This window comes from Herpetosiphon geysericola (assembly GCF_001306135.1).
Classification (GTDB): Bacteria; Chloroflexota; Chloroflexia; order Chloroflexales; family Herpetosiphonaceae; genus Herpetosiphon; species Herpetosiphon geysericola.
Genome location: NZ_LGKP01000015.1, coordinates 230687 through 334333 on the forward strand (window position 1 = coordinate 230687; position 103647 = coordinate 334333).

Sequence of the window (103647 nt, forward strand, 5' to 3'; positions counted from 1 at the left end):
GGCGTAGGCCAACACATCGGCGGCATTTTGCACAAACGGCGCGGTAGTGCGGCTATGACCTTCGCGATAGCGCTCGGAAAGCCCGCTCGCAGCCGTGGCCAAACGCTTTTGATCAGTGCCAGTTAATGCTCGTTCCAAGGCGACCCGCAAGGCTGGTGGCAACATACCCAAACTCCTAGCATAATTCAGCATTCCATGCTAGCCGATTTCGCTAAGTTATGCAAAATAAGCGCATGTCAATGTTGATCCACGAAGGGCACGAAGAGCACGAAGGATTGAAACCGCGAAGGCTTTTTTTAGCCACGAATTGCACGAATTGCACGAATGGTCAATTTTCATCCCTCATCCTTCATCCTTTCCGTTGGCCACAGATTAATTTGATTATCTACTATTCCCTTTTACTTTTTTTCTAACTTCTGATTTTTGCCTTCTGCCTTTACTTTCATCCCTCATCCTTCATCCTTCATCCTTATTTATGCTCTATGTTCTTGGTTGTCGTTTGCGTGAGGGTGATAGCCTCGTTTATAATGGAAGGCAGTTTTGAAGACGAGGCATATCCTTGATAGCTTTTTGGACAACCTATGGTTTCTATCTCTGGATCGGCAGTAGCCTTCTGATTGTTGGCTTGCTGGTCTGGATTGGGCGTTTAAGCAAACGTCTGCGTGCCACCGATCAACGGTATACTGCCCTCACCAAAGGCGTTGATGCTGAACATCTCGAAGATATTTGGCTGCAACGCTCACTGCAAGTTGCGCATCACGATGATCAAATAACCACACTCGAACGTGAAGTTCGGCGTTTGGGTCATAGCAGCCTGCATCATGTTGGGCTGGTGCGTTTTAATCCATTTGACGACGTTGGCGGCGATCAAAGCTATGCTTTGGCCCTGCTTGATGGCGAACAAACCGGGGTTGTCCTGAGCAGTATCTATAGTCGCTCAGGTGTGCGCACCTACGCCAAAGCCGTGCAACGCGGCCAATCGACCCATACGCTTTCCGAAGAAGAAGTTGCGTCAATCGCGCAAGCGCTTGGCCAATTCGATGCACCGGAATCAGCAGCTCTACCCGCTACAACAGGAGGCAATTCATGAGCTTATTCGGCAACAAAAAAGTGGTACAACCTATTGCTCAATCACCAACTGGCAAGCCTGAAACCGTGATTGGAGCCAATACCACCTTTGTTGGAACCCTCAAATCCGACGGCAACGTGCGGGTTGATGGCTCTGTTGAGGGCGAAATCGAGGTGCTTGGCAATTTGATCGTTGGCTCAACCGGACGGGTGATTGCGACCCTCAAGGCCCAAAATATTCACGTTTCAGGCGCTGTCAAAGGCCAAGTAGTGGCAACCGAGCAACTCGAAATCTCGCCTTCAGGCAAGGTTTGGGGCGATATTACTGCCGCTTCGTTGCATATCGAGCCAGGCGGTTTGTTCCGTGGCCAAAGCAGCATGACGTCCAACATCGATGAGCCATTGTTGCTCGATGCACCACGCTCACGCTTAAACGAAGAACCAAGCGGGGTTTAATTCCTCAAGCAGCGCTGTTAGCAATTTGTCATCATGGCTGGCTGATTTTGCCAAACCATTGTGCTAGGCTAACCCTGCTCTTTATCGATTGAGGAGGGTGTTATGGCTCGTTGGCGCTGGCCACAATGGCGTAAATCCCAAATTCCGCAACCAACCCAATTGCGTAGCGGTGCAACGCTGGTGGTAACGTGGGGCTTAGCTGCGTTTGCGCTGTATCTTATGGTGCTGTTTGGCAGCTTGGTCGTTCAAGGCTATACCATGGAGCAGCAGGCTCAAGCTTTAGAGGCCGAAAACGCCCGCTTAACCGCCGAAAGCCAAAACTTGCGCGATCGGGCTGCCTACGTGCGCTCCGATGCAGCAATTGAGCTGGCTGCCCGCGATATGCTCGACATGGCTAAGCCTGGCGATGTTGTTTTGCATGTTAGCGTGGTTACGCCAACCTTGACGGTTTCGCCAACTGCGGCCTTGGATAGCCCAGCAGCTGAGCCAGTTGGGTTGCCGCCAGCAGATCCAACGCCCAATTGGCGACGGTGGCTGGCTATGCTCTTTGATTCGTAAGCGTAATAAGGATTGAGCGATTGGGCAACCAATCGCTTTTTTTATATGAAGTGTTCTGTCATTATTTTAAATTGGAATGGCCGCGCTCTGCTGGCCGATTGCCTGAATGCTCTATTGCCTCAGTGCGATGCTTCGATTGAAGTGCTGGTGGTGGATAATGGCTCGCACGATGGTTCAGCGGCGTGGCTGCATCAGCACTATCCCCAAGTGCGTTTGCTGGCGCTACCCAAAAACCGCGGGTTTAGCGGCGGGGTCAATGTTGGTTTGCACGTGGCGCGTGGCGATGTGCTGCTGTTGTTGAATAATGATGCAATCGTTGAGCCAAATTTTATTGCGGCCATTTTAGCGCCGTTTGAACAGCAGCCAACCCTTGCTGCCAGCGCTGGCGTGCTTACCTTTGCCCACCAGCCCACGATTATCGCCTCTGCTGGGATTCAGCTCTATCGTGATGGGGTGGCAACAGATGCAGGCTTATTGCAGCCAGTTGCGCAATTGGCGCAACAGCCATATCTAATTTGGGGTGGCAGTGGCGGGGCGGTAGCCTATCGGCGCGCTGCTTTAGCCGATGTTGGCATTTTTGATGAAGGCTATTTTGCCTATTTAGAAGATGTTGATTTGGCGTGGCGTTTGCAATTGCGAGAATGGCAAACCATGCTTGCGCCGCAGGCCGTTGTGCGGCATATTTACTCGGCAACAGGCGGCGAAGGCTCGCCGTTCAAAGATTGGCTGATTGCGCGCAATCGCTGGCGGGCGATTCTGCGTTGCTGGCCAACGCCGTTGTTGGCCCGTGATCTAGCGTTGATGCTGGCTTACGATGGTTTAGCATGTGCTCAAGCGCTTGTGCGCCGCCGCTGGACGACGATCACTGGCCGTTTGTATGGCTTGCGCCAATGGCCTCAATTGCGTCAACAGCGCCAAGCGATTCAAGCTCGTCGCACTGCATCAATCAATGAACTTGATCGCTGGATTCAACCAGCTCGTTCGCCGTTGGCGATTTGGCGTGAAAACCAAGCGCTGGCTCGGCTGATCAAGCAGCGTTAGGCTTGGCTAGCGGCAATCATCCGTTGCATACGTTGGTTAGCAGCGCCAGTTGCGATTGCTTGTTGGGCTTGGCTCATCGCCTCACCAAATGATGCGGCGCGTTCGCATGCAACCAGTGCAGCAGCGGCATTCAAAAGTACAATATCGCGGCGTGGGCCAGTATCACTGCCATCAAGAATTGCCTTGGTCATGGCGACGTTTTCGGCGACAGAGCCGCCTGCAATCGCTTCACGCGGGGCAAGGCTTAGGCCAAAATCATTGGGGGTAATCGTCGAGGCTTGTGGGTTGCTGCCAGCGCGCACATCAAACACTAAAGTTGGGGCGCTGATTGAAATTTCATCAAGGCCATCGCTGCCATGGACCACAAGCGCGCGCCGAATGCCCATTTTGCTCAGCGCATTAGCCAATTTTTCGGCTAGCTCGGCGTTAGCAACCCCAATTACCTGATACTCGGCGCGCGCTGGGTTGGTCAGTGGCCCCAACACATTAAAGATTGTGCGAATGCCAATTTCACGCCGCACCGGCCCAGCGTAACGCATGGCAGGGTGAAACTTGGGCGCAAACATAAAGCCAATACCAGCTTGGCGCAAACAGCGAGCCACGCCGTCTGCATCAAGCTCGATATTGACCCCCAAGCCTTCGAGCACATCAGCTGAGCCACATTTTGATGACATGGCACGATTGCCGTGTTTGGCCACGGTTGCGCCAGCGCCAGCAGCCACAAACGCCGCTGTCGTCGAAATATTGAAGGTATTTGAATGATCGCCGCCAGTGCCACAAGTATCGACCACGCCACCATCGTGGGGCACGGCCAGCGATTTGGCGCGCATCACTTGGGCCATGCCAGCAATTTCTGCGTCTGTTTCGCCTTTGAAATGTAACGCTGTGAGCAAGGCCGCGATTTGAGCTGGCGTGGCCTCGCCATTCATCATCTGCTCCATCACCGCCGCCGCATCGTCTTGGCTTAAATCCACCCGATTGGTAACCGTAATAATTGCATCGCGAATCTGCATGGTCGCTCCTTGCAGCAAAACAACAAAAAAAACAACGAGAGCAATTTGCTCTCGTTGTTAGTGGTCGGGGTGATAGGATTCGAACCTACGACCTCAACGTCCCAAACGTCGCGCGCTACCAACTGCGCTACACCCCGTTGCTTTTTTTTTATCGTTGCGCGGAGCATTATAGCGGAGAATAGTTTGTTTGTCAAATTACCCGAAACCGAGCAGCAAACCACGCTTTTTGAACGTTCTTTGCTGCTCGATTGCAACTAGCCCAGCTTGTTCAACAAGGCCTGAATTGCGTCAATTTCATTGTCGTTGACCGTGTGGCCCATATTTGGGTAAAGCCGCAGATCGACAGTGGCCCCAGCTTGCTCAAAAACGCTAGCACTTTCACGCACCCGCTCGGCAGCAATATGGAAATCGCGGTCGCTACAACCAAGAAACGCAGTTGTGCCAGTTAAGTCGCTGCTATAGCTTGGCAAATGGGTACCTTCGCCAATTAGGCCGCCGCTTAGGGCCACCACGCCAGCGATGCCCTGCCCATTGCGCGCTACCCATTCCAAGGCCAAACATGCCCCTTGCGAGAAGCCCAAAACCACGATTTTATGGCGCGGAATATAGTGGGCTTCAGCGTGAGCGATGGCTTGGCCAACTGCGGCTAGGGCAAAATCCAGCGCTGGTTGATTGCGCGCAACTGGCTCGATAAAACGCTGCGGATACCAGGTGTGATTATCTGCTTGGGGCGCAAGATACGCCCAATCTGGCCGCTCAAAGGCTTGGCTCAAACTCAAAATGCTTTCAGCATCAGCGCCACGGCCATGAACCATAACCATGGCTCCTGTGGCTTGTTCGAGGCTGCTGCCAGTTTGAAGAATCGGATTAGAATGCATGAGTTTGCTCCACAACTGCCAATGTGCTACATGGAATAACCAATGGCGTAAGATGTTCTTCGATCAGGCTGCGTTGTTGTTCGAGCCATGGCGGCAATTTGAGCGTTTTGCCCAATTGTTCAACTGGCTCATCGACGGCGAAGCCTGGGCCTAGGGTTGCGAGTTCAATAATATGGCCATCAGGATCGTTGGTGTAAATGCTTTTGAAATAGGTTCGATCCTGCACTGGCGAAACCCGTTTGCCAAAGCTGAGCAAGCGTTCGCGCCATGCCAATTGCTCATCGTCGTTGGCAACCGCAAAGGCAATATGATGGGTTTGGCCAGCACCCATGCGCACTGGGCGGGTATGGGCTGGATCACGCTCAAAATAGGTCATGAGCGTTCCAGGTCGGCCATTATCAGCGCCCCAATACCAATGGGCTGCCGTTGGATCATCGAAGTTGTAGGTCATTTTGACCCGTTGCAAGCCCAACACCCCAGCATAAAACTCGTGCGAGCGCTCGACGCTTGCGCCGATGGCTGAGATATGGTGCAAGCCTTCGTGCAACGACATATCGGCAGTAATTTCCGGCACTGGTTCGGGCCAATTGATGGTGGCAATATCACATTCGTTACGGTTAATGCTCATCAATTCCATCGGCGGCAGCATGGCTTTTTGGCCAAGGCTTTCCAATGGCTCATCGACCGTCCAACCTGGACCTTTGGTGGCAATTTCCAAAATTGTGCCATCGGGATCGCGGAAGTACAGCGATTTGAAATAATTACGATCATAGGGGCCGTTGACTCGCACTTTGGCATCGAGCAAGCGCCGCTTCCATTTGAGCAAGGCTTGTTCGTTGGCGACGCTCAGCGCAAGGTGGTGGGTGCCACCAAGGCCAGTTGCCCCACGTGGGGCACGCGGCCATTCAAAAAAGGTGATGATCGTGCCAGCAGAGCCATGCGCATCACCAAAATAAAGATGATAAGAGCCCGGATCGTCGAAATTCACGGTTTGCTTGACTAAGCGCAGACCCAATACTCCAGTGTAAAAATCGACGGTCCGCTGCGCATCTGCACTAACAATTGTAATATGATGTAAGCCCAAAATCGACATAATCAACACTCCTTTGTGTGAACATGCGACGACCCGGTTGCCCTAATTAAAGATTTATTGACTTAACCGTTTCGTCCAAGCCACAAGCGCTTCTAAATGTGTACGTACAACCTTGCGGGTTGGTTCATCGTGGAGTTGACCAGCGCTAAACTTTTTATCTGCAAAGGTAATCATCACCTCAGGTTTATTTAAGGGATGCATGTTGGTATTAACCGTTACTTGACGTAAGTGATGTTGGCCGCGTGCCGTGCCATAAGCGCCAACGCTTGCGCCGATAATGCCCAAAGGCTTGCCGCTGAGTGGCATCTCGCCAGCGCTGCCGGGCCGCGAAGCCCAATCGATGGCATTTTTTAATACCCCAGGAATCGAGTAGTTATATTCTGGCGTGGCGATCAGTAAGGCATCGGCGTTGCTAATGGCCTCACGCAAGGCAACAACAGCGGCGGGAAAGCCCTCGCGTTCGACATCCTCGTTGAACAACTCGATGTCGTGCAAGGTGACGATGCTAAACTCCACGTCGGCGGGCATTAATTCGGCGGCGGCGTGCAGCAGGGCTGTGTTAAACGAATCCTTGCGCAAGCTGCCCGAAATTCCAACAATCTTGAGTGGGTCTGCCATAGACGAACTTCCTCCAACAATGAGTTATTGATAATCACACCCTGATTGTATCGCGATAATACGATCGTGTTGTCCGCAGGCCTGTCCATCTTTTTGTCCTTGGCAGCGTCCGTATTCTGGTTAAATGATAAAAGAGCAGCAGGTGCTGCTCTTGGAAGTGCTGTTACAACCATCTCTCGCTTAGGGGCGTTTCCATTTACGGCAGGTAATTTTGGTACCTTCGCCGACGATCGATTCAATTTCGAACTCGTCCATGAGCCGCTTTGCACCTGGCATCCCCATCCCCATCCCCTTGGAGGTGGTGTAGCCATCCTGCATCACGAGGCTAATATCCTCGATGCCTGGCCCTTGGTCTTCGCAGACGACCTGAAGCCCTTTGCGGAGCCCCTGTTGTATTTCGCTCACTGTGACAGTACCTTCACCGGCGTAGAGATAAATATTCCGTGCCAGTTCGGAGATCGCGGTAGCAATCCGTGCTTGGTCGATAGCGCCAAAGCCCATTGACTTAGCCATATCGCGGGCTGCCATCCGTGCCGCCACAATGTCGAGGTCGCTCTGAATTGTGATGACTTTATTAGGCATTGCCATCCGCATTGTTCTCCGTAATCAGCCGCAACTTAGCGATGCCTTTTTCCAAATTCAGCGCCGTTGTGACACCAGGCAACTCAAGCCCCAGCTCTACCAACGTAATTGCGACGGCAGGTTGCAACCCTGTAATAACAACGGTTGTCCCCATCAGGCGTGCCATCGCCGCAATATCACTAATTAAGCGGCCTACGAAGCTGTCTAGTACATCCATCGCCGTTAGATCGATGATGACCCCTTTTGCTTTGGTCTCATAGATCTTCTGGAGAACCGCGTCTTTGAACTGAATTGCTTGCATGTCATACAGGGCAACCTGAACTGAAGCAATTAAAAAGTTCTCGATCTTAAGAATTGGAATATTAACGATGTCCAAGCGGCCTCCCTGAAGTCGAACGCGAAGATGAGCCACAACAAAAGCTTGCGAATGGAGTATATGCCTATTATACGGTATGATATTGCTACTCGGCAAGCGTGAGTTTGCTGCTCACTTCGGAGTAATTTTCGCTATCATACCGCATAAATCGTCTTGATGCACAGCTTTTTAGGCCTGGCCTAGGCTATAACAGGACTTATGGATTATGCACGGGCAGTTTTGGTGCAAGGGAAGCCAATGTTTAATGCACTTTTGATGCTCTGGCGTGGTTTGGCTGGGCATTGCCCCACATGCGGCTATGGGCGTATGTTCAAAACATTTTTTGGCCTAAACGAGGGCTGTGCTGCCTGCGGCCTGCGCTATGAGGGCACTGGCGACCAAAGCACTGGCGCAATGGGGATTTCATTAACGATTACGGTTGCGCTAGGCTTTGCTGGCGCATTAATTCTGGTCTGGCAATGGCCCGCCCATTTGATTCTCGGCACTGCTGGTTTAATTAGTGTGCTTAGTATTTTTCAACTCTTTTGCTATCGGGTTTCGCGCGGCTTCTGGATTGGGATTCTGGCGATAACTGGGGCGGTTCACGAGGATGAAAATCGCGATCAGTTCTATCTTTAAGGCTTGGTTAAATGTTCGCTCAAGCAGCGGTTTTTGGCTTGCTTGGCATCGTTTTTGCCCTACAATAGTCAAGCCGTTTGATTATGTATGAATGTGGAAAGAAGCGTCCCATGGCTGAGTTGCTAACCTACGACACAGTTGCTGAACCACTGAATCTGGCTGACCCGAAAAATTTTCTGAATCGTGAATTGAGTGCCTTGGCTTTTCATCGCCGCGTTTTAGAGGAAGCGCTCGATCCATCGTTGCCCTTGTTGGAGCGGGTAAAATTTTTGGCGATCTTCAGCACCAATCTCGATGAGTTTTTTATGATTCGGGTTTCGGGTATTCGCCAGCAAGTTGCAGCACGGGTGTTTGAGCGCTCGGCTGATGGCAAAACACCGCTTGAGCAGTTGCGGGCAATTCGCGCCGCAGTCGCCCCATTAATGGAGTTGCAACGCTCGTGTTTTACCCAAGATTTGCAACCAAAGCTTGCTGCCGAAGGCGTATTTATTCACGAATATCAGCAGCTTTCGATTCATCAACAGGCATGGCTGAAAAATTATTTTGATAATGAAATTTTTCCCGTATTAACGCCCTTGGCCTTTGATCCAGGCCACCCGTTTCCGCATATTTCCAATTTGAGCCTGAATTTGGCAGTCGTGATTCAAGACCCTGATAACGACGAGCATTTTGCGCGGATCAAGGTGCCTGCTTCGTTGCCGCGCTTGGTGGCAGTGCCGAGCGAGCAGCCAAATACTGTCTGTTTTACCTGGCTCGAACAAATTATTGCCGAAAATATTAGCACGTTGTTTCCTGGTATGCAGGTTTCCGAGGCCTATACCTTTCGGGTTATTCGCAACGCCGATGTTGAAATTGAAGAAGATGAAGCCGCCGATTTGCTGGAAACGATTCAGGCTGGGGTGCGTCAACGCCGTTTTGGCTCGGTAACGAAGCTCTCGGTGCATTCAAGTATGCCGCCGCGGATTGTTGAATTGCTGATCGAGAATCTTGAAGTTGAGCGCGACGACGTCTATCAATTAAATGGTTCGCTTGATTTGAGCAGCCTCATGAGCGTTGTGCGGTTGGAGCGTTGGCAGTTGAAATTGCCACCATTCAAGCCAAGCGTGCCAGCGGTGCTTTCAACGGGCGAAGATTTATTTAATGTGGTGCAACGTCGTGATGTGCTACTGCACCATCCGTATGATTCATTCATGCCAGTTGTTGATTTTTTGCAGGCCGCAGCGCGTGATCCCAATGTGTTGGCAATTAAGCAAACCCTCTATCGGGTTGGCTCGAACTCGCCCATCGTTAAGGCCTTGCTCAAAGCCCGCGAGAACGATAAGCAAGTTGCGGTGTTGGTTGAGCTTAAAGCCCGCTTTGATGAAGAAAATAACATTGAATGGGCTAAGGCGCTTGAACGTGAAGGCGTGCATGTGGTTTATGGCTTGATGGGCTTAAAAACCCATTGCAAAGTTGCTTTGGTGGTGCGCAAAGAACGTGATGGCTTGTCGCGCTATTTGCATCTTGGCACAGGCAATTACAACGCCGTGACCGCCAATATTTATACAGATCTTGGCTTACTGACCTGCAATCAGGAATTTGGGGCTGATGCCTCGGATTTATTCAATTATTTGACTGGCTATTCGCGCCAAAACCACTTTCGTAAATTGTGGATTGCGCCGATTAACCTACGCCGACGCTTGACCCAAATGATTGAGCGCGAGATTCAGCATCAGCAAGCTGGGCGTGGAGGCAAACTCTTTTTCAAAATGAATTCGCTGGTTGACCCAACCATTATTCAGTTGCTGTATCGGGCTTCGCAGGCTGGGGTTGAAATTCAGCTCTTGGTGCGGGGCATGTGTTCGTTGCGGCCTGGAGTTGAAGGCTTGAGCGAACATATTCAGGTGCGCAGCATTGTTGGACGCTTCTTGGAGCATAGTCGGCTCTATTATGCGCGCAATGGTGGCGATGAGCAATTATATGTTGGCAGCGCCGATCTGATGGAGCGCAACTTAGATCGGCGGGTCGAAGTGTTGTTTCCAATCGAAGATCCTAGTTTGTTGAACTACGTTCGTGAAGAGATTTTGGGCGTGGCATGGCGTGATACCCTAAAAGCGCGGATATTGCTGCCCAATGGTTTGTATGGCTGTGCGTTGCCACCCGCTGGTGAGGAACCATTCGATAGCCAGCTCTATTTTTTGCGTCGCCACACCGCTTAAGCTACCATAAAAGCGAACTCGTCTGAGTTCGCTCTTTGCTTTAACCTCTGCTCAATTCCATAATTGCAATTTGTTTGGGGGAAATCACAATGACTGCTTGTGGTGGTGCCCAGTTTTCGTGTAGCCAGCTTTTGCTGCAATTGGTTATTTTTGGCTTGGCCAATGGGGCGATTATTGGCTTGAATGCCATTAGCGTTACATTGGTGTATAGCGTTGTGCGCATGCTCAATTTTGCCCATGGCGATTTATTTTCGTTGCTCACAGTGCTGGCTGCCGAATCGATTGCAATTTTGGGCTTACAGGTTGATCAGGCTTGGTGGTGGCTTGGCTTTGGTTTGCTGGCGGTGTTGCTTATTTGTGCTTTAGTTGGGGCGGGCACAGGCGTAATTATCGAGCAGATTGGCTTTCGGCCTTTTCGCGGCGCATCCCGTTTAGCGCCATTGATGGCAACCCTCGGCATCTCGTTTATGCTCTATCAAGCAGCTTTGTTTGTGCGCACCTTGACCAACGCAGTGATTCCAGGTGAACATCGTAGTGTGCCTGGTATTCCTGAGGTAGCGCGAATTAACGTGCCCGATTTGTTGCCGCATGGCAATTTGTTTGGCGATGCGGCGTTAGTATTGCAGGGCAAAGATTTGATTGTCGTGGGGCTGGCGCTGGCAGTAGCGTTGGGCGTGCATTGGCTGCTCAAGCGCACCCGTTTTGGCTGGAAATTGCAGGCGAGCGCTGCCGACCCAACCATGGCCCAACTTTGTGGGATCAACTATAGCGCGACCTTGCGCCAAACCTTTGCGCTTGGTGGGGCCTTGGCAGGCTTGGCGGCGCTGTTGTTTGCCTTATATTACACCGCGCCCTATACCAATTATGGGGCGCAAAGTGGCTTAATCGCCTTTACAGCGGCCTTGCTTGGCGGGATTGGCCGCCCATTGGGAGCCTTGCTGAGTGGCTTGGCATTGGGTTTGTTGGCCGCCTTCAGTGATTATTTTATTGCTGCTCAATGGACTCCGGCGCTAACCCTTGGCTTATTAGTGTTGATTGTTGTGCTCCGTCAGCAGCCAAGCAACGATAGCCCGATTAATACAGCGATTTTTGGTACAGTTCAGTCTGTAAAACAAAATTGGCGTTGGTTATTGATGCCTGCATTACTTGCTTGCGTGCCATTGCTCAATAATTTGTTTGAATTAGGCATTCAAGTTGCAGCAATTCAAATGCTAATTTATGGCTTGCTGGCCTTGGGTTTAAATGTGATTGTTGGTTGGGGCGGCATGCTTGATCTTGGCTATGCTGCGCCCTTTGTGCTTGGAGCCTATTTGGTTGGCTTGATGAGTACTGGCTTGCATGGCGGCTGGCAAACTTGGCTTGCATCAGGGGAATTGATTGGAATTATCTTGGTTTGCTGCTTGAGTGGTGGCGTGTTTGGCTGGCTGATTGGCGTTTTGGCAGCGCGCTTGGATAATGAATTGTTGGCGATCGTTACATTTGCCTTGGGCGTGATAGCGCACCGAATTGCCCAAAACTGGCGCAGCGTAACCAATGGCGCAAGTGGGATTGCTGGCGTACCGCCGCTTCAACTATTTGGCCTTGATTTAGCTGCTCCAAGTGCAAGCTATTATGCAATTTTGGCGGTTGTCGTTGGGGTTGGGGTGCTCGGCTATAATCTATTGCGTTCGCGCTATGGGCGGGCGCTGTCGGCCCTGGCCAGCGATGAATTGGCGGCAGCGAGCGTGGGAGTTGAGCCGATCGCAATCAAGCGTTTGGCCTATACCTGGGGTGGCAGTGTGGCGGCCTTGGCTGGCGGCTTATTCGCTGCGAGTTTTAGCTATATTTCGCCTGGTTTAGCCGAATTTCGGGTTTCGGCAATTGCGTTAATTATTGTGGTTTTGGCTGGCTCGCGGCGAATTATTGCCCCGTTGATTGCAGCATTGTTGGTATTAGGTTATGATCTTTTGTTGATTCCCAAGGTTGGCAAGCTCTTTGATGATTTGCGTGAGCAAACTGGCAACTGGCTGTGGAGCGCGATTAATCCACGGGGGGCGAATTTTCTGAGTTTTGGCTTGATGCTCTATTTGACGGTGCTGTATCGAGCACGAGCGCGCCGTGGATAGTGTTGATCCACGAAGGACACGAAGGACACGAAGGACACGAAGGACTGAAACCACGAAGAATGCGAAGAGCGCGAAGAATAATTTTTAGCCACAGATTGACTCAGATTGGGTTTTTTTTGGCCACGAATTGCCCGAATTGCACGAATAATGCTCCGATAGCAGATAGCCAACAACCTATACCCATTGGATTCTCTGCGCATCTGCGTTAATCTCTAAAATGCATGAAGGATTGCAACCGCGAAGAACGCGAAGATCGCGAAGACCATTTTTAGCCACAGATTGACACAGATTTGTGCGATTATGTTCTATGCTCTCTGCTCTCTGTTCTTTTTTGCCTTCTGCCTTTTGCCTTTTGATTTGAAGTGAAATGGTTGCAACTCCCCCGCTTTTAAGCCATAATAGGCACTAACGTTCAGGCTCAAAACAAACAACGCGATGTTGCGGCAGGCTCTTTCTGGCTAGCGGCATCGTTTTTTAATTAATCGTAGTACAAGGAGTTGCAATGAACGTTGCTGAATTACCACCGCAGTTTGCCCCACTGCCCCAACGGATTAACCGACTCTATGAGTTGGCCTATAACCTTTGGTGGAGTTGGCAACCAGAAGCCCAAGCACTCTACCAAACGATTGATGCAACGTTATGGGAGCGCACGGGCCATAATCCGGTGAAATTTTTGCGTGAAGTTAGCTTGGCTAGCCTCGAACAAAAAGCCCTTGATAGCAATTATTTGGCCCAGTATGATCGGGTAACGATCAAATTTGATCATTATATGCGTGATGATCGTACTTGGTTTGCCCGCACCCATCCTGAGCATAAAGATCACACGATTGCCTATTTTTCAGCTGAATTTGGCATTCACGAATCGTTGCCAATTTACTCTGGCGGCTTGGGCATTTTGTCTGGCGACCATTGTAAAGAAGCCAGCGATATTGGCTTGCCGTTTGTTGGAGTTGGCTTTTTATATCCCCAAGGCTATTTTCGCCAATTTATCAATAGCGAAGGCACCCAGGAAGCCCTTTACGAACGCTTGAATTTTGCCGAGTTGCCAGCCTTGGTGGTGCGCAATAGCGATGGCAGCGAACTGCGCGTGAGCGTCGATCTGCCCGGGCGCACGGTGTTTGTTAAAGTGTGGCGCTTCCAAGTTGGCCGCATTACCTTGCTGCTGATGGATACCGATGTTGATGAAAATCGGCCTGAAGATCGCGAATTATCGGCCCGCTTGTATGGCGGCGATCAATGGCTGCGGGTCGCCCAAGAAATTATCTTGGGGATTGCAGGCGTGCGGGTGTTACGCGCCCTCAACATCAACCCAACTGTGTGGCATATGAACGAAGGCCACTCAGCATTTTTGGGCTTAGAATTGTTGCGCGAACGGGTGCAGCGCGGCGAGAACCTTGAGCATGCTATTACCGAAGTGCGCAAGCGTTCAGTCTTTACTACCCACACCCCTGTGCCAGCTGGCAACGATGCCTTCCCACTCGATTTGATTGATCAGTTTTTCCACAACTATTGGCCACAACTGGGCATCGATCGCGATACCTTTATGAATATTGCGTTGCAGCAACAAAGCTGGGGGCCAACCTTCAGCATGACCGTGCTGGCCTTGCGCTTATCGGAATATCATAACGGCGTGAGCGAATTGCACGGCGCTGTGGCTCGCCAAATGTGGCAGTTCTTGTATCCAGGCAAATCGGTTGATGAAGTGCCAATTGGCCATGTGACCAACGGCGTGCACTCGGATACGTGGTTGGCTCCAGCCATGGCCAATATGTATGATTCGGTGCTTGGCGCTGGTTGGCGCGAAGTGATGGACGAGCCTACAACTTGGGATCGCATCACCAACATGCCCGATGAAGTGCTTTGGGGCGTGCACTCTGGCTTGAAGCACGATTTGGCGCGCTTTATTCGCGAACGAGCTTGGCAACGCCAACGCCGACTTGGCTATCACCGCGACGATGCAATTAGCGGCGATGTTAATCCTAATGCCTTGTTGATCGGCTTTGCGCGGCGGTTTGCCACCTACAAACGGGCAACCTTGATTTTCCGCGATCTGGATCGGATCAAGCGGATTTTGAATAATCCAGATCGCCCAGTGCAAATTATTTTCGCTGGTAAATCGCACCCAGCAGATGAGCCAGGCAAGAGCTTTATTCGTGCCGTCTACAACATGGCTCGCGACCCAGAGCTACGCGGCAAGATCTTCTTTATTGAAGAATACGATATTAATGTTGGCCGCCATTTGGTGCAAAGCGTTGACGTATGGTTGAACAACCCACGCCGACCGTTGGAAGCATCGGGTACGAGCGGCGAAAAAGCTGGTATGAACGGGGTTCCAAACCTGAGCGTGCTTGATGGTTGGTGGCGCGAAGCCTACAACGGCAAGAACGGCTGGGCAATTGGCCGCGAAGCTGGCTACGACGATCTCGAACAACAAGATATTGACGATGCTGAATCGTTGTATAGCTTGTTGGAAAACGAAGTTGTGCCAGCCTTCTACGAGCGCGATGCCAATGGCTTGCCCCACAAGTGGATTGCAACCATGAAGGAATCGATTCGCACGGTTGCGCCAGAATTTAGCTTCCGCCGCATGCTCAAAGATTATGTGGCCCAATACTACGTGCCAGGCATGCAAGCCGAATAAGCAGCCGTTTGTAGCGTGAGCCTGTGCTACACACTAGTGCTTTTTTGGCTTGTCAACAATGTTTGTCAGTCAAACAAACGAGCATGGTTTTGAAAAAGCTCAAAATCGTGCTCGTTTGGTGTTTTTAGGCTAAAACTTCGTTCGTTGATCGATCTTTATTGAATGATTATTTATCGTCCCTTAACCCAACTTCTTTCCCACCCAGTGAGTGAGGAGCGTAATGCAGGAGATTTGGCTGCTTCGTTGGCTATCGAGGGCGGTAGCTCTTTGCCAAAATTCACTCTTGACAAGTGTACAACTTTACTATATTGTAATGGAAACGCTTCCATTACTTCAGATAGCCAAAATTCAATCTAAAAAGACCTTTTTCGCTGCCAATTCTCGAAACACTCGTTTTTGCTCGGCTGACTATGTTGCCCAAAACGAGAATTTTTTAGCAATATAATGGAAACGTTTCCATAAAAAATTAGCGTATCATAAAGGAGTCTACTCAGAATCAATTGCCAGTCTACGCCAATCAATTCCGCAAGACCCTGACGTTTGGTTTCATCAATGAGGATACACCACAATGAAACGACCATGGATTCGCTCGTTTAGTTTGCTTGTCGGCTTGATCTTGGCTGGATGTGGCGAGGCTGCCACGCCAACCGCGCTTCCCTCCAATTCAACAGTTGAGGCCACCTCTGGTGCTGCAATTGGCACGGTTACGCTTTGGTTTCACTCAGGCCAGGGTGCTGAACGCGATGCCTTGAATGCAACGCTCCAAGCCTTCGCCGCCAAAAATTCAGCGATCAAAGTTGAAGCAATCGAATTGCCCGAAGGTGCCTACAACGATCAGGTCAATGCTGCTGCCTTGGCTGGCGAATTGCCCTGTTTGCTCGATTTTGATGGGCCGTTTGTTTATAACTATGCGTGGTCGGGCTATTTGCAACCCTTAGATTCGTTGATTGCTGCTGAGGTTAAAGCCGATTTCTTGCCCTCAATCATTCAACAAGGCACCTACAACGGCAAATTGTATAGCCTTGGCCAGTTCGATTCGGGCTTGGGCTTCTATGCCAATAAAGCGCTGTTGGAAAAAGCTGGGGTGCGGATTCCAAGCCTTGAGCAGCCATGGACGCGGGCTGAGCTTGATCAGGCCTTGAGTAAACTCAAAGCCAATGGCTTGCAGTATCCGCTTGAATTGAAAATGAATTATGGCCGTGGCGAATGGTTTAGTTATGGGTTTTCGCCCTTCTTGCAATCGTTTGGCGGCGATTTGATCGATCGCTCGAATTATCAAAAAGCAACTAGCACCTTGAACGGAGCTGCTTCGGTCGAAGCAATGCAATGGTTTCAAAGCTTGTTTAGCAATGGCTATGTGAATCCCAAGCCTGCTGGCGACACCGATTTTGCTGAGGGTAAGGCTGCCTTGAGCTGGGTTGGGCACTGGGCATACCCCGATTATGCCAAGGCTCTGGGCGCTGATTTATTGGTTTTGCCTGCCGCCGATTTGGGCAAAGGCCCAAAAACGGGCATGGGTTCGTGGAATTGGGGCATTACCAGCAAGTGTGAGAACCCTGCTGCCGCTGCTGAAGTGCTTTCGTTCATTGTTTCGCCAGAAGAAGTGTTGCGCATGAGCGATGCTAACGGTGCAGTGCCAGCGCGCAGCTCGGCAATTGCCAAATCAAAATTATTTGGTGATGGCGCTCCGCTGAATATCTATGTGCAACAATTGACCAAAGGCATTGCTGTGCCGCGCCCAATCACGCCCGCTTATCCAGTGATTACCAGCGCGTTTGCTGAAGCAGTCGACAATATTGTGGCTGGAGCTGATGTGCAAGCCGAATTGGATAAAGCGGCCCAAAAAATTGATGCCGATATTGAAGATAATCAAGGCTATCCGGTGAAGTAGCAGCTTTAATTGATCAAGCCGTTGCTTGCAGCGGCTTGGTTCTTCCCAAGGAGTCTTGCTTATGAGTATTGCAAAATCGCCACAGGCGCAGCCAAAAGCTAGGCCGCACACCCCTATACTGAGCTGGAAACGGCGTGAACAACGCGTAGCTTGGGCCTTCGTTGCTCCTGCATTGCTGTTGCTGAGCATCTTTTTGATTGCGCCATTTGGTTTGGCGTTCTATCTCTCGCTGACCGACCAACGTTTGGTGCCAAACCTCAATCTACCAACCCGTTTTGTTGGCTTCAAACATTATTTGGCAATGTGGCAAGACGCCACCTTTGTGCGTGCGTTGCTGAATAATTTCTTGTTTGTGCTCATTGTGGTTCCAGTCCAAACCAGTTTTGCCCTCTTTTTGGCAGTCTTGGTCAACCAAAAGCTTAAGGCGATCAACTTCTTTCGCACGATCTATTTTATTCCGGTTGTCACGATGATGGCGATTGTGGCGGTGGTTTGGACCTTTCTCTACAATCCCGATCAGGGCATTATTAACAGCTTTATTCAAACCATCAGTTTTGGCCAGCTTGGCCCATATCGCTGGCTGGAAGACCCAAAATTGGCCTTCCCTGCAATTATGCTGATGTCGATTTGGCAGGGTGTGGGCTTTCAGATGGTGATTTATCTGGCTGGCTTGCAGGAAATTCCTGGCGAATTGTACGAAGCAGCTCAATTGGATGGTGCCAATGGATGGCAACAGTTTCGCTTTGTGACGCTGCCCCAATTGCGCAACACTTCAGTATTTGTGGTAATTTCGACCACAATTATGGCCTTCAAATTGTTTGATCAAGTTGAGATTATGACCAAAGGCGGCCCTAACGATGCGACGGTTACCGCAATGCTGCATATTGTGAATAGTGGCTTTCGCACCCAAAAAGTTGGCTATGCTTCGGCGCTTTCGGTGGTGTTTTTTGTGATTGTGTTGCTGATTTCGCTTGGCCAACGCATGGTTAATCGGCCAGAAAGGTAGCTTGTTGATGCAACGTCCTGCAATTGAACCAACCACACCCTGGCAAAAAAGCCCACGCCGCTTTGGAACTTATCTGCTAATGACAGTACTTGCCCTATTTAGCCTATTTCCAATTGTATTTATGCTGGTTACAGCGCTTAAAGCCGATGAGGCTCAAATTTTGCGTGAAATGAGCACATTTGCAGCATTCTTGCCAACTGGCGAGCTTTCATTGCAAAATTTTCACGATGTATTTGCGCGTGTGCCATTTGCTCAATATTTGATCAATTCAGTAGTGATTGCCCTTGCAATTGTGCTCTTTGGGTTGGTAGTTAATAGCTTAATTGCCTATGCATTGGCCCGAATGCAATTTCGGGGTCAAAAATTGCTATTGGCAATCATCATAGCCTTGATTATTATTCCATTTCAGGCAGTAGCCGTGCCATTATTGTTGATCGTCAACCAATTGCCGTGGTTTGATGGTCGGATGACCTGGCTCGATAGCTATCACGTTCAAATTATTCCATTTATTGCCGATGCTTTTTCGATTTTCCTGTTCTATCAGTTTTTCTTGAATATTCCCAAGGATATTGAGGAAGCGGCGTTGGTCGATGGAGCTAGTCGTTTTCGCATGTATGCCCAAATTATTGTGCCACTTTCCCGACCTGTGTTTGCTACCGTCGCAATTCTGCAATTTCTGACCCATTGGGGCGATTTTCTCTGGCCATTGATGGTTGTGCGCAATCCAGCGGTGCGCCCGTTGACCGTTGGTATGCAAGCCTTTTTTGGCCAAATGCCGCGCCAATGGGGCGATATTATGGCGTTTGCCACGATGGTAACCCTGCCAGTGTTGTTTATTTTTCTGCTCTTTCAAAAATGGTTTGTGCAATCGGTGGCTTCATCAGGGGTCAAGGGGTAATGGGCATAACGCGCAGGAGGAGCTTTGTTATGCAAACGGTTCAATCAAGCCTAACATCCAACCTTAGCGGGCTATTCGATACTTTATTAGCCCAACAGCTTGCCAATCCCCGCGATCGTGATATTTTTCGTGTTCGCTGGCAACGGCATTTTAACGATTGTTTTGCAGGATTACAGGCTTTGTATGCCCAGCATCCTGCATGGCCCGCCCTGCTTGAACAATTGGCTCAACGTTTGGTGTCAGCCTATGCCCAACGCCGTGATGCGCTGAAAATTCACGATTTGGCCCGCGAGATCGAGCCTGATTGGTTTGCCCAAGCACGCATGGTTGGGGGCATCTACTACGTCGATCGCTTGGCTGGCACGTTGCGCGGCGTAATTGAGCATATTGATTATTTGCAAGATTTGGGCTTGACCTATGTACATTTGATGCCGCTGTTGCAGCCGCGTTATGGCCCCAACGATGGTGGCTATGCAGTGCAAGATTATCGGGCGATTAATCACGAGCTTGGCTCAATGAGCGATTTTGTTGAATTAAGCGATTTGCTGCGCACTAACGGCATGAGCGTTTGCATCGATGTGGTCGTCAATCATACCGCCAAAGAACATGAATGGGCGCTCAAGGCGCGGGCTGGCGATCCAGCCTATTTGGATTATTACCTGACGTTTGCTGATCGCAATTTGCCTGATGCCTATGAGCAACATTTGCCCGAAGTATTTCCCGATTTTGCGCCAGGCAATTTTACCTGGTATCCAGAGCTTGGCGAGCATGGGCGTTGGGTTTGGACGACCTTCAACGAATTTCAATGGGATTTGAACTATGCTAATCCCATGGTTTGGTTGGAGATGCTCGATATTTTGTTACATTTGGCCAATTTGGGTGTTGATGTGTTGCGCTTGGATGCTGTGCCATTTATGTGGAAGCGGCTGGGCACGAATTGCCAAAATCAGCCAGAAGTGCTCGATCTGTTGCAGGCCTGGCGCGCAGCCATGCGGATCGTCTGTCCGGCGACGATTTTTAAGGCCGAGGCCATTGTTGCGCCCGATGATTTGGTGCAATATTTGGGTTTGGGCCAACGCACGGGCAAACTTTGCGAAATTGCCTATCATAATTCGTTGATGGTGTTGCTGTGGAGTGGCTTAGCCTCGCAGCGCGCCGATCTGCTGACCCAATCGTTGCTGAATATGCCTGCGACTGCTGGCAATGCCACTTGGATTACCTATGTACGCTGTCACGATGATATTGGCTGGGCGATTACTGACCAAAATGCGGCCTTGGTTGGCGAAGATGGGCCGTTGCATCGCCAATTTTTGAGCGCTTGGTATAGTGGCGAATTTACTGGCAGCTTCGCCCGTGGTGAGGTTTTTCAATACAACCCAATCACCAACGATCGGCGAATTAGTGGCATGACCGCGTCGTTGGCTGGGCTAGAACAAGCCTTAGCAAACGCCGATCCGACGGCGATTGAGTTGGCAATTCGTCGAATCGGGTTGTTGTATGCGGTGATTTTTGGCTTTGGCGGCATTCCATTAATCTATATGGGCGATGAGCTAGGCATGCTCAATGATCACAGCTATGTGCACGACCCATGCAAAGCCAACGATAACCGCTGGTTGCATCGTCCGGCCATGAATTGGGCTTTAGCAGCGCAACGCCATGACCCAACCACGCTTGCTGGACGCTTATGGCAGATGATGCGCAGCTTAATTACCATTCGCCAACAAACTCCCGCCTTGCATAGTGCTGGCCAAACCATCCCGATTTGGACCCAACAACGCCATGTTTTAGGGGTGATTCGGGTTCACCCTTTGGGGCGAATTTTAATTCTTGGAAACCTTTCCGCTGAGCCGCAACGGGTGGCGTTAAGCGTTATTCATGAGGCTGGCTTGGTCAGCAACTTGCATAATTTGTTGGAGCCAGCTCAATTAAATATCGACTTCCAAAGCGCAGAAATTGTGCTTGATAGCTACCAATGTTGCTGGCTTTGTGGACAAACAAAAAATTTTTGAGCCTGCTGGATACGGTTCCGGTAACGATTGCGGCCAAGGCCTGAATCAAGTATAGTTGCATCGATTCCCCGTTCTTTTTACAGAAGGAGCGCAACGATGCGAAATGTTCAATTACGCATTCTATTGCTTGTTGGGCTTGTAGCCGGTTTAGGTGGCGGATTAGGACTGAGCCGACCAGCAGTTCATGCTCTGCCAAGCGCCACTAGCCAGCTTCAGCCGCCACCATCCAGAGTCGCGGTGACGACCCGCAGTTTTGATAATGCGCGCACTGGAACGACCGCCGCCGAACAATTGCTTGCGCCCACCAATGTTGTCTCAAATACGTTTGGTAAATTGTTTAGCCGCACAGTTGATGGCCAAATTTATGCCCAACCCTTGTATGTGCCCGACCTCACGATGCCTGGGGTTGGGGTGCGCAATGTGGTGTTGGTTGCAACCCAGAAGAATAATGTTTATGCCTTCGATGCTGATGATCCGGCTATGAGCCAGCCGTTGTGGTCGCTCAACCTTGGCCAATTTGCCACCAGCAGCCTGCGCGAATTTGGCACGCGCTACAATGGTGGCGTGTATCAAGATATTAAACCCTATGTTGGGATTACTGGCTCGCCAGTGATTGATCCTGCGACCAATACCCTCTACGTTGTGCCATTTATTCGCTTGGGGGCGTATCAATATCAGCATCGGATGGTGGCGATTAACATCGTGACTGGCGCGATTATTCAATCGACTACTATTCAAGGCTCGGTGCCAGGCGATGGCAACGATGCGAATCCCAACGATGGTTTAGTGGTGTTCGATAGCCGCCAGCATTTGCAACGAGCTTCGTTATTGCTTGATGGCAATCGGGTGTATGTAGCGTTTGCTGGCTATGCAGATACTGATCCCTACCATGGTTGGGTTTTTGGCTACAACAAAACCACGCTCCAACGCGAATTAATCTACAACACAACGCCGCAAAAAGAAGTTACCTCGCAACCAAACGCTGCAAACGATGGCGAAGGCGGCATTTGGATGAGCGGCCAAGGCTTAACCAGCGATGGTCAAGGCAATTTGTATCTTTCGATTGGCAACGGCAGCTGGAATGCCAATTTGCCGAATGGCCGCGATTATGGCTCGTCGGTCAGCAAATTGAATATTACTAACCCACTCACGCCAACTGTTCAAACATGGTTTACGCCGTATGATTACAAAACGCTCAACACCAACGATACCGACCTTGGAACCACTGGCGCAATCTTAATTCCCAATACGAATGTGATGATTGCAGGCAGCAAGGGCGGCAAAATCTATGTCTTCAATCGCAATGATATGGGCGGTTTAGGTGTTCAACAAGGCACAACTGGGTTTGATAAGCCTGTTCCAGGCAAGTTTTATCAAAGCTTCAAGCCCCATGGTGGCTCTGGCTTTCGCGGGATTTTTGGCTCGCCAGTGGTTTGGGCTGCTGGTGGCTCAACTGGCACGCGCATGTTTGTGTGGCCAGTCAATTCGCCCTTGAAAGCCTTTCAATTCAGCACCAGCCAACCCTTGACCCCAAGCTTTATTACCACGCCTGTGGCAACCAGCACCTTACAAACTGTTCAAATGCCTGGTGGGGTGATGTCGTTGTCGTGGAATGGCACAAACGCCAATACGGGGATTGTTTGGGCAACTCACTCAACTGGCGGCAGCGCCAATACGACCACCCAGCCTGGGGTGCTACGGGCGTATAATGCCTTGACCTTGCAAGAAACCTGGAATAGCAACCAAATTGCGAGCCGCGATGCGATGGGCAATTTGGCTAAATTTAACACACCGTTGGTTGCCGATGGCAAAGTCATCGTTGGTACCTTCTCGGTTGATAGCATTACCAACACCGATAAATTGGTGGTTTATGGCCAGTTGGCGCCGCGAATTGTGCGCGAACCAGTTGATACGACCGTTTCGTTTGGCCAAAATGCTAGCGTAAATGTGACCGCAACTGGCGCCGCCAACTTGAGCTATCAATGGTATAGCGGTGCAACTGGCGATACCAGCAACCCAATTGCTGGCGCAACTGCCCCAACTTTAACCTTAACCAATGTTCAAACCAATCGTCAAGTTTGGGTGCGGGTTTCCAATGCCCAAGGCAATGTGGCGAGTATTACTGCTAGCGTGATGGTGACGAATCTTCCAACCAACACACCGACCAATACATTAACGCCAACGAATACCAGTACGCCAAGCAACACGCCAACCCCAAGTAACACCCCAACGATTACCAACACGCCAGTGGTGAGCCAATGGCGGATTTGGTTGCCAATGACCATTCGAGGCCAATAATGTTGATTGATCGTCAATTGGCGGCTCGGCTTGAGGCTGCCGATGCCCATAACTTGCGCCACTACACAACCGCAGTTGGCCAGATTGTGCCAGCGAGCAATGCAACAACAGCCTTGATTGGCGATGCAACTGCCTGCTACACTGGCCCCGACTTACCGATTAATCGGGCGGTTGGGGCTGGCAGTCAACAGCAATGGGATGCTGCGCTTTTTGGCGAATTAGCAGCGTTTTATCATCAACGCCAGCTGCCTGTGAGCCTAGAATTAACCCCATTCTGCGACCCTAGCTTGCCAGCACTCTTGGCTTTGGGCAACTATCGAATTATTCGTTGGTGGAGTGTGCTGGCTTTTGACATGCTGCGTTATACCCCTTTTAGCTCAAGTAGTGTACAATCGCGCATAATCGCAGCTGAACAACGCCAATGTTGGGTTGAGGCAATAACTGAGCGTGGCCAGAGCAGCCCAATGGGTATTACCATGGCCAATGCAGCCGCTGCGCGTAGCGATAGCCAGCTTTTTGGGGCTTGGCTTGACGCTGAGTTGATTGGCTGTGGGGCGCTGAGCATTAATTCAGAGGTTGCGACGCTGTTTTCGACCTTCGTTAGCCCAACTTGGCGGCGCCGTGGTGCCCAAACCAGCCTCATTGCAGCGCGTTTGGCCTATGCCAAGGCTCAGGGCTGTCGTTGGGCAACAGTATTGACCATCAGCGGCAGCGATTCGCAACGGATTGTAACGCGAGCTGGCTTTGAGCTTGCCTACAATAAAGTAACGCTAGAAGAGCAACGAGGAGCGTAGACAATCTATCTAGGAGGAAGCTGCACATGTATCGTGTGGAATCGGTAGCGGAACGACAAACCTTGGCCGATCTTGGGCGAAGCAAATCGCTTGGGCGTGATTTTGCGCTGATTGTCGGGTTTAGTTTGTTTGTTGCCCTCACCGCTCAAATTGCTATTCCGTTGCCTTGGACACCCGTGCCAATTACGGGCCAAACCTTGGGCGTGCTGTTGACGGGAGCGATTTTGGGGCCACGGCGTGGCGCTTTGGCAATTTTACTCTATCTGGTCGAAGGCTTGGCGGGCATGCCTGTGTTTGCTGGCATGACCAGTGGCATGGCAAAGTTGCTTGGCCCAACTGGCGGCTATCTCATGGCTTTGCCATTTGCTGCTACCTTGGTTGGTTGGCTGGCCCAACGCGGCTGGGATCGCCGAATTCCAACGGCTTTAGCAATGTTTGGGTTTGGCAATCTGATCATTTATGCAATCGGGGCATCATGGCTAAATATTTATAAAGATACTTTTGGCCAAATCAGCGTTATGTGGGCTGGGGTTTATCCCTTCTTGCTGGGCGATGCGCTGAAGATTGTGGTTGCAGCTTTGGTCTTGCCTGGGGCATGGGCCTTATTTGGGCGTGACAAACGCTAGCATTGAGCAATTTAACAGCAAACCGGCTGAATGAACTTCAGCCGGTTTGGCATTTAACGGCGAAACATGCCGAAAAAGCTGCTTTTTGGTTGGAGCTTGTGCATCAGCATCAGCCGATATTGGCCCCAATCGCCAGGATCACGCTCGATGCGCAAATCGTAGTGCTGATTGATATAGACTGGGCCATATTCGTTATTGGCCGATTGGCTCAAGCCACGTTTGGAGCCTTCCTCTTTAAGTCGCTCGACGATTGGTGCAAGCTCGACGCCTTGCATCAAGATTTCACGCTTCACGTTCATCTCAGGAACTCCTTGGTTATTTGAATATGTAGATATGAATTGAAGAATGCCGTTGTAGTTTGTATCCTATCATGGTGTGCAAGAGCTATGCCAGAGCCATGCGTCCTCGCAACGATAGAACGTAGTAGAAGGATGAAGGATGAAGTATGAGGGATGAGATAAAAATCAGAAGGCAAAAGGCAGAAGTCAAAAAGAGAATAGGGCTATTGGCTGGAGGCTAGAGGCTATCGGGCAATTTGTGGCGAAAAAGCGGCTCATTGTTAACGCAGAGGCGCAGAGTTGCGAAAGGATGAAGGATGAGGGATGAAGGAACATTATCACAAAAATCTGTGGAATCGGTGGCTAAAACGTAGCCTTCGTGCGCTTTGTGGATCAAACCTTTAACGCAGAGGCGCAGAGGAATTATGGCTATGGGCTGAAGGCTTTAGGCTATCGGGCATTTGGGGATAACGTCAAAAGCCAATAGCCTCATCTTCGTGCTCTTCGTGGATCAAAATCCTATGTTCTATGTTCTTTGCTCTATGCTCTTTGCTCGTGCTGCGGGCCGCGTGGTGGTGGGCCTGCTGCTTGCAATTCTGCATGTTCTGCATCGCTAAACACTCGTGAACGAGTGAGAAAGCGCACGCCTTCGGGCGCTTCGACCGAAAAGCCACTACCACGACCTTTGACTACATCAATTGTCAATTGGGTGTGCTGCCAATATTCAAATTGCGGCCCGCTGATATAAAACGGGCAGCCAGCAATCTCACCAAGATACACATCGTGCTGACCAACCCGAAATTCTTTGCGCGGATAGCACATTGGCGCGCTACCATCGCAACAGCCACCAGATTGATGAAACATGAGTGGGCCATGCAATTGGCTGAGTTTGTCAATTAAGGCTGTGGTTTGTTCGGTTGCGAGCACTCGTTCAACGGTCATGATGCAACTCCTTGTTGCGTTGGCAGCACTACCGCAAGCCAAAACCTGCGGTAGTGCGCCGTTTGGGATTTAGAAGAAGCCCATTGGATTGGGATCGTAGCTGACCAACAAATTTTTGACCTGTTGATAGTGATTGAGCATCATCTTATGGTTTTCGCGGCCAATCCCTGATTGTTTGTAGCCACCAAAGGCAGCGTGGGCAGGGTACAAGTGATAGCAGTTAGTCCAGACGCGGCCAGCTTGAATCGCCCGACCCATGCGATAGGCGGTATTCATATCGCGCGTCCACAACCCAGCGCCCAAGCCATACAACGTGTCGTTGGCAATACTCAAGGCATCGTCAAAATCATCGAACGAGGTTACTGAAACTACCGGCCCAAAAATTTCTTCTTGGAAGATGCGCATGCGGTTGTTGCCAGCAAAGATCGTTGGCTGAATATAATAGCCTTCGGCCAGATCGCCGCTCATTTCAGCTTTAGCTCCACCAGTTAAGATTTTTGCGCCTTCGTCGCGGCCAATCGCCAAGTAGGATAAGATTTTTTCGTATTGATCGTTTGAGGCTTGGGCACCGACTGTGGTGGCAGGATCAAGTGGATTACCTTGAATACAGCGTTTGGTGCGCTCGACGGCGCGTTCTAAAAACTCACCATAAATTGATTTTTGAATTAATGCCCGTGACGGACAGGTACAAACTTCGCCTTGATTGAGCGCAAACATTGTAAAGCCTTCGAGCGCTTTATCAAAAAAGGCATCTTGTTTGCTCAACACATCCTCAAAGAAGATGTTGGGCGATTTGCCGCCCAGCTCTAGGGTTACGGGAATAATATTTTCCGAGGCATATTGCATAATCAAGCGGCCTGTGGTGGTTTCGCCGGTAAAAGCAATTTTGGCAATCCGATTGCTGCTCGCCAAGGGCTTGCCAGCTTCGATACCAAAGCCATTGACCACATTCACCACGCCTGGTGGCAGCAAATCGCCGATCAATTCCATTAACAAGAGAATTGTGGTGGGCGTTTGCTCGGCGGGCTTGAGCACAACACAATTGCCAGCAGCCAACGCTGGGGCCAATTTCCAAGTTGCCATCAAAATTGGGAAATTCCAAGGGATGATTTGGCCAACCACGCCCAACGGCTCATAAAAATGATAGGCAATCGTATTTTCATCGACGGTGGCGGCGGTGCCTTCTTGGGCGCGAATTGCCCCAGCGAAGTAGCGGAAGTGATCGATTGCCAGGGGCATGTCGGCGGCGAGGGTTTCGCGCACTGGCTTGCCATTTTCCCACGTTTCGGCGACTGCCAACATTTCAAGATTGGCTTCCATGCGGTCGGCAATCTTATTCAGAATGTTGGCTCGTTCTGCTGGTGAGGTTGCACCCCAAGCAGCTTTGGCAGCGTGAGCCGCATCGAGCGCTTTTTCGATGTCTTCGGCGGTAGAACGCGGAACTTCACAGAACGGCTTGCCATTGACAGGGCTGATGTTTTCGAAATACATGCCTTTGACTGGCTCGACAAACTCGCCATTGATGTAGTTGCCATAACGCGACTTAAAACTGACCTTACTGCCCGGCTGATTGGGATTGGTGTAGACCACAGTGTCCTCCAATAGCATGTTTCAAGCTTGGGCCAACATGGGTGGGGGATGTTCCAAAACCAGAGGTGAAGCGTTTCCAACGTCGTGTTTCTATCATATCACAAAAGGCAGGAGAAAGAACATAGAGCATAGAACATAGAACATAGGGAGCAGGGATAGAGAATCGGGATTTAACGCAGCGGCGCAGAACGAATCAAGGATGAAGGATGAGGGATGAGGGATGAGGGCTAAAAGCAGAAGTGAAAAAATGTAGGCTATGGGCTGTAGGCGTTGGATTTTGAGAACATAATCAAGCAAATCTGTGGCATCTGTGGCTAAAAAATAATCAGTATTCGGGCAACACATGAATCAATTTATTTAACGCAGAGGCGCAGAGCGAATGAAGGATGAAGGATGAAGGATGAGGGCTAAAAGTCAAAAGTCAAAAGGCAGAAGTGAAAAAAATGTAGGCTATGGGCTGATGGCATTGGTCTAGCAAAAACTGAATCAACATAATCTGTGCAATCTGTGGCGAAAAAACGTGCTTCGCGCTCTTCGTGCGCTTCGCGGTTTCCAAACTTACGATGCTCTATGTTCTATGCCCTTGCTTCGGCTAAAATATGGTAGAGCTGCCTAATTGCCTCTTTGCGGCGACGATAATATTCGCTTTTGGAGAGGTGTAAGTGCTCTGCTTGGGCTTGCGGAGCCTGCAAATGCACAAATTCACCCTCCAAAATCGCCAAAGTTTCCAACACATTCAATTGCAGCGCCTCTCGAATAACGGTGGCAATTTTGGCTTGGGTTTGCAGCCCACGTTGATAATCACTAGTGCTATGCGGAAATAAATATTTAGCCAAATGGCTTGCTCCAAGCCCGACCAAGCCTTGCCGATGCAGCTGAAGCAGCGCTTTGGTTAGGTCTTCTTCGCTCAAGGCTGGGCTTGGCGTTGGCGCAAGCAGCCGCAGGCGCAAAATATTCAGCAAGGCCTGGCTGCCGATTGGCGCTTGTTGGTTGCTTGCTGCTAGCGCTTGCTCGATTCGTTGGGCCAAATCTGGCGTGGCTGGCTTTTCAAGCACTGCATCGCAACCAAAGGCAATTGCCGTTTGATGAACTTCGCTGGCACTCAACGCAGTCAAGGCCACAATTGCTAGTTGCGGCAAACTCCCATTGGCGATTTGAATTTGCAATTGCAAAGCCAGGTTTGCTCCCGCCAACGACGATGCAACCACCTGCTGAAGCGCTGGATCGTTGGGCAAATTCAGGTCGAGCAGCAACAGAATTTGGCTTGGCTGATAGCTCGTCAAGGCGTGCTGCAATTGCTCGGTCGCTTGTTTGCTCGAACGGGCCAAACTGGTTTGATAACCAGCTGCTTGTAAATAGCGCGCTGCCAGTTGGCGATCGACTGCGAGATCATCAACAATAATGCAATACTTGCTCATTCAACATCCTGTGGAAACCGCATATGCAGCGTGCAGCCGATTGCTGAATCGAGCACATGCAAGGTTGCTGTTGCTTGCTTCAGCATTTGTTGCACTTGCTTCAAGCCCAAGCCTTGGCTGATTGGGCTGAAATCGCCGCGATTCAGCGCGGCGCGTAAATCTGGATGCATTCCAGCGCCATCATCGCTGATTTCGATTACCAAATGGTCGTTGTGCTGAAAACTGCGAATAACGACCTGCTGTTGGCAACGACTCAAACTATTATCAAGCAGATTAAACAACGCCCGCTCAAATTGCTCACGATCGGCAATAATGCGACTGCCAGCGGCGATTTCGAGGCTTACATTGGCGATAGGTTCGGTATAGTAGGCTGCCAAACCGTTGATTGCTGGTTGCAGTTGAGTCAAACATTGCTCAAGCTCGATGCCGGTCAGGTTGGCGCGTTGGGTTGCCAATTGGTGGCGTGCTTGATCAAGCAAATTGTTGAGTTGGCGCTCGACTCGTTGGGTTGCCGCCAAGGCTGGCTGGATTGTGGGGCTGGTGAATGGTTGCTCAAAGGCTAAATGGTGGAGCAAGCCTTGGACGCTTTTTAGTGGCTGGCGCAAATCGTGTTTGAGCAAACTAAGCTGTTGGACATGTTGCTGCAAATCTTGAAGTTGTTGCTGCATGCTACTTTGTTGCTCTACCAGTTGCATTGTTTGGGCATGTTGCTGGCTGGCGTAGCGTAAGGTTTGGCGCGAAACGAGGCCAATGGCGCTGCACATCAACACAATGCTCAGCACCACAATTATCACCAACAACCATTCGTTGAAGATAATCGAGTGACCTGCTGCTAGATAATTCAGCCCGATCAAGCCACTGCTGTAGCCCAAAACCTGCCAAAATGGCATGACGACTGCAAAACCACAGACTGCAAATAATTCAAAAATAAGCACATTCGGCGACCGCATGGCATACGCCAAGCTTGCATTATGGCTAATTGCAATCAGCATGCTCGCATGCCAAGCCCAATTAATCTGTTTACGTTGTAGCAACCACCAAACCAGCACCGGATTGAGCAGACTGCGGGCCAGGTGTAAGCCAAAAACCGCCATTGATTGCTGCTGATTGATTACAGCCAAGCCAAGCACGAGGGTAAATGGCAAAGCCAGCCCACATGCCAGCAGCGTGATGAGCACTATTAGCCGCCGCTTGTGATGCGCAAGCAATTGCTGATAGTGCTGCTGAATTTGTTGTTCGTCAAGGCTTGGCTGAATCATAACCAATTCGCGATTTAAGCAAGGTTACCATTGCATGATAATCGTAATCAAACAGCCAACCAAAACAGCAAAACAACATAAAGCTATTGAGCAAGCTACTTATGATTAATGCTCCTAGCTCAAATGGCAGCAAATAAGCCACAATGCTATGCAAAAAATCAATGCAGCCCACAATTAATAGCCCAATCAGCCCAAATACGAGCAGCTTGAACAATCCTTGTGGACGAAGATTATATATCAAGATCAACGCAGTTAATAGTGCAACCACAGCATGAATTAGCCATTGATGACTTAACATGAGCTTACCAACGTTCGATCATTAATTGCAGTACCAAACAGCTAAATAGCCCTAGCCCGCAACCTAAGCCAATGATGATCATGGGCCAAAAAAGTCGTTTAGCCTCGCGATCAAACTTCAACACCATGCACTCCTCAACTAGCTCCCCAGCGCTTTACTCAACCCTAGTTTACTCACGTTTGGTTGAATTGGGTTAAACTTTTTCCCAGCTTTTTCCCAAGCTAAATCGCTAAAATGCTGGCTGGGCTAGGCACCAGATCGCGGCTAACTACCCGCTCGTTAGCCCGGTCGGGGGCTAAAATATCGATCGGTTCTTGAGGTTCGAGCTTATTTTCAGGCCCAGTCGTAAACCACGGCGTGATCCGCAAGCGCCAGCCATTCAGGGTTTCATCGACATTAAAGGTCAGCAAGCTTTGCAACAGTGGCGCCCGATCGTGGTTTAGCGCATTGGTGTAGCCAAGATTTAAGATGTTTGGCTCTTGGCCAACCAACCAGCGCCGCAAGCCCCAAACTTGATTTTCGACCTCGATTTTGCCGTTGAATTTGGCTCGCAATTGTTGGGCGGTGGGAAAAACCTCGCGCAACATCACCTGATCAACAATTTCTTGATCATCGTCGCGATAGACAAAGCGCGATTCTAAGGGAGTCATGCCGCTAGGCGTGTGCCAATGTAAATCAACAGGCTTGCTGAGGTACGCGCCACCACCGCCATTAACAAAGTGGTGGGCAATGTGTTGAGTTCCGCGCAAGGTGATATAGCGCGATTCGTAGTGTTGGTAGGCATGGGTATCGCCGCCAATAACCACGTGGGTTTCGTAGCGCCGCAACAATTCGTACAACTGCCGCATGCCAGGGTGATCGGCAAAGGCTCCATTGACATACAATGGCTCGCTGAGCACAACCGCAATGATTTTTTGCTGGTTGAAGGCCGCTAGCAAGCAACTTTCTAACCATTCCAATTGAATCGGATCGACATTGCCAATGCAGCCTGTATCGACCGCCAACAACACAAATGGCACAGGATCGAAGCTTAATTCAAAAAATGGCAAGCGTTGCTGGGTTTGCGGTTCGTTGAGGTCGCCGCCAAGCCTTGTAAGGCCATAGCGCTCGCGCAAACTCCGCACTTCGTTCCAGCGGAATTGGCCCCACGGATAGCCATAGCGTGCCCAAGGCCCCGTTTTGAGCGCTTTGGCCCATTGTTGCAGCTGTGGGTCGCGGCTATCGACGTGGGCAGCAGCATAGCCAAAATTCAGCATCAAGCCTTTTAAATCGTTGTACCAATCGTGATTCCCAGCTAAGCCATAGATCAAGGGTGGCGTTTCGCTTTGGCTAGCATAAGGTCGATAGAGCGTGCGCTCATAATCCATTAACTCGCCAGCTGGGTACACAATATCTGAGCTGAGAATTGTAAAGGTTGGGTAGGCAGGATTGGCCGGGCCTTGTTGGGCAAGGCGGCTATTTTCGCTGACAATCGGCGGGGCAATTTGCGATTCATCGCCCTCGCCCGGGTCGCCAATCACGGCGAAGGTAAATCCACGTTGCGGGTTTTGCACAGGCTTGATTCGCGCAGCTTTGGCCACATCGCGCGCTGCTTTGCTGCCCACAATATGCTCGATATAGGCCATGCGCACAGTATCGGCCAAATCGCTTTCGGCCCATGGCGGCACGCCCCAACGTGGCATTAACGTATATTTCAAATGTGGCAACAAGGTGCGCCAATTGGGCGGGTCGATCCACGAGAAGCTGCCACTTTTGAGCAAGCGCCGCACTAGGTAGAAGCCCAAATAATAAATTGTCAGCAAAACAGACAAGGTTGCCAGCAATTCAACCCAATTTTTAATCGCATCGATAAAGCGCGTTTCGCTATCCAAGATGCGGGCTGGCACCAACAACAGCTCTAAAATAATGGCAATTCCGCTGACCGTGAGCAGCACCATACATAAAAATTGCACTACCAGCAAAACCCCACCGATGTAGCTTGATGGTGAGCGATCGCCAGCCCGCAAGCGGCGACGTAGCTCGCGATAGAGCGTCAGCAAGCCCATAATTGCCAACGAGCTAGCAATCACCGTTCGTAGTTGCGGAAAGGGCAGCAAGGCCAAGGTGAGCATTGTTGTGCTGACCGCAAAGACTTTAATCAGCAACAACGCGGCTCCAGCAAGCTCCATCATCATAATTCTGCGATGCGCCCAGTGCGAGGTTTCGATCCAAATTAAACTAAGCACTAAGATGGTTGTGATGATCAAATAGGTGCGGGCCGAGCTGGGCATGCCCAACGCCACCAGATAATCAGCAATTGTTCCAAGTAGCATAATTCACCTCATCACAACATGTTTGGGGAAAGCTTCGATTGATTCAAGTATCCCTGCTTGGGCTGATTTTTCCAAGCAGGGATGATTGCAATTGACTAACAAACTTAGCGCGATTGTTGTTTGGCGAGGCGTTCGTTGCCACGTTTGAAGTTGCCAGTGATTTTGGCCATCACCAGTTGGGCAGCCTCGCCTTCAAGCTCGGCGATGTTGGCGAGAAAACGTTGGGCTTTGGGGCCGCTCAAAATCATCACTTGTTTGCCATACCAGCTAATAAAAACTTTGCCAGCTTTGCTGACTGAATAATCGAAGGCTTCGGCTTCGACGGCGTTGAGTTTGCGTGGGGCTGGTTCTTCGTTCGGTTCTTCATCAACGGTTTCAGGCTCGATTGGTTCGCTCAAGGTTGGCGACTCCTTCGCAAAAAATTAGCGTCGGCGCACTTCGGGCGGAATTGCCGCAAGCCAGCCAAGCTGAACCACTGCCCATAAGCCCAATAGAATTGCTTCGGCTGCATCGTGACGCAATGAGGTGGGGCGTGGTGCATCCGACCATTCGATAACGCGGCGGGCTAGTTCATCGGCAACAGCTTTGGCTTGCTCTCCAGTGCGTTGTTCACGAGCATATAACAAGGTTGCGCGCCAAACCTCAGCACTTGTACGGATCAATTCTAGGTCGCGGCGGGTAGCTTCGCGCTCCCAAACATCAGCAATTTGGCCGCCGCCTTCGAGCACCAACACGCTTAAATCGCTAATTTCGGCCAATTGGCCACTGCTGCCCTTGCGCAAACGTGCCAACGAGCCATAGTTATGCGAACGATACCACACCAGTTTGCCTGCGCGGTTGTAGCATGCAAATCCGGTGCGAATGCCTAAATCAACCGCGAGTAAACTCATTAGCGTTCTCCAAAACTATCGCCGCGTTGCTGGTTGCTCAGCTCTTGATTGTAGGCATCGAGGCCACCAATCGCTCGTTGCAGATGACCATCGGCTTCTTGCAAGCGCAAAGCTGCGCGGTTCGCAATTGCCACGTTATAGTTGGTATAGTATTCCAAAATATCATCAAACGCCGCTTGTTCTAATTGCAGGCCTTGTTTGTATTCATCGTGAATTTCGGCCAAAATATCGGGTGCTTTGATGCGCTCTAAATCGGTGTAGGCTTGGCGCACAACATCGCGATAGCGTTTGGCAGCCTCAATTTGCTCGGTGGCCACGGTCGAGCGATCGCTGGTTTCGCGATAGCTGGTCGCTGCTTGATCGAGGCGCTGGCGAATTTCGCCAACTTGGCTTAAATAGCGCAACAGCTCTGCTTGATTAATTTCCGAGGCCGCAACTACCGCCTGTGCATCAGGCTGATTAGGGTTGGCGAGTTCGAGCATTGGCGGCACTTCTGGCAAGGGCTGGCCTTTGGCCACCGCCAGCATCACCCCAGTAAAGCTAATTGCCAGAATCAAGGCAACCAAGGATGCGACGCGCACAATTTTGCCGCTGCGCTCAGAATCGCGCCATTCTTGCCACCACGCTTTTTCAACCGCCGGAGCCGCTTCTGCAGCTCGCTCCTCGATGGTGGGAATGCTAATTTGTTGCAAGGCGCTTGGCGGCTTGGGCGTGGTAATGCTGGCAGCTTTGGTTTGTTGTTGCTGCTGAATCCAGACTAACCCTTTGCGAGCTTGTTGATTATCGGGGTTGATTTTGAGCGCAGATTGCAAACAAAATTCGATGTCACGCTGCTCGTCGAGCACTCCGCTTAGCCAAAGCCAAGCCTGCTCATGGCGTGGATCAAGCTGAACTGCCTTGGTCAACAAACCAGCAGCAATTCGGCGTTGACCGCCGCGCGCCGCCGCCAAACCACGCTCATACAAGCGCTGCGCCTCAACACTGTAGGTTGTAATGCCTTGTTCCATATGTATAACTCAAAAGGCAAAAAGCAGAAGTCAAAATCACCAAGCTATGAATAAGAATTTTGCCTTTTGCCCTTTGCCTTCTGCCTTTCTGATTAATGGCCTGGAATATAGCGATTGATTGAGCGTTGCACGATCAACGGATCTTGCTTTAACGATTCGCGAATGTAAGTCCAGTTTTGGGGATCTTCGCTGCCCAAGCGCCAAATCGCAATCCCAGCTAAATCGTTTTCGCGAATCATCTCCATTTTGGCGGTCAGCGAGCGATAATTCGAAAACCAGACTGTTCGTCCCGCGTAGCTAAATGTGGATTCTTGCACTTGCTGGCCGCCATCTTCTTCGACCAAGCGAATTTGGGGCTGATAGGCTGCCTTAATTTCTTCGACCTCGGTATAGGTGCGGGCGATCCCGAAGCCGCCATTATTTGGCCAATCGTAGGCATAAAACGAAATGCCAATTTGAATCTTGCTGGGGTCGACTTGGGTTTTGGCATATTCGGCAACTGCCTTGACCCAGAACATTGGTGCAATTGGGCCTGGTTCTGAGCCACGCCAGCTATAATCGTAGGTCATAATCCGCAAGCGATCGACCACTTTGCCCAAATCTGCATAGTTTTGGTAATCGGGACGGCCTGTGTGGGCATGCACAGCCACGGTCAGCAATTTATTTTCTGCATGCAGCGCTGCGCCTAATTCAGTCATAAAGGCGGTAAATTCATCTTCATAATCAAGCGAAAGCGATTCATAATCAATGTCGATGCCATCGTAGCCATAGGTGCGCACTTCTTCCATAATAATTTTAATATGGTTGGTGCGGCTTTCTGGCGTAGCCAAGGCCACTGAAGCAGCTTCCAAATCTTCAATATTATGAATGGTTGGAATGATCAGAACATTATTTTCTTTGGCAATCTGCACCAATTCTGCATCACGCGAGCCAATATCGGCGATCAGCGTGCCATCGGGTCGTACACCATACCAAAATGGGCTGACCTCATCGAGAATATCTTTATTGGCCTCGAAGGTAGCGCGGGCGGCTTCTGCATCAAACGAGGTTGGTAGCCAAGCAGCGACATAGCGCCCAGTTTTAGGGTGCACGCCGCGCACATCGTTGGCGCTCGCAGGCAGCTCAGAGCCACCTTGGCCATCGGCAACCGTGTTTGGCAACGGCTGCAAGGTTGGCGCAACGAAGGTCGGCATCGGCAAGGCGGTTGAGGTTGGGCGAGGTAGCAGGGCTTGGGCGGCGGCATCAGCGGCGCGGCTATGTTTGATTCGTAAATCGATAAACTGCCAGAGAAACACGATCCAAACCAAAATTCCGATTGCCACAGCCCCACGAAAAAGATGACGAAACATAACAATTCACTCGATCAAAGAAATGCTTAGCAAAAGACCACCCAAAGTATAACCGATTAAACATGGCTTTCCAAGAAAAGCTAGATTAAAGGCAGAAGAACAGAGAACAAAGAGCATAGAACATAGCGCATAGCCAAAATCAAAAGGCAGAAGGCAAAAGTCAAAAAAGGCTATTAGCTGATGACTATAGGCTATAGGCGAGCGGAACTAGGTTGTGGAGGCTCAAGATAGCCCAAAGCCCAAAGCCAATAGCCTATAGACCCCTCGTTGATTTTGACACGAACCGATCATCAAGGCTACAATTGAAGCAGACCTCGCACTTGTCCCGCCGCTTGTGAGTAATAATTAGGAGGCATCTCAATGACTGAGAATGCTGCACCAACAACTGTTGGGCAATTTTCGGCAAGCAACGCCGCTGAATCAGCACTCTACTACCCACCTGCTGCCTTAGTTGAAAACTCGAACGTGATGGCCTACGCCCGCGAAAAAGGCTTCGCCGATGTCGAAACCATGCGTCAATGGTCGATTGAAAACTATCAGGAATTCTGGGCCGACATGGCAACTCGCCTCGTCGATTGGTATGTGCCATTTAGCAAGGTGCTCGACGATAGCAAAGCCCCATTCTATCAATGGTTCAACGATGGCAAAATCAACATCGCCCACAATGCGCTTGATCGCCACGTTAAAACTTGGCGCAAAAACAAGTTGGCCTTGATTTGGGAAAGCGAAAAGGGCGATAACAAAACCTATAGCTATTGGCAATTGTTCAAGCGCGTGAACAAATTTGCTAATGTGCTCAAATCAATGGGCGTTAAAAAAGGCGATAGGGTCACAATTTATCTGCCACGGATTCCCGAAATTGTGATTGCAATGCTGGCATGTGCCAAAATTGGCGCGATGCATAGCGTCGTTTATGGCGGGTTTAGCGTCGAAGCCCTGCAAACCCGCATCCAAGATGCCCAATCGCGAGTTGTGATTACTGCCGACGGCGGTTATATGAACGGCAAAGTGATTGAGCTGAAGAAGATTACCGATGATGCGATTAAGCACTCGCCAGTTGTCGAAATTGTGATTGTGGTCAAGCGCACTGACCACGAGGTCGAAATGCAGCAAGGCCGCGATTTGTGGTACGAGGAATTGATGGCGCTGCCAATCGCCTCGCCCAAATGCGAAACCGAGCAACTTGATGCAGAACATCCTTTGTATATGCTCTATACCTCGGGCACGACCGGCACGCCCAAGGGCTTGGTGCATAGCCATGGTGGCTATCAAGTTGGGGTGGCAACCACGCTCCACTTTAATCTTGACATAAAAGAAGATGATGTATATTGGTGTGCCGCTGATCCTGGTTGGGTGACTGGCCACTCCTACATTGTTTATGGCCCGCTGATGCTTGGCGCAACCCAAGTGATGTACGAAGGCGCGCCAACCTTTCCCTTCCCCAATCGCTGGTGGAATATCGTCGAGCGCTATGGCGTGACTGTACTCTACACCGCGCCAACTGCGATTCGCGGCTTGATGCGCTTTGGCGAAGCTTGGCCCAATCGTCACGATCTGAGTTCGTTGCGCTTGCTTGGCTCAGTGGGCGAGCCGATTAATCCCGAAGCATGGCGCTGGTATCATCGGGTAATTGGCCGCAACAATTGCCCAATTATGGATACGTGGTGGCAAACAGAAACTGGCAGTATGATGATTACGCCCAATCCAACCACGCCACTCAAGCCAGGCTCCGGCACCCGTTCATCGTTTGGCATCGATGCTGATGTGGTCAACGAACAAGGCGAACATGCTAGCGATGATGAAGATGGCTTGTTGATTATTCGCAATCCATGGCCTTCGATGTTGCGCACCATCTACAACAATCCTGATCGCTATATCGAACAATATTGGAGCCGGATTCCAGGCGTCTACACTGCTGGCGATTCTGCGCGCAAAGACGAAGATGGCTATTTCTGGGTCATTGGCCGGATCGACGATGTGATCAAGGTTTCGGGCTATCGGCTTGGCACTGCTGAAGTCGAATCGGCCTTGGTTTCGCATCCATCAGTTGCCGAAGCTGCCGCGATTGGCCTGCCGCACGAAGTTAAGGGCAATGCCATCCACACCTACGTGATTCTCAAAAATGGCTATGAAGCCAACCAAGATCTCGAAGATACCTTAATTGCGCACGTTGGCAAGATGATGGGGCCAATTGCGCGGCCCGAAAATGTGCAATTTGTGGCCAGCTTGCCCAAAACCCGCTCAGGCAAGATTATGCGCCGCGTGCTCAAAGCCCGAGCCTTGGGCTTGCCCGAAGGCGATTTAAGCACCCTCGAACAATAAAAAATAAACCAGCCCGTGATCAAGAGAATCACGGGCTGGCCTCTTGTGTGTTGGTAAGAACCCCGCTGAAGGCTTATTTCACCATATCGACGCGTGATTGAACCCAGAAGTTTTTGCTAGCAAAGCCGCTTGCGACCAAGCTATAGCCCCAACCTGATTCAAAGCGCAAGGCTGGTGTGGTAAACAAGACAGTTGAGCTGCCTGCTGGGCTAATATCAAAGCTATAGCTGCCTGCTGGCACTTCTAAGGTAGCTGCATCGCCGAATTTAGCGCCCTTGACGACGACATTTTGCGTGCCTGCAATTTTAATATCGACTGCTGGTGCATCTGGTGAGCCGTGAATAACCCGCACGCGGCTCATGCCTGGTTTGGTCATCGAGAAATCATCATCATAGACATTGACATCAAAATTACCCAAACCTAAGCTACCAACTGCGGCAACCGTACCAGTATAGCCGCCTTCAACTGTTAATTTGGTTTCGAATACTGAAGCTGCAACACCTGCGCCGGCTGGAGCAATATCAATGGTATAGGTTCCATCTGGTAATGCCAATTGGCCGCTCAGCGCAAAAAATGGTACGCTGGTTAACACTGCTTTGCCATCGACAAAAATATCGACCGCTGGTGCATCTGGTGAGGCGTGCATAACCCGAACATAGTTCATCGTCGCAGCTTTGGTTGCTTGCGGGGTGCTTACGCCAAGAATTGCCAACAGTGCCAATGCGATAACCATACATCGTCGTAACATTCGAGAATCCTCCAGAAACAACAATCTTCAATGAAACTGTTTTTACCTTGGCTCATCTCAACTCGTTATAGCGCTATTGTCTTGTTCTACGCGACGTGGTTTTGAATGGATGTATTGAAGATGGCTAAAATTTGAGCAATTTTGCAAATTGGCAAAAATTGATTTCATTAAACTTGGCATATCCACATTTGTGCAATACACCATACGCTATGCTAGGCCCAAGCATTTTGAGTTAGAAAGGGAATCGCAATGAACTATCAACCACCAACCGTAATTATCCACAATGGCACTAGTGGGCCGGGCTGTCTGATTCGCGGCCTCTGGTTTATTTGTGTGGGCTTGTGGTTGGGGGCATTGGTGACAGGGTTGGCGTGGTTCTTAATTCTCAGCGTCATTGGCTTGCCGTTGGGCTTGATGTTGCTCAATCGGTTGCCTCAAATCATGACTTTGCGCCCCAACCCTGCCAATGCGCCGCTGATTGTGGTTGCACATGGTCATGTTGTGGTTGGCCAAGCTCGCCCTCAACAAGCGTTTCTTGTGCGTGCAATCTATTTTGTGTTGGTTGGTTGGTGGCTAAGCGGCATTTGGCTGGGCGCTGCATGGGCGATTGCTGGGTTTACGTTTGGCTTGGGCTTGCCAATTGCCTTTTGGATGTTCAATCGCGTGCCCGCCATCACGACCCTCGGCTAAGCTCGCCCAACCAATGGTTTGAGATTTGCCCGCGTCACCTCAAGCTGTGGCGTGGGCAAGTTGTGTTGGAGGCAATAGCTTTGCAATGCTGCTATTGCTGCATCAAGTGCCGCACCAGCGCTTGTACCATAGCCAACAATTCCCGCAATTTGCGGACAGATCGCGCGAAATTGGCCGGCTTCGGCTCGAACGACAATTTCATAGTGCATTGAATAGCTCCTTAAACCATCAGTCAACAAATTCTCAAAATAGCTGGTTAGCTTCTCATTCGTCATTGGGAGTAGCAGCTTATTATTGTTTACCCCTCGTGTAACGGTAGCCCCAAAGCCTATGCAACAACTCTGGAGTAACCAAAAATCGTCGGCAGCGTATGTTGTGGTAGTAAAAGAGTGTGAGGATTATGATGCAAAGCGACCATTCAACCGCAAATTCGCTGCCTTTGGCCCTTCGATTAATTAGTTGGCGCTCCTATCTAACCGCTGCAATGCTTATTTATACAACTATTATTGAGCATTCTAGCGCTGATTTTGGTACCCAATTATTTATCTGGCTGGTGTTTGGAGCGATAGCATGGCTCTTTGGTTGGGTTGGCAAGCACTTAATTCGGCGAAAAGCCGAAGCACGGCGCACAGCAGTGTTGTTTGAATCGCTACGCATTGTTACCTATGGATTGAGCTTTTTCGTAGGCTGGACAATTTTTGGTCTCGTGGATTGTGGGCTGGCGATTATCAGCCTTTGGTATCTGACCCGCCATGAGATTATAGCACTTTGCAACCATTAACCAGCTTCCACGTATCCTGTCTATGAAGATTTTGAACTACTGGAGAGAGTATGTATAGCGTTCCCGCAAATCAGACTAAATTACCCGCCCCGATTGCCCTCAAGCTGATTGGTGTACGCTATGGCTTAGGATCGCTATTGCTGGGATTCATAACCAGCGTATCGGTTTATCGGCTACTACCGTGGTTTGGCTCAATATCCTTGATTACGTTGCTGAAATTAGGATTGTATTTTGTCATGGCAGTGTTATACGCCATTATGACATGGGGCATTTTCAAGCAACGTGAGCGCATCCGCCGACTGGGAGTTGGGCTTGAATCGGTTTCGGTGGTAGTTTTGGGCTTGACGCTGTTTATCGAGAGCTTTGATCTATCAGATTGGCTTTCGCTTGGCCTTAGTGTTGTGATTATTTGGTATTTACGCCGTAGCGCAACCTTAGATTATTTCTACTAAACCTCATCGATCATCAATTTAGAGAGTGAGACCACGATGCAAGCGTTATTTGTACCATCATTAAAGCCAACTCCATTGCCAGTAAAACTGATTGCTGGCTATCAATTTGCGACGGCCCTCTTTGGTTGCTATGCCTTATTTTGGGCTTTACAACAAGGTTCAGGCGTGATTGATCCGCTTGGGGCTAGCAGTACAGGCTTGGATTTGCTGCAACATTGGATTCAAACTCGCCATTGGTTAGCATTGGTATTTATCGGAGCTATTGTGGTTGCCACTGTTATCCATACGTTGCTTGGCATTGGCTTGCTTAAAAAATATCCGTTTGCGCGAACTGCAACAATTTGGTGGGATTGGACAGTAATTGGGTTGGCTGGATTGAGTATTGCTCAATTCGCTTGGTATTTTTGGATCGAGGCGGTGGTGATTGCACTGAGTTATGTAATTATTTATTATTTGCAACAGCCAGAAACGATAGATGTATTTCAGCCTGAATATTAAGCAACGAATCGAATATTGACCAAAATAAGAAGGAAATACAACCATGCAACAGATTCAACAAATACGCTATGGTAAAAAGCCGCTGGGATTAGTTTTGATTGGCTTTATGTTTGCAGGCCGCGGCGCTTTGGCGGGAATGATGATGTTTATTTATGGGTTGCGGCTTTTGGATATGGAGCGTGCGTATTTCGTACAAACGGTGGTTATGCTACCGCTTTTTGTAGTTGCTACGGTTTTTCATTTCAAAATTGCACAAGGGTTGTTTAATTTGCGTGAGAAAGCACGCAAGTGGGCAGTCATTGTTGAAGCTATTATTTTGGTTTGCTATGGCATCTATTTGCGGTTTTTTGCCGAGTATATAACCCTATGGACGATTATTGCTGCTTTGCTCACAATGTTAATTATTTGGTATTTATCACGCGATAAAACCCGGGCGTGGTTTGCACCAAGCAAATAATTCATATTAGTGAATATAGTTCCATGATACTTGAAATCGATCACCACCCCTCCGCCCCGCCTCAAGGCGGGGAACGCAGGAGGGTTTTCATCCCCCTGCACTCCCTAAATAACAATCGATGGCAAACAGCAATTCAGCGCTGAACTTGCCATGCTTTGGTACGGAGTCGAGAAATGCTGAGGACGAGAATGCGTAGCGCTTCTCGTCCTTGAATAAGTGACAGGTACGTAAACAGTAAGCTGATTAACTCCTTAATTTGAGCCAAATAAGGCGCGGCGATAGACAGCCTCAAGCTTACGGGCTAGCACAGCGTAGCCAAAATTGCTGGCTACGCGTTCGCGCGCTGCTTGGCCCATCTGCAAGCGGCGGGCTGGGTCTTCGCCTAGCTCCTGAATGGCTTGGACAAAGGCTTGAACGTTATCCAATTCGCAGAGCAAGCCAGTTTCGCCATGGTTGACGACTTCGGGTAAGGCCGAAGCGTTGGTGGTGATGACGGGCCTGCCACAGGCTCCTGCCTCTGCCGCGACAATGCCAAAGCCTTCAACCCGCGCTGGAAACAGCAACATATCGCACGAACGATAGGCGGCGATCAAGCCATCGCGGTCGGGTGTGCCGATGCGCACCATCTGCGGATGCGGCGGCGCTGCTTGCACCCCTTGAAACGATTCGGTGTAATACAGCACATATTGCGGCCCAAGTTGATCCATAATTTTGGGCAATAGGTCAAATCCTTTGCGCCGCGTGCGATTGCCCACAAACAACAAACGAATTGGCACTGGATGCGCAGGCAAATCGTTTGTTCGCTCAAAATCAGGTGCTGGCGTAAACGCTTCGGTGTCGATCCCATCGTAAATCACGGTTGTCGGGCGGTCGCCGTAGGTGCGGCGGGTTTGCTCCTGGGTGTAGCGGCTGACGCAAATTACCTCATCGGCCAAGCGCACCGACAAGCCATCGTAGGTTTTTTCGACCAAGCGATAGAACAAGCGTTGTTGTGGCGAGCTGTAGGGTTGCAGCAAGGGGTCAGTCACAATATGATGCACAGTGGTAACGAGCGGCAAACCTGGTGCGCGCAAGGCCCAAGCGCAGCGTGAACGACCCTGAACCAAATCATGGCCTTGCCACCAATTGCGGCCTAGGGCTAATTTTGCCGCCATGGGAGCAAAATTAAATAGGTGCGATAAACGGCGTAAACTTGGCTGATGTCCAGCCCGTTGCATGGCACGGGTGATATTTTGAATGCCAATATCAACGCCGCCCTTGCCGAGCGGCGAGATGTACAGTGGCTTTAGCATAATGTTTGTAATTCCTATCGCTGTTTAGGGCTTAGGAATGGCAACCGAGGCTCGAATGGTCACTTCATAGCGGATGCCACTAGCATCGGTGCCGATATTGCGTGGATTTCCGCCCACAAAGGTCAGCGATGCCTCGTTGATTTTAGCAGCATTGCTAAATTCGGCAACTACTGTTTGACGATATTGCTGCTTGAGTTGGTTGGCAATCTCTGCATCTGATGTACCTTCAGCGACACTGACCACAATATTTTTCTCGACCCAGCGATTACTAGCCGCTTGTGGAATTGGCGTGACGCTGGCGGTTGGGCTAGCGTTGAACAAATTAAGGATCTTTTGATCCATGCCTGGAATGCCGAGTGCTAACAAGGCTCCGACAACCATCAAGGTCAAAAGCGGAATCCATGGGCGGAAGCGTTTTTGGGTCTTGGCATTAAGCTTGGTGGGCAAGGGTTGGCTTTTGGGCTTTGGTTTTGGCTTGGTACTGCTGGTTGGGGCAGCTTTTTGCGGCTGCGGAATTGAGCCTACGCTGGCGGCCATAGCTGGTTTTTGTGGTTTTTGCTCCAGAATAACGGTTGGCTGTGGTTTTGGCTTGGGCTTGGGTTTATGCAACGATTCCAAGGGCAAGGCTGCGCGAAAGGCCGCTGCGCTCTTCCAACGCTTGCTAATTTCCATCTCCAAGGCCACGCTAATGGCTTGCGCGGTGGCAACCGAAACCTTAGGCGCTAAATCGCGCACTGGCGGAAACGAAAATGGCGCTTCATCACGTGGGTCGCGGCCAGTTAAAAGATGATGCAAGGTTGCGCCCAAAGCGTAAATATCCGATTGGGGCGTGGCTTGGCCTTGATATTGCTCAGGTGGCGAATAGCCAGGCGTGCCAATCAGCGTGCCACGTTCGTTGGGCTGAAACAATTTGGCGATGCCAAAATCGACAACTTTAACATTGCCAGTTTTGCGCTCGATCATAATATTCGAGGGCTTCACATCGCGGTAAATCAAGCGTCGTTCGTGCAAATAATCGAGCACATTGGCAATTTGCTCGGCCCAGCGCAAAACAGTTGGTTCATCGAATTGCTCGTTGGGCTGTTGGCGCTGCAAATCTTCTAAATCGTCGCCTTCGACAAAATCCATCGCGAGGTAATAGCGCCCACCATGTAAAAAATTGCCATAAACATGGGGAATTTGCGGGTGTTTTAATTCGCGCAGAATCGAGGCTTCTTCTTTAAAGCGTTCAATCGCCTCGTCGCGCTCAGCTTTATCGTTGAAACGATCGATCAACGATTTGAGCGCATAGCGTTTGCCGCTCTGATCGGTTGCTGCATAAACCGCGCCCATCCCGCCTTCTTTGATGGCACGGGTGATGCGGTAACGATTGTTGAGAACTATATTATTGCCACATTGTTGGCAGAATTTGGCATCATTGCGATTATCGGTGCCACAGATTGGACACAACGTTCGCTCGTTTTCTATACTCATATCGATGGTTCCTTAGGCTCAGCACCCTTCCCTGTTGTATGCTACGCTATGCTGTGGGCAACTGTTGCAAGTCTAACACAGAAGTTCCAGCGATGGCAGCCTTGCCCGATTAATAGTTGATTGGTTATGGAGGTGAATGATGGCTCTATCAATTGATCACGTTTATGATTATGCAGAAGCCCTAATTGCCCGCAAAACGCTTGATGGCGGCCAAATTGAGCTACGTCAGATGCAGCGTTTGTGTGAATTTTTGGCCGCGCTGGCCCAACAAGCTGGCGATGCAGCCAATGCCCAACGCTTTACCCATTTAGCTCAATCCAGTCAAGCCTAAGGAGCATAACAATGTTAACAATTGAATTGATTCAACAGCATATTCGCGAGGCAATTGCCCAAGCAATTGCCGCCAAAAACCCTGCCGAATTGGCCCATTTGCAACAAATGGCTGGCCTGATGATGAAACCTGCGCATTTGCATAACGATCAGGAAACCGAATATGCTTTTCGGGTGCTGGCTGCCAAAGCTGCCAATGCCCGTGAAGTTTTGCTGCAAAAAGAGGATTAGGCATGAGCGAGCTTGAACATGCAACAGCTCTGATTAATGGCCTCAATTTGCATTATGTGCGAGCTGGTAGCGGGCCATTGGTGGTGCTTTTGCACGGCTTTCCTGAGTTTTGGTATTCGTGGCGACACCAAATCCCAGCCTTGGCCAAAACCCATACCGTGGTTGCGCTCGATCAACGGGGCTACAACCTCTCGGATAAACCAGCGTTATGGCAGCATTACACAATTGATCTTTTAGTTGATGATGTGCGGGCATTAATCGAGCATTTGGGCTTTGAGCGGGCGACGATTGTTGGCCACGATTGGGGCGGGGCGGTGGCGTGGACATTTGCCATGCGCTATCACGGCTATCTTGAGCGCTTGGTAGTGATGAATTTGCCCCATCCCAAGCTGATGATCAAAAATCTTTGGACGAATCCACGCCAAATTCTGCGTTCGTGGTATATCTTTATGTTTCAACTACCTGGTTTGCCAGAGTGGTTTGCCAAACGCAATAATTTTGAGTTCTTGACTAAAGCCTTGACCAGCGCAGTGCAACGACCTGGCGTGTTTAGCGCCGACGATATTCAAGCTTATCATCAGGCTTGGCGCCAGCCTGGGGCATTAACTGCGATGATTAATTGGTATCGGGCGTATGTGCGGCAGGGATTGAAACATTTAAATCAATTAAGCACGCATTTGGTGCATGCGCCAACCTTGCTGATTTGGGGCACTGCCGATGGAGCGCTTGGCCAAGAATTAACCTACGGCACTGAGCGCTATGCTACCGACCTGCGGATTCGCTATTTAACTGATGTGAGCCATTGGGTTCAGCAAGAGGCTCCCAACGAAGTCAATGCCGTCTTGATCCCATTTGTACGGGGCGAGGGGTAGGCCATGGTGGATTTCGCTAGACCAGATGTCTACCCCTCAAATGAGACACTAGTCATCGTGACGAACCTGTGAAGCCTTGTTATGATCTGCCTTGCCCAGTTGGCTGATCATAACAAGGCGGTGCTGGTATGGGTTTTCTGCAACAATCTGATTCTAATCCATTACCAACGCTGCCGATTGAACAGCAAGCGACGGCTTGGAATAACGCATTAACCCAGTTTGTGAGCTGGATTGCCAATGAAAGCCTCGCTTGCGAAAGCCTTGTGTCCTATTTCAAACCGTGGCTGAGCAACCTTACCTCATGGCTTTTATTCCTGCCGACCGATCCGAAAACCCTGCTGCAAAGCTTCGTCATTGGCCAGCACGAACTATACCAAGTAGTACCTCAATCAATTCGTTTGGCTTGGCTCGAAACCCATTATTTTAATGCAGCCCACGCGTTGCAAACGCCGCAACGCTTGGCGAATCCTGCTGAAGCTGGTTTGCTGTTGCCGCCGAGCACTGCGCCAATTTGGTTGATTCCACTTCAAGCCTATGGCCGTTTATGGGGCATTGTGTTGCTGGAAGTTGCTGAGGCTAGCCCACCGCGCCAACATCCTCTCTATACGATGCTTGCCCAAGCAATTGCTAACCTTAGTTTGCACCTTGATGCCCGTTATGCTCGCGAGTATGAAGTCCAAGCCTACCAACGGATGCATATGATGAGCGCATCGTCGCATATTTTGGCCCATACTGGCTTGAATTTGGATCGCATGCTTTTGGCGTTGAGCAAGCATTTATGCGAGCATTTTAGCGATGGCTGTATGCTGCAAATTTTGAGTATGGGCGAGACCAGTCATATTCAGCAAGAGATGTTTTATCATCAACAAGCCGATTATCGAACCCAGTTGTATCGAATGTCAGCGGAGTGGGCAAATCATTTAGCTGCTGATTCGTTGCGCAATCAGGTATTAATTTCCAATCAAGCTTTAGCATTAAATATTTACGAACATCAAACAATTTTACAAGCTAGTGAGTTTCAATCGCTGCTTGGTACATATCAACTCAACAGTGTTTTAATTGTAGGCTTATATTGGAATGATCATCCAGTTGGTGTATTAACCTTATTGCGTACCCATATCAATTTACCATTTATGCAAGAAGATTTGGATATTGCGCGTGATATTGGTACTCGTTTTGTAGAAGCGCTTGAACAAACCAGGTTATATACCGAATTGCATGAACAAGAGCAAGCATTAATGTTGATGGTACGTCGTTTAGAAGAACAGGTTGAAGAACGCACCAATGCCTTATCAACAACCAATGTCCAGCTCAATCGTGAACTAGATCGCCGGCGCAATACCGAAAAAGCCTTAGTCGAAAGCCAAGCGCTATTACGTAGCTTTTACGAAAGCACGCCAGTGATGATGGGTGTGGTAGAAATTACGCCTGAAGCTGATTTAGTGTTGCTGGCAGCAAATACCATGACAATTAAACAATGGTGTTTGGCAGCTAATTATTGTGAAATGACGATGAGCGAGCTAGGGATTCCGCGAAGCGATATTGATCGCTGGATTCAATTTTTTCAGCGCAGTCGCACCAAAGGCCAACCAGAACATTTTGATTATGCAGATCCATTTGATTCAACGATTATGTATAAAGCAACCTTAAGCCCAGTTGTCACAAGCTCGCCAATTGATCAGCGTTTTTGTTTTGTGCTCGACGATATTACTGAAAGCCGAAATTTACAACAATCGTTGGAAGAAAGCAAACGTTTGGTCGAGCAAATTAATAATTCAATTCCATGTATTGTCTATATGTATGATGTGCGAATTAATCAAGTTACCTATATCAATCGTTCATTGAGTTCGATGCTTGGCTATGAAATAGATGAAATGGTGGGAATGGAAGAAATGGATTTGCGTAGTTTAATTCATCCTGATGATTTGATTGAAATTGATGCCTATCTGCCAAGTCTCTATAATTCAAAACCTGGCACGATTATCCAAAATCGCTTTCGGATTAAGCATCGTGATGGTCAATGGCATTGGATTGTGAGCTATGATACAGTATTTGAAAGTGATGAAACTGGTTATGCAACCTCAGTTTTATCTGCTTTGCAAGATGTAACTGAACTCTATTTGCATCGTGAACAATTGCAAGCATCGTTGCAAGAAAAAATGGTGCTGCTGCAAGAGATTCACCATCGAGTTAAAAATAATTTGCAAATTGTTTCTAGTTTGCTTAATTTGCAAGCACGTCAGATTAGCGATGTATCTACTCGTGATCGCTTTTTGGAAAGCCAAAGCCGCATTCATGCCATGGCGTTAGTTCACGAACAGCTATATCGTTCATCAGATTTGCGTTCGATTGATTTGGCTGAATATATTAAACACTTAGTGCAATTTTTTCGCCGTTCGCATACTAATCGGCCTACAATTTCAGTTCAGGTTATGCTTGAACCAATTACGCTTAATACTGATACAACCATTCAAATAGGATTAATTATCAATGAACTCTTGACGAACAGTTTTAAACATGCTTTTATTGCGCGAGCAAGCGGCACGATTTGGCTCAAAGGAACTAGTAATCAACAGCATGTTGAGCTTGAAATTGGCGATGATGGGATTGGACTTCCAGCCGATCGTGCAACCTCGAACTCCATGGGGCTTGAATTGGTCTATGCCCTGATTCGACAGTTGGGTGCCACAATCCAGCAACTTTCAACGTCTGGCACAGTCTTTAAGTTAACAATTCCATACAAATAAAGGATTTTGCGCAATGAGTAAAGCAAGTATTGTGATAGTTGAAGATGAAGTGATTGTGGCCTTGGATATGCAGCAGGCGCTCAGGGCGGCTGGCTACAATGTGATTGGCAGCTTTAGCCGTGGCGAAGATGCGCTGGATTTTATTGCCCAACAATGCCCTGATTTGGTTGTGATGGATATTCATTTGCAGGGCAAGCTTGATGGAATTAGCACCGCCGAGCAGTTGCAAAAAGTTTATGGCCTGCCGATTATTTATCTGACCGCCTATTCCGATTCGGAAACCTTGGGCCGTGCCAAAGCAACCGAGCCATATGCCTACTTGGTCAAGCCGTTTGAAGATCGTGATTTGCTGAGCGCAATCGAGATGGGCTTATATCGCCATCGGGTTGATCAGCGCTTGCGGCGGATGGAGCGGTTGTATTCAAGCACCTTGAATAGTGTTGATGATGCAATTATTACAACCGATATTGAAGGCTTGATCAAATTTGCTAACCCGACTGCGAGCAACTTACTCCGCGTGCCGAACGATGCGTTAGTGGGGCAATTTATTGGCGATGTGGTAAAACTCCTTGATCGTGAAAGCCAAATGATCTATCAATTTGATCTCGAATCCTTAATTCAGCAACCAAATCATCATCTTCTATTACCTCGTCAAATGTTGGTGAACGATCAAGAACAATTGATGGTTGCTCCAAGTATTTCGCAAATTCGCGAAGAAGATGATCGGATTGCTGGGATCGTCTTGGTATTGCGTGATATGCGCGATCTTGATGCTGCTGAAGAGCATATTCGCCATCAGGCAATGCACGATGCCCTAACTGGCTTATCAAATCGAAATGTGTTTATCAATCGCTTGCAATATATTCTTGATCATTATCATTTGCAACATCATCACGCTGTGCTGTTTATCGATCTTGATCGTTTTAAAGTTATCAACGATAGCTTAGGCCATATTGTTGGCGATAAATTACTCATTCAAGTTGGTCAACGTTTAGAACGTTGTATTCGCTCGCATGATTTAGTTGCGCGCTTAGGTGGCGATGAATTTACGATTTTGCTCGATGGAATTAATGATCTACACGATGTATTGCGCATAACCGATCGTTTATTAACCGTTGTTGCCGAGCCATATCATATTGATGGCTATAAAGTATTTACTGCGGCCAGCATTGGGATTGTGGTGATCGACGATCATTACAAGCATTATCACGAAGTATTGCGCGACGTAGATAGCGCAATGTATCGGGCGAAATCGCAGGGCCGTGGTTGTCGGGCAGTGTTCGATGCTGAAATGCATGTTGAGGCCTTGCGCACGTTGCAGGTTGAGGTTGAATTGCGGCGTGCGGTTGAGCGTAACGAATTGTGCTTGCACTATCAGCCAATTATCAAGCTGGCAACTGGCGAATTGTCGGGCTTTGAAGCTTTGTTGCGTTGGAATCACCCAACCCAAGGCGTGATTGGCCCAGCCTCGTTTTTTGCAATTGCCGAAGAAACTGGCATTTTGGCCCAAATTGGCTGGAAGCTGTTGCGCGAATCGTGCGAGCAAGTTTGGGCTTGGCAAACCGAGTTTCAGTTTCATCCGCCCTTGGAATTAAGCGTTAACTTTACCCATCGCCAATTTTTTCAGGCCAATTTAATTCAACAAGTGCACACTATTTTGGCTGAAACTGGCATGCCCGCTCGGCATTTATGCGCCGAAATTACCGAAGGTGTGATGATGCAAAGCAATCGGGCGGTTGAGGTGATGCGCGAATTGCATGAGATGGGCGTGCAAGTGCATATCGACGATTTTGGCACGGGCTATGCTTCGCTGAGCTTGTTGCATGGCGCGCCAATCGATGTTTTAAAAATCGATCGAGCTTTTATTCATAGCGAAGGTGGGGCCAGTAACCATTCAATTGCCCAATTGATTAGCTTGGTGGCGCGTTCATTGGGCTGTGCTGTGGTTGCTGAAGGTGTTGAAGATGCCAAAACTGCCCAAATGTTGATTGAAATGGGCTGTGATTTTGGCCAAGGCTGGTGGTATTCCAAGGCGTTGCCGCCAGAAGAAGCCCACGCGTTAATTAGCCGTTTTGCTCAAGGCCATGTGATGGTTCCGCTCAATGCCAATGTTGCTCAATAGGAGATTTTTCAATCCAAAAGGGTATATTGACATAACAGTGTGGTGGTTTGAGTTCTCAGTGGGGAGCAATTCGGTAATATTGGGCGGCAATTGCACAGATTGATGATTGATTGGCTGCTACAAAAAGAGGTTGAATTTTGCTTATGCTGTTATGTTAGTGCTACGATAGCACTAGAATAATGGCTGTCAAATTTCCCTTCTTGCCTTCAACTCTCTTCTCATAACCTAAATTACGGTTCGATCATGCCGCGGCGAATAGCATATTTAACCAAGTCGGTGCGATCGTGGAGGTCGAGTTTTTCCATAATATTGGTGCGATGGCTTTGCACAGTTTTGACGCTAATGACCAATTGGGCAGCAATTTGGCGGTTGGTCAAGCCTTCGGCGACCAATTTCAACACCTCTAATTCACGCTCGGTCAAATCGGCAAACTTTACGGTATCGCTATCGCCCAACTGGTTGAGTTTGGCAATCAAGGCGGGGTCGAGATACGAATCGCCACGTTGCACAGCGCGAATTGCCGAAACCAGCTCGGTAGCGGCGGCGCGTTTAAGCACATAGCCAGTTGCGCCAGCTCGCAGCGCCTCCTTGAGATATTCTTCGCCTTCGTGCATGCTCAAAAAGATGACTTTGGTTTCTGGCGAGCGCGAACGAATTTCGCGAGCTGCGGCAAGGCCGTTCATGCCAGGCATGGCAATATCCAAAACAGCCAAATCGGGGTGCAAGGCATCGGCCAAATCGACAGCTTCAGTTCCATCGTTGGCGGTGCCTACGACCCGAAAATCGGGTTGGGCTTCCAAGACCATGCGCACGCCATCGCGCATGACAGCGTGATCGTCGGCCAATAAAATTGTTATTTCGGCAATTGCCATAGCACAATCCTTTAGGCGGCGCTGGCTTGGGTAACTGGCTCTAGGGGAACGGTAATTGTCAATTCGGTGCCAATGCTTGGGGCACTATCAATCACCATTGTTCCGCCGAGCAGGTTAATCCGCTCATACATCCCGAACATGCCGACCCCACGGCCATCACGCTCGGGATTGATTGTATTGGGATCGAAGCCAACGCCATTATCTTCAACCCTAGCCCGTACAATTTGGGGATTGGTGAGGTCAATATCGACCTCAACATACGAGGCTTGAGCGTGTTTTACAATATTGCTGAATGCTTCTTGGAGCATGCGATAGAGTGCAGTTTCGACGGCTGAGGGCAAGCGCCGTTCCTCTCCACGCACCTGCACATCAACCCGAATGCCGCGATGGGCTAGACGTTCTGCTGCTTGGGCGCGCACGGCGGCAGCCAAGCCAAGGTCGTCAAGCTGCGATGGACGTAAATCGGCAATAATCGTGCGCACGCCTTCGAGTGTATTTCCCGCCAAATCGCGTAGGCCGATCAGCCGTTCACGAACTGCTTGCGCTTGTGGATTCTGGGCGGCAGTTTCTGCATAGATCACCAAGGTTGCTAGTGATTGAGCCGTGTCGTCGTGCAATTCACGGGCGATCCGTCGCCGTTCTTCTTCTTGAGCATTGATCACCTGCTGGGTTAGGCGCTCGGTCAAGGCACGTGAACGCTCGATTGCCCGTGTGTCGTCCTCAACTTGATCAAGCATTGCATTGAAGGCTTGCGAAAGTTGGGCAATTTGGGTATCGCCAGCGCTGGTTTGGGGCACGCGCACGCTCAAATCGCCGTCGGTAACCCGTTCGGCAGCAATTTGCAGATTGGTGAGTGGGCCTAAGGCTACTCGCAAAACCACATAATTGACCGCCACGCTTAGTACGACTCCGATCAACGAAAAAACAACCGTCAAGGTCAGGCCTTCGGTTGTTGCTAAGCGGCGCGTGATTGCGGTGCCAGCGATTGCGCCTAAACAAACTATTGCACTATTGCCAATTAAAATCTGGTAAATCAGTGGTATCCGTCGCATAGCTGTATTGTATCATCAACCATCAATCTTTTAAATCAAGATTGAGCCCTAGATTTTAGCCCAATAGAATCAGCAGAACAACCCCAATGCCAGCGGCGCAGCCAAGCAAGACCAAGGCATAGGCCAAACGCGCAAAGTGCCATGGCATCCAGCTAAAGCGCAGGCTCAGCAAATCACGCAGGCTGCGCCGATAGCGATGATGGTGATTTGGCGTTCGTTGCACTGCTAAAGCATAGACCGCGATTAATCCAGCCACGCAACTATGCACAATTGTTTGCAAGATCAAAGCCCATGAAAATGGCTGCCAAAACACGTTAATCACGGCTGCGCTGGCGATCAAGGCAGCAGCAAGCCAAAATAGCGTAACAAAGCGGATTTTTGTTCGTAGCACATCATCCTCGCAGTGCTAAAACAAAATACGGACGTAGAGTGTTCTACGTCCGTATCGTCTGGCGGGCCCGAGGGGATTCGAACCCCCGATCTCCACTGTGACAGAGTGGCATGTTAGGCCGCTACACCACGAGCCCCGATCAGGTTGTTGTTGCGCTGGCAGATAAAAATTGGCGGGCCCGAGGGGATTCGAACCCCCGATCTCCACTGTGACAGAGTGGCATGTTAGGCCGCTACACCACGAGCCCGCGTTTTTGCTTGCCTCGCGACAACGGGGATATACTACCACAGACTCGTTTTTTTTGCAAATGGAATGAATCAGTCAGAACCTAAGCCTTAAAATCGCTAGCGATTTCTCGTCACATTAAAAAAGGATTCTAGCCTTACTTTTGCTGTAGCTTGGGAAGTTAAGATTGCGATTGCTGGATTGCTAATGGGCGGATTTCAAGGTTGTTTCGCCACCCTTCCGTCCCGCCCCGGCGGGAAACGCCGGGGATTTTCATCCTCCTGCCCCCCAAATAGCTGTTTTGTGGATTATTTGGGGTGATTCTAATTCCCAATGCTGTGATTTTACCTAGTTCTTTAGCTCGTGTGATGAGGGTATAAGCAATATTGAATATCAATTAATCGGTTCGTGATTAACCCGATCTAAGCCTTCATCATCCCAAGCGGCTGGGTCTTCGAGTGGTTCGAGATGGGTGATTGCATGGCTATCGGGCAGCGCTGCGGCAATCGCCAACTCGATTGTTTCACAAACATCATGGCCCTTTTGCACGCTCCACGAGCCTGGTACAAGCACATGCAACGAAACAAAGCGCCGTGGACCGGCCACGCGAGTGCGCAGCGCATGAAATTCTAAGCCCCGTTGGCGATAACGCGCCAGAATATCTTCAATCACTGCTTGATCTTCGTCGGATAGGGCGCTATCAAGCAAGCCGTATCCCGATTCGCGCAGAATTCGAAAGCCAATCCAGATAATATGCAAGGCCACAGCGATGGCAATCAATGGGTCAAGTACGAGCCAGCCAGTTATTTTGGTCAGTAAAATCCCACCAATTACGCCAACCGTTGTCCATACGTCGGTAAATAAGTGATGCGCATCAGCTTGGAGGGTAATGGAGCGTAGGCGTTTGCCAGCCCGCATAATAATCCAAGCAACGCCACCATTGATTGCAGTGGCCAAAATCGAAAGCCCTAAGCCAAGATCGAGCCGTGTGATCTCGGTTGGATTTAAAACGCGGGGCCAGGCTGTCCAGATGATGCTGCCCGCAGCGAGCATAATCAACATGCCTTCTAGGCCGCTAGCAAAATATTCAGCTTTGGTGTGGCCGAAGGCATGGTCGTGGTCGGGCGGGCGCATGGCGATGGTCAACATCCACAAGGCCATCATGGCGGCAATTAAATTAACAACTGATTCAGCAGCATCCGAAAAAAGCCCGATTGATCCAGTCAAAAGATACGCGCCAAACTTCAACCCAATCGTGATGCATGCAGCAGCAATTGATAATAAAGCATAGCGCTGTTTTCCACTTAACATAACTTATAGGGCGCTTTCTAAGGCCCGCAATTCGCGTTCATAGACAACAAGCCCAACCCGCAACTTGTCGTTGGGCACCATTGCATTGAGCTGATGAATGATCGTATTGAGATCACGCACCCAAATATGCAACTCTTGGCGTAGCCGTTCTTGCTCGTTGAAGCTGGTCGTTGCCCATGTTTCACGATTATTGCGCAACCAAATTTGGTAGCGATTCATGTGGTTATTATAATCGTGTTGGGCAGAACCCCATGGCGAGCCTTGCTCATTGCCTTTCATCACCCGAAAAGCCATACGCATGTCGGCGGGAATATACATATCGTCGTTTAAATCGATTGGCTGGCCTTCGCCGGGCAAATTATCAAACATGCCATCTTCCATGGCTGCTTGAATGCGCTGTTCGGCAATTGAGCCAGCGCGTTGAGCGGTGAGCGATGGGCCGCGTTTCGGTTTTTCTGCTTCGCTCAGCGTTTCGCTTGGTGTTTGTGGTTTGGTTTTGCCTAAAGTACGGCTTTGCTCACGGAATCGGTCAAGAAATGGATTGTCGCTCATGCTAAAACCCCCTTGTGACGCTGCTTGCCAGTTCAATTGCCCCATGCGCTTGCCCTTGCTACAGCATATGTGCAGAATATCACAAAGATTTGCGAAAGACAAGGTTATCAACAAGCCTACTGTTTTGAGAAATTTGCTACAATGATCCAAATTAGATGCCTATTTGGCTAGTTGGAGGCTATCGATGGCGTTTGAATATCCAATTGAAGTGCGTTTTCGCGATTTGGATGGGCTTGGGCATGTCAATAATGCTGTCTATTTGACCTATTTTGAAACCCTGCGTTTACAGTTTGCAATTGAATTATTGGGCGCGGTAGAGTTGGCCGATGTGCCGTTTATTTTGGGCGAGGCAACGGTGCGCTACCTTAAGCCAGTCTTCTTTGGCAACCAATTACAGGGCAGGGTGGAAGTTTCGCGAATTGGCACCAAAAGCTTTACGCTGCTGTATACCCTCAAGCGCGGCAACGAAATTGTGACCCAAGGCTCGACCGAATTGATTTGGTTTGATTTCAAAACCCAGCGTTCGGTGCCAATTCCCGATTCGTTTCGCCAGCAGGTTGCCAACTATCAAGGCGCTTAAATCTCGGTCGTATGTCCGATTGTGGTTCGTTGCATCTGCGCTAGACTAGCCCTAACCCCAACATCGATTTTTGATTGATGAGAGAGTTTTATGCAGCAACAAGCATGTCCCCAGTGCCATCGTCAGCTTGCGCTCAACGCCGCCTATTTGCCATGGTGTGAATGTGGCTGGAATATCAAGCCTCATTCACTGCCCGAAAGCTATGGCATGTTCGAAAAAATCTATACCAATGTAAGCAAGCGCTTGGGTAGGCAAATGCTGCATCAAATGCGCTCACTGAATGATTTACAGCCCCGCTGGACGATCAATAAAATACTTGTTGGGCTGATGGCCTGTGTTATTCATGGGTTTACCCTGCTAATTCTTGGTTTAGGCTTGCTGCTGCTGATCGATGGCTGGCCGAATCCGTTTGCGCTGGTTTTTGGGGTTGTATTGTTGGGCATGGTCTGGATTTTGCGGCCAACATGGGGCACGTTTGCAGGCGATGAATTGATTTTAACTCCGAAAGAAGCGCCAAACTTATTTGCATTGCTTAATCAGATGACGACTAGGCTTGGGGCCAAGCCGATTGAAGTAGTGGTGATTAACGAGGACTTTAATGCGTTCTTTGGGCGTTTGGGTTGGCGGCGCACTCACGTTCTAGGCTTAGGTTTGCCCTTATGGTTGGCCTTGAGTAACCAAGAACGGATTGCCGTGATTGCCCATGAAATTGGCCATAGTATCAACAATGATAGCAATCGATCATTGTTAATTTCTTCAGCGATTAACGCCTTAGCTACTTGGATTACAACAATCTATCCACCGCGCTTAGTGGTGCCTGAGTTGGGCTTGAAGGGCTTTTTGATCGCCCCATTTAATCTTTTGCTGCGCGGTTTTTGTCTGATTCTGCTGGGGTGGCTGAAGCTGATGGTGCTTTTGGCAGGCCGTGAGCGTCAGCGAGCCGAATATTTGGCCGATTATAAAGCCGCCGAATTGGCTGGCAGCAGCGCAGCGATTGGCCTTTTGGATCGGCTGCATTTGGATGATTCATGTCATTTGGCGATTCAACGGGCTGTGCTTAGCCCAGCCAAACCGCATATTTTGCAGAGTATGGCTGAGCATGTGGCGACAATTCCTACCCATGAACGTGAGCGCTTGCGCCGAGTAGCGCGCTTGGAAGGTTCATTGCTTGATGCTTCGCATCCGCCAACCGCGCATCGAATTGAATTTCTGAGTACGATTGCGCCACGCCAAGCTTTGATTCAGGCTGAGCCAAATGCTATGGCCTCGATTACCCGTGAATTATTGGGCTATGAAGCCCAAGTTATGCAGCGTTTACGCAGCCAATGGATTAAGCAATAGCTGAATTGCTTGAATTGCTGCGGATATGCTACGATGGGCCTGAACTGGTTTAGGTGACAAGGATTGGCCAATCGTGCAGCGTAGAATTATTCAAATCAGCAGCTTTCTGGCTATTTTAGGCCTTTGTTTAGCAATAACCTTGGTTTGGGTGCTGCAACGCAGCCCGGCCCAAATTACGATTGGCGGCAAAACCGATTCGCCATGGTTGGTTGAAGGTTTTCAAACCAAAGAACGTTCAGAATTGGGCGCCTATCGCTGGACCAACGGCCAGGCCATTATTGGTTCGCCAGCCACGCATACCAGCTATCTGCTTGGTTTGACGCTTGTTTCGCCAGTAACCACAACTCTTGTGCAGCTGAATGCTGCTGGCCATGAAGTGTTGAATCTGCCGATTAGCAATGCGCCGCGCTATTATCAAATTTTCTGGCAACCAGATGCGTCGTTGAATTGGCTGCGTTGGGCGAGCGATCAGCAACTGAGCCTCAGTAGCGAGTTGCAAGTGCTTGAAGGCAGCGATCAACGCGAATTAGGTGTGGTTGTGCAAAATCTTAGTTGGGCGCCAGCTGGCCGTCTATCGCTGTTGCCATTTGCTTGGATTACGGCCTTGGTAGTGAGTTTAACAGCTTTGATCAGGCCGCAACAGCGCAAAGCATGGCTGTGGTTGGCCGCGACAGCGCTTGGGGCGAGCTTAATACTGGGCGGTTTGACCTGGTTGGCCAATGATCAGGCGGTGTGGTGGCCAATTCGCTTTGCGCCAAGTTTGTTGATTTTGCCGTTGGCGGCGTTGGCATTGTTGCGTTGGCCTTGGCAAGGTTGGCAGCAAGCGCTGCCAGTGCTAAGTTTAATTGGCATTGCCGCAATCGTCATGCTGCTTTCGCGTAGGTGGTGGCTGGTGCAAGGGCCTGATTTTGGCTGGCACTCGAATCATGGTAGCTCAGCAGCCTCAGTTTTTCGGGCGCATCCCTTTTATCCGCTTGGCTTTCCGCTGATTTTGTGGCTTGGCCTGCTCTGGGATGGCGATCAGTTAGCGATTGGTCAGACGGCTGGTTTTATCAGCATCATTTTAACCTTGCTCCTCACGGCGCTAATTGCTTACCGTATTTTGGCCTTACGTGGCGCACTGTTGGCCTTGGTATTGGCCTTGGCGACCCCGTTATTGCTGGCGTTTGGCGTGGTTGCAAGCAGCGATAGTGTGCAATTGCCAGCCTATTTGGCAGCCTTGCTGGTGTTGCTCTGGCAGCCAGCGCTAAGCAAACGCCGGGTTGCGCTCGCTGGTTTGCTCTTGGGCGTAGCCTACTTATTCCGTTTTCAATCGATTGTGATGATGGTGTTGGTGTTGCCTTGGTTGTGGCTGCAAGCATTGCCTGTGCCGGAGCGTTGGCCGCAGCGTTTGGGTCGTTTCTTTGGCCCAATTCTGCTGGTGATGGGATTTGTGCTTGGCTCTGCGCCGCAGTGGGTGCTTGATATTCGTGATACAGGACGACCCTTCTTCTCGCAACAATATGAAAATATTTGGCAGGCCGCCTACAATCGGGTTGATCCGGTGGTGGCTGCTGATAGCCCAGATGCGATTGCAACGACCGCCAGCGAAACCGGGCTGTATGATATTGTGGCCTTTGATCCTTATGGCTTGTTTGGCCATTGGCAAGCGAATTTAAGCCAATTTTTCAGCTTCACCTTGCACACGATTTTTATCTGGCCTTTTGGCTTATTGATGCTCTTGGGCTTGGGCTTGGCGCTGCTAAAACGCGCTGATGCCCGCTTGAGCTTATTGGCATGGCTGAGCTTGTGCTACATTCTCATTATTGCCCTGACCTGGAACAAAGATCGCTTTTATTTGCCGATTGTGCCGTTGTTGTTGGTATTGGGCGCTTATTGGCTGGAGTGGTTGCGTGGGCAGGCATGGCGCTGGCCGCGTGGCAGTCGTTGGTTGGCTGAGGCAGCCCAAGCTGTCTGTTTGGCATGGGCCTTGAGCCACCTCAGTGCAATCGATCCAATTTTACGGGTTTATGGCAGCTTAAAGTAAACCCATTACGGTGAAAATGATGCCAGCGATGGCTGTGCCAGCAGCACCATAATACAAGTTGCGTGACCATCCGGCGGCGCTTTTGGCCAGCTCGCGTTCAGTTTGGCGGCTGATAATCATGCGTTTAAGCTTCTTATCGCGATAAGCGATCGTTGGTTCACCCTCGTCATCAACTACACAGCCAAGGATATACGCTCGTCCATCATCGGTAAACAGCTCTTCTTGCGCACGATAGCCGGTCGTGCGGCGAGCGCCTTTGTTTGAGGCTGGGGCAGCGAATTCAAAATCGCCAAATTGCAGAATCGAAGCTTTATCAGGCGAAGGCAGCAAAATATTTTGACCTGCTACATACTCAATTTCAGCATCAGTTGGATCAACCCAGGCCTTGCCAAAATTATCGTTGATCCAGAAATAGGCGCATTCTTCCTCGGTTTTAATCGTTTCGCTGCCCGTTTGGGTACGGGTGCGTTTACGGCCTTCGCTATCAGTATCGTGGACAACCTCACTATATTCGCGGGTTAATGAAAAGCGATAGGCAATACAGGTTTTGCCAGAAATCGGGGCGACTAATGGATTATCGCAACTGACGGTTCCTTCGATTTCGCAGGGTTCGGCAAGTGCTTCAGCCCCGAGCGTTTCAACAACCTTTTTGTGCAGGTCATGCAGCATTGTGGTGGTGTAAGTGTCGGTGGCATTCAGATCGGCCAGTTTGTTGGATTGACTGCGAGCGAAGAAGAAGCAGATGACAGCAGCGATCAGCAAGATGATCCCAAAGAACACCATATCAGCGATCCTCCCAAAGGCTAGTAAGCTAAATATAAAGGTCATGCATCGGCTATGCAATGACACTCAATTCTTACTTTCAACACCTTTGGGGGGATTTAACGGCTCAAGCTTGATTCAGTAGTGAGTGTGCCATCAGCTACCACAGTGATTGCGAGATAATGCACGCCGCTGGTTTCAAGCTATGCCCAAAATTGATCCTGTGTTCCCAAGGCTGTTGCGTGAACATTGGGCGCAACAAAATCGCGTTCGGCAAAGTCGCTGGGTTGGGTTAAATGTGAGGTGAAAAATAGCGTATAGCTCAACGCACTTTCAATTGCGCGGCTATACGCTATAAATTGGGTAGAATAGTTGGAGCTTTAGTTAATTTGCACGGTTTGCAGGGTTGTCCATTCGCTGAAATTATGGGCATTATCTTCGCTACGAATGCGGAAATAATACAAGCCCGGTTCGCGTAGGCCAACATCAACTTGTTGCTCGGCGACAAACCACTCGCCCGTGCCTTGCGGATCGGTGCCGAAATAGATTTGGTAGCCGCGCAGGCCCGAATCTGCATCGCTAGCAGCTTGCCAATTGAGCACCAAACTGCTTTGGCTGCCGTTGAGCGTCAGACTCTCGGTGACCGTGGTCGTTGGCAGGCTGGGCGCGGTTGGATCAAACCAAATTTCGCGCTGGAAGCTTGCAGTATTGCCAGCAGCATCCCAAGCCGTAACATTGGCGATATGTTGACCTGCGATCAGATCAAGGTAGCCTGTTTCGGCGGCAAATTGGGGTTTGTCGCTGGCTGCTGGGGCATCCCAGTTTTGGCTAAAGCCTTGGATGCTTTGATTATCGCTCAAGTGCCAATCGAGCCGCCCGCTATTAACCCATGTGCGTTCGGCTGGGCCAGACCACTCTAAGGTTGGAGCGATCGTATCGGCCTCGCCATTGGCGGTTAATAAACTCCCAGCATATTGATTACAGCCACCGTTATCCGGGAAGTTATAGCCTTCAGCAAAGGCCAAAGCGACCGGTTGGCGATTGTAGGCATATGGGCCATCGCCACGGAATACGGTAAAGTGTAAATGGGGAACTGTGGGTGAGGGATTCGTAGCACCTGCATTACCAATATACTGACCGCGTTTGACCGAAGTACCAGTTGGTGCTTCGATCCACGATGACAAGTGGGAGTACATCGTGTAGTAGCCATCGCCGTGTGAGAGAATCAGCGAGCCAGAGCGGCCTGTCCAGAAAAAGATTGTGCCATCTGCTGCTGCATAGATGGGTGCTCCGTAGGTATCGCCTTCGGTATTGACCAAATCGAACGAGAGCCGCCCCCAACTATCGTGTGTTCCGCAGTTATAGCCTTGAATAACTTCCCATGTTTGACCAGGTGGGGTTGGTAGATAGAACGTTGGCTTGCCTTCGGCCTGTGCCGATTGGGCGAACCCCAGTAACACCGCGACCCCGATAAACCCAAACAACACCGAGCGCAGTGTCCGCTTCACCATGGAACCTCCAGAAAACAGGCTCAACATGGAGCCACCATCGAGACAAGGATGCAATACACAATGCATGGTGTATCGGCGAGGGAGAATACCAAGGCTTGCAGATCTCGTCAACATAATTCGGGGCCAGAAAGATTAAAAAATAGCTACGATTTGGCCTAGTTGATGGCCATTTTTTCTCATAATTGATTTTGAAACCGCTCCTAGAGCGTATGCTGCTTCTCATCAAATATTTAGCTTTTATTAGCCAAGATAACCCAAATTTAACCCCTAATTAAAGTTTTCTAACAGTTGCTCTGCTATTAAGATCGAGTACAATAGACTGAGTCAGATCAGCCAAAACGCTCATTGAGATCATTGTCGCTCCACGAAAGGGGGAACGATGACAAAGGTGCCAAACCTCTGTCATCCCATGGCCTATGACGAAACGAAAACTACTTGTCCTTGTTGCTCTCTGCGCCATCTTGAGTGCGCTTGTTCCGCTTAGCTCAACCTTGACCAGTGCCGCGCCGGTTGCTATCGTCGACATTCAACTCTTGAATGTTTCCGATTGGCACGGGCAACTCGACCCAAGTGGTACGCCAGCGGCTGGGGGCGCTTCCACGATTGCAACCTATTGGAATGCTGATCGCACTGCGAACCCCAACACCATTACCTTAACTGCTGGTGATGATTTTGGGGCTACGCCGCCACTTTCGGGGATGTTTGACGAAGTGCCAGCAGTCTTGGCCCAACGCATGATGGGTATTCAGGTGAATACCTTTGGCAACCACAACTTCGACCGCGGCGTTGGCCACTTGCAACAGATGATCGAATTGGCTGGCTCGCCAACCGCCCCATTAACGCCTGGCTCAAGCTACAACAATGGGATTCCCTTCCAGTATGTAGCTGCCAACTTGATCAACACCACTGGCGTGTTGACGGGCGTAGCACCCTATAAAATTTTCGAATTCCAAGGCGTGCAAGTGGCGGTGATTGGCTTGGTAAACGAAGAAGCTCCAAGCTTGGTCAAGCCAGGCAACTTTGGGCCAATTCAAATTACCGATTCGGTAGATGCAGCGATGAATGCCAAGGCCCAAGCCGAAGCAGCAGGCGCTGATGTATTTGTGGTCATCACCCACAAAGGGATTACCGCGCCAAATCAAGGGCCATTGATCGATTTTGCTAACGGCGTGACTGGCTTTGACTTGATCTTAGGCGATCACACCGACTTAAACTTCCAAAATACGATCAACGGCGCCTTGGTTACCGAAAATAAGAGCAAAGGTTTGCAGTATCTGAAGGTTAATTTGACCTACGATACCACCACCGAAACGGTAACCAACAAGAGCGCTACCTTTGTAACGCCAACCGCGAATGTGCCCAAAGATGCGGCCATCGAAGCGATGTTGGTGCCTTACCGCGCTCAATTGGCCCAACAATTTGACACGCCAATTGGTTTGAGCCATGGTTTCTACACCCGTGGCAACAACGTCGAACGGGTAGCTGAAGTGCCGTTAGGCAATTTGGTGACCGATGCAATGCGCGAGAAATACGGCACGCAAATCGCCTTTACCAACGGCGGTGGCTTGCGCGATACCTTGCCATCATCGTATACCCCAATGAACCGCAACTTGCGCCGCGCTAGCGTTGGCTACCCAGCTGGCCCAAGCTACGATTTGGTGTTGGGCGATATTTACGCAGTGCTGCCATTTGGCAATACCGTCGTAACCCGCACCGTCACTGGTGGCCAATTGTGGCAAGTGATGGAATTTGGCTTGGGTGCTTTGCCTGGCGCAAATGGGCGCTTCCCCCAAGTTTCGGGCTTCAAAGTAACCTTTGATTCATCGAAAGCAATTGGTCAGCAAGTCCAATCGATCACGTTGAATGATGGCACGCAGGTGCTTTCAAACACAACCTCGATCTATACCTTGGCAACCAACGACTTTACCAACGCTGGTGGCGACGGCTATACCATGTTGAACGATGGTAAAGGCACAACCTTGGCAGTTATGGCCGATGTGGTTTTGGAATACATTAATGCCCATCAGCCAATTATGCCAAGCATCGAAGATCGCTTGCTTGACGTAACCCAAATCGACGATATTCCAGATTCGGTTATTGTCGAAAATGGCACGACTGGGCCGATCAGTTTCCAAATTGTCGACCCACGCTTCGTCACCAACCCTAATACAACGACGGTCACATTGGCTGCAACCTCATCGAACGTAACCTTGGTGCCAAATGCCAATATTTCGATTACTGGCACGGGCACGACGCGGAACATCACGGTTACGCCTGCTGCTGGCCGCTATGGCACGGCAACGATTCAGGTGCGGGTCACTGGCCAAGGCTCAGCTAGCGATACCTTTGTGGTTGTGGTCAACGACAAGCCAAACGCTACTGGCAACATAACCAGCGTAACCACCGATGAAGATACCCCAGTCACGGTTCAGGTTGGGGCGATCGACAACGATACCGCTGCTAGCGATATTACGATTACAGCCGTTTCTGGCGACCAAGATTTGGTTGCTGATGGCGATATTGTGGTGACTGCTGGCACTGATGCCTACACCCGTACCTTCACCATTGCTCCAGCCTTGAATACCTCGGGCAACACTAGCCTGACCTTCACGATTGGCGATGGCTTGAGCACGGTAACGCGCACGGTGCAATTGACGGTCAATGCGGTCAATGATGCTCCTGAGCTTTCAAGCTTCGTTGATGAAACGATTAACATCAATTCAACCCTTGGCCCAATTTTGTTTACCTTGGCCGATGTTGATGATAGCGTCAATAACCTGACAGTTAGCGCTGAATCATCAAACACGGCTTTGGTACCAAATGCCAATATCACGCTTGAGGGCACTGGCGCTGAACGGACGTTGAGCTTGACTCCCGCCGCAGGCCAAACTGGCACAACCACCATCACCGTAACGGTTGATGATGGCGAAGATAGCTTCGAGCAAACCTTCGTGGTGACCGTGGTCAACAATAAGCTGTATCTGCCAGTCGTCGGCAAATAAAGCTTTTGGCAAAACGCGTTACAATACCGCTGAGTGGTTAACACTCAGCGGTTTGTTTTAATATAATGGCATACTCTATGAAAAAACAGCTTTTAAGTATTGGCTTGATGATGAGTTTAGTTGGCTGTGGCGCAGCCTCGAACAGCGTCACACCTGCAGCGCAAGCCCCAGCTAGCATTGATACGGCGGATCTCGCAGGCTATTGTATTGATACTGAGCCAATTAACAAACCAGTTATTGTTGGCCTCGAAGGCAATATTTGGACGCTCAATCGCGATGGTAGCGACATGAGCCAACTCACCACAGCTAAGGAGCGCACGCTCATTCGCGATGCTGCTTGGTCGCACGATCGCAAAACCTTGGCCTATTCCTTAATGTTGCCACCGATTGATTTGGCAATTCCTTGGTTGCAATCAGGCATTATTTGCGGCCTTGATGCTGCAAGCGGCAAGGGTCGGCTTTTAGCCTATGGCGAATTCGGCGATGCGCTGAGCGAACCAAGCTGGGCTGGCGATGATCAATCGCTCTATTTAACCCGCCGTCGTACCTTCCTGAATGAAAAAAATCAGTTTCTGCGCGAAGAAGCTGCAATTGTGCAATATGGATTAGGCAGTAACCAAGCAACAGTTGTGGTCGATGGCAGCACCACGCCTGCGGTCTCGCCCGATGGCAAGCAGCTGGTGTATGTGCAACCAAATGTTGATATTGGCTTTCCTTCGTTGATGATTGCCAAGCTTGATGGTAGCAACCCGCAACCGCTGGGCCAGCCTGATCCACCGTTTAAATCGATCATTGCCCCGCGCTGGTCGCCAGATGGCAGCACAGTTGTGGTGACGGTGAACGGCGGGCCGGGTGCGATTGGCGGCGGCGCAGAGCCAGAATTAGCGTGGTGGGAACACTTGCTGGGCGTCGAAGTGGCGAGCGCTCACGGCGAACCAGTTTCTTTGTGGCAGATTACTGTTAGCGATGGGGCAATGAAGCCACTGGCCCAAAATATTGATGATGGTCGGATTAGCTGGAATCCAGATGGCAAGCAATTTTTGTTTATCCATGGCTACGATGGCTTGATGGAATACACCTTGGCAACTGGCGAGGAACGCGCTTTAACCCCGATGCAAGTCTATTGGTTTGTTGAATGGGGTAGCCACTAAATCTAGCTAGCTAAATATCGGGTACAATAACGCTCAATGCATCCACATAAATCCCAAAAGCATTAGATCTGTGCATGATTTGGCAAAAATGCAGGTTCATGGCTAGAGTCTTGCCCATGGGCGTGCTATAATCCTGGCTTAAAAATTTGTGTGGGAGTACCAGATGACTTTATCGAAAACCCAGTTAGGCTATTTCAAAGAGCGCTTGCACGATATACATACCCATTTGAACGAAGAAATCAAGCGTTTGGAAGAAGCGACCGACCAATTGAATCAAGATGCCGAGTTTGGGGTCAGTAACCATATTGCCGATGATGCCTCGGATATTTTTGAGCGCGAAAAGAATTTTGCCTTAATTGAAGATCGCCAGCGCTTGATTGGCGAAGTCGAAGCAGCGCTTGATCGAATCGAGCATGGCACGTATGGCATTTGTCTCAAAACTGGCAAGCCGATTCCAGTTGAACGCCTAGAGGTCTTGCCCTATGCAGCACTTTCAATTGAGGCTGCCAATAGTTAACCAGTACAGGAGAGGCTAGAGCGATGGAGCAAACTGACAATTTAACGACCCTTCAGGTAAACGAAGCAGAAGCAGGCCAACGCCTCGATCGGCTTGTTTCTGCTAGTATGCCTGATTTATCGCGGACGTATGTGCAACAATTAATCACCGATTTGCATATTCGGGTCAATGGGCGCGGTGCAAAAGCCAGTTTGCCAGTCCAAATTGGCGATCAGATTGAAATTTATTTGCCCTTGGCCAAGCCAACCGATATTGTGGCCGAAGATTTGCCACTCGATGTTGTGTATGAAGATGACGATGTATTGCTGGTGAACAAGGCCGCGGGCATGGTCGTGCACCCTGCGCCGGGTCATACTAATGGCACATTAGTCAATGCCTTGCTTTATCGCTACCCTCATTTGACCACCAGTGGCGATTTGCGGCCTGGAATTGTGCATCGGCTGGATAAAGATACCTCGGGCTTGTTGGTTATTGCCAAGCATGATCAAGCGCGCATGGTGCTGACTGAGCAGCAGATGGCGCGGCGCATGCATAAAAAATATTTGGCCTTGGTTGAAGGCCACTGGCGCGAGCCAACAGGCACGATCGATGCGCCGATTGGGCGTAATCCCAATAATCGTTTGCGTATGATGGTCACGCCTGAAGGCCGTTATGCAGTGACCCACTATCAAGTGCTCGAGGTGCTTGGGCCATATTCGTTAGTGCGCGCCACCTTGGAAACAGGCAGGACGCATCAAATTCGGGTGCATTTTTCCTATCGCAATCGGCCAATTTTAAATGATGCGTTGTATGGGCATCGCAAGCCCAAAGAAACCTTTGGCATCGAACGCCACTTTTTGCATGCCTACCATTTGGGTTTTCGCTTGCCCAGCAATGGCGAATGGCGCTCGTGGGAAGTGCCGTTGCCAGCAGAATTAGAGAAAATTCTGACGACCTTGCGCACCCGTTATGAAACAATTGTTTATCCTGATCCCGAGATTGAACCGCTAGTATGAGCCGATCCACACCGTTTGCAAGCCGCATTTTAGTCTTGGTAACCAGTCTGGTTGGGCTGGTTGCCTTTTTTTATCCATTTTTCTTGAGCGAAGTTGCTGCTGGCGATAATCATGCAGCCGATGCGCCAATCATTATGCTGATGTTGGGGCCGCTGCTGCTGGGCATTATTTTGACCGATATTAATAGCCATGCCATGAATTCGCGAGTAGTGGCGGCCTTGGGAATGTTGGTGGCGATCAATGCGGTGTTGCGCTTGCCTGCTGGCCCTGGCGATAGCCCAAGCTTTTTCTTTTTGGTAATTTTGGCGGGCTATGTGTATGGTGGGCGCTTTGGCTTTTTGCTGGGCAGCCTCAGTTTAGCGGTTTCGGCCTTGTTAGTGGCGGGGATCGGCCCGTGGATGCCGTTTCAGATGTTGGCGATGGGCTGGCTGGGCCTGACGACCAGTTTGTTACAACCAATTAAACGCTGGTTGAACATCGCTGATGGCAGTTGGTGGGAAGTCGCATTGCTGGCGGCGTTTGGCTGGCTTTGGGGCTTGCTCTTTGGCGCATTGATGAATCTGACGTTTTGGCCCTTTAGCACTGGCGAAAGCGCAATTTCGTGGCAACCTGGCTTAGGGCTTGGGCCAACCTTGGATCGCTACTGGGCGTTTTATCTGCTGACCTCGCTGGGCTGGGATGCCGCCCGCGCTTTGTTCAATCTGCTATTAATTGTGGCCTTTGGTAAGCCGATTTTGGCAGTGTTGCGGCGTTTTCAGCTGCGCCTGAATTGGCAATCAACCGAGAACATAGATCAAAGAACATAGGCGTAGGGATCAGGGGTCGGGGGTCGGTAGACGAGGGCAAACGCAGCATTTGTGCACTTCGTGTCCTTCGTGGATCAATTTTTTAACACAGAGGCGCAGAGCGACCGAAGGATGAAGAATGAATTATGAGGGATGAAGTTGAGAACATAGAGCAAAGAACAGAGAACATAGGAAGGGATGAAGTCAAAAGTCAAAAATCAAAGTAGAATGCACATTTAACGCAGCGGCGCAGAGGTACATGGCTATTGGCTATAGGCTTTGGGCTATCGGAACATTGTTCGTGTAATTCGTGCAATTCGTGGCAAAAAACTTAATTTTCGTGTCCTTCGTGGTTTCATTGCTTCGTGCAATTCGTGTGCTTTGTAAACTTCCTATTCTTCCTGAATTCATGTCTGCATGCTCCTTTTCATCCTTCATAATTCATCCCTCATCCTTCATATTTCATCGTTCTTAAGACCTTTAAAGTGTATAGATATCTCTGCTAAGATATGCCATCTCTTTTTGTAGCGAGGATGCACTGCCTTGAGCCAAACGATTAAGGTTGATACATTGATCAAAACGTTTCAGGTACCTGAACGTGAGGCGGGCTTGAAAGCAGCAGTTGGCAGCTTGTTCAAGCGCAAATATCGCGAAGTCGAAGCAGTCAAAAAGATTAGTTTTGGCATCGACGCTGGCGAGATTGTTGGGTTTCTGGGGCCAAATGGCGCTGGCAAAACCACGACCCTCAAAATGCTGGCTGGCTTGCTGTTTCCTACCAGTGGCCAGATCGATGTGCTGGGCTACGAGCCACAGCGCCGCGAAAAAGAGCTGCTGCGCCAAATTACGATTGTCATGGGCCAGCGCAATCAGCTGATGTGGGATATTCCAGCGCTTGATTCATTTGAGTTGCAACGCGCCATCTACCAAATTCCCGAGGGCGAGTTTCGGCGCATGCGCGATGAATTGATCGATTTGCTGAATATGGGCGATTTGGTTAAAAAGCCAGTCCGCAACTTGTCGTTGGGTGAGCGTATGAAGGCCGAATTTATCTCGGCGTTGTTGCATCGTCCCAAGGTATTGTTTTTGGATGAGCCGACGATTGGCTTGGATGTGACGGCGCAACGTTTGATTCGCGAGTTTGTGGCCGCCTACAACCAGCGTTATCAAGCGAGCGTGATGCTGACCAGCCACTATATGGCCGATGTCCAAGCCTTGTGTAAACGGGTGATTGTGATTCACCACGGCCAATTGCTCTACGATGGTGGCTTAGCTGGCTTGGTCGAAAAATTTGCCGCCTACAAAACTATAGGCGTAACCCTAAATGACCCCGACCTTGATTTGAGCGAGTATGGCGAGATTATTAGCAATAGCAAGGGTCAAGTCAATTTGCGGGTTCCCAAAAGCGCGACGGCCCAAATTACCACCCGTTTGTTGAATGAAGTTGCGATTAGCGACCTGACAATTGAAGATCCAGCGATCGATTCGATTATTGAGCAGGTGTTTCAACAGGAGGCGCAAGTTGTATGAAGCAGCACCTTGATTTATACCTGACCTTGCTCAAAACATCGATTATTAGCCAATTTCAATACCGAGTGGCGCATCTGTTTTGGCTCTTGGCAATGATGGTTGAGCCAGTTGTCTATTTGGTCGTTTGGGGCACAATTGCCACTTCGCAAGGCGGCAACGTCGCGGGCTATACCGCTGGCACCTTTGCCGCCTACTACATTACATGGACGTTGGTGCGCCAGATGAATATTGCACTCACGCCGTATGCCTTTGAAAATCGGATTCGTAAGGGTCGGCTTTCCAACGAACTGATGCGGCCAATTCACCCGATTCATTTTGATATGAGCTACTTTATGAGCCTCAAAGTGGTGACGATTGTGCTGTGGCTGCCGATCGCTGGGCTTTTATGGTGGGTTTTCCAGCCCGTGTTTACGTTCACGGCGTGGTGGCAAATTCCGGCCTTTATTCTGGCCTTGTTAGGTGGCTTTGTTACGCGCTTTTTGTGTTTGTGGGCGCTTGGTTTAGTGACATTTTGGGTCACTAAAGTGAGTGCAGTATTCGAGTTGTACTTTACGATCGAATTATTGCTTTCTGGGCGTTTGGTGCCGCTGGCAATTATGCCTGCTTGGGTGCGCGACATTTCGCAATGGTTGCCTTTTCAATGGACATTTGGCTTTCCAATTGACGTGGCGGTTGGCACGTTAACTGGGCCGCAAGTGGCTTGGGGCTTGGCAATGCAAGCAGTTTGGATGCTGATTGCAGGTGGGATTTTGGCCTTGGTTTGGCCGCATGCGGTGCGGCGCTACTCGGCAGTGGGAGCTTAACATGGTGTATTTACGATTGTTCTGGATCTTTCTGCGGGTTAGCGTCATTAGCGAATTTCAATATCGAGTCAATTTTTTTGTGCAACTGTTTCAATCGGCCTTGGCCTTGGGCACGGGCTTGGTTGCTATGAGCTTGGTCTTTAGCTATACCCAAAACTTGGCTGGTTGGACGCAGCCAGAACTGTTGGCGGTGATGGGCGTACACATTATTGTTGGCGGGCTGATCAAAACCGTCATTCAGCCAAATATGAACCGCTTGATTGAAGATATTCAAGAAGGCACGTTGGATTTTGCCCTGACGAAGCCTGCCGATGCCCAAGCAATTATCAGTGTGCGCGAATTTCGAATTTGGCAATTGATCGATTTGGTGCTTGGCAGCGTAGTTTTGGGCTATGCAATTAGCCAATTAAGCACCAGTTTGGGCTGGCTGAGCGCGCTTGCGTTTGCGGCGGCGGTGCTGCTTGGCGGCCTGATGATCTACAGCGTTTGGTTGATGCTCAGCGTTGGCGCATTTTGGATTATTCGCGCCGACAACTTTTTGGAAATTTTTGATAGCTTGTATCAGGCAGGCCGTTGGCCAGTGAGTATTTACCCTGGCTGGTTGAAACATACCTTGACCTTTGTGCTGCCGATTGCGTTTGCAGTAACCCTACCTGCTGAAACCTTGGCGCGCCAGTTGAACGGCCAGAATTTGTTGTTTGCGCTGGGCCTGACGGTCTTGTTATTAGTCGTTTCACGCCTATTTTGGCGCTTTGGCTTGCGCCATTATACTGGAGCCTCAGCTTAGAATTAGATTCCCTTGCTCAGATATCAAGGATAGGTTTTTACAATTGGTCTGCTGAACACCCCCTAAAATTTAGGTTTTGGATTGTTGCTATGGATTCTGAATCCCCATCCTTTGTGATCTTCGCGGTTTTGCTGGTTGGATTGAGCGAAGGTTTGTTTTGCTTAATTGCATATGCGCAAGGCTGCATTATAAATACTTAAAAATGATAAAATAGAGCCTCAATGAAGAGCAGGTATTCCCCAAAAACTTCCCTAGCGCAACAATCGAAGGAGATTCTGGCACGGCGCTAGGCTCGCACTGTGTGGAGGTCGTTTGTATGGACCGTCTGAGGCATCGTTGGTCGTTAATTGGAACAATCCTGGCCCTGATTGGGGTTTGGAGTAGTTTGGTGGTGGTTTCGCTGCCAAAACGCACTGAGGCCCAGCTTGCTGTCGAAGAACAACGGGTTGTGGCGCGGATTCAGGCCAAAGATCGGACTGAATCATTGGCCCTAAGCGCCCGTGGGCTTGATTTGTTGGAAATGCGCGATAAGGACGATTTGTTTGCCTTAATTACGCCAAGCGAATTGGCCAAATTGCAACAAGAGGGCTTTACGGCACAAATTGATCAAGAACAAACTGATTTGCTGCAAAGGCCTTCAATCTTGCCAGTTCAAGGTGGCTTTCGCACGGTGGAAGAAGGCTATGCCTTGCTTGATCAATGGCATGCTACCTATCCCAATCTGACTGGGTTATTTACCTATGGTGCTTCGTGGGATAAAGTGAACGCTGGTGGGCCAGCAGGCTACGATTTGCGTGGGATTACGATCACCAATTCGTTGATTCCTGGGCCAAAACCAACCTTCTTCTTGATGTCGGCGATTCACGCGCGCGAAATGTCAACCGCTGAATTGACCTTGCGCTACACCGAGTATTTGCTCTCGCGCTATGCGACCGACCCTGATGTGCATTGGTTGCTTGATGAGCACACGATTGTGATTGTGCCCTTCGTCAACCCCGATGGACGTAAGATTGCCGAGCAAGGCTCATCGTTTCCTCAACGCAAAAACCGTAATACGGTTGATACGGCATGTGAAGATAATGTGGATATAGGGGTTGACCTTAACCGCAACTCATCGTTCCACTGGGGCGAGGTTGATAGACCAACTGAGCCGCGTTGTGGGCAAACATGGCCTGGGCTTTCAGCTGCCTCTGAGCCAGAAGTTGCTACCTTGCAACAATGGATGCGTGGGGTGTTTGCTGATCGCCGTGGCCCAGCAGATACCGATCCTGCGCCAGATGATACCGCAGGCGTCTATATCTCGATTCACTCGTATAGCGATTTGGTCTTGTGGCCTTATGGTCACTCAGCCCAACTTGCGCCAAACGATGCAGATTTGCGTGGCTTGGGCAAGAAATTTGCCAGCTACAATGGCTACACGCCACAAAAGTCCGACGAATTGTATCCAACCAGCGGCACGACCGATGATTGGGCCTATGGCGAATTGGGGGTTGCCTCGTACACCTTTGAAGTTGGGCCAGAATCAGGCTCTTGTAGTGGTTTCTTCCCGAACTTCACCTGTTTAGATGGTCAAGCTCAAGGCAACTTCTGGGGCCGCAACTTGCCAGCGTTCTTGTATGCCTCGAAAGTGGCGCGCTCGCCTTATTTGTTGCAGCGTGGCCCTGATGCCTTGAACGTTACCACCCAATCGGCGAGCAATGGCTACAAATTGTCGGCAACGATCAATGATGTTAACAATGGTGCTCAAACGATTGCTGCTGCTGAAGCCTATATTGATACTCCACCATGGCGGGCTGGCGCAACCGCGATTAGCCTGAACGCCAGCGATGGAAGTTTCAATGGTGTTCAAGAAGCGGTAAATGCGACGATTCCCCAAACGTTGAGCAATGGTCGCCATTTGGTCTACTTCCGGGGCCGCGATACTGCTGGCAACTGGGGAGCAGTGAGCGCTCAATGGCTCGATGTTGCGCCGCAAGGCTTAACTGGGGTTGTGCGTGCGAGCGATAACAACCAGCCAATTGCCAATGCTACAATCGTGGCAACAACTGGCAGCTTTACCAGCACCACCACCAGCGCCAGCGATGGCAGCTATCGCTTGGAATTGCCAGTTGGCAGCTATAGTGTCAAAGTAAGCGGCACGGGCTTAACGCCAGCAAGCTACAATTTGACGGTTAGCAGCAACAGCTTTACCAATCAAGATCTACTACTTGCCCAATTGGCTGCTTTGACAACCACCCCAAACGCCTTGAATTTCAATGTGAGCGATGGCAGCCAAGAGCGTACCTTGGTGATTGGCAATGCTGGCGGTACCAGTTTTAATGCAAATATCACGCTGGCGCCAATGGGCTACGAAGTGAAGAGCAGCGACGATGTTGGTGGCCCAAGCTATAATTGGAATGACATCAGCAGCACTGGCTCACGGCTCAATTTGGGCGATGATGCCTGTGTGATTGTGAATTTGCCACGCAATTTCATGTACTATGGAACAGCCTATAGCAAGTTGATTGTCAATAGCAACGGCTTTATCAGCCCAACCAATGCTACGACCTGTAGTGCTTCGGGTACATCGACCAACGGCGTAGTCCCTGGCACAACCGCGCCGAATAATGTAATTGCTGCCTTGTGGGATGACCTTGACCCCTCTGGTTTGAGTGGGAGCAATGGGATCTTTACCTATGCTGATAGCGCCAATGATCAATTTATTGTTGAATTTAGTGGCGTACCACACTGGGCCAGCGGTGGCAGCTTCAGCCCTGAAGATTTCCAATTTGTGCTCGACTTAACCAGTGGCGATATTACCTTGCAATATCAAACGGTTGATACCCAAAATAGCGTTAGTGTTGGCATCGAAGATAGCACTGGCGCCTCGGGCTTCCAATGGGTCTACAACAGCACTGGCCGTTTGCACGATAATTTGGCCCTGCAATTTGTTGCCTATGCTGGTAGCGCCTCGTGGCTGAGCTGGACTCCAGCTTCAGTTGATGTAGCAGCGCGTGGCTCGGCAAACATTCAAGTAACCGCCAACAGCAATGGGATTGCTAATGGTACCTATCGCGCGCGCTTGCGGGTCAACGCAGGAGCCAACACGCTCAATGGCGATCAAACGGTGCCGGTTGTGTTTACGATTGGCAATTCAACCGTGCATGATGTGGCAGTGCAGGCTCCTCAAGCTGCCTTGAGCGGCGTTGTTGGCTCGACATTGACCTATACGTTAAACATTACCAACACCGGCAATGTGAGCGATAGCTTTAATCTGAGCTTGAGTGGCAATGCATGGCCAACCAGTTTGAGCCAAACCAGTGTAAGCTTGGCCGCAGGTGCAAGCACGACCGTTCAAGTTGTGGTGGCGATTCCAGCCAATGCAACCGGAACTGATAGCGTAGCCGTAACCGCAACTTCAAGCGCTGATAGTGGGGCAAGCAATAGCATTAGCTTAGTTTCAACCGCAATTAGTGCACCGATCAGTCAATATAAGGTCTTTATGCCGTATGTTGTGAAGTAGAGCTGGGGATTGAGGGTTGGTTGGTGGGGATCGGTAACAAGTTTGTTATCGATCCCTTTTTTGATCCACGAAGGGCACGAAGAGCACGAAGGTTGGGAACCACGAAGGACGCGAAGAGCACGAAGGTTAATTTAGCCACAGATTGCCCAGATATATTTGATTATTATTCTTATAGCCCATAGCCTCCAGCCGATAGCCTCATTTTTTGCCTTTTGCCTTTTGCCTTCATCCCTCATCCTTCATAATTTCGTGGCTCTGCGCTGCTGCGTTAAATAAATCACTTTCCCTTATGTTCTATTGCCCCTATGTTCTTTGCTCTATGTTCTATGTTCTATTCTTAATGCTGACCCTATTCTGACTTTTGACTTTTGCCTTCTGACTTTCTGCCTGACCCCTACTTATCATTTATCGGATAAAATAGCATTGGATTCAGGAATAGTCGCATGTTGGTATTATGAGAAGCGCTGAGACGCTGCCAAAATCAGACTATTCTTGTTACCTAAGGCTCAGCCTTTTGCGCCACGCAAAGCTGCGCTTGACAAATTGAGCCGCTTGTGGGATACTCTCACTTAGTAAATTCATTGGAATAAGTTATGCAGGGACTGCCCAAGAAAGCCAGTCGGGAGCAAAGCAAGCTTCACAACTACCGACTTGTCTTCAAAGCCATCTACGATGGTGGTGCGATTAGTCGGGTAGATGTGGCCCGCTTAACCAACCTCACGCCAACCACAGTTTCGAGTAACGTCGCGATTTTGCTTGATGAAGGTTTGGTGCAAGAAGTCGGGTTAGCGCCCTCTGGTGGTGGAAAGCCAGCGACATTGCTGAGCGTATTGGATGATGGTCGTCACTTGATTGGTTTGGATGTTGCGGGACACGAACTGCGAGGCACGATCATCAACTTACGCGGGGCAATTCGCCAACGTCAAACCTTGGCGCTGAATGGGGGCAATGTTCTTGAACAATTGTATCAACTAATTGATCAATTGCTTGCGAACACCCACAACCCAGTGCTGGGCATTGGCATTGGCGCACCAGGAGTGATTAACACCACTGCTGGGGTTGTCCAACAAGCGGTTAACCTTGGTTGGCACAATCTCGCATTGCGCGATTTGCTGGGCAAGCGCTATGGGCTACCAGTCTATTTGGCCAACGATAGTCATGTAACGGCGATTGCTGAACACACGTTTGGCAGCCAGCGCAATGCACCCAATTTGGTGGTGATCAACATTGGGCTTGGCATCGGCGCAGGCATTTTTATCAATGGTCGGATTGTTGGTGGTGACGCTTGGGGAGCTGGTGAGATCGGTCACGTGGTTGTGCAACCAAATGGAATTCTCTGCCGCTGTGGCCATTACGGCTGCCTCGAAACTGTGGCGAGCACCAGTGCCTTGTTGACCAAACTCGATGCAACTTTGCCGCAAGCAGAACCATGGACAATTGCCGCGATTCAAGCCGCTTTGGCCAACAACGAGCCGACTGTGCGCGCGATTATTGACGAAGCAGCCCACTACCTTGGCATCGCCATTGCTAATGTGGTTGGCCTACTCAACGCTCAATTCGTGATTCTTGCTGGGTCACTAGCCCAACTTGGCAATGATTTACTCCAACCGTTACGCCGTTCGCTAGCCCACCATGCGTTGCAAACCCTGGTTGCAGCCACCGATGTGCAAGTCAGCACCCTCGGCAGCGATATCGTAACCCTAGGCGCAGCAGCGCTGTTACTAGCCAATGAGCTAGGCATTGTTCGGGATTAACGTTCCAGCAAACCACCCCCCGACGAGCTTAGCCACTTAGTTCCTTGTATAGGGGGTTTGCGTGGATCAACGACAGCGCCGGAACGCCAATGGCTGGCGGTTAGGAGTCGATGTGGGGGGCACAAAAATTGCGACCCTGCTCGTCGATGACGATAATCGGGTTTGGGCCAGCGTCCAACGCCCAACCGATACCCGAACCCCAGACCATGCCCTCCAGTCTCTTGCCGATGCGATTTGGGAAACCCTGAAACAAGCTGATCTACCGATTCGGCTCCTTGCAGGAATTGGGATTGGCATTCCCGGCCAAGTCGATACGCAGAGCGGGATTGTACGGCATGCCGTCAATCTTGGCTGGCAATCAGTTGATCTGCGTGGCTTCATCAACGCCACTTTTGGCACAGCGTGCGTGATTGAAAACGACGTCCGGGCCGCAGCGCTTGGCATTCAACGCTATTGGCTGGCAGGTTCGATCGATTCGATTTTATATGTTAGTATAGGCACGGGCATAGCCGCTGGCATGATTCTTGATGGAGCAGTCTACCGTGGTAGTCACGGGATGGCGGGCGAAATCGGTCATGCACGCTTTGGTTCATCAACAATTCGCTGTCGCTGTGGCAATTATGGCTGTCTTGAAGCCGTTGTTGCAGGCCCAGCAATTGCCAACTATGCGCAATCTCTGCTCTCTACATTCCCGCATAGCCAACTTCAGCACCAAACTTCGATAACCACTTCAGCAGTGTATACCGCTGCCGAGGCTGGTGATGAATTAGGGTTGGCTGTTGCCCACATGGTTGGCGACCAACTTGCTCAGGCGCTTTATACAATGGTGCTTGCCTACGATTGTGATCATATTGTGCTGGGGGGCGGTGTTAGCCGCGCAGGCTCAGCCTTCTTCAGCCCAATTGAACAAGCACTCGATGGCTTACGTCAGCAAAGTTCGCTCGCAGCATCGTTGCTTCCTGCAGGGCGGGTCAAGCTCTTAGATCGCGATTTTGCTGCTGGTGCATGGGGCGGAATCGCCTTGCTCGATAGCCAAGCGTTGGCGCGGGTTGCGCAGGCGCAATTGGCCTAAGCTCCGCCACGAGATAAACCTAACATCTCATGGCAAACCATACCAGGCCCACATCGTTAGGTTGGATTTGGGGAAACGCCACGGGGTATGAGTCACGCATATCTCAGGATTTCCCGCATTAGTGAGGAACAGTCTAGATGAAACATCGCAGTTTCCTGTTGTTACTGCTGATCAGCATGCTGATCGCCGCATGTGGTGGTAGCACAACACCTACGACCGCACCAACCACTGCTTCTGCAGCAACGGCCACAACCGAAACCGCCGCTGCAACTGAAGTCCCAGCAGCAACCGAAGTTGTTGCAACCGAAGCAATCACCGGAACCGAAGCCCCAGCAGCAACCAAAACTACAGATAGCACTGGCAGCATTCCAGCTGTCAACCCAAACTATGCTGAATTAGTTCGCGCCGAAGCTGGCGAATTCAAGGGCACCAAAGTCAGCATCTTCGGTTTGTGGGTTGAAGCAGAAGATGCAGCCTTCAACCAAACCTTGGCTGCCTTCGAAGCCCGCACTGGCATCGATGTTCAATATGAAGGCTCGAAAGATTTCGAAACCTTGATTCCTGTTCGCGCCGAAGGCGGTAACGCCCCTGACATCGCTGGTTTCTCACAACCAGGCTTGATGGCAACCTTGGCTCGCAAGAACAAGTTGGTCGACATCTCAAGCTTCATCAAACCAGAAGATTTGCAAAAAGATTACATCCAATCATGGATTGATCTTGGCTCAGTTGATAACACCCTTTACGGTGTGTTCTTCCGCGCCAGCACCAAGAGCATCGTCTGGTATCCAGTTCCAGCCTTCGAAGAAGCTGGCTATACCATTCCTCAAACTTGGGATGAAATGACCGCTTTGAGCGACAAGATGGTTGCTGATGGCAACACTCCATGGTGTATCGGCTTGGAACACGGCAACGTGACCGGCTGGGTCGCTACCGACTGGATGGAAGACATCATGTTGCGGACCGCTGGTGCTGAAACCTACGACAAGTGGGTCAACCACGAAATCCCATTCAACGACCCAAGCGTTAAAAACGCCGCTGAAGTTATGGGCAAAATCTGGTTCAACGAACAATACGTTGCCGGTGGCCGTGAAGGTATCTTGACCACCGCCGTGGCCGATACCCAAACCCCAATGTTCAACGCCGACAAACCAGGCTGCTGGTTGCACCGCCAAGCTGGCTGGATTCCATCATTCTTCCCAGAAGGCAAGAAAGCTGGCACCGATAGCAACTTCTTCTACTTGCCACCAATTGATCCAGCATTAGGCAAGCCTGTGTTGGGTGGCGGCGACGTGTTCGCTATGTTCAACGACCGCCCAGAAGTGCGCGCCGTGTTGCAATATTTGGCTAGCCCAGAATCAGCTAAAGGCTGGGTCGAAGCTGGTGGCTTTATCTCACCAAACCAAAACGTCGACTTGGCTTGGTATGGTAACGACATCGACCGCCGCCAAGCTGAAATCATCAAGGACGCGACCGTATTCCGCTTCGACGCTTCCGACTTGATGCCAGCTGAAGTTGGCGTTGGGACCTTCTGGAAAGGTATGGTCGATTACGTGAACAACACCGATATCGACACCGTCTTGACCACCATCGAAGAAAGCTGGCCACAAAACTAGTCAGCCTCCCTCGATGACGATGCGCTGCATCGAAACTCTGCGCGAGGTAGGTAGCTTATGCCTACCTCGCGTTGTATAGTAAGCAGAACAGAGAGCAAAGAACATAGAACATAGGATGAAAAGTCAGAAGTCAAAGGTCAAAGGTCAGAAGTCAAAAGGTAAAGCGGGGTCAGGATAAAGATGAGGGATGAAATTAAATCATTCGTGTAATTCGTGTCCTTCGTGGATCAAAACATAGCGCAGAGAACAGCGGAATCGCTCAATTCATTTGTTCTCTGGACTCTGTTCTCGGTATTCAGGCAGTGCTGCTTGGCACTGTTCCTCAGCAAGGAGTTGTGGCATGTCATCACAACCACAAACTAGCACTGGGCCACGCTCACGTAGTAACGTCGAGACTGTGCGCTTGTTGCTGGTTCCTCTCGCATTAATTATTTCAATCTTGGTCGGGCGTTGGAGCCTTGGCGTTATGAAAGACGCTGAAGCTCCACGGTTGTTGGTGGTTGGGGTGGCCTTGCTCGTCGGGGTCTTTGGCATTTGGATTGCCTACTGGCTCTGTAACGAAGTGCTCAATCTGATTCCCTCTGAAACACTGCGCGAGAGGATTCGCCCAGTGATTTTTGTTGGCCCAGCCTTGGCCTTGCTCATTATCTACTTGGTCTATCCAACCGTGATGACGGCCTACTACAGCGTGCTCGATAAAAATAGCGAGGCCTTTGTTGGGCTGGATAACTTTAAGTTTGCCTTTACCAATCGCACAATCCAAATTGCGCTGCGCAATAATGTCTACTGGATTGTTGGCGTAACCTCGTTTAGCGTCATTGGCGGCCTGATTATGGCCGTGCTGTTCGATAAAGTGCGCTATGAAGCTGTTGCCAAATCGATGATCTTCTTGCCAATGATTATCTCGTTTGTTGGTGCAGGCGTGATTTGGCGCTTTATGTATGCCAGCAATCCACCAGGCGTTGGCTTGTTGAATGCCTTTATTGGCAATTTCGACTTCAAGCCTGTTGCTTGGTTGATCAATAAGAGCGTCAATAATATTGCCTTGATTGTGATTATGATTTGGCTGCAAACTGGCTTTTGTCTGGTGATTCTCTCGGCGGCGCTCAAGGCGATTCCCGCCGATATTATCGATGCAGCCCGCGTCGATGGCGCAGGCGAGCTTGATATCTTCTGGCGAATTATCATTCCTTCGCTCAAAACCACGATTTTGACCGTGGTTACGACCGTGGTGATCGCGGTCTTGAAGGTGTTTGACATTGTGTTTGTGATGACCAACGGGAATTATGAAACCGAGGTGATTGCTAACCGCATGTTTACCGAGTTCTTCCGAAATCAAAACTATGGCCTCAGTAGCGCTTTGACCATGATTTTGGTGATCGCCGTGCTGCCAGTGATGATTATTAACGTGCGGAATGCCCGCCGTCAGCGAGGGTAATCATGCGTATCCAACGTTTTGTCTCACGTTCATTCGTTCACTTTGCAGTTATTTTGATTGCCTTCCTGTGGACGTTGCCAACCGTCGGCGTGTTGGTTAGCTCGTTCCGCCCCGAAAATGATGTAAAAAATTCTGGCTGGTGGAATGCGCTCAAACATCCATTCGAAGAATCAGTTTGGACTTTCAAAAACTATGCAGATGTGATTAGCGCTAACGGCCTTGGCGAAGCCTTTGTCAATACCTTGGTCGTAACGATTCCGGCCACGATTCTGCCAATTACAGTCGCCGCTTTTGCCGCCTACGCCTTTGCGTGGATGCGCTTCCCTGGCCGTGATTGGCTGTTTGCGATGGTGATTGGCTTGATGGTGGTGCCATTGCAAGTGGCCTTGATTCCAATTTTGCGCTTGTATACCCAAACAGGTATTGCTGGTACCTTCCTTGGCTTGTGGCTGGCGCACACCGGTTTTGGCTTGCCACTGGCAATTTATCTGCTCTACAACTACATTTCGCAACTTCCAGGCGACCTCATTGAATCGGCCAAAATCGACGGTGCTTCCGATTTCACCGTCTTTATGCGGATTGTGCTGCCACTTTCGACCCCAGCCATTGCCTCATTTGCAATTTTTCAATTCCTCTGGATTTGGAACGACCTGCTGGTTTCGTTGGTGTTCTTGGGCACAAATAAAGTTTTGACGGTCAAACTCTCAGAATTAACCGGCTCGCTCGGCAATAAATGGCACTTGTTAACTGCTGGCGCGTTTGTTTCGATGATCGTGCCGTTGGCAGTGTTCTTTGCACTCCAACGCTATTTCGTGCGTGGTTTGTTAGCCGGATCAGTCAAGGGATAACCAAATGCACTTATTACCAAAACCAAAAAGCCTTCAGCTCGCTGAGGGAAGCTATGCTTTACCCAAAATTTGGCAGATTAGCTTGCCAAACGAGCTTGATCAACGAGTTTCAGCCAGTTTGGCTCAACTTGGAGAGCATGAAGTCGTGGCGCAAAACGCCAATTTGACCCTAACGCTTGATTCAACAATTGCTCATGCCGATGGTTATCGTTTGCAAATTGCTGCTGCTGGCGTGCAAATCGCTGCGCAAACTGCTGCTGGCCTGTTTTATGGCCTGCAAACGCTGCGCCAAATTCAACAGCAATCAGCTGCGCAATTGCCCTATCTTGTGATCGACGATACGCCAGATTTTGCCGTGCGCGGCTTTATGCTCGATATTAGCCGCGATAAAGTGCCAACCATGGCTACGCTCTATGCGCTGATCGACGAATTAGCCAGTTGGAAAATCAACCAAATTCAGCTGTATATCGAGCATACTTTTGCCTACCAAAACCACCCCACGGTTTGGGCCGATGCTTCGCCGCTGACCGCCGAGGAAGTGCGCACGCTCGATGATTTTTGTCTCGAACGCTTTATCGAATTAGTGCCCAACCAAAACTGCTTTGGCCATATGCGGCGTTGGCTGACCAAGCCAGAATATCGCGATTTGGCCGAGTGCCCTGATGGCTGCGACACTGGCGACCCCGATTGGGGCTACTTTGACGAACCCTTCACCTTGGCACCCGAACACCCAGGCAGCATCGCATTGGTGCGCAGTATGCTCGACGAATTGTTGCCGAACTTTCGCACCCGCACCCTCAACGTCGGCTGTGACGAAACTGTCGAATTGGGCTTGGGGGCAAGTGCAGCGGCAGTTGCTGAGCGTGGCAAGGGTCGGGTTTATCTTGAATTTTTGCAAAAGCTTTATCACGAAGCCCACTCCCGCGGCTATATTATGCAATTCTGGAGCGATATTATTTTGCATTACCCAGAGTTGGTAGGCGAATTGCCACAGGATGCAGAAGTGCTGATTTGGGGCTACGAGGCCGATCATCCGTTTGAAGCTCAATCGGCCACAATTGCCAAAGCTGGCCTGCCATTTTATGTTTGCCCAGGCACCTCAAGCTGGAACACCGTCGCAGGCCGCACCACCAACGCCTTGGAAAACATCGCCAACGCCGCTAAACATGGCTTGCACTATGGCGCTAAAGGCTTTTTGATGACCGATTGGGGCGATAACGGCCACTGGCAGCCGCTGGTAACCAGCTATCTTGGCTTGGCAATTGGTGCTGCTCGCGCTTGGAACGCACTGGCCGAGCTTGATGTGGTGGCTTTGCTTGATACCGTAGTTTTTGCTGATAGCAACAAGGTTTTGGGCAATTTGGTCTATCAATTGGGCGATGTCTATCGCGCTGTACCACCATTGTTGCACAACACTTCATCGTTGTTCCGTATTTTGCAAGCCAACCCCGAAGCAATTGCTAATTTGAAACTCGACCGCGAAGGTTTACATAACGCCGATGAGATTCTACTGCAATTGCGCAACGAGTTGCCAAACACCAAGCCACAACGCGCCGATGGTGAACTCTGCTTGGTCGAGTTGGCGTGGGCAATTGATTTGCTGCGCCATGCAGTGCAACGCGGCTTATGGGTGCTTGATCAACAGCCAAGCGAGCAGGCTAGCAACCTGCAAACCGAAATCGACGGCTTGATCGAGCGCTTCCAAGAAGTTTGGTTGAGCCGCAATCGGCCAGGCGGCTTGCAAGATAGCTTGAAACACTTTGCCACCTTGCGCAGTAGCTATGGCGAGGTTCAATATGCCTGATCTCTTGGTCAAGCTCTACGAATTGCCAGCTATACCGAGTATCGCTGGCGTGACGATTCGCCGTGCAATTGCTCCTGAGCGCCATGTTGTGCTCGATTGGGTAGCGCGTTTTTTCTACCCAGCGTGGCGCAGCGAGTGTGCTGTGGCCTTTAGTCAAACCCCAATTAGCTGCATCATTGCGGTCGAAGAGCAAAAACTCTTGGGCTTTGCCTGCTACGACACCACGACCCGCAACTTCTTTGGCCCAACCGGGGTTGACCCCGATTGCCGTGGGCGCGGGGTTGGCACGGCTTTGTTGGTCGCGGCCTTGGAGGCGATGAAACAGCAAGGCTATGGCTATGCAATTGTGGGGGATGCAGGCCCAGTTGAGTTCTATCAGCGCACAGTTGGCGCAATTGTCATCCCCGATTCAACCCCCGGCGTGTATCGCGGGATGTTGCAAGGTGATGCATGAGCAGCCTACGGTTTGAAAACGCCACGATCTATACGCCTGAGCTGAGCGCTATGCGTAGTTTGGCGATAGCCAATGGGCATATTGCCGAGGCCTCGCCAGCAGCGCCATGCTACGATCTGACTGACCTGATTGTCGCGCCAGGCTTGATCGATTTGCAATTGAATGGGGCATTTGGCCACGACTTCACCAGCGATCCCCAAACGATTGCTGCGGTTGCGGCCAAGTTGGTGCAATATGGCGTGACGGCCTTTTTGCCAACGATCATCACCTCGCCGCTGAGCCAAGTTGCGTTGGCCCAACAGGTGGTACAGCAGGGCGATTTTGCTGGCTCGCGAGTGCTGGGCTTGCACCTCGAAGGGCCGTTTCTCAACCCAGCCAAGCGCGGCGCGCATAATCCTCAACATTTGCAAAACCCCAATTTGGGGGTGATTGAAAGCTGGTCGCTGGCCAATGGCGTGCGCTTGGTCACCTTGGCCCCCGAACTTGATGCAGCTGCTGAAATCATTCAAGCCTTGGTTGAGCGCGGCGTGGTAGTGAGCGCTGGCCACTCAGAAGCTACATTCGAAGAAGCAGAAGCCAGTTTCAATCAAGGTATTCGCGCGGTAACCCATTTATTCAATGCCATGCCAAGCTTGCACCATCGTGAGCCAGGCTTAGCCGGAGCCGCCTTGAGCGACCAACGGATCACGATTGGCTTGATTCCCGATGGGGTGCATGTGCATGCTGGTTTGGTGCGCCATGTTTGGCAAAGTGCCAGCCAACGCATTGCAATTGTGAGCGATGCCCAAGCTGCACTTGGCATGCCCGATGGCGAATATCTATTGGGCGACACAACCTTGACCGTAGCCAATGGCGAGGCACGCCGCAGCGATGGCCGTTTGGCGGGCAGCGTGTTGGCTATGGATCAAGCCTTGCGCAACATTCATGCTTGGACAAACAGCCCACTAGAACAGATTTTGCCAGCTTTTACCACGATTCCGGCCAGTTTGTTGGGCTTGGCTCACTATGGCCGGATTGTGATCGATAACCCTGCTGATTTGGTGATTTTCGATCAGCACTATCAGGTTGTTGCCACGCTTGTTGGCGGCAACATCGTCTATGGTTCTACAACCTTGGAGCAACGTCAATGCTAACCCAAAGCCATCTGTATCGCGAAATTTATGAGCAACCCCAATCGCTGGCACGGCTGCTCGAGGCTGAAAAAGCCACGGTTGCCAGCTTGGCGGCAGCCATTCGCGAACGCAATATCAGCCAAATTGTGATTGCTGCCCGTGGCACGAGCGATAATGCTGCCCGCTACGCCCAATATTTGCTTGGCTCAATCAATGGGATCTTAGTCACCTTAGCAACCCCAAGCCTGTTTTCAATCTATCAACGCCCGCCGGTGTTGGGCAATGTGTGTGTGCTGGGCATTAGCCAAAGCGGCAAAAGCCCCGACATCGTGGCTGTACTCACCGAAGCTCGCAAACAAGGCGCCCTAACTGCCGCGATCACCAACAAAACCGATTCGCCCTTGGCCCAAGCAGGCGATTTTGTAATCGATCTGCATGCTGGCGAGGAATTGGCGGTTGCTGCGACCAAGAGCTATAGCGCTCAATTGGTTGCAATTGCGATGCTCAGCACTGCTTTGTCCGATGATGCTAGTATGAATCCTGCGCTGGAGCGGTTGCCGCGCTTTGTTGGCGATACCCTCAGCAATTTGCCAGATATGGCGAATGTGGTGCAGCGCTATCGTTACATGCAACAATGTGTGGTGATTGGCCGGGGCTACAATTATTCGACCGCCTTTGAATTGGCGCTCAAACTCAAAGAATTGACCTATACAATTGTGCAGCCCTACAGCAGCGCCGACTTTTTGCATGGTCCAGTGGCGGTGCTCGAACAGGGTTTTCCGGTGATTGTGATTGCGCCAAGCGGCCCGATGTTGCCCGAAATGCAAAGCTTCATCCAAACGATTCGCGAGCGTGGCGCGGAAATTCTGGCGATTAGCGACGATCACGATACCTTGCGTTTGAGCCGCACACCCTTGCGCACGCCAAACGGCTTGCCCGAATGGCTCTCGCCAATGATCAACATTGTGCCTGGCCAATTGTTGGCCTTGCATCTCGCCCACACCCGCGATTTCGATGTTGATCAGCCGCGTGGTTTGCGCAAAGTTACCGAAACCCGCTAGGTTGTTTCAATACTCAACGTTTATCAAGCCTTGCCTTTGAGCAGGGCTTTTGGTTTTTAGCCAAAAGCGATGTTGAAATTAATTTCAATTTAAATAGCCAGTTTGCCTCCAAAACTGGGCAATGCTAGACTATAACCAGACTTGATTTGGTATGTCATTCATAGGAGGTATAGAATGCCAACCATTACTGTTCCCGAAGCACTTGCATTGCGCTTACAACAACATGCTTTGGCCCACCACCAATCAGTGGAAACATTGGCTATTAGCTTATTGACGAGTGCATTAGATAGCGTGATTAATCCTCAGCTACTTACTGTCGTCCAACGAATTCAATCTACTCCGCCTAATCCAATCCAAATTCGTCCGGCCCAGGGATCACTTGCAGCTTTGCTTCACGACGATCAAGGGTCTGATCCAGCCATTGGTCAGGCATGGGATGCAGCGTGGCAAGAGGTTGAAACTACAATTCACGAGCTGAATATTGATGATGCAGCCCACGAGGAACCTCGCTAGGATGGCAATTTACCTTTTAGACACGAATCACGTTTCGCCTTTAATTACTCCTAGTCATCCGCTGCGCCATCGTGTAATCACGGCTATAGCCGCTGGAGCAACCTTTGCAATTTGCGTCCCGATGGTGACTGAGCTAATTTTTGGCATTGGTCTGCTACCTCGTGCGGTGGCGAATCGAGCAGCGTGGGCACAGATCCAACCCTTATTTCCCTGCTATTTGCCTGATGAAACTGATGCAGTTCATGCAGCAGAGATGCAAATTGCCTTACGTCGCCAAGGTCGTCAACTGGCCACCGTAGATGCCTTGATAGCGGCTCTCGCGTTGCGCTATGACTTAGTATTGCTAACCACAGATAAGGACTTCGACGCAGTTCCAGAACTGCGAATAGAAAATTGGCTACGCTGATAATTTTATTAATGATTTGTGCAATTCGTGGCTAAAAACTCCGCTGGAACAACCAAAGCTTGGAGCATTAGGCAAGTAATTGTTGCACCACGATCTATACTGTTGCTAACACAAATTTCGACTGCAAGGAGTTTGCAATGCAGCAACGAACGCTTGGCAACGGCGGCTTGATCGTTTCGGAAATCGGCTTGGGCTGTATGGGCATGAGCCAAAGCTATGGCCCTGGCGGCGATAAACAATCAGCAATCAACTTAATTCATACGGCGGTCGAGCGCGGCGTAACCTTCTTCGATACCGCCGAAGTCTATGGCCCCTATCTCAACGAGGAATTAGTTGGCGAGGCGCTGGAGCCGTTTCGCAATCAAGTTGTTATTGCAACCAAGTTTGGCTTTAATTTATACCCCGATGGCAAACCAGGTTGGTCGGGAGTCAACAGCCATCCTGATCAGATTAAACGCGTCGCCGAAGCATCGCTCAAACGGCTGCGGATCGAAGCAATCGATCTGTTTTATCAACATCGCGTTGATCCGAATGTACCAATTGAAGAAGTGGCTGGCGCAGTTAAAGAGCTGATTCAGCAAGGCAAAGTTAAGCATTTTGGGCTTTCCGAGGCTGGGGCGCAAACGATTCGCCGCGCCCATGCTGTGCAGCCAGTCGCCGCCTTGCAAAGTGAATATTCGTTGTGGACACGCGAACCGGAAGCTGAGATTTTGCCAGTTTTGGCGGAATTGGGCATCGGCTTTGTGCCATTCAGCCCGCTAGGCAAGGGCTTTTTGACTGGTAAAATCGACCAAAGCACGGTATTTAGCGAGGGCGATATTCGCAACAGTATTCCACGGTTTAGCGCCGAAGCCTTGCAAGCCAACCAAGCTTTGATTGATTTGTTGAACGAGATTGCGAGCCAAAAACAAGCTACGCCAGCCCAAATTGCCTTGGCATGGTTGCTGGCCCAAAAACCATGGATCGTTCCGATTCCTGGCACGCGGCGCTTGGAACGCTTGGAAGAAAATCTGGGCGCGGCAGCGATTAGCCTGACTGCTGAAGATTTGCAGGCAATTGAACAAGCAGCAGCCTCGATTAAGATTCAAGGTGCGCGCTACCCTGAGCATTTAGAAAAAATGACTGGTTTATAGCAGCTTGCGGCGTTGGAACATCCCAGGGTCGCGTTTATTTGTTTGGTGGGTTTGGCCCAGGAATTGGCTCTGGAATAATTTCTGGCTCAAACCCAGTTATTTCGCTGCCCAAACGCCCCAACAACACCTTAAATTGATCAGGATTATCAGGATGCCACTCGAAGCGAGCACGCTCGAACCATTGGGTAATCACCTCATCGCCATCAGGATTAACCTCAAATTGGGCGCTGGTGAGCGGCAAGCCAAAGAGTTGCAACGAACGCGCATAGCTATCCAAGCCTGCGGTGGTTGTGCCATGGCTTTGCCAAAACTGCTTGAAGCCCATACCATCTGCTTGATTACAGACGTTATGCCCGGTTGCTGCAAACCACAAACAATCAGGGGCTGGTCGGCGCGCTGCTGGCTCCAAATCACGGTTGAGCTGGGCCATACGCTCTTTGCCAAGCAAGCCAATTTGAATTTCGTAGGCGGTGCCAGCCAATGTTTTGTGCTGCTCCAAGCGTTGGCGTTCAGTCCATTGAATATCGAGGATTGGGCCTTGATCAGGGGCTTGATAGCGATCTTTGGCGCTAATCGGGTAGCCAAAAACTGGCAGGCCGCCATTAGTAACCCAGTATTCGTCAAATGGAGCTTCAACACAATAGGCTTTGACTTCGGGGAAACAATAGTTGCTGGCAGCAGTGCTCGCACGAATTGGCACGATGAACAGCACACTCATCAGCAATAATCTCAGCTGTTTCATGGCAAACCTCCTTGCTTTGGCTGCGAGTATAGCATAGTTGGGGTTGAGGGGTCAGGGTTCAGGGTTTAGGGTTCAGGAGGGGAAATTTTAACACAGCGGTGCCGAGAGCGGAAGGATGAGGGATGAATTATGAAGGATGAATTTGATTGATTCATGGAATTCGGTTAACATAAGCGTTCGTAGTTTCCTAGCCCCAATCCCCAGTCATTGATCCTCAAAGCCTGTTTCGCCACCCTTCCGTCCCTCCGCCTGGGGTTTCATCCCCCAGAACCCCCTAATGTTTATTTCGTGGATTGTTGTTACGCTACCTGTATACTACATAATGTGCTTCGTACTTTTTGTGGATCAATCCCCATCCTCAGCCCCTGACTGCTGGCCCTCATCCCTACCTAACCTCCGATCCCCAGCCACTGATCCCTTCTTTTATTGAATAATTACTAAAATTTTTAAGTTTATTCTTTAGATTTTTTTATTATAATCGAGCTATGTTCGATGATGATCAGGAGGCAATGGATGCGACGTTTGGTTCAACTTTCGCTGCTGATGGTGTTGGGTGTCGCATGGCTTGGTTCGACGCGGGCACATACCGCAGTTCCAACTGGAACTTCAATTGTGTTCGATGAAGCCTTGGCAACTGGTTGGCAAAACTGGTCGTGGAGTACGGCGGTGGCGTTTGATAGCACAGCCCAAGCGCATACTGGCACAAAATCGACGGCTGTGACCTTTGAAGCTTGGGGCGGTTTTTCGCTGCACTCACCTGGGCTAATTCCCGCCGAGGCCTTGACGGGCATTAGTTTTTGGGTTTATGGCGGCACTGGTGGAACCCAATTTAATGCTGGTGTAACCACGACCGATGGTGGCAATATTGTCACGCCAGTCTTGATTAATGCGCCTGCTGGCGAATGGACACAGGTGCAATTGACCATGGCTCAGTTGGGCAATCCCAGCGCCGTTTCGCGGATCAATCTGCAAGAATCCACGGGCGTAGCCCAACCAACTTTCTACCTCGATGATATTACGCTGAATGTGGTTGATTTTGCGCCGCCAGGCACGGTTAATGTGACGATTGACACCGATCAAACGGTGCTTGATTTTAATGCGCGCAACGCCTTAGGCACAAACTATGGTATGTGGGGCGTGGAAGCTGCGGCTAATCCAACCTTTCTTGCGCGCAGTGGTGCTTTGGGCAATATGACGATTCGCTTGCCCGGCGGTTCGATGAGCCAAGATCATGGCGCAATTAACTGCGAATTGGGGGCTGGCAACACGATTGCCAATGCATGGCCATGTAATTACGAATGGGCCATGACTCCAACTGATTTTATTGAGTTTTTGAGCGCAACTGGTCGCGATGCAATTTGGACGATCAATACCAACGTAACCTCGGGCGAAGCTGCTGCCTTGGTAGCCTTCTTCAATGGCGAAGTCACTGATCAACGCTCGCTTGGAACCGATCACAAAGGCGTCGATTGGCGCACGGTTGGCTACTGGGCACAACTGCGCGCCAGCCATGGCAACCCTGCCCCAGTCGGCATCAAATATTGGGATTTTGGTAACGAAACCTATGGCTCCTGTGTTGCAGGCTGGGAAGTTGGCTGGACCTGCGATGGCGCTGAATATATCAACGGTTTGACAACCCCTGCGCGCCACGAAGGCTATATTGACGTTCGAGCTGCGATGAAGGTCGTCGATCCAACAATTATGGTTGGCGTAACTGGCTTGGCCAACCCAACCGAATTCAACAACTGGACAACCAAAGTGCTGACCGAGGGTGGCGATGTGATTGATTACATCGCGATTCACCCTTATTCATTTGTTGATGTGCCAAATAACGATGCGCTTGGCCGCTATTTGATGCTTTCCCGCCCGCAAAAGCAATGGCCCGAAGTCTTTGCAAGCACCCGCCAAGCAATCGCCGATTTTGCCGAAGGCCGCGAGATTCCAATTATGATTGGCGAATACAATTTGAGCGCTGGCTGGCCTTACGATCCCCAAGCGATGATGACCAAAGCGCTGAATATGTTGTTTATTGCTGACACGACTGGCCAAATTATTCAAGGCGATGTGTTGGCGGCTAATCATTGGCTGTTGAATGGCAATGTTCAAACCAACGGTACCGATTATGGCTTGATTGGCGATGTGCCAACCTATACCCGCAGTCCCCAATATTATGCCTTCCATCTCTGGCAGTTTTTTGGCAATCGCTTGCTTGAATATACCAGCGATGCTGATGCAGCAACTCAAATTAGCTTCTATGCTGGCAGTGATGGCCACACCATCTCGTTGATGGCGATCAACAAAACTGGCCAAGCTACCACCACCAATGTGCAACTTCGCGCAGGTGGGTCGGTCATTCCAGCAATTTCTGGCTCGATTGATATTGCTCAAGCTGCAAGCCTCGATGCCACCACAATCACGTATAATGGTCAAACCAATGTGAACGATGATTTTAGTAATGCGCAGACGCTCGAATTGACTGATGTGGGCGCAACCACAACCGTCACGCTGCCTGCCTACTCAATCACGCTCTTGCGGTTTGCAACCGACGACAGCGCCTATACCATCTACAATCCGTTGGTGCTGTTCAACAAATAGAATGGATAGATTGTGTTCGACCCATTAGCCGAATTGTCGGCGCTTGATCAACGGGTACTGTGCGATTTAGCCGCACAGTACCCTGTTAAATTAACCCTCGAACCACCAACCGCAGGGCTACCATTGTGGCAACTGTTAATTGAGCGTTTGCAGCTTTCCGCTACCTTGGCCCAAACCCTGATGGTGCGCGGCGCAATTTGGATCAACAGCGTGCGTGTCAATGATCCTTTGGCTGAGGCTCCGCCAGCAGGTGAATTGGTGGTGCATACGCCGCCTGCTGGCTTATATGCCAACCCAATTATCACTCCAGCCCAAATAATGTTTGAAGATGAATGGATTTTGGTGCTGAATAAACCCGCCACTTGGTATAGCGTGGCTACGCCATGGGATACGTTTGGTCATCTCGAAGGGGCATTGGCGCGCTTTTTCATTCAGCGCGATGGCGAGGCTGTGCCATTTCATCTCGTCCATCGGCTTGATCATGGCACTTCTGGCGCGTTGATCGTCTCGAAAAATCCTAGCCTCAACAGCCGATTTCAGCGCATGTTTAATGAAGGTCGGGTTGAAAAAACCTACCTTGCGCTGGCTAGTGGCGTGCCAACGTGGCGCGAATTAGAAGTTGTAACTGGCCATTCACGCGGCGAACATGGCTTGTGGTCGGTCTATCCTGAGGCGATGATTGATCAATTGTATGGCCCGAAGGATCGACGGGTGCGGCGGGCGCATACCAGTTTTACAATGCTGGCTATGGGAGCGAACGCAAGCTTATTGGCCGCCCGTTTGCACACTGGGCGCACCCATCAAATTCGCCTGCATGCGCTGCATATTGGTCATCCGTTGGTTGGCGATCAACGTTATGGTGGTATAACGCAGTTTGGCAATTTAATTGTGAAAGAGCAATTATTACACGCTGCATGGCTGCAATTTCCCCATCCGCGCTATGGCTCAACGCTTGAACTCACTGCGCCTATGCCGAAGCTCTGGCACGATGTTGGGGCAGCAGTCGGGATTGATCTGCAAGCTGAAGTTGTGCAAACAGGAAACCAAGCGCCATGAGTTTATTCATTCTTTGTGCTTTTGCCTTGTTGGCGGGCTTTATCGATGCGGTTGCTGGTGGCGGCGGCCTGATTCAATTACCGCCCTTGTTGATTTTACAAAAAGATGTTGCCCCTGCACTCGTGTTGGGAACCAATAAATTTGCGGCGGTAACCGGCACAGCAACGGCGGCAGTTAATTACAATCGGCGGGTGAAGGTTAATTGGCGGATTATTGGGCCAGGCATGCTGAGCGCAGCGCTGTGCTCGTGGCTTGGAGCGCGGGCTGTTAGCTTAATTCGGCCAGAGCTATTTCGGCCAATTATGCTGCTGTTAATTATTGCGATGGCAATTTATACATTTAAACGTAAAGATTTTGGCAGCACTGCCCGCGAAACCAAAGCCTCTGTGCGGCCAATGCCCTATGTTTTGGGCTTTTGCGGCCTAATTGGCTTTTACGATGGGATTTTTGGGCCGGGCACTGGCAGTTTGTTGATGTTTGCCTTCGTGGGGATTTTGGGCTTCGATTTTCTGCAAGCCTCGGCTTCGACCAAAATTATTAATGTAACTACCAATGTTGCAGCTTTAGTTCAATTTCTTAGCGCTGGCCAAATTATCTGGCATTTGGCACTGCCAATGGCAGTTTGCAATATTGTCGGGGGCATTATTGGCTCGCGCATGGCACTGGCCAAAGGTAGCAAGTTTGTGCGCGTGATCTTTCTTGTGGTCGTGGTTGGGGTCATTTTGCGCTATGGCTACGATATTGTGCAAAGCATGCTTTAAAAGTATGAAGGATGAGGGATGAAGGCAGAAAGCAAAAGTCAAAAATCAAAAGGCAGAAATCAAAATAAGCGCAGAGAAAAGGATGAAGGGTGAAGGCAAAGCGTAACTAATTAACTTAACGCAGAGTCGCAGAGGGAAAATGAAGGATGAAGGATGAGGGATGAAGCGTAAGGCCTTGGAAAGAGAAACCTTCGCGATCTTCGTGCGCTTCGCGGTTTCAAGCCTTCGTGTTCCTTCGTGTCCTTCGTGGATCAATATTCTTAACGCAGAGGTGCAGAGGTATCGATAGAACATAGAACATAGGAAATTAGGAAATTAGGCTATCAAACAATCCATCTGGGCTAATCTGTGGAATCTGTGGCTAAAATGATCTTCGTGTTCTTCGTGTTCTTCGCGGTTTCAATTTTTGCCTTCTGACTTCTGACTTTTGCCACTTACCCTAGATCTAGAATATGCGAAAAACGGTGTATAATTCAGCATCCAAATGGTATGCATCTTGCATGATTCAGGAGGGTTGGTTCGCGCACTAAGGAGGCACGCACTGCAATGAACACACCCACTTGGGCGGTGGAACTTGACCACGTAACCAAAGAATTTCGCGGCAGCACAGCCGTTCGTGATGTTTCTTTAAAAATCGCGGACGGTGAATTTTTTTCCCTACTTGGCCCCTCTGGCTGTGGTAAAACCACGCTACTCCGCATGATCGCTGGCTTTGAAAACCCTAGTAGTGGCGATATTTACATCGAAGGCGAGTTGATGGGTGAAACGCCTGCCAATCGGCGCGATGTGAATACTGTTTTTCAGAGCTATGCGCTCTTTCCCCATATGTCGGTGGCTGAAAACGTGGCCTTTGGCCTGCACATGAAAAAGATCAACAAGGCTGATGTTGCCACCCGCGTGAAGCAAGCGCTGGATATGGTGCAGCTGCATGCATTTGGCGATCGCCGCCCCAAGCAACTTTCTGGTGGTCAGCAACAACGGGTCGCTTTAGCTCGCGCCTTGATCAACGAGCCAGAAGTGTTGTTGCTTGACGAACCTTTGGCAGCGCTTGATCTGAAATTGCGCAAAGAAATGCAATTGGAACTCAAAAGCATTCAGCAGCGCTTGGGCATTACTTTTATCTTCGTGACCCACGATCAAGAAGAAGCCTTGACCATGAGCGACCGGATTGCGGTGATGGAATTGGGCAAGGTGCTGCAAGTTGGCCAGCCAACCGAAATCTACGAACGCCCCAAAACGCGTTTTGTCGCCGATTTTATTGGCGAATGCAATTTTATTGATGGTACGGTGCTGGCGGTTGAAAATGGCGCAGTAACCTTGGAGACTGACGGCGGTGTGCGGGTTGTGGGTACTGGCATGTTTCCAGTTGCTGCTGGTGATCACGCGGTGTTGGCCGTCCGGCCTGAGAAAGTCCGTTTGGTTGAAGGCCAACAGCCCCAAGGTACAAACGTTTTTGCTGCAATTGTTGAGCGCGTCGCCTATATTGGCTCGGATACGCGGATTATTGTGCGTTTGCCTGATGGCTCGCCGTTTGATGTGTGGGAAGCAAACACCGTTTCGACGCTTGACCCAAACCAATATTATACCGCTGGCGACCCTGTTTATGTTACATGGGCCACCCAAAATAGCCTAATTCTCGAACGTTAATCGTACTCTGCTCAGGTTTGTTGGTTTGTGCAAACAAGCAACATCCATGGGGGAACTATGTATAATGCGCGAACTGAGCAACGTCGTGCCTGGTTGCAAGCCTCGCCTGCCTTAATCTGGTTGGGCTTCTTCTTTTTGGCTCCCTTAGTGCTCATTCTGATTTATTCATTCCAAGGCCGCGCCGACGATGGCACAGTGTTGTGGAACTGGTCGCTGGCGAATTATCAAAAGCTGTTTGCTGATGGCTCGTTTTGGCGCACGCTCTGGCTTTCGACCTGGATTGCGCTGGTGGTGACAGCGATCACGTTGGTGGTCAGTTATCCGCTTGCCTTTTTTATGGCAACGCGCAGCCCCAAACGCCGTGGTTTGCTGGTGCTGGCGGTGATGATTCCATTTTGGACTAACTTTCTGGTGCGGATTTACGCGTGGAAAGTGCTGCTTGGCAATAATGGCGTGGTCAATCGCTTTTTAGATCAATTTGATCTTGGGCCATTGCAAATGATCAATAACCCAAGCGCGGTAATTATGGCGCTGATCTATGGCGAATTGCCGTATATGATTTTGCCGCTGTATGCTGCGCTCGAACGCTTCGATTGGGTGCAGCTTGAGGCGGCGCGCGATTTGGGTGCTGGCCGCTTTCAAACATTTTGGCGCGTGCTGTTCCCGCAAACCTTGCCTGGCATCACTGCTGGCTCGATTTTGGTCTTTGTGCCAACTGTCGGGACCTTTGCGGTTTCCGATATTTTGGGCGGCACGAGTGTGAACATGGTGGGCAACAGCTTGAGTTTGCAATTTGGCTCGGCCTCGAATTGGGCCTATGGCTCGGCAATTTCGATGATCTTTATGTTGCTGCTCTTGGGCGCAATCTTGCTTTATTTCAAAGCAACACGGGAGGTGAATGATGGCGAAAATCCTGGCTGATAAGCGCATTGAAACCAAGCACGGGCGTTCGCGTCCGGTGGCCAAACGGCACATGCCTTGGGGTACATGGGCGCTAACGCTGAATGCGATTTTCGTCTACACCTTCTTGTATGTGCCGATTATTGTGTTGGTGTTGTTTTCGTTCAATGCGGCCAAAGTTGGCGCGCAATGGCAAGGCTTCACCCTGCAATGGTACAACGAGCTATTCGCCGATGCCCGTTTGGGCGATGCGCTCTGGACAAGCCTCAAAATCGCTGGTTTATCGACCTTAATTGCTACGACAATTGGTACGTTGGCGGCGTTGGCCTTGGAAAAACGTGGTTGGCGCGGGCGCAAAGCCTTTGATACTGGGCTTTACTTGCCAGTGATTATTCCTGATGTGGTGATGGCTGTCTCGCTGTTGGGCTTTTTCACCTTGGCTTTTCGCCAATTCCAAGCCTTGTTGGGTTTGAATTTGGCGATGGGCTTGTGGACGGTAATCATCTCGCATGTGGCGTTTAATATTTCGTTTGTGACGGTTGTGGTTGGCACAAGTTTGGCCAATTTCGATCGCCGCTTGGAAGAAGCTGCTGCTGATTTGGGTGCAACGCCATGGCAAACCTTTTGGAAGATCAAGTTTCCCTTGATTGGGCCTGGGGTTTTGGGCGGTGCGTTACTGTCGTTCACCCTCTCGCTTGATGATTTTGTGGTAACCTTTTTTACTCGTGGCCCAGGGGTCAACACTTTGACCACCGAAGTTTACGGACGGATCAAAAAATCTATTTCGCCTGAGATTAATGCCATCTCAAGCTTAATGTTACTTGGTTCAACCATCTTGGTGCTGACTTCGTTGTGGATGCAACGGCGCCGCCAAGCCTAATAATCTGTTTTGTGTGTTGTAAGGAGTTTGATTGATGAAACTAAACCGCTTTGGGCTATTGCTCATGGTGCTCAGTTTGTTGGTGGCCTGCGGCGAAGCTAGCCCAACCACCACGCCGCCAACTACGCCAGCTGGCACGGCAACAGGGGGCAATTCTGGCTCAGTTGATCGCAGTAAGCTCAGCGAAACGCTGCGCATCTACGCTTGGGGGGAGTACATTCCCGAAGATGTGCCACAGCTTTTCGAAAGCGAATTTGGCGTAAAGGTCACGGTTGATACTTATTCGTCGAACGAAGAAATGGCTGCCAAAATTCGGGCTGGCAATTCGGGCTACGATATTGTTCAACCTTCAGATTATATGGTAGCTCTGCTGGCCGAGGGCAATTACTTAGCCAAAATCAATCTGGCTAATATTCCAAATGTTGCTAACATCGATCCTGCCAATATGGGTTTGTATTACGACCCAAACAACGAATTTTCTGTGCCCTACTTGTGGGGAACCACGGGGATTGCCTACGATAAAACCGCAGTTTCGCCAGCGCCAACTAGCTGGTCGATTTTGTTTGATCCTGCTCAGTTGAGCGCCTACAAAGGCCGGGTGAGCATGCTCAACGACGAGCGCGAAGTGATTGGCGCGGCCATGCTGTTTTTAGGCAAAGATCGCAACTCTAGCGAGCCTGCTGATCTCGAAGCTGCCAAAAAAGTTTTGCTTGAGCAAAAACCGTTGTTAGCCAAATACAACAGCGATAATGTTTATCAAGATTTAGCCTCTGGCGAAGTCGTCTTGGCGCAATCGTGGAATCTCTACACGGGGTTGGCCATGATCGAGAACGAAAATATCGAGTGGGTTATTCCGCAAGAGGGCGGCGTGATTTGGCAAGATACCATGGCGATTGTGGCTGGCACGCCCAATCAATATACCGCCGAAGTTTTTATCGATTTTATGAATCGGCCTGAAATTGCTGCCAAGGTTGCTGATTTTACTGGAGCTTTAACGCCTAACGTCAAAGCCGAGCCATTGATCGGCGAAGAACTCAAGGCAGTCTATCCTAAGATCAAGCCCAGCGCTGACGATCGCAAGCGGCTCGATTGGCTGCGCAAAGGCCAGAACGCAACCGCCTTCTCCGATGTCTGGTCGGCAGTTAAATCGCAATAACCATTTGGGGATTGGAGCTCGGTTGTTAGGGATTGCTAACATTGATGTTAGCAATCCCTTTTTTGATCCCCGAAGCAACTAGGGTTTAGGGGCCAACAATTGTGAGCTTTCATTAAATATTTAGTACCTTTAGCCTATCAATACATAGGTATAGAATGTTGGATACTTTTTCCTTAAAGACCATTAATCCATAGCTAGCTAAACATGAATTGCGAGGATAGTTTTAGCATAGGAGGACTGTATGCAACGCTTGGCTACAGCTTCAATGTGGTCGAATTTAGCGATTAAAGCACACTGGTTCAGTCATCAGATTGGCATTGATTGCGATGGTCGATGAGTTTAAAGGAGGAATCCAGATGCGGCGTGGTTTGAAGTTCATTATGGTGTTGTTGGTTGTGAGTATGGGCATTCTTCCTGATTCCCGATCACATGGAGCGTTAGCCTTGAACACTGAGGCTGATGGTGCTGCGGCGATGGTTGCAACAGTGCCAGTTGCGTTCGTGGAAGGGACATGGAATCCGACAATTAACACCCCAGATATGAAAATCAATAGTATGGCCGTTGCAAACGAACGGGTCTATATTATCGCTTGGGTCGATGGATCGAACCCTCAACCTGAAGCCCTGCGTGCATGGAATCCGCTAACTCAAGAGTGGACGCTGCTTCAAGCAAACACAGCGAGCAATAGGTGGACTAAATTACAAACAGGCCGTGATGGTCGGCTATATGCGCTGCATACAATCTATGGCAGTTCAGGAACAATACCTCAGCGACGCGTCGCGACCTACAACGGATCGGCGTGGGTTGATGTTACTCCAGTAGCTCCTTTGCCAAGCAATAGCTTTAATTCATATATTGCGCTCAGCAATACTGAGATCTATATGATTGATAACAATCGTAGCTTATTGATTTGGAATGGCACAACATGGACGATTAAGCAAACCCATGAAGATGGGCCTGGAATTGAGGGGATTGCTGACTTACAACATTGTGGCGATGGAATATATTTCACCTATGTTGAGGCGATGCAGGTTAATGAACATGTTGTGACGACGCTCGAAGAGTTACGCAAATATTCACCAGCAACAGGGACGTTTTCGGTGAGTGGAGGGCGGATGCATATGGCGATTTGCGAGGGTGCTAACCGCTATAGCTTTTATAGGGAAAAAATTCACTTTGAGTTGGCAAATACTCCAACTCGCATCTTTGCTACTAGTTACGCTACAGGGTCAACAAGGCCTTGGGTGTTTGCGATGGTCCGAATTGGTGGTTATATCTATGTTACTGGCAGTTTTGACACAGTTGATGGGGTTAAGACTGGGGATGTAGCCCGCTGGAATGGTAGCCGTTGGGAGGGGCTTGGGCCTGAGTTTAGCTCTGATCGAATCTCTGCCGATGCTATCGTTGGGCTTGGCCATCAGGTCTATGTTGCTGGCTTTTATCTTGAGAGTGGGACTGGTGATGGGCCACATATTGCCGCATGGGCACCCACCATGCCCTATACAACCTATAATCCATTGGTAAGCCATAAACCCTAAGCAAATAGATCGAATCCCATTTAATGGCTCAGCATTCAATAATGCCGAGCCATTGGTTTTTATTCGCTACGAATTTTGGCAATCAAGTTGCTGGTCGATAAGCCTGCTTGATACTGAATCAGCTCAACTTGCCCACCATAGGCCAAAACAATTTTGGCTTCGGGCAGCTCTTTGCCGTTGCTTGCTTGCTCGGGGTGCGCATAATCGCCACCTTTAACGTACACATCAGGTTGCAAAGCACTGACTAATGGCTCGGCAGTAAGTGAATCAAACAAGGTGACATAATCGACTGAACGCAAGCCCGCCAGCACAATGCCGCGTTGCAATTCAGGCACAATTGGCCTGGTTGGGCCTTTATAGCCGCGCACCGAAGCATCGCTATTCAATCCCACGATCAACAAATCGCCAAGCGCGCGTGCTGCTTGCAAATAGCTCACATGGCCTGCATGGACAAGATCGAATGCGCCATTGGTAAAAACGACGGTTAAGCCCTGTTTGCGCCACTGTTGGCGGCGCGTTACTAATTCTTCTAAACTGCGAAATGGTGAGTTCATCGATGCCTCATGCAATTTGACCAAATTGAATTAATGCGCTTTGGAGTTCGTTGGGGCTAACCGTGGCCACGCCGATGCGGCGCACGACCAAGGCAGCAGCCGTGTTGGCAAGTTGGGCGGCAATTAATGGGCTATGGCCAGCGCACAGGCTTAGCGTTGCAGTGGCAATAAAAGTATCGCCAGCTCCAGTCGCATCAAATACCTCGCCAATTGGCACCGCTGGAATGTGATGCATGCCTGCTGAATCGAGCAACGAAAAGCCCGCTCCGCCTCTGGTAATTACTACCGCCGCTAACTTGAGTTGATCGCGCAAGCGTTGCAAGCCCTGTTCAACCTGTTGATCATCGCGGAGTTGCTGACCCAGCCATGCTTCTGCTTCGCCCAAATTGCACTTGAGAAAATCGGCTCCAGCGTAAGGTTCAAAGCGGCCTTGGCTATCAACCGTCAATAAAACCTGATATTGTTGACATAATTGCTGAATGTATTGAATGAGCCGCTCGCTGAGCCAGCCAACCCGATAATCTGAGCAGAGCACAGCATCAACCTGGGGAATCAATTGGCCCAATAATTCGATCGCCTGATCTTCTAAATCTGGATCGACAGGCCGCCGATCGACTTTATCGAGCCGCGCTACTTGCTGGGCGACGGTTAATTGCACCGAGGCCAAAATGCGGGTTTTGGTGGTGGTTGGGCGTTGCTCATCGCGCAACAGGCCAGCCGTGCTGACCTTGCGTTTATGCAAGGCATTGGCTAATTCTTGGCCCGCCTGATCGGCTCCAATCAATGCAACAATGCCTGCTGTGCTGCCAAGCGCTGTGATATTGGCCGCAGGATTGGCGGCGCCGCCAGGAATTGTCCGCCGTTGCTCAAATTCTAAGACCGGAATTGCGGCCTCGCGCGAGAGCCGTTCGGGCTTGCCATATAAATATTCATCGAGCACAACATCGCCAACCACCAGGATTCGGCGATTGGCGAGCTGCGCAACATGTTCAAGCGTGATCATGCGTGTTCTCAACATCCAAAATTAACCAACCAGCTTCACCAGCCAACGGGTGAACGCTGGGAATATACGATAGGCCACCCCAAATAGATGATAAATTCGCGGGATAACCCGCTGGGTTGTGGGGTTGGCCGCCACATGCAACACAATATCGGTTACATCGTGGGGCTTGAGTGTGCCAAAAAGCGACGCAAAGCGCGACATCTTATTAAAGTCTGCCGATTCGAAAAATGGCGTAGCAATCGGCGCTGGGCAAACGATTGAACATTTGATTGGCGTGCCCCGTAGCTCAATTTGCAATGCTTCCGAGGCTGCCATCAAGGCATGTTTTGAGGCCGAATAACTGCCCATGTTGTGGGTAGAAACCAAGCCAGCCACCGAAGCCACATTCACAATATGGCCACTATTTTGCTTGCGCATTACTGGCAACACCGCCCGAATACAGTGCATCGCGCCAAAATAATTAACCGTGATCATGCCTTCAAGATGTTTCCAATCGATGTGCTCAATTGAATCGAACACCCCATAACCAGCATTATTGATCAGCAAATCGACCCGCCCAAACGTTGCAACCGCTTGATCGATCAAGGCTTGAACTGCATTAACATCGCTGACATCGGTAGCAACAGCAAGGGCTTTGGCTCCAGTTTGGTTAATCGCAGCAGCCAGCTCATCTAATTGATCAGCTGAGCGAGCGGCCAGCACCACATTGGCTCCGCCGCGTGCTAAGCCTTCAGCAATTAATTTTCCAATGCCTGATGATGCGCCGGTAACGATGGCGGTTTTGCCAGCAAAACTCATGACGTTGCTCCTTGCTGTGCCCAATCGTGGGCAAATTGCTCTAATGCTTGGCGTTGCCAGGGATGCAAGTGCACAATTGGGCGACGCTCTTTAACTAAATTCCAAGCGTTGTCGAGGCTCATACCTTCGGCAATCAACACAGCGGTACATAGCGTTGCCGAACGGCTCATGCCAGCGTGACAATGGATGAGCACTTTATGGCCAGCTTTGGTTGCCTGTTGCACAAAGGCCACACCTTGTTGCAATGCCTCAGTGGTTGGAGCTTGGCGATCTTGGGTTGGTAACCACAAATAGCCCTCGTTACCAAGCGAGCCAAAGCGATCTTGGCGTTCTGCTTGCAGATTGACCGTCACACGCACGCCTTGGGTGTGTAATATCTGCCAATCGTGCTCATCAAAAAAACCGCCGAGATAAAGCTGATCAGTAATTTGGCTTGCTCGTGGCACAACCTTGCCGCCGAGTCGCCGATACAGTCGGCGGGTTCCCATCACAAGCCTCGAGCGCACAATATAAAACCAACGCTGCAAAACGGCCAGCATACCTCAATCCTTTGTCAGTTTTTGGCCTAATCAACGACCGAAAGCCATTGTACCACGCTGTACCACGCCGTTTATCGCATTTTGGTTGAACCTGATCGGGCTATAATAGCTACGATTTTTTATAGTTGCAAGGCGCTTGTGGAAACAAATCCGATTCAAATTGCGTTGGTGGGTGGTGCGCCCTTGGTGCTGGCCAGCTTTTTAGCGCGGCCAAATCAATTTTTGGTGGTTGCAGCATTAGCCGATGGCTCAATCGTGCACGCCCATATGGCAGATCGTGGCCGTTTGTTGACCAAACTTGTGCCAGGTGCGCAGCTTGTACTTGGCCACAAACCAGCAGCAGGTCGTAAAACCGCCTATCAAGTGGCGGGCGTTTATGAGGGCAACGAACTGGTTTCGTTGGATACAGGTTTGCCAAATCGTTTAGTTGAGGCTGCTTTGCGCGCGCAGGCTTTAGCACCATTTGCTGAATATGGCTATGTTGAGCGCGAAGTAAAACATGGAGCCAGCCGCTTTGATTTTGGCCTAGCGCCAGCCCCGCCAACCCACGCCAAGCGCTATGGTGGCGATTGCCCATGGCTAGTTGAGGTAAAAAGTGTTGGTGATGCAGCGGATGGCTTGGCGTTGTTTCCTGATGCGCCAACCGTGCGTGGGCGACGACATTTGCTTGAATTGGCCGAATTGCATGAACAAGGGCGACGCACAGCTGTAGTTTTTATTGTGCAACGCGGTGATGCCCAACGCGTAGCCGTCAATCGCCAGATTGATCCAGCCTTTGCTGAAACCTTGGCTTTGGTTGCTGCTCGCGGCGTTGAAATTTATGCCTATCGCTGCCCCTTGAGCCTTGCTGGCATTCAGCTGGCCGAGCAATTGCCAGTTGAATTGTAGAGAATAAGGATGAAGGATGAAGCCAAAGGAAAAAGGCAGAAGCCAAAAGCCAAAAGCCCTCACTTCGCGGTCTTCGCGCACTTCGCGGTTCCGATCCTTCGTGTGCTGCGTGTCCTTCGTGGATCAGGAAGGTGGCATTTGACAAGCCTTCCGATCTGCGGTAGAATCCCCGGGCTGTCAACGAAGCGTCTGGTTCGCCAGACAGGACACTCACAACTGAGAAAATCGCCCGCAGCGCTCGATTTGACAAGGATTGGCGGCTGTGGTAGAATCCTCAGGCTGTTGACCGACAGCACGATGTTTGCTCAACATCACACATTTGATGAACTGCTCCGCTCCGATGGCCATCTGGCATCAGCGGATTTTTTATCGCCAAAATCGCACCTTTCCAACTGATGGGTGCTGCGTCCGCAGCACATTCCATGCATCAATATTTTCTTTTTTTGTCACCGTCAATGCGTTGGTCGGATTCTACCAACCAACAGAGTGACCGTGCTACCACTCTCTAAATCAGTAGCACACGCAGTGACTTCGGTCACTTGTCGGCGAGTTTGATCCTGGCTCA

At 50.2% G+C, this 103647-nt stretch carries 93 protein-coding genes and 3 tRNA genes (1 of these 96 running past the window's edge); 59 read left to right on the top strand and 37 right to left on the bottom strand.

Translation table 11 applies throughout. The annotated features are described in order from the left end of the window. Positions 1-165: the 5' portion of a small ribosomal subunit Rsm22 family protein gene (locus SE18_RS09725; protein WP_054534254.1), read on the bottom strand. The gene continues 816 nt to the left of window position 1, outside the view; 165 of the gene's 981 nt are visible here — the first part of the coding sequence; the start codon lies at positions 163-165; its stop codon lies beyond the left edge, outside the window. A gap of 394 nt (positions 166-559) precedes the next feature. On the opposite strand from SE18_RS09725, the gene SE18_RS09730 reads away from it, so the two are divergent. The 4 genes from SE18_RS09730 to SE18_RS09745 all read left to right on the top strand — a co-directional run bounded on the left by SE18_RS09730 (position 560) and on the right by SE18_RS09745 (position 3123). Further along, the gene (locus tag SE18_RS09730) at positions 560-1090 is read left to right on the top strand and encodes a DUF4446 family protein (RefSeq protein ID WP_054534255.1); all 531 of its coding nucleotides are present in this window, start codon (positions 560-562) and stop codon (positions 1088-1090) included. Continuing rightward, positions 1087-1524, top strand: a complete 438-nt coding sequence (locus tag SE18_RS09735; RefSeq protein WP_054534256.1) for a bactofilin family protein — start codon at positions 1087-1089, stop codon at positions 1522-1524. Before SE18_RS09730 ends, SE18_RS09735 begins: the two co-directional genes overlap by 4 nt. 102 nt (positions 1525-1626) lie before the next feature. Next, a complete protein-coding gene (locus SE18_RS09740) occupies positions 1627-2082 on the top strand; it encodes an FtsB family cell division protein (RefSeq protein WP_054534257.1) in 456 nt (151 codons plus the stop codon). Positions 2083-2127: 45 nt separating this feature from the next. Beyond that, positions 2128-3123 carry a glycosyltransferase family 2 protein gene (locus tag SE18_RS09745; protein WP_152976599.1) on the top strand — a complete coding sequence of 332 codons (996 nt, stop codon included), beginning with the start codon at positions 2128-2130 and terminating at the stop codon, positions 3121-3123. Here SE18_RS09745 and trpD read toward each other — a convergent pair. The 7 genes from trpD to SE18_RS09780 form a co-directional block, all read right to left on the bottom strand. Then, positions 3120-4136 (bottom strand): anthranilate phosphoribosyltransferase, encoded by a 1017-nt coding sequence (gene trpD / locus SE18_RS09750; protein WP_054534258.1) that lies wholly within the window; start codon positions 4134-4136, stop codon positions 3120-3122. The genes SE18_RS09745 and trpD overlap by 4 nt on opposite strands. A gap of 61 nt (positions 4137-4197) precedes the next feature. Further along, positions 4198-4273, bottom strand: a tRNA-Pro gene (locus SE18_RS09755). 117 nt (positions 4274-4390) lie between these two features. Further along, positions 4391-5014 carry an alpha/beta hydrolase gene (locus tag SE18_RS09760; RefSeq protein WP_054534259.1) on the bottom strand — a complete coding sequence of 208 codons (624 nt, stop codon included), beginning with the start codon at positions 5012-5014 and terminating at the stop codon, positions 4391-4393. Beyond that, positions 5004-6107, bottom strand: coding sequence for a VOC family protein (locus tag SE18_RS09765; RefSeq protein WP_054534260.1), 1104 nt, complete (start codon positions 6105-6107; stop codon positions 5004-5006). Before SE18_RS09765 ends, SE18_RS09760 begins: the two co-directional genes overlap by 11 nt. 54 nt (positions 6108-6161) lie before the next feature. Next, positions 6162-6725, bottom strand: a complete 564-nt coding sequence (locus SE18_RS09770) for an NADPH-dependent FMN reductase (RefSeq protein ID WP_054534261.1) — start codon at positions 6723-6725, stop codon at positions 6162-6164. 180 nt (positions 6726-6905) lie between these two features. Next, positions 6906-7319, bottom strand: a complete 414-nt coding sequence (locus SE18_RS09775) for an anti-sigma regulatory factor (RefSeq protein ID WP_110513958.1) — start codon at positions 7317-7319, stop codon at positions 6906-6908. Beyond that, positions 7300-7683, bottom strand: coding sequence for an STAS domain-containing protein (locus tag SE18_RS09780; RefSeq protein WP_012190223.1), 384 nt, complete (start codon positions 7681-7683; stop codon positions 7300-7302). The genes SE18_RS09775 and SE18_RS09780 overlap by 20 nt, the downstream gene beginning before the upstream one ends. Before the next feature lie 237 nt (positions 7684-7920). Between SE18_RS09780 and SE18_RS09785 the strand changes: the two genes are divergently transcribed. The 11 genes from SE18_RS09785 (at position 7921) to SE18_RS09840 (ending at position 24767) form a co-directional block, all read left to right on the top strand. Then, positions 7921-8301: a DUF983 domain-containing protein gene (locus SE18_RS09785; RefSeq protein ID WP_160319491.1), complete on the top strand. Its 381-nt coding sequence runs from the start codon at positions 7921-7923 to the stop codon at positions 8299-8301. A gap of 110 nt (positions 8302-8411) precedes the next feature. Next, the gene (ppk1, locus tag SE18_RS09790; protein WP_054534264.1) at positions 8412-10499 is read left to right on the top strand and encodes a polyphosphate kinase 1; all 2088 of its coding nucleotides are present in this window, start codon (positions 8412-8414) and stop codon (positions 10497-10499) included. Between the two features lie 89 nt (positions 10500-10588). Further along, complete coding sequence (locus SE18_RS09795; protein WP_054534265.1) at positions 10589-12604, top strand: ABC transporter permease; 2016 nt, start codon at positions 10589-10591, stop codon at positions 12602-12604. 502 nt (positions 12605-13106) lie between these two features. Continuing rightward, positions 13107-15245: an alpha-glucan family phosphorylase gene (gene glgP / locus SE18_RS09800; RefSeq protein WP_054534266.1), complete on the top strand. Its 2139-nt coding sequence runs from the start codon at positions 13107-13109 to the stop codon at positions 15243-15245. Between the two features lie 568 nt (positions 15246-15813). Continuing rightward, positions 15814-17136 carry an ABC transporter substrate-binding protein gene (locus SE18_RS09810; RefSeq protein WP_054534268.1) on the top strand — a complete coding sequence of 441 codons (1323 nt, stop codon included), beginning with the start codon at positions 15814-15816 and terminating at the stop codon, positions 17134-17136. A 61-nt stretch (positions 17137-17197) separates the two neighbouring features. Next, the gene (locus SE18_RS09815; RefSeq protein ID WP_083469812.1) at positions 17198-18142 is read left to right on the top strand and encodes a carbohydrate ABC transporter permease; all 945 of its coding nucleotides are present in this window, start codon (positions 17198-17200) and stop codon (positions 18140-18142) included. Between the two features lie 7 nt (positions 18143-18149). Then, positions 18150-19040, top strand: coding sequence for a carbohydrate ABC transporter permease (locus SE18_RS09820; protein ID WP_054534269.1), 891 nt, complete (start codon positions 18150-18152; stop codon positions 19038-19040). Positions 19041-19069: 29 nt separating this feature from the next. Further along, on the top strand, positions 19070-21049 hold the full coding sequence (locus SE18_RS09825) for an alpha-amylase family protein (protein ID WP_054534270.1): 1980 nt from the start codon (positions 19070-19072) through the stop codon (positions 21047-21049). A gap of 96 nt (positions 21050-21145) precedes the next feature. After that, on the top strand, positions 21146-23347 hold the full coding sequence (locus tag SE18_RS09830) for an immunoglobulin domain-containing protein (protein ID WP_054534271.1): 2202 nt from the start codon (positions 21146-21148) through the stop codon (positions 23345-23347). Further along, a complete protein-coding gene (locus tag SE18_RS09835; RefSeq protein WP_054534272.1) occupies positions 23347-24141 on the top strand; it encodes a GNAT family N-acetyltransferase in 795 nt (264 codons plus the stop codon). The genes SE18_RS09830 and SE18_RS09835 overlap by 1 nt, the downstream gene beginning before the upstream one ends. A 26-nt stretch (positions 24142-24167) precedes the next feature. Continuing rightward, complete coding sequence (locus tag SE18_RS09840) at positions 24168-24767, top strand: biotin transporter BioY (protein WP_054534273.1); 600 nt, start codon at positions 24168-24170, stop codon at positions 24765-24767. A gap of 53 nt (positions 24768-24820) precedes the next feature. Here SE18_RS09840 and SE18_RS09845 read toward each other — a convergent pair whose 3' ends face one another. The 11 genes from SE18_RS09845 to SE18_RS09895 form a co-directional block, all read right to left on the bottom strand. Continuing rightward, on the bottom strand, positions 24821-25066 hold the full coding sequence (locus SE18_RS09845; protein ID WP_054534274.1) for a hypothetical protein: 246 nt from the start codon (positions 25064-25066) through the stop codon (positions 24821-24823). Between the two features lie 519 nt (positions 25067-25585). Next, positions 25586-25987, bottom strand: coding sequence for a DUF779 domain-containing protein (locus SE18_RS09850; protein ID WP_054534275.1), 402 nt, complete (start codon positions 25985-25987; stop codon positions 25586-25588). Positions 25988-26056: 69 nt separating this feature from the next. Then, entirely contained in the window at positions 26057-27577 is a 1521-nt protein-coding gene (exaC, locus tag SE18_RS09855) for an acetaldehyde dehydrogenase ExaC (RefSeq protein ID WP_054534276.1), read from the bottom strand. 575 nt (positions 27578-28152) lie between these two features. Beyond that, positions 28153-28995, bottom strand: a complete 843-nt coding sequence (locus tag SE18_RS09860; protein ID WP_054534277.1) for a response regulator — start codon at positions 28993-28995, stop codon at positions 28153-28155. Next, complete coding sequence (locus SE18_RS09865; protein WP_054534278.1) at positions 28992-30254, bottom strand: sensor histidine kinase; 1263 nt, start codon at positions 30252-30254, stop codon at positions 28992-28994. Before SE18_RS09865 ends, SE18_RS09860 begins: the two co-directional genes overlap by 4 nt. Next, complete coding sequence (locus tag SE18_RS27465) at positions 30235-30552, bottom strand: hypothetical protein (protein WP_054534279.1); 318 nt, start codon at positions 30550-30552, stop codon at positions 30235-30237. The genes SE18_RS09865 and SE18_RS27465 overlap by 20 nt, the downstream gene beginning before the upstream one ends. Positions 30553-30773: 221 nt before the next feature. Further along, positions 30774-32864 carry a metallophosphoesterase gene (locus tag SE18_RS09875; RefSeq protein WP_054534280.1) on the bottom strand — a complete coding sequence of 697 codons (2091 nt, stop codon included), beginning with the start codon at positions 32862-32864 and terminating at the stop codon, positions 30774-30776. 104 nt (positions 32865-32968) lie between these two features. Continuing rightward, positions 32969-33262, bottom strand: coding sequence for a hypothetical protein (locus SE18_RS09880; RefSeq protein ID WP_201783485.1), 294 nt, complete (start codon positions 33260-33262; stop codon positions 32969-32971). 24 nt (positions 33263-33286) lie between these two features. After that, complete coding sequence (locus SE18_RS09885) at positions 33287-33754, bottom strand: hypothetical protein (RefSeq protein WP_054534281.1); 468 nt, start codon at positions 33752-33754, stop codon at positions 33287-33289. Then, the gene (locus SE18_RS09890) at positions 33754-34761 is read right to left on the bottom strand and encodes a hypothetical protein (protein ID WP_054534282.1); all 1008 of its coding nucleotides are present in this window, start codon (positions 34759-34761) and stop codon (positions 33754-33756) included. Before SE18_RS09890 ends, SE18_RS09885 begins: the two co-directional genes overlap by 1 nt. 92 nt (positions 34762-34853) lie before the next feature. Then, positions 34854-36110, bottom strand: a complete 1257-nt coding sequence (locus tag SE18_RS09895; RefSeq protein WP_054534283.1) for a glycosyl hydrolase family 18 protein — start codon at positions 36108-36110, stop codon at positions 34854-34856. A gap of 360 nt (positions 36111-36470) precedes the next feature. Between SE18_RS09895 and acs the strand changes: the two genes are divergently transcribed. Then, positions 36471-38432: an acetate--CoA ligase gene (gene acs / locus SE18_RS09900; RefSeq protein ID WP_054534284.1), complete on the top strand. Its 1962-nt coding sequence runs from the start codon at positions 36471-36473 to the stop codon at positions 38430-38432. Positions 38433-38505: 73 nt separating this feature from the next. On the opposite strand, the gene SE18_RS09905 is transcribed toward acs, so the two are convergent. Continuing rightward, on the bottom strand, positions 38506-39180 hold the full coding sequence (locus tag SE18_RS09905) for a DUF4397 domain-containing protein (RefSeq protein WP_083469814.1): 675 nt from the start codon (positions 39178-39180) through the stop codon (positions 38506-38508). 249 nt (positions 39181-39429) lie between these two features. Between SE18_RS09905 and SE18_RS09910 the strand changes: the two genes are divergently transcribed. Then, entirely contained in the window at positions 39430-39870 is a 441-nt protein-coding gene (locus SE18_RS09910; RefSeq protein WP_054534286.1) for a hypothetical protein, read from the top strand. Here SE18_RS09910 and SE18_RS09915 read toward each other — a convergent pair. Continuing rightward, entirely contained in the window at positions 39867-40079 is a 213-nt protein-coding gene (locus SE18_RS09915; RefSeq protein WP_054534287.1) for a hypothetical protein, read from the bottom strand. The genes SE18_RS09910 and SE18_RS09915 overlap by 4 nt on opposite strands. A 191-nt stretch (positions 40080-40270) precedes the next feature. On the opposite strand from SE18_RS09915, the gene SE18_RS09920 reads away from it, so the two are divergent. From SE18_RS09920 to SE18_RS09935, 4 genes are all read left to right on the top strand, one after another. Continuing rightward, entirely contained in the window at positions 40271-40651 is a 381-nt protein-coding gene (locus tag SE18_RS09920) for a hypothetical protein (protein ID WP_160319492.1), read from the top strand. 236 nt (positions 40652-40887) lie between these two features. Then, the gene (locus SE18_RS27130; protein ID WP_152976600.1) at positions 40888-41103 is read left to right on the top strand and encodes a hypothetical protein; all 216 of its coding nucleotides are present in this window, start codon (positions 40888-40890) and stop codon (positions 41101-41103) included. Positions 41104-41139: 36 nt separating this feature from the next. After that, the gene (locus SE18_RS09930; protein ID WP_054534290.1) at positions 41140-41601 is read left to right on the top strand and encodes a hypothetical protein; all 462 of its coding nucleotides are present in this window, start codon (positions 41140-41142) and stop codon (positions 41599-41601) included. A 43-nt stretch (positions 41602-41644) separates the two neighbouring features. Continuing rightward, entirely contained in the window at positions 41645-42058 is a 414-nt protein-coding gene (locus SE18_RS09935) for a hypothetical protein (RefSeq protein ID WP_054534291.1), read from the top strand. Positions 42059-42309: 251 nt separating this feature from the next. Here the strand turns inward: SE18_RS09935 and SE18_RS09940 are convergent, their stop codons facing one another. Then, positions 42310-43350, bottom strand: a complete 1041-nt coding sequence (locus SE18_RS09940) for a glycosyltransferase family 4 protein (RefSeq protein WP_054534292.1) — start codon at positions 43348-43350, stop codon at positions 42310-42312. 24 nt (positions 43351-43374) lie between these two features. After that, on the bottom strand, positions 43375-44823 hold the full coding sequence (locus tag SE18_RS09945; RefSeq protein WP_054534293.1) for a serine/threonine protein kinase: 1449 nt from the start codon (positions 44821-44823) through the stop codon (positions 43375-43377). Positions 44824-44962: 139 nt separating this feature from the next. On the opposite strand from SE18_RS09945, the gene SE18_RS09950 reads away from it, so the two are divergent. From SE18_RS09950 to SE18_RS09970, 5 genes are all read left to right on the top strand, one after another. After that, on the top strand, positions 44963-45154 hold the full coding sequence (locus SE18_RS09950) for a hypothetical protein (protein ID WP_054534294.1): 192 nt from the start codon (positions 44963-44965) through the stop codon (positions 45152-45154). Positions 45155-45165: 11 nt separating this feature from the next. Continuing rightward, positions 45166-45384: a hypothetical protein gene (locus tag SE18_RS09955; RefSeq protein ID WP_054534295.1), complete on the top strand. Its 219-nt coding sequence runs from the start codon at positions 45166-45168 to the stop codon at positions 45382-45384. Positions 45385-45386: 2 nt separating this feature from the next. Beyond that, entirely contained in the window at positions 45387-46256 is an 870-nt protein-coding gene (locus tag SE18_RS09960) for an alpha/beta fold hydrolase (protein WP_054534296.1), read from the top strand. Positions 46257-46384: 128 nt separating this feature from the next. Next, the gene (locus SE18_RS09965; protein WP_054534297.1) at positions 46385-49003 is read left to right on the top strand and encodes a histidine kinase dimerization/phosphoacceptor domain -containing protein; all 2619 of its coding nucleotides are present in this window, start codon (positions 46385-46387) and stop codon (positions 49001-49003) included. Positions 49004-49016: 13 nt separating this feature from the next. Continuing rightward, complete coding sequence (locus SE18_RS09970) at positions 49017-51125, top strand: two-component system response regulator (RefSeq protein WP_054534298.1); 2109 nt, start codon at positions 49017-49019, stop codon at positions 51123-51125. 230 nt (positions 51126-51355) lie between these two features. Here SE18_RS09970 and SE18_RS09975 read toward each other — a convergent pair whose 3' ends face one another. From SE18_RS09975 to SE18_RS10005, 7 genes are all read right to left on the bottom strand, one after another. Further along, on the bottom strand, positions 51356-51997 hold the full coding sequence (locus SE18_RS09975) for a response regulator (RefSeq protein WP_054534299.1): 642 nt from the start codon (positions 51995-51997) through the stop codon (positions 51356-51358). A gap of 11 nt (positions 51998-52008) precedes the next feature. Next, positions 52009-53049 (bottom strand): sensor histidine kinase, encoded by a 1041-nt coding sequence (locus SE18_RS09980; RefSeq protein WP_054534300.1) that lies wholly within the window; start codon positions 53047-53049, stop codon positions 52009-52011. 55 nt (positions 53050-53104) lie between these two features. Beyond that, positions 53105-53440 carry a hypothetical protein gene (locus SE18_RS09985; RefSeq protein ID WP_054534301.1) on the bottom strand — a complete coding sequence of 112 codons (336 nt, stop codon included), beginning with the start codon at positions 53438-53440 and terminating at the stop codon, positions 53105-53107. Between the two features lie 59 nt (positions 53441-53499). After that, positions 53500-53576: transfer RNA gene (locus SE18_RS09990), tRNA-Asp, on the bottom strand. A gap of 34 nt (positions 53577-53610) precedes the next feature. Further along, positions 53611-53687: transfer RNA gene (locus tag SE18_RS09995), tRNA-Asp, on the bottom strand. Positions 53688-54058: 371 nt separating this feature from the next. Next, the gene (locus SE18_RS10000; RefSeq protein ID WP_054534302.1) at positions 54059-54976 is read right to left on the bottom strand and encodes a cation diffusion facilitator family transporter; all 918 of its coding nucleotides are present in this window, start codon (positions 54974-54976) and stop codon (positions 54059-54061) included. Between the two features lie 3 nt (positions 54977-54979). Continuing rightward, on the bottom strand, positions 54980-55528 hold the full coding sequence (locus SE18_RS10005; protein WP_054534303.1) for a DnaJ family domain-containing protein: 549 nt from the start codon (positions 55526-55528) through the stop codon (positions 54980-54982). A 184-nt stretch (positions 55529-55712) separates the two neighbouring features. Here SE18_RS10005 and SE18_RS10010 point away from each other — a divergent pair, with 184 nt between their 5' ends. The 3 genes from SE18_RS10010 to SE18_RS10020 all read left to right on the top strand — a co-directional run bounded on the left by SE18_RS10010 (position 55713) and on the right by SE18_RS10020 (position 59475). After that, a complete protein-coding gene (locus SE18_RS10010) occupies positions 55713-56108 on the top strand; it encodes an acyl-CoA thioesterase (protein ID WP_054534304.1) in 396 nt (131 codons plus the stop codon). A 90-nt stretch (positions 56109-56198) separates the two neighbouring features. Further along, positions 56199-57449, top strand: a complete 1251-nt coding sequence (locus SE18_RS10015; protein WP_054534305.1) for a M48 family metallopeptidase — start codon at positions 56199-56201, stop codon at positions 57447-57449. Between the two features lie 73 nt (positions 57450-57522). Then, positions 57523-59475, top strand: a complete 1953-nt coding sequence (locus SE18_RS10020; RefSeq protein ID WP_054534306.1) for a glycosyltransferase family 39 protein — start codon at positions 57523-57525, stop codon at positions 59473-59475. Here the strand turns inward: SE18_RS10020 and SE18_RS10025 are convergent. Both SE18_RS10025 and SE18_RS10030 read right to left on the bottom strand, forming a co-directional pair. Next, positions 59467-60258, bottom strand: coding sequence for an E3 ubiquitin ligase family protein (locus SE18_RS10025; protein WP_054534307.1), 792 nt, complete (start codon positions 60256-60258; stop codon positions 59467-59469). The genes SE18_RS10020 and SE18_RS10025 overlap by 9 nt on opposite strands. A 359-nt stretch (positions 60259-60617) precedes the next feature. Then, a complete protein-coding gene (locus SE18_RS10030) occupies positions 60618-61748 on the bottom strand; it encodes a peptidoglycan DD-metalloendopeptidase family protein (RefSeq protein WP_054534308.1) in 1131 nt (376 codons plus the stop codon). 461 nt (positions 61749-62209) lie between these two features. Here SE18_RS10030 and SE18_RS10035 point away from each other — a divergent pair, with 461 nt between their 5' ends. The 21 genes from SE18_RS10035 to SE18_RS10135 all read left to right on the top strand — a co-directional run bounded on the left by SE18_RS10035 (position 62210) and on the right by SE18_RS10135 (position 88025). Beyond that, positions 62210-64750, top strand: a complete 2541-nt coding sequence (locus tag SE18_RS10035; protein ID WP_160319493.1) for a 5'-nucleotidase C-terminal domain-containing protein — start codon at positions 62210-62212, stop codon at positions 64748-64750. Between the two features lie 77 nt (positions 64751-64827). Then, positions 64828-65901, top strand: coding sequence for a TolB family protein (locus tag SE18_RS10040; RefSeq protein WP_054534310.1), 1074 nt, complete (start codon positions 64828-64830; stop codon positions 65899-65901). Positions 65902-66064: 163 nt separating this feature from the next. Then, positions 66065-66418 carry a TraR/DksA family transcriptional regulator gene (locus SE18_RS10045; RefSeq protein WP_054534311.1) on the top strand — a complete coding sequence of 118 codons (354 nt, stop codon included), beginning with the start codon at positions 66065-66067 and terminating at the stop codon, positions 66416-66418. A gap of 23 nt (positions 66419-66441) precedes the next feature. Continuing rightward, positions 66442-67413: an RluA family pseudouridine synthase gene (locus SE18_RS10050; RefSeq protein WP_054534312.1), complete on the top strand. Its 972-nt coding sequence runs from the start codon at positions 66442-66444 to the stop codon at positions 67411-67413. Beyond that, entirely contained in the window at positions 67410-68219 is an 810-nt protein-coding gene (locus SE18_RS10055) for an ECF transporter S component (protein WP_054534313.1), read from the top strand. The genes SE18_RS10050 and SE18_RS10055 overlap by 4 nt, the downstream gene beginning before the upstream one ends. Before the next feature lie 522 nt (positions 68220-68741). After that, entirely contained in the window at positions 68742-69725 is a 984-nt protein-coding gene (locus SE18_RS10060) for an ABC transporter ATP-binding protein (RefSeq protein WP_054534314.1), read from the top strand. Further along, positions 69722-70528 (top strand): ABC transporter permease, encoded by an 807-nt coding sequence (locus tag SE18_RS10065; protein WP_054534315.1) that lies wholly within the window; start codon positions 69722-69724, stop codon positions 70526-70528. The genes SE18_RS10060 and SE18_RS10065 overlap by 4 nt, the downstream gene beginning before the upstream one ends. Before the next feature lies 1 nt (position 70529). Further along, positions 70530-71315, top strand: coding sequence for an ABC transporter permease (locus SE18_RS10070; RefSeq protein ID WP_054534316.1), 786 nt, complete (start codon positions 70530-70532; stop codon positions 71313-71315). 316 nt (positions 71316-71631) lie between these two features. Continuing rightward, positions 71632-74817 (top strand): M14 family zinc carboxypeptidase, encoded by a 3186-nt coding sequence (locus tag SE18_RS10075; protein ID WP_054534317.1) that lies wholly within the window; start codon positions 71632-71634, stop codon positions 74815-74817. 593 nt (positions 74818-75410) lie between these two features. Further along, positions 75411-76571 carry an ROK family transcriptional regulator gene (locus tag SE18_RS10080; protein ID WP_054534318.1) on the top strand — a complete coding sequence of 387 codons (1161 nt, stop codon included), beginning with the start codon at positions 75411-75413 and terminating at the stop codon, positions 76569-76571. 61 nt (positions 76572-76632) lie between these two features. Then, the gene (locus SE18_RS10085) at positions 76633-77643 is read left to right on the top strand and encodes an ROK family protein (protein ID WP_054534319.1); all 1011 of its coding nucleotides are present in this window, start codon (positions 76633-76635) and stop codon (positions 77641-77643) included. Between the two features lie 137 nt (positions 77644-77780). Further along, positions 77781-79256 (top strand): ABC transporter substrate-binding protein, encoded by a 1476-nt coding sequence (locus SE18_RS10090; RefSeq protein WP_054534320.1) that lies wholly within the window; start codon positions 77781-77783, stop codon positions 79254-79256. 340 nt (positions 79257-79596) lie between these two features. Next, the gene (locus tag SE18_RS10095; protein ID WP_083469819.1) at positions 79597-80694 is read left to right on the top strand and encodes a carbohydrate ABC transporter permease; all 1098 of its coding nucleotides are present in this window, start codon (positions 79597-79599) and stop codon (positions 80692-80694) included. Positions 80695-80696: 2 nt separating this feature from the next. Then, positions 80697-81542, top strand: a complete 846-nt coding sequence (locus SE18_RS10100) for a carbohydrate ABC transporter permease (protein ID WP_054534321.1) — start codon at positions 80697-80699, stop codon at positions 81540-81542. A gap of 4 nt (positions 81543-81546) precedes the next feature. After that, the gene (locus SE18_RS10105) at positions 81547-83346 is read left to right on the top strand and encodes a beta-N-acetylhexosaminidase (RefSeq protein ID WP_054534322.1); all 1800 of its coding nucleotides are present in this window, start codon (positions 81547-81549) and stop codon (positions 83344-83346) included. Beyond that, positions 83339-83800 carry a GNAT family N-acetyltransferase gene (locus tag SE18_RS10110; RefSeq protein WP_054534323.1) on the top strand — a complete coding sequence of 154 codons (462 nt, stop codon included), beginning with the start codon at positions 83339-83341 and terminating at the stop codon, positions 83798-83800. The genes SE18_RS10105 and SE18_RS10110 overlap by 8 nt, the downstream gene beginning before the upstream one ends. Then, entirely contained in the window at positions 83797-84933 is a 1137-nt protein-coding gene (gene nagA, locus SE18_RS10115) for an N-acetylglucosamine-6-phosphate deacetylase (RefSeq protein WP_054534324.1), read from the top strand. The genes SE18_RS10110 and nagA overlap by 4 nt, the downstream gene beginning before the upstream one ends. Continuing rightward, positions 84927-85973, top strand: a complete 1047-nt coding sequence (locus SE18_RS10120) for an SIS domain-containing protein (protein WP_054534325.1) — start codon at positions 84927-84929, stop codon at positions 85971-85973. The genes nagA and SE18_RS10120 overlap by 7 nt, the downstream gene beginning before the upstream one ends. Before the next feature lie 174 nt (positions 85974-86147). Further along, positions 86148-86486 carry a hypothetical protein gene (locus SE18_RS10125; RefSeq protein WP_054534326.1) on the top strand — a complete coding sequence of 113 codons (339 nt, stop codon included), beginning with the start codon at positions 86148-86150 and terminating at the stop codon, positions 86484-86486. A 1-nt stretch (position 86487) separates the two neighbouring features. Continuing rightward, positions 86488-86892 carry a type II toxin-antitoxin system VapC family toxin gene (locus tag SE18_RS10130; RefSeq protein ID WP_054534327.1) on the top strand — a complete coding sequence of 135 codons (405 nt, stop codon included), beginning with the start codon at positions 86488-86490 and terminating at the stop codon, positions 86890-86892. 137 nt (positions 86893-87029) lie between these two features. Continuing rightward, positions 87030-88025: an aldo/keto reductase gene (locus tag SE18_RS10135; RefSeq protein WP_054534328.1), complete on the top strand. Its 996-nt coding sequence runs from the start codon at positions 87030-87032 to the stop codon at positions 88023-88025. Between the two features lie 34 nt (positions 88026-88059). Here SE18_RS10135 and SE18_RS10140 read toward each other — a convergent pair whose 3' ends face one another. Further along, the gene (locus SE18_RS10140) at positions 88060-88767 is read right to left on the bottom strand and encodes a hypothetical protein (protein WP_054534329.1); all 708 of its coding nucleotides are present in this window, start codon (positions 88765-88767) and stop codon (positions 88060-88062) included. A 513-nt stretch (positions 88768-89280) separates the two neighbouring features. On the opposite strand from SE18_RS10140, the gene SE18_RS10145 reads away from it, so the two are divergent. The 8 genes from SE18_RS10145 (at position 89281) to SE18_RS10180 (ending at position 99300) form a co-directional block, all read left to right on the top strand. Beyond that, the gene (locus SE18_RS10145) at positions 89281-91362 is read left to right on the top strand and encodes a hypothetical protein (RefSeq protein WP_054534330.1); all 2082 of its coding nucleotides are present in this window, start codon (positions 89281-89283) and stop codon (positions 91360-91362) included. A 12-nt stretch (positions 91363-91374) separates the two neighbouring features. After that, positions 91375-92418 carry an RluA family pseudouridine synthase gene (locus SE18_RS10150; protein ID WP_054534331.1) on the top strand — a complete coding sequence of 348 codons (1044 nt, stop codon included), beginning with the start codon at positions 91375-91377 and terminating at the stop codon, positions 92416-92418. Then, positions 92415-93179 (top strand): sulfite exporter TauE/SafE family protein, encoded by a 765-nt coding sequence (locus SE18_RS10155; RefSeq protein ID WP_054534332.1) that lies wholly within the window; start codon positions 92415-92417, stop codon positions 93177-93179. Before SE18_RS10150 ends, SE18_RS10155 begins: the two co-directional genes overlap by 4 nt. Positions 93180-93725: 546 nt before the next feature. Then, complete coding sequence (locus tag SE18_RS10160) at positions 93726-94826, top strand: ABC transporter ATP-binding protein (protein WP_054534333.1); 1101 nt, start codon at positions 93726-93728, stop codon at positions 94824-94826. 57 nt (positions 94827-94883) lie between these two features. After that, positions 94884-95747, top strand: coding sequence for an ABC transporter permease (locus SE18_RS10165; RefSeq protein WP_054534334.1), 864 nt, complete (start codon positions 94884-94886; stop codon positions 95745-95747). Then, on the top strand, positions 95725-96606 hold the full coding sequence (locus tag SE18_RS10170) for an ABC transporter permease (protein WP_054534335.1): 882 nt from the start codon (positions 95725-95727) through the stop codon (positions 96604-96606). Before SE18_RS10165 ends, SE18_RS10170 begins: the two co-directional genes overlap by 23 nt. 34 nt (positions 96607-96640) lie before the next feature. Continuing rightward, complete coding sequence (locus tag SE18_RS10175; protein WP_054534336.1) at positions 96641-97762, top strand: polyamine ABC transporter substrate-binding protein; 1122 nt, start codon at positions 96641-96643, stop codon at positions 97760-97762. A gap of 356 nt (positions 97763-98118) precedes the next feature. Further along, entirely contained in the window at positions 98119-99300 is a 1182-nt protein-coding gene (locus SE18_RS10180) for a hypothetical protein (RefSeq protein ID WP_054534337.1), read from the top strand. Positions 99301-99359: 59 nt separating this feature from the next. Here SE18_RS10180 and rfaE2 read toward each other — a convergent pair whose 3' ends face one another. Genes rfaE2 through SE18_RS10200 form a run of 4 tightly spaced genes read right to left on the bottom strand, consistent with a single transcriptional unit; the run spans position 99360 to position 102194 of the window. After that, entirely contained in the window at positions 99360-99854 is a 495-nt protein-coding gene (gene rfaE2 / locus SE18_RS10185; protein ID WP_054534338.1) for a D-glycero-beta-D-manno-heptose 1-phosphate adenylyltransferase, read from the bottom strand. Between the two features lie 7 nt (positions 99855-99861). Further along, positions 99862-100857: a bifunctional heptose 7-phosphate kinase/heptose 1-phosphate adenyltransferase gene (locus SE18_RS10190; protein WP_054534339.1), complete on the bottom strand. Its 996-nt coding sequence runs from the start codon at positions 100855-100857 to the stop codon at positions 99862-99864. A gap of 21 nt (positions 100858-100878) precedes the next feature. Next, on the bottom strand, positions 100879-101655 hold the full coding sequence (locus SE18_RS10195) for an SDR family NAD(P)-dependent oxidoreductase (RefSeq protein WP_054534340.1): 777 nt from the start codon (positions 101653-101655) through the stop codon (positions 100879-100881). After that, the gene (locus tag SE18_RS10200) at positions 101652-102194 is read right to left on the bottom strand and encodes a protein-tyrosine phosphatase family protein (protein ID WP_054534341.1); all 543 of its coding nucleotides are present in this window, start codon (positions 102192-102194) and stop codon (positions 101652-101654) included. Before SE18_RS10200 ends, SE18_RS10195 begins: the two co-directional genes overlap by 4 nt. A gap of 138 nt (positions 102195-102332) precedes the next feature. Between SE18_RS10200 and sfsA the strand changes: the two genes are divergently transcribed. Then, positions 102333-103082, top strand: a complete 750-nt coding sequence (gene sfsA / locus SE18_RS10205) for a DNA/RNA nuclease SfsA (RefSeq protein WP_201783486.1) — start codon at positions 102333-102335, stop codon at positions 103080-103082. Positions 103083-103647 lie beyond the last annotated feature (565 nt).

Coding starts and splice junctions, on each gene's coding strand:
- SE18_RS09735 (WP_054534256.1), top strand. CDS start 1,087: ATGAGCTTATTCGGCAACAAAAAAGTGGTACAACCTATTGCTCAATCA.
- SE18_RS09740 (WP_054534257.1), top strand. CDS start 1,627: ATGGCTCGTTGGCGCTGGCCACAATGGCGTAAATCCCAAATTCCGCAA.
- SE18_RS09745 (WP_152976599.1), top strand. CDS start 2,128: ATGAAGTGTTCTGTCATTATTTTAAATTGGAATGGCCGCGCTCTGCTG.
- trpD (WP_054534258.1), bottom strand. CDS start 4,136: ATGCAGATTCGCGATGCAATTATTACGGTTACCAATCGGGTGGATTTA.
- SE18_RS09760 (WP_054534259.1), bottom strand. CDS start 5,014: ATGCATTCTAATCCGATTCTTCAAACTGGCAGCAGCCTCGAACAAGCC.
- SE18_RS09765 (WP_054534260.1), bottom strand. CDS start 6,107: ATGTCGATTTTGGGCTTACATCATATTACAATTGTTAGTGCAGATGCG.
- SE18_RS09770 (WP_054534261.1), bottom strand. CDS start 6,725: ATGGCAGACCCACTCAAGATTGTTGGAATTTCGGGCAGCTTGCGCAAG.
- SE18_RS09775 (WP_110513958.1), bottom strand. CDS start 7,319: ATGCGGATGGCAATGCCTAATAAAGTCATCACAATTCAGAGCGACCTC.
- SE18_RS09785 (WP_160319491.1), top strand. CDS start 7,921: ATGTTTAATGCACTTTTGATGCTCTGGCGTGGTTTGGCTGGGCATTGC.
- ppk1 (WP_054534264.1), top strand. CDS start 8,412: ATGGCTGAGTTGCTAACCTACGACACAGTTGCTGAACCACTGAATCTG.
- SE18_RS09795 (WP_054534265.1), top strand. CDS start 10,589: ATGACTGCTTGTGGTGGTGCCCAGTTTTCGTGTAGCCAGCTTTTGCTG.
- glgP (WP_054534266.1), top strand. CDS start 13,107: ATGAACGTTGCTGAATTACCACCGCAGTTTGCCCCACTGCCCCAACGG.
- SE18_RS09810 (WP_054534268.1), top strand. CDS start 15,814: ATGAAACGACCATGGATTCGCTCGTTTAGTTTGCTTGTCGGCTTGATC.
- SE18_RS09815 (WP_083469812.1), top strand. CDS start 17,198: ATGAGTATTGCAAAATCGCCACAGGCGCAGCCAAAAGCTAGGCCGCAC.
- SE18_RS09820 (WP_054534269.1), top strand. CDS start 18,150: ATGCAACGTCCTGCAATTGAACCAACCACACCCTGGCAAAAAAGCCCA.
- SE18_RS09825 (WP_054534270.1), top strand. CDS start 19,070: ATGCAAACGGTTCAATCAAGCCTAACATCCAACCTTAGCGGGCTATTC.
- SE18_RS09830 (WP_054534271.1), top strand. CDS start 21,146: ATGCGAAATGTTCAATTACGCATTCTATTGCTTGTTGGGCTTGTAGCC.
- SE18_RS09835 (WP_054534272.1), top strand. CDS start 23,347: ATGTTGATTGATCGTCAATTGGCGGCTCGGCTTGAGGCTGCCGATGCC.
- SE18_RS09840 (WP_054534273.1), top strand. CDS start 24,168: ATGTATCGTGTGGAATCGGTAGCGGAACGACAAACCTTGGCCGATCTT.
- SE18_RS09845 (WP_054534274.1), bottom strand. CDS start 25,066: ATGAACGTGAAGCGTGAAATCTTGATGCAAGGCGTCGAGCTTGCACCA.
- SE18_RS09850 (WP_054534275.1), bottom strand. CDS start 25,987: ATGACCGTTGAACGAGTGCTCGCAACCGAACAAACCACAGCCTTAATT.
- SE18_RS09860 (WP_054534277.1), bottom strand. CDS start 28,995: ATGAGCAAGTATTGCATTATTGTTGATGATCTCGCAGTCGATCGCCAA.
- SE18_RS09865 (WP_054534278.1), bottom strand. CDS start 30,254: ATGATTCAGCCAAGCCTTGACGAACAACAAATTCAGCAGCACTATCAG.
- SE18_RS27465 (WP_054534279.1), bottom strand. CDS start 30,552: ATGTTAAGTCATCAATGGCTAATTCATGCTGTGGTTGCACTATTAACT.
- SE18_RS09875 (WP_054534280.1), bottom strand. CDS start 32,864: ATGCTACTTGGAACAATTGCTGATTATCTGGTGGCGTTGGGCATGCCC.
- SE18_RS09885 (WP_054534281.1), bottom strand. CDS start 33,754: ATGAGTTTACTCGCGGTTGATTTAGGCATTCGCACCGGATTTGCATGC.
- SE18_RS09890 (WP_054534282.1), bottom strand. CDS start 34,761: ATGGAACAAGGCATTACAACCTACAGTGTTGAGGCGCAGCGCTTGTAT.
- SE18_RS09895 (WP_054534283.1), bottom strand. CDS start 36,110: ATGTTTCGTCATCTTTTTCGTGGGGCTGTGGCAATCGGAATTTTGGTT.
- acs (WP_054534284.1), top strand. CDS start 36,471: ATGACTGAGAATGCTGCACCAACAACTGTTGGGCAATTTTCGGCAAGC.
- SE18_RS09905 (WP_083469814.1), bottom strand. CDS start 39,180: ATGTTACGACGATGTATGGTTATCGCATTGGCACTGTTGGCAATTCTT.
- SE18_RS09910 (WP_054534286.1), top strand. CDS start 39,430: ATGAACTATCAACCACCAACCGTAATTATCCACAATGGCACTAGTGGG.
- SE18_RS09915 (WP_054534287.1), bottom strand. CDS start 40,079: ATGCACTATGAAATTGTCGTTCGAGCCGAAGCCGGCCAATTTCGCGCG.
- SE18_RS09920 (WP_160319492.1), top strand. CDS start 40,271: ATGATGCAAAGCGACCATTCAACCGCAAATTCGCTGCCTTTGGCCCTT.
- SE18_RS27130 (WP_152976600.1), top strand. CDS start 40,888: ATGGCAGTGTTATACGCCATTATGACATGGGGCATTTTCAAGCAACGT.
- SE18_RS09930 (WP_054534290.1), top strand. CDS start 41,140: ATGCAAGCGTTATTTGTACCATCATTAAAGCCAACTCCATTGCCAGTA.
- SE18_RS09935 (WP_054534291.1), top strand. CDS start 41,645: ATGCAACAGATTCAACAAATACGCTATGGTAAAAAGCCGCTGGGATTA.
- SE18_RS09940 (WP_054534292.1), bottom strand. CDS start 43,350: ATGCTAAAGCCACTGTACATCTCGCCGCTCGGCAAGGGCGGCGTTGAT.
- SE18_RS09945 (WP_054534293.1), bottom strand. CDS start 44,823: ATGAGTATAGAAAACGAGCGAACGTTGTGTCCAATCTGTGGCACCGAT.
- SE18_RS09950 (WP_054534294.1), top strand. CDS start 44,963: ATGGCTCTATCAATTGATCACGTTTATGATTATGCAGAAGCCCTAATT.
- SE18_RS09955 (WP_054534295.1), top strand. CDS start 45,166: ATGTTAACAATTGAATTGATTCAACAGCATATTCGCGAGGCAATTGCC.
- SE18_RS09960 (WP_054534296.1), top strand. CDS start 45,387: ATGAGCGAGCTTGAACATGCAACAGCTCTGATTAATGGCCTCAATTTG.
- SE18_RS09965 (WP_054534297.1), top strand. CDS start 46,385: ATGGGTTTTCTGCAACAATCTGATTCTAATCCATTACCAACGCTGCCG.
- SE18_RS09970 (WP_054534298.1), top strand. CDS start 49,017: ATGAGTAAAGCAAGTATTGTGATAGTTGAAGATGAAGTGATTGTGGCC.
- SE18_RS09975 (WP_054534299.1), bottom strand. CDS start 51,997: ATGGCAATTGCCGAAATAACAATTTTATTGGCCGACGATCACGCTGTC.
- SE18_RS09980 (WP_054534300.1), bottom strand. CDS start 53,049: ATGCGACGGATACCACTGATTTACCAGATTTTAATTGGCAATAGTGCA.
- SE18_RS10000 (WP_054534302.1), bottom strand. CDS start 54,976: ATGTTAAGTGGAAAACAGCGCTATGCTTTATTATCAATTGCTGCTGCA.
- SE18_RS10005 (WP_054534303.1), bottom strand. CDS start 55,528: ATGAGCGACAATCCATTTCTTGACCGATTCCGTGAGCAAAGCCGTACT.
- SE18_RS10010 (WP_054534304.1), top strand. CDS start 55,713: ATGGCGTTTGAATATCCAATTGAAGTGCGTTTTCGCGATTTGGATGGG.
- SE18_RS10015 (WP_054534305.1), top strand. CDS start 56,199: ATGCAGCAACAAGCATGTCCCCAGTGCCATCGTCAGCTTGCGCTCAAC.
- SE18_RS10025 (WP_054534307.1), bottom strand. CDS start 60,258: ATGGTGTTCTTTGGGATCATCTTGCTGATCGCTGCTGTCATCTGCTTC.
- SE18_RS10030 (WP_054534308.1), bottom strand. CDS start 61,748: ATGGTGAAGCGGACACTGCGCTCGGTGTTGTTTGGGTTTATCGGGGTC.
- SE18_RS10040 (WP_054534310.1), top strand. CDS start 64,828: ATGAAAAAACAGCTTTTAAGTATTGGCTTGATGATGAGTTTAGTTGGC.
- SE18_RS10045 (WP_054534311.1), top strand. CDS start 66,065: ATGACTTTATCGAAAACCCAGTTAGGCTATTTCAAAGAGCGCTTGCAC.
- SE18_RS10050 (WP_054534312.1), top strand. CDS start 66,442: ATGGAGCAAACTGACAATTTAACGACCCTTCAGGTAAACGAAGCAGAA.
- SE18_RS10055 (WP_054534313.1), top strand. CDS start 67,410: ATGAGCCGATCCACACCGTTTGCAAGCCGCATTTTAGTCTTGGTAACC.
- SE18_RS10065 (WP_054534315.1), top strand. CDS start 69,722: ATGAAGCAGCACCTTGATTTATACCTGACCTTGCTCAAAACATCGATT.
- SE18_RS10070 (WP_054534316.1), top strand. CDS start 70,530: ATGGTGTATTTACGATTGTTCTGGATCTTTCTGCGGGTTAGCGTCATT.
- SE18_RS10075 (WP_054534317.1), top strand. CDS start 71,632: ATGGACCGTCTGAGGCATCGTTGGTCGTTAATTGGAACAATCCTGGCC.
- SE18_RS10080 (WP_054534318.1), top strand. CDS start 75,411: ATGCAGGGACTGCCCAAGAAAGCCAGTCGGGAGCAAAGCAAGCTTCAC.
- SE18_RS10090 (WP_054534320.1), top strand. CDS start 77,781: ATGAAACATCGCAGTTTCCTGTTGTTACTGCTGATCAGCATGCTGATC.
- SE18_RS10095 (WP_083469819.1), top strand. CDS start 79,597: ATGTCATCACAACCACAAACTAGCACTGGGCCACGCTCACGTAGTAAC.
- SE18_RS10100 (WP_054534321.1), top strand. CDS start 80,697: ATGCGTATCCAACGTTTTGTCTCACGTTCATTCGTTCACTTTGCAGTT.
- SE18_RS10105 (WP_054534322.1), top strand. CDS start 81,547: ATGCACTTATTACCAAAACCAAAAAGCCTTCAGCTCGCTGAGGGAAGC.
- SE18_RS10110 (WP_054534323.1), top strand. CDS start 83,339: ATGCCTGATCTCTTGGTCAAGCTCTACGAATTGCCAGCTATACCGAGT.
- nagA (WP_054534324.1), top strand. CDS start 83,797: ATGAGCAGCCTACGGTTTGAAAACGCCACGATCTATACGCCTGAGCTG.
- SE18_RS10120 (WP_054534325.1), top strand. CDS start 84,927: ATGCTAACCCAAAGCCATCTGTATCGCGAAATTTATGAGCAACCCCAA.
- SE18_RS10125 (WP_054534326.1), top strand. CDS start 86,148: ATGCCAACCATTACTGTTCCCGAAGCACTTGCATTGCGCTTACAACAA.
- SE18_RS10130 (WP_054534327.1), top strand. CDS start 86,488: ATGGCAATTTACCTTTTAGACACGAATCACGTTTCGCCTTTAATTACT.
- SE18_RS10135 (WP_054534328.1), top strand. CDS start 87,030: ATGCAGCAACGAACGCTTGGCAACGGCGGCTTGATCGTTTCGGAAATC.
- SE18_RS10140 (WP_054534329.1), bottom strand. CDS start 88,767: ATGAAACAGCTGAGATTATTGCTGATGAGTGTGCTGTTCATCGTGCCA.
- SE18_RS10145 (WP_054534330.1), top strand. CDS start 89,281: ATGCGACGTTTGGTTCAACTTTCGCTGCTGATGGTGTTGGGTGTCGCA.
- SE18_RS10155 (WP_054534332.1), top strand. CDS start 92,415: ATGAGTTTATTCATTCTTTGTGCTTTTGCCTTGTTGGCGGGCTTTATC.
- SE18_RS10160 (WP_054534333.1), top strand. CDS start 93,726: ATGAACACACCCACTTGGGCGGTGGAACTTGACCACGTAACCAAAGAA.
- SE18_RS10165 (WP_054534334.1), top strand. CDS start 94,884: ATGTATAATGCGCGAACTGAGCAACGTCGTGCCTGGTTGCAAGCCTCG.
- SE18_RS10170 (WP_054534335.1), top strand. CDS start 95,725: ATGATGGCGAAAATCCTGGCTGATAAGCGCATTGAAACCAAGCACGGG.
- SE18_RS10175 (WP_054534336.1), top strand. CDS start 96,641: ATGAAACTAAACCGCTTTGGGCTATTGCTCATGGTGCTCAGTTTGTTG.
- SE18_RS10180 (WP_054534337.1), top strand. CDS start 98,119: ATGCGGCGTGGTTTGAAGTTCATTATGGTGTTGTTGGTTGTGAGTATG.
- rfaE2 (WP_054534338.1), bottom strand. CDS start 99,854: ATGAACTCACCATTTCGCAGTTTAGAAGAATTAGTAACGCGCCGCCAA.
- SE18_RS10190 (WP_054534339.1), bottom strand. CDS start 100,857: ATGATCACGCTTGAACATGTTGCGCAGCTCGCCAATCGCCGAATCCTG.
- SE18_RS10195 (WP_054534340.1), bottom strand. CDS start 101,655: ATGAGTTTTGCTGGCAAAACCGCCATCGTTACCGGCGCATCATCAGGC.
- SE18_RS10200 (WP_054534341.1), bottom strand. CDS start 102,194: ATGCTGGCCGTTTTGCAGCGTTGGTTTTATATTGTGCGCTCGAGGCTT.